At 61.9% G+C, this 91,787-nt stretch carries 78 protein-coding genes and 3 tRNA genes (1 of these 81 only partly in view); 39 read left to right on the plus strand and 42 right to left on the minus strand.

Annotated elements, in window-relative coordinates:
• The 11 genes from nuoF to DNK59_RS11840 form a co-directional block, all read left to right on the plus strand.
• Positions 1 to 1,163 carry the 3' portion of an NADH-quinone oxidoreductase subunit NuoF gene (gene nuoF, locus DNK59_RS11790; RefSeq protein WP_011062189.1) on the plus strand. The gene continues 193 nt to the left of window position 1, outside the view, so the window shows 1,163 of its 1,356 coding nt (coding positions 194-1,356); its start codon lies off the left edge, out of view; it ends in the stop codon at positions 1,161 to 1,163.
• A gap of 137 nt (positions 1,164 to 1,300) precedes the next feature.
• Positions 1,301 to 4,015 carry an NADH-quinone oxidoreductase subunit NuoG gene (gene nuoG, locus DNK59_RS11795; protein WP_110723305.1) on the plus strand — a complete coding sequence of 905 codons (2,715 nt, stop codon included), beginning with the start codon at positions 1,301 to 1,303 and terminating at the stop codon, positions 4,013 to 4,015.
• Complete coding sequence (gene nuoH, locus DNK59_RS11800) at positions 4,012 to 5,019, plus strand: NADH-quinone oxidoreductase subunit NuoH (protein ID WP_092313063.1); 1,008 nt, start codon at positions 4,012 to 4,014, stop codon at positions 5,017 to 5,019. Before nuoG ends, nuoH begins: the two co-directional genes overlap by 4 nt.
• Before the next feature lie 11 nt (positions 5,020 to 5,030).
• Positions 5,031 to 5,579 (plus strand): NADH-quinone oxidoreductase subunit NuoI, encoded by a 549-nt coding sequence (gene nuoI / locus DNK59_RS11805; protein WP_092313060.1) that lies wholly within the window; start codon positions 5,031 to 5,033, stop codon positions 5,577 to 5,579.
• Between the two features lie 9 nt (positions 5,580 to 5,588).
• Entirely contained in the window at positions 5,589 to 6,089 is a 501-nt protein-coding gene (gene nuoJ, locus DNK59_RS11810) for an NADH-quinone oxidoreductase subunit J (protein ID WP_016964783.1), read from the plus strand.
• Positions 6,090 to 6,093: 4 nt separating this feature from the next.
• On the plus strand, positions 6,094 to 6,417 hold the full coding sequence (nuoK, locus tag DNK59_RS11815) for an NADH-quinone oxidoreductase subunit NuoK (protein WP_016964784.1): 324 nt from the start codon (positions 6,094 to 6,096) through the stop codon (positions 6,415 to 6,417).
• Positions 6,414 to 8,267 (plus strand): NADH-quinone oxidoreductase subunit L, encoded by a 1,854-nt coding sequence (gene nuoL / locus DNK59_RS11820; RefSeq protein ID WP_110723306.1) that lies wholly within the window; start codon positions 6,414 to 6,416, stop codon positions 8,265 to 8,267. The genes nuoK and nuoL overlap by 4 nt, the downstream gene beginning before the upstream one ends.
• Before the next feature lie 39 nt (positions 8,268 to 8,306).
• Positions 8,307 to 9,839, plus strand: coding sequence for an NADH-quinone oxidoreductase subunit M (nuoM, locus tag DNK59_RS11825; protein ID WP_092313054.1), 1,533 nt, complete (start codon positions 8,307 to 8,309; stop codon positions 9,837 to 9,839).
• Positions 9,840 to 9,846: 7 nt separating this feature from the next.
• Complete coding sequence (gene nuoN, locus DNK59_RS11830) at positions 9,847 to 11,310, plus strand: NADH-quinone oxidoreductase subunit NuoN (protein ID WP_110723307.1); 1,464 nt, start codon at positions 9,847 to 9,849, stop codon at positions 11,308 to 11,310.
• A gap of 237 nt (positions 11,311 to 11,547) precedes the next feature.
• Entirely contained in the window at positions 11,548 to 11,898 is a 351-nt protein-coding gene (locus DNK59_RS11835) for a toxin (protein ID WP_110723308.1), read from the plus strand.
• On the plus strand, positions 11,885 to 12,202 hold the full coding sequence (locus DNK59_RS11840) for a DNA-binding transcriptional regulator (RefSeq protein ID WP_110723309.1): 318 nt from the start codon (positions 11,885 to 11,887) through the stop codon (positions 12,200 to 12,202). The genes DNK59_RS11835 and DNK59_RS11840 overlap by 14 nt, the downstream gene beginning before the upstream one ends.
• 68 nt (positions 12,203 to 12,270) lie before the next feature.
• Here the strand turns inward: DNK59_RS11840 and cysS are convergent, their stop codons facing one another.
• Together cysS and DNK59_RS11850 are read right to left on the minus strand one after the other, a co-directional pair.
• Entirely contained in the window at positions 12,271 to 13,653 is a 1,383-nt protein-coding gene (cysS, locus tag DNK59_RS11845) for a cysteine--tRNA ligase (protein WP_110723310.1), read from the minus strand.
• Between the two features lie 18 nt (positions 13,654 to 13,671).
• The gene (locus DNK59_RS11850; protein WP_092313042.1) at positions 13,672 to 15,372 is read right to left on the minus strand and encodes a glutamine--tRNA ligase/YqeY domain fusion protein; all 1,701 of its coding nucleotides are present in this window, start codon (positions 15,370 to 15,372) and stop codon (positions 13,672 to 13,674) included.
• 270 nt (positions 15,373 to 15,642) lie between these two features.
• Here DNK59_RS11850 and DNK59_RS11855 point away from each other — a divergent pair, with 270 nt between their 5' ends.
• Together DNK59_RS11855 and lpxH are read left to right on the plus strand one after the other, a co-directional pair.
• Entirely contained in the window at positions 15,643 to 16,146 is a 504-nt protein-coding gene (locus DNK59_RS11855) for a peptidylprolyl isomerase (protein ID WP_060840144.1), read from the plus strand.
• Positions 16,143 to 16,895 carry a UDP-2,3-diacylglucosamine diphosphatase gene (gene lpxH, locus DNK59_RS11860; protein ID WP_110723311.1) on the plus strand — a complete coding sequence of 251 codons (753 nt, stop codon included), beginning with the start codon at positions 16,143 to 16,145 and terminating at the stop codon, positions 16,893 to 16,895. Before DNK59_RS11855 ends, lpxH begins: the two co-directional genes overlap by 4 nt.
• A gap of 122 nt (positions 16,896 to 17,017) precedes the next feature.
• On the opposite strand, the gene DNK59_RS11865 is transcribed toward lpxH, so the two are convergent.
• The 7 genes from DNK59_RS11865 to DNK59_RS11895 all read right to left on the minus strand — a co-directional run bounded on the left by DNK59_RS11865 (position 17,018) and on the right by DNK59_RS11895 (position 28,085).
• On the minus strand, positions 17,018 to 18,547 hold the full coding sequence (locus DNK59_RS11865) for a DHA2 family efflux MFS transporter permease subunit (RefSeq protein WP_047305323.1): 1,530 nt from the start codon (positions 18,545 to 18,547) through the stop codon (positions 17,018 to 17,020).
• Positions 18,548 to 18,614: 67 nt separating this feature from the next.
• Positions 18,615 to 19,814: an HlyD family efflux transporter periplasmic adaptor subunit gene (locus DNK59_RS11870; protein WP_110723312.1), complete on the minus strand. Its 1,200-nt coding sequence runs from the start codon at positions 19,812 to 19,814 to the stop codon at positions 18,615 to 18,617.
• Between the two features lie 15 nt (positions 19,815 to 19,829).
• Positions 19,830 to 21,299 carry an efflux transporter outer membrane subunit gene (locus DNK59_RS11875; protein WP_110723313.1) on the minus strand — a complete coding sequence of 490 codons (1,470 nt, stop codon included), beginning with the start codon at positions 21,297 to 21,299 and terminating at the stop codon, positions 19,830 to 19,832.
• Positions 21,296 to 21,769: a MarR family winged helix-turn-helix transcriptional regulator gene (locus DNK59_RS11880; RefSeq protein WP_016965731.1), complete on the minus strand. Its 474-nt coding sequence runs from the start codon at positions 21,767 to 21,769 to the stop codon at positions 21,296 to 21,298. The genes DNK59_RS11875 and DNK59_RS11880 overlap by 4 nt, the downstream gene beginning before the upstream one ends.
• A gap of 198 nt (positions 21,770 to 21,967) precedes the next feature.
• A complete protein-coding gene (locus DNK59_RS11885) occupies positions 21,968 to 25,645 on the minus strand; it encodes a translocation/assembly module TamB domain-containing protein (RefSeq protein ID WP_110723314.1) in 3,678 nt (1,225 codons plus the stop codon).
• On the minus strand, positions 25,642 to 27,369 hold the full coding sequence (locus DNK59_RS11890) for an autotransporter assembly complex family protein (protein WP_110723315.1): 1,728 nt from the start codon (positions 27,367 to 27,369) through the stop codon (positions 25,642 to 25,644). The genes DNK59_RS11885 and DNK59_RS11890 overlap by 4 nt, the downstream gene beginning before the upstream one ends.
• 65 nt (positions 27,370 to 27,434) lie before the next feature.
• The gene (locus DNK59_RS11895; protein ID WP_110723316.1) at positions 27,435 to 28,085 is read right to left on the minus strand and encodes an N-acetyltransferase; all 651 of its coding nucleotides are present in this window, start codon (positions 28,083 to 28,085) and stop codon (positions 27,435 to 27,437) included.
• 176 nt (positions 28,086 to 28,261) lie between these two features.
• Between DNK59_RS11895 and xthA the strand changes: the two genes are divergently transcribed.
• Positions 28,262 to 29,074 (plus strand): exodeoxyribonuclease III, encoded by an 813-nt coding sequence (gene xthA, locus DNK59_RS11900; protein ID WP_092313020.1) that lies wholly within the window; start codon positions 28,262 to 28,264, stop codon positions 29,072 to 29,074.
• Between the two features lie 50 nt (positions 29,075 to 29,124).
• Here the strand turns inward: xthA and DNK59_RS11905 are convergent, their stop codons facing one another.
• A complete protein-coding gene (locus DNK59_RS11905) occupies positions 29,125 to 29,457 on the minus strand; it encodes a YegP family protein (RefSeq protein WP_092313017.1) in 333 nt (110 codons plus the stop codon).
• Positions 29,458 to 29,748: 291 nt separating this feature from the next.
• On the opposite strand from DNK59_RS11905, the gene DNK59_RS11910 reads away from it, so the two are divergent.
• The gene (locus DNK59_RS11910) at positions 29,749 to 31,131 is read left to right on the plus strand and encodes a substrate-binding domain-containing protein (protein WP_110723317.1); all 1,383 of its coding nucleotides are present in this window, start codon (positions 29,749 to 29,751) and stop codon (positions 31,129 to 31,131) included.
• 54 nt (positions 31,132 to 31,185) lie between these two features.
• On the opposite strand, the gene DNK59_RS11915 is transcribed toward DNK59_RS11910, so the two are convergent.
• Positions 31,186 to 32,415 (minus strand): acyl-CoA dehydrogenase, encoded by a 1,230-nt coding sequence (locus DNK59_RS11915; RefSeq protein WP_092313011.1) that lies wholly within the window; start codon positions 32,413 to 32,415, stop codon positions 31,186 to 31,188.
• Positions 32,416 to 32,595: 180 nt separating this feature from the next.
• Here DNK59_RS11915 and DNK59_RS11920 point away from each other — a divergent pair, with 180 nt between their 5' ends.
• The 3 genes from DNK59_RS11920 (at position 32,596) to DNK59_RS11930 (ending at position 35,022) form a co-directional block, all read left to right on the plus strand.
• Positions 32,596 to 33,531 (plus strand): LysR family transcriptional regulator, encoded by a 936-nt coding sequence (locus DNK59_RS11920; protein ID WP_110723318.1) that lies wholly within the window; start codon positions 32,596 to 32,598, stop codon positions 33,529 to 33,531.
• A gap of 123 nt (positions 33,532 to 33,654) precedes the next feature.
• Positions 33,655 to 34,059 carry a MerR family DNA-binding transcriptional regulator gene (locus tag DNK59_RS11925; protein ID WP_110723319.1) on the plus strand — a complete coding sequence of 135 codons (405 nt, stop codon included), beginning with the start codon at positions 33,655 to 33,657 and terminating at the stop codon, positions 34,057 to 34,059.
• 63 nt (positions 34,060 to 34,122) lie between these two features.
• Positions 34,123 to 35,022, plus strand: coding sequence for a hydroxymethylglutaryl-CoA lyase (locus DNK59_RS11930; RefSeq protein WP_110723320.1), 900 nt, complete (start codon positions 34,123 to 34,125; stop codon positions 35,020 to 35,022).
• A 621-nt stretch (positions 35,023 to 35,643) separates the two neighbouring features.
• Here the strand turns inward: DNK59_RS11930 and DNK59_RS11935 are convergent.
• Positions 35,644 to 37,347: an AMP-binding protein gene (locus DNK59_RS11935; RefSeq protein WP_110723321.1), complete on the minus strand. Its 1,704-nt coding sequence runs from the start codon at positions 37,345 to 37,347 to the stop codon at positions 35,644 to 35,646.
• 228 nt (positions 37,348 to 37,575) lie between these two features.
• On the opposite strand from DNK59_RS11935, the gene DNK59_RS11940 reads away from it, so the two are divergent.
• The 4 genes from DNK59_RS11940 (at position 37,576) to DNK59_RS11955 (ending at position 43,229) form a co-directional block, all read left to right on the plus strand.
• Positions 37,576 to 38,739, plus strand: coding sequence for an isovaleryl-CoA dehydrogenase (locus DNK59_RS11940; protein ID WP_092312996.1), 1,164 nt, complete (start codon positions 37,576 to 37,578; stop codon positions 38,737 to 38,739).
• 106 nt (positions 38,740 to 38,845) lie between these two features.
• Positions 38,846 to 40,450, plus strand: a complete 1,605-nt coding sequence (locus tag DNK59_RS11945) for a carboxyl transferase domain-containing protein (protein WP_092312993.1) — start codon at positions 38,846 to 38,848, stop codon at positions 40,448 to 40,450.
• Positions 40,451 to 40,467: 17 nt separating this feature from the next.
• Entirely contained in the window at positions 40,468 to 41,286 is an 819-nt protein-coding gene (locus DNK59_RS11950) for a gamma-carboxygeranoyl-CoA hydratase (RefSeq protein WP_092312991.1), read from the plus strand.
• On the plus strand, positions 41,283 to 43,229 hold the full coding sequence (locus tag DNK59_RS11955) for an acetyl/propionyl/methylcrotonyl-CoA carboxylase subunit alpha (protein WP_110723322.1): 1,947 nt from the start codon (positions 41,283 to 41,285) through the stop codon (positions 43,227 to 43,229). The genes DNK59_RS11950 and DNK59_RS11955 overlap by 4 nt, the downstream gene beginning before the upstream one ends.
• Before the next feature lie 54 nt (positions 43,230 to 43,283).
• Here the strand turns inward: DNK59_RS11955 and DNK59_RS11960 are convergent, their stop codons facing one another.
• Positions 43,284 to 43,949, minus strand: a complete 666-nt coding sequence (locus DNK59_RS11960; RefSeq protein ID WP_092312985.1) for a LexA family transcriptional regulator — start codon at positions 43,947 to 43,949, stop codon at positions 43,284 to 43,286.
• A 133-nt stretch (positions 43,950 to 44,082) separates the two neighbouring features.
• On the opposite strand from DNK59_RS11960, the gene DNK59_RS11965 reads away from it, so the two are divergent.
• Positions 44,083 to 44,430 (plus strand): DUF6124 family protein, encoded by a 348-nt coding sequence (locus DNK59_RS11965; protein WP_110723323.1) that lies wholly within the window; start codon positions 44,083 to 44,085, stop codon positions 44,428 to 44,430.
• A gap of 490 nt (positions 44,431 to 44,920) precedes the next feature.
• Positions 44,921 to 46,075: a M14-type cytosolic carboxypeptidase gene (locus tag DNK59_RS11970; RefSeq protein ID WP_110723324.1), complete on the plus strand. Its 1,155-nt coding sequence runs from the start codon at positions 44,921 to 44,923 to the stop codon at positions 46,073 to 46,075.
• Positions 46,076 to 46,120: 45 nt separating this feature from the next.
• Here DNK59_RS11970 and DNK59_RS11975 read toward each other — a convergent pair whose 3' ends face one another.
• Complete coding sequence (locus DNK59_RS11975) at positions 46,121 to 46,567, minus strand: helix-turn-helix domain-containing protein (protein ID WP_110723325.1); 447 nt, start codon at positions 46,565 to 46,567, stop codon at positions 46,121 to 46,123.
• 102 nt (positions 46,568 to 46,669) lie between these two features.
• Here DNK59_RS11975 and DNK59_RS11980 point away from each other — a divergent pair, with 102 nt between their 5' ends.
• Positions 46,670 to 47,896: an MFS transporter gene (locus DNK59_RS11980; protein ID WP_110723326.1), complete on the plus strand. Its 1,227-nt coding sequence runs from the start codon at positions 46,670 to 46,672 to the stop codon at positions 47,894 to 47,896.
• Between the two features lie 136 nt (positions 47,897 to 48,032).
• Here the strand turns inward: DNK59_RS11980 and DNK59_RS11985 are convergent, their stop codons facing one another.
• The 7 genes from DNK59_RS11985 to DNK59_RS12015 all read right to left on the minus strand — a co-directional run bounded on the left by DNK59_RS11985 (position 48,033) and on the right by DNK59_RS12015 (position 54,577).
• Positions 48,033 to 48,992, minus strand: a complete 960-nt coding sequence (locus tag DNK59_RS11985; RefSeq protein WP_371920280.1) for a spore coat protein U domain-containing protein — start codon at positions 48,990 to 48,992, stop codon at positions 48,033 to 48,035.
• 62 nt (positions 48,993 to 49,054) lie between these two features.
• Positions 49,055 to 51,412 (minus strand): fimbria/pilus outer membrane usher protein, encoded by a 2,358-nt coding sequence (locus DNK59_RS11990; RefSeq protein WP_110723327.1) that lies wholly within the window; start codon positions 51,410 to 51,412, stop codon positions 49,055 to 49,057.
• Positions 51,413 to 51,531: 119 nt separating this feature from the next.
• Positions 51,532 to 52,323, minus strand: a complete 792-nt coding sequence (locus tag DNK59_RS11995) for a molecular chaperone (RefSeq protein ID WP_110723328.1) — start codon at positions 52,321 to 52,323, stop codon at positions 51,532 to 51,534.
• Positions 52,324 to 52,369: 46 nt separating this feature from the next.
• Positions 52,370 to 52,870, minus strand: a complete 501-nt coding sequence (locus tag DNK59_RS12000; RefSeq protein ID WP_110723329.1) for a spore coat U domain-containing protein — start codon at positions 52,868 to 52,870, stop codon at positions 52,370 to 52,372.
• 4 nt (positions 52,871 to 52,874) lie between these two features.
• Complete coding sequence (locus DNK59_RS12005; RefSeq protein ID WP_110723330.1) at positions 52,875 to 53,411, minus strand: spore coat protein U domain-containing protein; 537 nt, start codon at positions 53,409 to 53,411, stop codon at positions 52,875 to 52,877.
• A gap of 20 nt (positions 53,412 to 53,431) precedes the next feature.
• A complete protein-coding gene (locus tag DNK59_RS12010) occupies positions 53,432 to 53,971 on the minus strand; it encodes a spore coat U domain-containing protein (protein ID WP_092312956.1) in 540 nt (179 codons plus the stop codon).
• Between the two features lie 105 nt (positions 53,972 to 54,076).
• Entirely contained in the window at positions 54,077 to 54,577 is a 501-nt protein-coding gene (locus DNK59_RS12015; protein WP_092317144.1) for a spore coat U domain-containing protein, read from the minus strand.
• Between the two features lie 240 nt (positions 54,578 to 54,817).
• On the opposite strand from DNK59_RS12015, the gene zapE reads away from it, so the two are divergent.
• The gene (zapE, locus tag DNK59_RS12020) at positions 54,818 to 55,936 is read left to right on the plus strand and encodes a cell division protein ZapE (protein WP_110723331.1); all 1,119 of its coding nucleotides are present in this window, start codon (positions 54,818 to 54,820) and stop codon (positions 55,934 to 55,936) included.
• Positions 55,929 to 56,612 carry a hypothetical protein gene (locus DNK59_RS12025; RefSeq protein ID WP_177431235.1) on the plus strand — a complete coding sequence of 228 codons (684 nt, stop codon included), beginning with the start codon at positions 55,929 to 55,931 and terminating at the stop codon, positions 56,610 to 56,612. Before zapE ends, DNK59_RS12025 begins: the two co-directional genes overlap by 8 nt.
• A gap of 157 nt (positions 56,613 to 56,769) precedes the next feature.
• Here the strand turns inward: DNK59_RS12025 and DNK59_RS12030 are convergent, their stop codons facing one another.
• Entirely contained in the window at positions 56,770 to 57,759 is a 990-nt protein-coding gene (locus tag DNK59_RS12030) for an ABC transporter substrate-binding protein (protein WP_256596337.1), read from the minus strand.
• Positions 57,760 to 57,996: 237 nt separating this feature from the next.
• On the opposite strand from DNK59_RS12030, the gene DNK59_RS12035 reads away from it, so the two are divergent.
• Positions 57,997 to 59,502, plus strand: coding sequence for a PucR family transcriptional regulator (locus DNK59_RS12035; protein WP_110723357.1), 1,506 nt, complete (start codon positions 57,997 to 57,999; stop codon positions 59,500 to 59,502).
• Here the strand turns inward: DNK59_RS12035 and DNK59_RS12040 are convergent.
• Both DNK59_RS12040 and DNK59_RS12045 read right to left on the minus strand, forming a co-directional pair.
• Positions 59,492 to 59,836 (minus strand): cupin domain-containing protein, encoded by a 345-nt coding sequence (locus DNK59_RS12040; protein WP_110723333.1) that lies wholly within the window; start codon positions 59,834 to 59,836, stop codon positions 59,492 to 59,494. The two genes, DNK59_RS12035 and DNK59_RS12040, sit on opposite strands and share 11 nt — an antisense overlap.
• Positions 59,837 to 59,851: 15 nt before the next feature.
• Positions 59,852 to 61,237 carry an FAD-binding oxidoreductase gene (locus DNK59_RS12045; RefSeq protein WP_110723334.1) on the minus strand — a complete coding sequence of 462 codons (1,386 nt, stop codon included), beginning with the start codon at positions 61,235 to 61,237 and terminating at the stop codon, positions 59,852 to 59,854.
• 277 nt (positions 61,238 to 61,514) lie between these two features.
• Here DNK59_RS12045 and DNK59_RS12050 point away from each other — a divergent pair, with 277 nt between their 5' ends.
• Positions 61,515 to 62,828, plus strand: a complete 1,314-nt coding sequence (locus tag DNK59_RS12050; RefSeq protein ID WP_110723335.1) for a leucine-rich repeat-containing protein kinase family protein — start codon at positions 61,515 to 61,517, stop codon at positions 62,826 to 62,828.
• Positions 62,829 to 62,896: 68 nt separating this feature from the next.
• Here the strand turns inward: DNK59_RS12050 and DNK59_RS12055 are convergent, their stop codons facing one another.
• Entirely contained in the window at positions 62,897 to 63,601 is a 705-nt protein-coding gene (locus DNK59_RS12055; protein WP_092312941.1) for a YebC/PmpR family DNA-binding transcriptional regulator, read from the minus strand.
• A 181-nt stretch (positions 63,602 to 63,782) separates the two neighbouring features.
• A complete protein-coding gene (locus tag DNK59_RS12060; protein WP_110723336.1) occupies positions 63,783 to 64,643 on the minus strand; it encodes a LysR substrate-binding domain-containing protein in 861 nt (286 codons plus the stop codon).
• Between the two features lie 110 nt (positions 64,644 to 64,753).
• On the opposite strand from DNK59_RS12060, the gene DNK59_RS12065 reads away from it, so the two are divergent.
• From DNK59_RS12065 to DNK59_RS12075, 3 genes are all read left to right on the plus strand, one after another.
• Positions 64,754 to 65,848, plus strand: a complete 1,095-nt coding sequence (locus DNK59_RS12065) for a 2-aminoethylphosphonate--pyruvate transaminase (protein WP_110723337.1) — start codon at positions 64,754 to 64,756, stop codon at positions 65,846 to 65,848.
• Positions 65,849 to 65,951: 103 nt separating this feature from the next.
• A complete protein-coding gene (phnX, locus tag DNK59_RS12070) occupies positions 65,952 to 66,779 on the plus strand; it encodes a phosphonoacetaldehyde hydrolase (protein ID WP_110723338.1) in 828 nt (275 codons plus the stop codon).
• Positions 66,780 to 66,976: 197 nt separating this feature from the next.
• The gene (locus DNK59_RS12075) at positions 66,977 to 67,531 is read left to right on the plus strand and encodes a cytochrome b (RefSeq protein ID WP_110723339.1); all 555 of its coding nucleotides are present in this window, start codon (positions 66,977 to 66,979) and stop codon (positions 67,529 to 67,531) included.
• On the opposite strand, the gene DNK59_RS12080 is transcribed toward DNK59_RS12075, so the two are convergent.
• Both DNK59_RS12080 and DNK59_RS12085 read right to left on the minus strand, forming a co-directional pair.
• On the minus strand, positions 67,522 to 68,451 hold the full coding sequence (locus DNK59_RS12080; protein ID WP_110723340.1) for a 1-aminocyclopropane-1-carboxylate deaminase/D-cysteine desulfhydrase: 930 nt from the start codon (positions 68,449 to 68,451) through the stop codon (positions 67,522 to 67,524). The genes DNK59_RS12075 and DNK59_RS12080 overlap by 10 nt on opposite strands.
• Positions 68,452 to 68,523: 72 nt before the next feature.
• Positions 68,524 to 70,563, minus strand: a complete 2,040-nt coding sequence (locus DNK59_RS12085) for an FAD-dependent oxidoreductase (protein WP_110723341.1) — start codon at positions 70,561 to 70,563, stop codon at positions 68,524 to 68,526.
• A gap of 211 nt (positions 70,564 to 70,774) precedes the next feature.
• Between DNK59_RS12085 and DNK59_RS12090 the strand changes: the two genes are divergently transcribed.
• Positions 70,775 to 71,905 (plus strand): carbon-nitrogen hydrolase family protein, encoded by a 1,131-nt coding sequence (locus DNK59_RS12090; RefSeq protein WP_110723342.1) that lies wholly within the window; start codon positions 70,775 to 70,777, stop codon positions 71,903 to 71,905.
• Between the two features lie 3 nt (positions 71,906 to 71,908).
• Positions 71,909 to 72,949 carry an AraC family transcriptional regulator gene (locus tag DNK59_RS12095; protein ID WP_110723343.1) on the plus strand — a complete coding sequence of 347 codons (1,041 nt, stop codon included), beginning with the start codon at positions 71,909 to 71,911 and terminating at the stop codon, positions 72,947 to 72,949.
• A gap of 456 nt (positions 72,950 to 73,405) precedes the next feature.
• Here DNK59_RS12095 and DNK59_RS12100 read toward each other — a convergent pair whose 3' ends face one another.
• Together DNK59_RS12100 and DNK59_RS12105 are read right to left on the minus strand one after the other, a co-directional pair.
• Positions 73,406 to 74,266: a DUF2242 domain-containing protein gene (locus DNK59_RS12100; protein ID WP_110723344.1), complete on the minus strand. Its 861-nt coding sequence runs from the start codon at positions 74,264 to 74,266 to the stop codon at positions 73,406 to 73,408.
• Between the two features lie 92 nt (positions 74,267 to 74,358).
• On the minus strand, positions 74,359 to 75,258 hold the full coding sequence (locus DNK59_RS12105; protein ID WP_110723345.1) for a LysR family transcriptional regulator: 900 nt from the start codon (positions 75,256 to 75,258) through the stop codon (positions 74,359 to 74,361).
• Positions 75,259 to 75,381: 123 nt separating this feature from the next.
• Here DNK59_RS12105 and DNK59_RS12110 point away from each other — a divergent pair, with 123 nt between their 5' ends.
• A complete protein-coding gene (locus DNK59_RS12110) occupies positions 75,382 to 76,587 on the plus strand; it encodes an MFS transporter (protein WP_110723346.1) in 1,206 nt (401 codons plus the stop codon).
• 165 nt (positions 76,588 to 76,752) lie between these two features.
• Here the strand turns inward: DNK59_RS12110 and DNK59_RS12115 are convergent, their stop codons facing one another.
• The 9 genes from DNK59_RS12115 to DNK59_RS12155 form a co-directional block, all read right to left on the minus strand.
• On the minus strand, positions 76,753 to 78,624 hold the full coding sequence (locus tag DNK59_RS12115) for a SurA N-terminal domain-containing protein (RefSeq protein WP_092312901.1): 1,872 nt from the start codon (positions 78,622 to 78,624) through the stop codon (positions 76,753 to 76,755).
• A gap of 226 nt (positions 78,625 to 78,850) precedes the next feature.
• Complete coding sequence (locus DNK59_RS12120; RefSeq protein ID WP_011062271.1) at positions 78,851 to 79,123, minus strand: HU family DNA-binding protein; 273 nt, start codon at positions 79,121 to 79,123, stop codon at positions 78,851 to 78,853.
• A 148-nt stretch (positions 79,124 to 79,271) separates the two neighbouring features.
• A complete protein-coding gene (gene lon / locus DNK59_RS12125; RefSeq protein WP_060840192.1) occupies positions 79,272 to 81,668 on the minus strand; it encodes an endopeptidase La in 2,397 nt (798 codons plus the stop codon).
• 162 nt (positions 81,669 to 81,830) lie between these two features.
• The gene (gene clpX, locus DNK59_RS12130; protein WP_060840193.1) at positions 81,831 to 83,114 is read right to left on the minus strand and encodes an ATP-dependent Clp protease ATP-binding subunit ClpX; all 1,284 of its coding nucleotides are present in this window, start codon (positions 83,112 to 83,114) and stop codon (positions 81,831 to 81,833) included.
• Positions 83,115 to 83,220: 106 nt separating this feature from the next.
• Positions 83,221 to 83,862 (minus strand): ATP-dependent Clp endopeptidase proteolytic subunit ClpP, encoded by a 642-nt coding sequence (gene clpP, locus DNK59_RS12135; protein WP_016965272.1) that lies wholly within the window; start codon positions 83,860 to 83,862, stop codon positions 83,221 to 83,223.
• 92 nt (positions 83,863 to 83,954) lie between these two features.
• Positions 83,955 to 85,265: a trigger factor gene (tig, locus tag DNK59_RS12140; protein WP_060844137.1), complete on the minus strand. Its 1,311-nt coding sequence runs from the start codon at positions 85,263 to 85,265 to the stop codon at positions 83,955 to 83,957.
• 406 nt (positions 85,266 to 85,671) lie between these two features.
• Positions 85,672 to 85,756 (minus strand) — tRNA-Leu (locus tag DNK59_RS12145).
• A gap of 57 nt (positions 85,757 to 85,813) precedes the next feature.
• Positions 85,814 to 85,889: transfer RNA gene (locus tag DNK59_RS12150), tRNA-His, on the minus strand.
• Positions 85,890 to 85,921: 32 nt separating this feature from the next.
• A tRNA-Arg gene (locus DNK59_RS12155) sits at positions 85,922 to 85,998 on the minus strand.
• Positions 85,999 to 86,278: 280 nt separating this feature from the next.
• Here DNK59_RS12155 and folD point away from each other — a divergent pair.
• Both folD and pbpG read left to right on the plus strand, forming a co-directional pair.
• Positions 86,279 to 87,133, plus strand: a complete 855-nt coding sequence (folD, locus tag DNK59_RS12160) for a bifunctional methylenetetrahydrofolate dehydrogenase/methenyltetrahydrofolate cyclohydrolase FolD (protein ID WP_016965270.1) — start codon at positions 86,279 to 86,281, stop codon at positions 87,131 to 87,133.
• A gap of 297 nt (positions 87,134 to 87,430) precedes the next feature.
• Complete coding sequence (pbpG, locus tag DNK59_RS12165) at positions 87,431 to 88,369, plus strand: D-alanyl-D-alanine endopeptidase (protein ID WP_110723347.1); 939 nt, start codon at positions 87,431 to 87,433, stop codon at positions 88,367 to 88,369.
• 52 nt (positions 88,370 to 88,421) lie between these two features.
• Here the strand turns inward: pbpG and DNK59_RS12170 are convergent, their stop codons facing one another.
• Entirely contained in the window at positions 88,422 to 89,096 is a 675-nt protein-coding gene (locus DNK59_RS12170; protein WP_110723358.1) for a peptidase C39 family protein, read from the minus strand.
• A 226-nt stretch (positions 89,097 to 89,322) separates the two neighbouring features.
• Here DNK59_RS12170 and DNK59_RS31915 point away from each other — a divergent pair, with 226 nt between their 5' ends.
• Positions 89,323 to 89,487 (plus strand): hypothetical protein, encoded by a 165-nt coding sequence (locus DNK59_RS31915; RefSeq protein ID WP_177431236.1) that lies wholly within the window; start codon positions 89,323 to 89,325, stop codon positions 89,485 to 89,487.
• Between the two features lie 76 nt (positions 89,488 to 89,563).
• On the opposite strand, the gene DNK59_RS12175 is transcribed toward DNK59_RS31915, so the two are convergent.
• Both DNK59_RS12175 and DNK59_RS12180 read right to left on the minus strand, forming a co-directional pair.
• Positions 89,564 to 90,319 (minus strand): TerC family protein, encoded by a 756-nt coding sequence (locus DNK59_RS12175; RefSeq protein ID WP_110723348.1) that lies wholly within the window; start codon positions 90,317 to 90,319, stop codon positions 89,564 to 89,566.
• 30 nt (positions 90,320 to 90,349) lie between these two features.
• A complete protein-coding gene (locus DNK59_RS12180; protein ID WP_060840196.1) occupies positions 90,350 to 90,598 on the minus strand; it encodes a hypothetical protein in 249 nt (82 codons plus the stop codon).
• 133 nt (positions 90,599 to 90,731) lie between these two features.
• On the opposite strand from DNK59_RS12180, the gene nhaR reads away from it, so the two are divergent.
• The gene (gene nhaR / locus DNK59_RS12185; protein WP_092312765.1) at positions 90,732 to 91,637 is read left to right on the plus strand and encodes a transcriptional activator NhaR; all 906 of its coding nucleotides are present in this window, start codon (positions 90,732 to 90,734) and stop codon (positions 91,635 to 91,637) included.
• The last annotated feature ends 150 nt before the right edge of the window (positions 91,638 to 91,787 follow it).

Below are 91,787 nucleotides of genomic sequence, written 5' to 3' on the forward strand. Positions count from 1 at the left end.
CCGGCCTCAAGGGTCGCGGCGGTGCGGGCTTCCCCACCGGCGTGAAGTGGGGCCTGATGCCCAAAGACGAATCCATGAACATCCGCTACCTGCTGTGCAACGCGGACGAAATGGAACCCAACACCTGGAAAGACCGCATGCTGATGGAGCAACTGCCCCATCTGCTGATCGAAGGCATGCTGATCAGTGCCCGTGCACTGAAGACCTACCGCGGCTACATCTTCCTGCGTGGCGAATACACCACCGCCGCCAAGCACCTGCGTCGTGCCGTGGAAGAAGCCAAGGCCGCAGGCCTGCTGGGCAAGAACATCCTGGGCAGCGGTTTCGATTTCGAACTGTTCGTGCACACCGGCGCCGGGCGCTACATCTGCGGTGAAGAAACCGCCCTGATCAACTCCCTGGAAGGCCGTCGCGCCAACCCACGCTCCAAGCCGCCCTTCCCCGCCGCCGTCGGCGTGTGGGGCAAGCCGACTTGCGTGAACAACGTCGAAACCCTGTGCAACGTGCCGGCGATCATCGGCGACGGCGTGGAGTGGTACAAATCCCTGGCCCGCGAAGGCAGTGAAGACCATGGCACCAAGCTGATGGGCTTCTCCGGCAAGGTGAAGAACCCTGGCCTGTGGGAGTTGCCTTTCGGCGTGACCGCGCGCGAGCTGTTCGAGGACTACGCCGGCGGCATGCGCGACGGCTTCAAGCTCAAGTGCTGGCAGCCAGGCGGCGCCGGTACCGGCTTCCTGCTGCCAGAACACCTGGATGCGCAAATGTATGCCGGCGGCATCGCCAAAGTGGGCACCCGTATGGGTACCGGCCTGGCCATGGCGGTGGACGACAGCATCAACATGGTGTCGCTGCTGCGCAACATGGAGCAATTCTTCGCCCGTGAATCCTGCGGCTTCTGCACCCCTTGCCGCGATGGCCTGCCTTGGAGCGTCAAGCTGCTGATGGCCCTGGAAAAAGGCCAGGGCCAGCAGGGTGACATCGAGACCCTGCTGGGTCTGGTGGGTTTCCTCGGCCCGGGCAAGACCTTCTGTGCTCACGCACCGGGTGCCGTGGAGCCTTTGGGCAGCGCCATCAAGTATTTCCGTCCAGAGTTCGAAGCCGGCATCGCGCCCACCAGCGCCGCCGTCCCGCCTCTGGCCCGACCGATCGTAGTCGGCGCGTAACGCTTAGATGAGGGCGCAGGGTCCGTGCCCTGCGCTCGACGTGCGATGACGCCGTGAACGGCTGTGTTGATTCGCACGCATAACAAGATTCCATTAGCCACGCCCGCTGACACCGGGCCAACGAAGAACTTTGAACCATGGCCACTATCCACGTAGACGGCAAAGCGCTCGAAGTCGATGGGGCGGACAACCTGTTACAGGCTTGTCTGTCACTAGGCCTCGACATCCCTTATTTCTGCTGGCACCCCGCTCTCGGTAGCGTCGGTGCCTGTCGCCAGTGCGCGGTCAAGCAGTACACCGACGAGAACGACACCCGTGGTCGTATCGTCATGTCCTGCATGACCCCGGCCACCGACAACACCTGGATCTCCATCGACGATGAAGAATCCAAGGCCTTCCGCGCCAGCGTTGTCGAATGGTTGATGACCAACCACCCGCACGACTGCCCGGTGTGCGAGGAAGGCGGTCACTGCCACCTGCAAGACATGACGGTGATGACCGGCCACAACGAGCGCCGTTATCGCTTCACCAAGCGCACCCACCAGAACCAGGACCTCGGCCCATTCATTTCCCACGAAATGAACCGCTGCATCGCCTGCTACCGCTGCGTACGCTTCTACAAGGACTACGCCGGCGGCACCGACCTGGGTGTCTACGGCGCCCACGACAACGTGTACTTCGGTCGCGTTGAAGACGGCACCCTGGAAAGCGAGTTCTCCGGCAACCTCACCGAGGTCTGCCCGACCGGCGTGTTCACCGACAAGACCCACTCCGAGCGCTACAACCGCAAATGGGACATGCAGTTCTCGCCGAGCATCTGCCATGGCTGCTCCAGCGGTTGCAACATCTCCCCGGGCGAGCGCTACGGCGAACTGCGACGCATCGAGAACCGCTACAACGGTTCGGTGAACCAGTACTTCCTCTGCGACCGTGGCCGCTTCGGTTATGGCTATGTCAACCGCAAGGATCGTCCACGCCAGCCACGCCTGGCCGACGGCACCCAGCTGACCCTGGACCAGGCCCTGGACCAGGCTGCCGAGCTGCTGCGCGGTCGCAACATCGTCGGTATCGGCTCGCCTCGTGCCAGCCTGGAAAGCAACTACGCCCTGCGTGAGCTGGTCGGTGCCGAGCACTTCTACAGCGGTATCGAAGCCTCTGAGCTGGAGCGTATCCGCCTGGTCCTGCAGGTGCTGAACGACAGCCCGCTGCCCGTTCCGAACCTGCGCGAGATCGAAGACCACGACGCGATCTTCGTCCTTGGCGAAGACCTGACCCAGACCGCCGCCCGCATGGCCCTGGCCCTGCGCCAGTCGGTCAAGGGCAAGGCCGAGGAAATGGCCGACGCCATGCGCGTCCAGCCTTGGCTCGACGCCGCGGTGAAGAACATCGGCCAGCACGCGCTGAACCCGCTGTTCATCGCCAGCCTCGCTGAAACCAAACTCGACGACGTTGCCGAGGAGTGTGTACACGCCGCTCCCGACGACCTGGCGCGCATCGGTTTCGCCGTGGCCCACGCCATCGACGCCAGCGCCCCTGCCGTGGAAGGCCTGGACAGCGAAGCCCTAGAACTGGCCAAGCGCATCGCTGACGCGCTGCTGGCGGCCAAGCGCCCACTGATCATTTCCGGTACTTCCCTGGGTTCCAAGGCGCTGATCGAAGCCGCGGCGAACATCGCCAAGGCCCTGAAGCTGCGCGATAAAGCCGGTTCCATCAGCCTGATCGTGCCAGAGGCCAACAGCCTCGGCCTGGCCATGCTCGGCGGCGAATCCGTGGACGCCGCCCTGCAAGCGGTAGTCGACGGTAAAGCCGACGCCATCGCGGTCCTGGAAAACGACCTGTACACCCGCACCGACGCGGCCAAGGTGGATGCGGCCCTGAGCGCGGCCAAGGTGGTGATCGTTGCCGATCATCAACAGACCGCGACCGTAGAGCGCGCACACCTGGTGCTGTCGGCGGCCAGTTTCGCCGAAGGCGATGGCACCCTGATCAGCCAGGAAGGTCGCGCCCAGCGCTTCTTCCAGGTCTTCGATCCGACTTACCTGGACGCCAGCATCATGGTCCACGAAGGCTGGCGCTGGCTGCATGCCCTGCGCAGCACCCTGCTGAACAAGCCGGTGGACTGGACCCAGCTGGACCACGTGACCGCAGCCTGCGCCGCTAGCACTCCGCAACTGGCCAGCATCGTCGATGCCGCCCCTTCCGCAGCATTCCGTATCAAAGGCCTGAAACTGGCTCGTGAACCGCTGCGCTACAGCGGCCGTACCGCCATGCGCGCCAACCAGAGCGTGCACGAACCGCGTACCCCGCAAGACCCGGATACCGCCTTCGCCTACTCCATGGAAGGCTACTCGGGCTCTGCCGAACCGCGCTCGCAAGTGCCGTTTGCCTGGTCGCCGGGCTGGAACTCGCCGCAAGCCTGGAACAAGTTCCAGGACGAAGTCGGTGGCCATCTGCGTGCTGGCGATCCGGGTAAACGCCTGATCGAAAGCCAGGGCGATCGCCTGAACTGGTTCGCCAGCGTTCCGCGAGCCTTCTCTCCGGCCCAGGGCACCTGGCAAGCGGTGCCGTTCTATCACCTGTTCGGCAGCGAAGAGAACTCTTCGAAGGCCGCTCCGGTGCAGGAACGCATTCCGGCTGCCTACGTGGCCCTGGCCAAGTCCGAAGCTGATCGCCTGGGCGTCAACGACGGTGCCCTGCTAGCAGTGAGTCTGGCTGGCCAGACCCTGCGCCTGCCACTGCGCATCAACGAAGAACTGGGTGCCGGCCTGGTGGGCCTGCCTGCCGGTCTGGCGGGCATTCCTCCGGCATTCTTTGGCAAATCCGTTGACGGTCTGCAGGAGGCGGCGCAATGAGTTGGTTTACCCCTGAAGTGATCGACGTGATCCTGACGGTCGTCAAGGCCATCGTGATCCTGCTGGCGGTGGTCATCGCCGGCGCGCTGTTGAGCTTCGTCGAACGTCGCCTGCTGGGCTGGTGGCAGGACCGCTACGGTCCGAACCGCGTTGGCCCGTTCGGTATGTTCCAGATCGCCGCCGACATGCTGAAGATGTTCTTCAAGGAAGACTGGACCCCGCCGTTTGCCGACAAGGTGATCTTCACCCTGGCACCGGTGGTCGCCATGTCCGCCCTGCTGATCGCCTTCGCCATCATCCCGATCACCCCGACCTGGGGCGTTGCGGACCTGAACATCGGCCTGCTGTTCTTCTTCGCCATGGCCGGTCTTTCGGTCTACGCGGTGCTGTTCGCCGGCTGGTCGAGTAACAACAAGTTCGCCCTGCTGGGCAGCTTGCGGGCTTCGGCGCAGACCGTGTCCTACGAAGTGTTCATGGGCCTGGCGCTGATGGGCATCGTGGCTCAGGTCGGTTCGTTCAACATGCGCGACATCGTCGAGTACCAGGCGCAGAACCTGTGGTTCATCATTCCGCAGTTCTTCGGTTTCTGTACCTTCTTCATCGCTGGCGTGGCCGTGACTCACCGTCACCCCTTCGACCAGCCGGAAGCGGAACAGGAACTGGCCGACGGTTACCACATTGAATACGCCGGCATGAAATGGGGCATGTTCTTCGTTGGCGAGTACATCGGCATCATCCTGATCTCGGCACTGCTGGTCACCCTGTTCTTCGGTGGCTGGCACGGTCCGTTCGGCATCCTGCCGCAACTGTCCTTCGTCTGGTTCGCCCTGAAGACCGCGTTCTTCATCATGCTGTTCATCCTGCTGCGCGCCTCTATCCCGCGCCCGCGCTATGACCAGGTGATGGATTTCAGCTGGAAATTCTGCCTGCCGCTGACCCTGATCAATCTGCTGGTGACCGCAGCGCTTGTGTTGTTGAACACGCCTGCGGGCGCGGTTCAGTGAGGATTTGACCCATGTTCAAATATATTGGCGACATCGTTAAGGGTACCGGTACCCAGTTGCGCAGCCTGGTGATGGTGTTCGGTCACGGCTTTCGCAAACGCGACACCCTGCAATACCCCGAAGAGCCGGTGTACCTGCCGCCACGCTACCGTGGCCGTATCGTCCTGACTCGCGACCCCGATGGCGAAGAGCGTTGCGTTGCCTGCAACCTGTGCGCCGTGGCCTGCCCTGTGGGTTGCATCTCGCTGCAGAAAGCTGAAACGGAAGACGGTCGCTGGTACCCGGAGTTCTTCCGCGTCAACTTCTCGCGCTGCATTTTCTGCGGTCTCTGCGAGGAAGCCTGTCCGACCACCGCGATCCAGCTGACACCGGATTTCGAGATGGCCGAGTTCAAACGTCAGGACCTGGTTTACGAGAAAGAGGATCTCTTGATCTCCGGTCCCGGAAAGAACCCTGACTACAACTTCTATCGTGTTGCAGGTATGGCCATTGCCGGTAAGCCGAAAGGCACCGCGCAGAACGAAGCCGAACCGATCAACGTGAAGAGCTTGCTGCCTTAAGGAAGAACGATGGAATTCGCTTTCTATTTCGCATCAGGTGTTGCCGTTGTTTCCACGCTGCGCGTGGTCACCAACACCAACCCTGTGCACGCCCTGCTCTACCTGATCATTTCGCTGATCGCCGTGGCCATGACCTTCTTCAGCCTTGGCGCGCCGTTCGCCGGCGCCCTGGAAGTGATCGCCTACGCTGGCGCCATCATGGTGCTGTTCGTGTTCGTGGTCATGATGCTGAACCTCGGCCCGGCCGCGGCTCAGCAAGAGCGCATCTGGCTCAAGCCGGGCATCTGGATCGGCCCGGTGATTCTCGCCGCGCTGCTGCTGGCCGAACTGCTGTACGTGCTGTTCAGCCACCAGAGCGGTGCCGGTATCGGTCAAACCACCGTCAGCGCCAAGGCCGTGGGCATCAGCCTGTTCGGTCCTTACCTGCTGGTGGTCGAACTCGCCTCGATGCTGCTGCTCGCCGCAGCCGTCACGGCGTTCCACTTGGGCCGCAACGAGGCGAAGGAGTAATACGATGCCTACTATCCCTCTCGGTACTATCCCGATGGAACATGGCCTGGCGGTTGCCGGCATCCTGTTCTGCCTCGGTCTGGTCGGCCTGATGGTCCGCCGTAACATCCTCTTCGTGTTGATGAGCCTGGAAGTGATGATGAACGCCTCGGCACTGGCGTTCATCGTTGCGGGCGCCCGCTGGGCGCAGCCGGATGGACAAGTGATGTTCATCCTGGTGATCAGCCTGGCAGCCGCCGAGGCCAGTATTGGCCTGGCGATCCTGCTGCAGCTGTACCGCCGCTTCCACACTCTCGATATCGACGCTGCCAGCGAGATGCGCGGATGAACCTTCTCTTTCTGACTTTCGTATTCCCCCTGATCGGTTTCCTGCTGCTGTCGTTCTCCCGGGGACGCCTCTCGGAAAACCTCTCGGCCCTGATCGGCGTCGGCTCCATTGGCCTGTCGGCCATAGTGGCCGCCTACGTGATCTGGCAATTCAACGTCGCGCCACCAGCGGGTGGTCACTACACCCAGGTGCTGTGGCAGTGGATGTCGGTGGACGGTTTCGCGCCGAACTTCGCCCTGTACCTGGATGGTCTGTCCGTGACCATGCTGGGCGTGGTGGTGGGCGTGGGCTTTTTGATCCACCTGTTCGCGTCCTGGTACATGCGTGGTGAGGCCGGCTACTCGCGCTTCTTCGCCTACACCAACCTGTTTATCGCCAGCATGCTGTTCCTGGTGCTGGGCGATAACCTGCTGTTCCTGTACTTCGGCTGGGAAGGCGTGGGCCTGTGCAGCTACCTGTTGATCGGTTTCTACTACAGCAACCGCAACAACGGTAACGCCGCACTCAAGGCCTTTATCGTCACCCGGATCGGCGACGTGTTCATGGCCATCGGCCTGTTCATCCTGTTCCAACAAGTGGGCACGCTGAACGTCCAGGAACTGCTGGTGCTGGCACCGCAGAAATTCCAGGCCGGCGACTTCTGGATCACCCTGGCGACCCTGATGCTGCTGGGCGGCGCCGTGGGTAAATCCGCGCAACTGCCGCTGCAGACCTGGCTGGCGGACGCAATGGCCGGCCCGACCCCGGTTTCGGCACTGATCCACGCCGCGACCATGGTCACCGCTGGTGTCTACCTGATCGCTCGTACCCATGGCCTGTTCACCCTGGCGCCGGAGATCCTGCACCTGGTGGGCCTGGTGGGCGGTGTGACCCTGGTACTGGCCGGCTTCGCCGCGCTGGTGCAGACCGACATCAAGCGCATCCTCGCCTACTCCACCATGAGCCAGATCGGCTACATGTTCATGGCCCTGGGCGTTGGCGCCTGGGACGGCGCGATCTTCCACCTGATGACCCACGCCTTCTTCAAGGCCCTGCTGTTCCTTGCTTCCGGTGCGGTGATCGTTGCCTGCCACCACGAGCAGAACATCTTCAAGATGGGCGGCCTGTGGAAGAAACTGCCGCTGGCCTACGCCAGTTTCATCGTCGGCGGCGCGGCCCTCGCGGCCCTGCCTCTGGTGACCGCAGGCTTCTACTCCAAGGACGAGATCCTCTGGGAAGCCTTCGCCAGCGGCAACCACGGCCTGCTGTACGCTGGCCTAGTGGGTGCGTTCATGACCTCGCTGTACACCTTCCGCCTGATCTTTATCACCTTCCACGGTGAGGCCAAGACCGAAGCCCACGCCGGCCACGGGATTTCCCACTGGCTGCCGCTGGTGGTGCTGATCGTGCTGTCCACCGGGATCGGCGCGATGATCACTCCGCCCCTGCATGGTGTGCTGCCGCTGAGCGCCGGTCATGCGGGTGGCGAAGCCAAGCACAGCCTGGAAATCGCCTCGGGCGCCATCGCCCTGGCCGGTATCCTGCTGGCCGCCCTGTTGTTCCTTGGCAAGCGTCGTGTTGTGACCGCCATCGCCAACAGCGGCATCGGGCGTCTGCTCTCGGCCTGGTGGTTCGCCGCCTGGGGCTTCGACTGGATCTACGACAAACTGTTCGTCAAGCCATACCTGGCCATCAGCCATGTACTGCGCAAGGACCCGCTCGATCAGACCATCGGTTTGATCCCGCGTATAGCCAAAGGGGGTCACAACTCCCTGAGCCGTACCGAGACCGGTCAACTGCGTTGGTACGCCGCCTCGATGGCAGCCGGTGCCGTGCTGGTCATCGGCGCCATTGTGCTGGTAGCGGTCTGATATGAACCTTGCGAACTTGCGAAAGGAATTGAGCCCGTCATGATTCTGCCTTGGCTAATCCTGATCCCCTTCATCGGCGGCCTGCTGTGCTGGCTGGGTGAGCGCTTCGGCGCCACCCTCCCCCGCTGGATTGCGCTGTTGACCATGACCCTGGAACTCGCCCTCGGCCTCTGGCTGTGGGCCCACGGTAACTATTCATATGCTCCGGCGCCTGGCGTCGATCCGACTTGGGCCATCGAGTTCAAGCACCAGTGGATCGAGCGCTTTGGCATCAACGTGCACCTGGCCCTCGACGGCCTGTCGCTGTTGATGGTTCTGCTGACCGGTCTGCTGGGTATCCTCTCGGTACTCTGCTCCTGGAAAGAGATCCAGCGCCACGTGGGCTTCTTCCACCTGAACCTGATGTGGATCCTGGGCGGCGTGGTCGGCGTGTTCCTCGCGCTGGACCTGTTCATGTTCTTCTTCTTCTGGGAAATGATGCTGGTGCCGATGTACTTCCTCATCGCGCTCTGGGGTCACAGCTCGGCAGACGGCAAGAAAACCCGGATCTACGCAGCGACCAAGTTCTTCATCTTCACTCAGGCTTCCGGCCTGATCATGCTGGTGGCGATCCTGGGCCTGGTGCTGGTCAACTTCAACAACACCGGGGTCATCACCTTCGATTACGCCCAGTTGCTGAAGACCAAGATGTCCACCGCCACCGAGTACATCCTGATGCTCGGCTTCTTCATCGCCTTCGCGGTGAAGCTGCCGGTGGTGCCGTTCCACTCCTGGCTGCCTGACGCTCACGCCCAGGCACCGACCGCCGGTTCCGTGGACCTTGCGGGCATCCTGTTGAAGACCGCGGCCTACGGCCTGCTGCGTTTCGCCCTGCCACTGTTCCCCAACGCCTCGGCAGAGTTCGCACCAATCGCCATGACCCTGGGTCTGGTCGGGATCTTCTACGGTGCCTTCCTGGCCTTCGCCCAGACCGACATCAAGCGTCTGATCGCCTTCTCCAGCGTTTCCCACATGGGCTTCGTGCTGATCGGCATCTACTCCGGCAGCCAGCAGGCCCTGCAGGGCGCGGTGATCCAGATGCTGGCCCACGGTGTTTCGGCAGCCGCGCTGTTTATCCTCAGCGGCCAGTTGTACGAACGCACCCATACCCGCGACATGCGTGAAATGGGCGGCCTGTGGTCGCGTATCGCCTACCTGCCGGCCATCAGCCTGTTCTTCGCAGCCGCCTCCCTGGGCCTGCCGGGCACCGGCAACTTCGTCGGCGAGTTCCTGATCCTGATCGGCACCTTCGTCAGCGCTCCATGGATCACCGCGATCGCGACCTCCGGCCTGGTGTTCGGCTCGGTCTACTCGCTGATCATGATCCACCGTGCCTACTTCGGCCCGTCCAAGTCGGACGCGGTGCTGCACGGCATGGATGCTCGCGAACTGATCATGGTGCTGGGACTGGCGGTCCTGCTGATCTACATCGGCGTGTACCCGCAACCGTTCCTCGATACCTCTGCCGCCACCATGCATGGCGTGCAGCAATGGCTCAGCACCGCCTTCACTCAACTCGCTTCGGCCCGGTAAGAGCGCTATGGACTTTACGATTCAACACTTTATAGCCCTGGCGCCGCTGCTGATCACCAGCGCCACCCTTGTGGTGGTGATGTTGGCGATCGCCTGGCGGCGCAACCACGCACAGACCTTCCTGCTGTCGGTGGCCGGTCTGAACCTGGCATTGCTGTCGATCTTCCCGGTGCTGAAAGTGGCACCCCTGGCGGTCACCCCGCTGTTGCAGATCGACCAGTTCGCCTGCCTGTACATGGCCCTGATCCTGGTGGCCACCCTGGCCTGCGTCACCCTGGCCCACGCCTACCTGGGCGACGGCAGCAGCGGTTACCCGGGCAACCGTGAAGAACTGTACCTGCTGATCCTGCTGGCCGCCGCCGGTGGCCTGGTGCTGGTCAGCGCGCAGAACCTGGCTGGCCTGTTCATCGGCCTGGAGCTGCTCTCGGTACCGGTCTACGGCCTGGTGGCCTACGCCTTCTTCAACAAGCGCTCCCTGGAAGCCGGCATCAAGTACATGGTGCTGTCGGCCGCCGGTTCGGGCTTCCTGTTGTTCGGCATGGCCCTGCTCTACGCCGAAGCCGGCAGCCTGAGCTTCAGCGGCATCGGCCAGGCCCTGGCCGCCACCGGGCTGCCAAGCCCACTGGCGCAACTGGGCCTGGGCATGATGCTGATCGGCCTGGCCTTCAAGCTGTCGCTGGTACCGTTCCACCTGTGGACCCCGGACGTCTATGAAGGCGCCCCGGCTCCGGTGGCGGCCTTCCTGGCTACCGCCAGCAAGGTGGCGGTGTTCGCGGTGCTGGTGCGCCTGTTCCAGCTGTCGCCAGTGGCCAGCAGCGGTGTGTTGAGCAACGTGCTGACCGTGATCGCCATCGCCTCGATCCTGGTGGGCAACCTGTTGGCGCTGACCCAGAGCAACCTCAAGCGCCTGCTGGGTTACTCGTCCATCGCCCACTTCGGTTACCTGCTGATCGCCCTGGTGGCAAGCAAGGGCCTGGCCATGGAAGCCATTGGCGTGTACCTGGTCACCTACGTGATCACCAGCCTTGGCGCCTTCGGCGTGATCACCCTGATGTCCTCGCCGTACAAAGGCCGTGACGCTGACGCCCTGTACGAGTACCGCGGCCTGTTCTGGCGTCGTCCGTACCTGACCGCCGTGCTCACCGTGATGATGCTGTCCCTGGCCGGTATCCCGCTGACCGCGGGCTTCATCGGCAAGTTCTACATCATCGCTACCGGTGTCGAAGCGCACCAATGGTGGCTGGTAGGTTCCCTGGTCATGGGCAGCGCCATCGGCGTCTTCTACTACCTGCGCGTGATGGTCACCCTGTACCTGATCGAGCCGAACCTGCGCCGCGTCGATGCCCAATTGCACTGGGAACAGAAAGCCGGTGGCGTCATGCTGCTTGCCATCGCGATCCTGGCGTTCTTCCTCGGCGTGTACCCACAGCCGCTGCTGACCCTGGTCCAGCACTCGGGCCTGGCCGGTTGATCGCTTAAGTTTCAACGCAACAAACAGAACGGCACCTTCGGGTGCCGTTTTGCGTTTCTGGCCCCCGCCCTCCCCTCTTCCCGGCGAAACTCGGAATCGCCCTTCCTGTCACGTCGACCCGGTCCGACATTCAGCCCGACGCCACGGGCATAAACTGTTGCCAGATCAAACGCGGCGCTCAGCGGGCCTTGACCAAAGCTGTAGCGTCATCCAGTCTATACGCAGAAAGCGTATGAAATGAATGCTCTGTTTATTGAACTGCCGGCATTTGCACGATACCGAAGGGACTTCCTTGACGACGAGTTGTTCTGCGAACTGCAGATCGAGTTGCTGCGCCACCCGCACGCGGGTGCTCTGATTCAGGGCACTGGCGGCTTGCGCAAGATGCGTTTCGTCGATGAGCGACGCAACAAGGGCAAGCGTGGCGGGTTGAGGGTGATTTATTACTGGTGGTCCGGAGGGGCGCAGTTCTGGCTCTTCACCCTGTTCGACAAGGAACAGATGGACGACCTGCTACCGCAGCAGCGACAACAGCTCAAACAACTGCTGGAACGTGAAATCGAGGCCAGAAGACATGACCAAACGTGACATCTTTTCCGAACTGGTAGAGGGCATCGATGCCCTCACCCAGGAGCGCCAGGGCAAGATCACCCTGCGCAGCCATAAAGTGAAACTCGACAAGTTGCCCCCCATCACCGCCGCCGAGGTGATGAACATCCGCCAGCAACTCAACCTCTCGCGTTCGGTATTCGCCATGTACCTGCGCACCAACACCCGCACCCTGGAAAACTGGGAACAGGGCCGAGCCACACCCAACGCCCAGGCCACGACCTTGATGCGCCTGGTGGAACGCTACCCCGACACGGTGGAGCGCCTCGCTTCGCTGGCCTGATCAGGCACTGTTCGAAGGGCAACAAAAAACCCGCACCAGGCGGGTTTCTTGTTGCAGCAAACGCAGGCTTAGTCAGCCAGGCGCCAAGTCGTACCGCCCTTGCCGTCTTCCAGGATCACGCCCATGGCGGTGATCTGGTCACGAATGCGGTCGGACTCGGCCCAGTCCTTGTTGGCGCGGGCTGTCAGTCGGGCCTGGATCAACGCCTCGACTTCTGCCGCATCAACCCGACCTTCCGCACCGGCCTGCAGGAAGTCATCGGCTTCCAGTTGCAGCACACCCAGCACGCTGGCCAGTTCTTTCAGACGTGCTGCCAGACCGGCCGCCGCGTCGATATCGCTCTCACGCAGGCGGTTGATCTCACGCACCATCTCGAACAGCACGGCGCAGGCTTCCGGAGTACCAAAGTCGTCGTTCATCACCTGGGTGAAACGTTCGACAAAGGCTTCGCCACCGGCCGGCGCCACTTTCGGCAGCCCCTTGAGCGCATGGTAGAAGCGCTCCAGCGCACCCTTGGCGTCCTTGAGGTTGTCTTCCGAGTAGTTGATGGCGCTGCGGTAGTGGCTGGCCACCAGCAGGTAACGCACCACTTCCGGATGGTATTTGTCGAGCACGTCGCGAATGGTGAAGAAGTTGTTCAAGGACTTGGACATCTTCTCGCCATTGATGCGGATCATGCCGCAGTGCATCCAGGCATTGGCGTAGGGCTTGCCGGTCGCCGCCTCGCTCTGGGCAATCTCGTTCTCGTGGTGCGGGAACTCCAGGTCGCTGCCGCCGCCATGAATGTCGAAGGTCTCGCCCAGGCAGCAGGTGGACATCACCGAGCACTCGATGTGCCAGCCCGGACGACCGTCGCCCCAAGGCGATGGCCAGCTTGGCTCACCCGGCTTGGTGCCTTTCCACAAGACGAAGTCCAGTGGATCCTGCTTCGACTCGTCCACTTCGATCCGCGCGCCGATGCGCAGGTCTTCGATCTTCTTGCGCGACAGCTTGCCGTAGCCCATGAACTTGCCGACGCGGTAATACACGTCGCCATTGCCCGGGGCGTAGGCGTAGCCCTTGTCGATCAGGGTCTGGATCATCTTCAACATGCCCGGAATATGATCCGTGGCACGCGGTTCCATGTCCGGCTTGAGGATGTTGAGGCGTGCTTCATCCTCGTGCATCGCCGTGATCATGCGTTCGGTCAGGACATTGAACGGCTCGCCGTTCTCCTTGGCCCGATTGATGATCTTGTCTTCGATGTCGGTGATGTTGCGCACATACGTCAGGTCATACCCGCTGAAACGCAGCCAGCGGGTAATCAGGTCGAAAGCCACCATGCTGCGGCCGTGCCCGAGGTGGCAGTAGTCGTACACGGTCATGCCGCACACGTACATGCGCACCTTGTTGCCATCCAGCGGCTTGAAGACTTCTTTGCTCTTGGTGAGCGTGTTGTAGATCGTTAGCACGTTAGTTCCTTGACTGAATCACTGACCCCAGGAGTCGCGCAGGGTCACGGTACGGTTGAATACCGGAGCACCGGGTTTCGAGTCCTTGATATCCGCGCAGAAGTAGCCTTCGCGCTCGAACTGGAAACGGTCTTCCGGCTGTGCGTTGCCCAACGAGGGTTCGGCACGACAACCAGTGAGCACTTGCAGGGAGTCAGGGTTGATGTTGTCCAGGAAACTCGCGCTGTCTTCGGCCTTCTCCGGATTCGGAGAGCGGAACAGACGATCGTACAGACGCACTTCGCACTCGACGCTGGCGGCGGCCGGCACCCAGTGGATCACGCCCTTGACCTTGCGGCCTTCAGGGTTCTTGCCCAGGGTGTCGGGGTCGTAGGAGCAACGCAGCTCGACGATATTGCCCTCGGCGTCCTTGATCGCTTCGTCGGCACGGATCACGTAGCTGCCGCGCAGACGCACTTCACCGTTGGGCTCCAGGCGCTTGTAGCCCTTGGGCGGCTCTTCCATGAAGTCGTCACGGTCGATGTAGATTTCACGGGCAAACGGCAGCTGGCGCACGCCCAGTTCTTCTTTCTGCGGATGACGCGGCAGTTCGAGGTTCTCGACCTGGCCTTCCGGATAGTTGGTGATCACCACCTTCAGCGGACGCAACACGCACATGGCACGCGGGGCGTTCTGGTCCAGATCCTGGCGGATGCTGAATTCCAGCATGCCGTAGTCGACCACGCCGTCGGAGCGGTTGGTGCCAACCATCTCACAGAAATTGCGGATCGACGCCGGCGTGTAGCCACGACGACGGAAGCCCGACAGGGTCGACATGCGCGGATCGTCCCAGCCATTGACGTGCTGCTCGTCCACCAGTTGCTTGAGCTTGCGCTTGCTGGTGATGGTGTAGTTCAGGTTCAGGCGGCTGAATTCGTACTGACGCGGGTGCGCCGGCACTGGCAGGTGCTCGAGGAACCACTCATACAGCGGACGATGGCTTTCGAACTCCAGGGTGCAGATCGAATGGGTGATGCCTTCAATGGCATCCGACTGACCGTGGGTGAAGTCATAGTTGGGGTAGATGCACCACTTGTCACCGGTCTGGTGGTGATGGGCGTGGCGGATGCGATACATGATCGGATCGCGCAGGTTCATGTTCGGCGAGGCCATGTCGATCTTGGCCCGCAGCACACGTGCGCCGTCCGGGAACTCGCCAGCACGCATGCGGGCGAACCAGTCCAGGTTCTCTTCCACCGAACGCTCGCGGAACGGGCTGTTCTTGCCCGGCTCGGTGAGACTGCCGCGGTATTCCCTGGCCTGTTCAGGGGTCAGGTCGCAGACATAGGCTTTGCCGGCCTTGATCAGCTCCACGGCCCAGTCGTGCAACTGGTCGAAATACTGCGAGGCATAACGCACTTCGCCGGACCACTCAAAACCCAGCCACTTGACGTCGCTTTCAATGGCGTCGATGTATTCCTGGTCTTCCTTGGCCGGGTTGGTGTCGTCGAAACGCAAGTGCGTGACGCCGCCAAACTCCTGGGCCAGACCGAAGTTCACGCAGATCGACTTGGCGTGACCGATGTGCAGGTATCCGTTGGGCTCCGGCGGGAAGCGGGTCACGATCTGTGTGTGCTTACCCGAGTCCAGGTCCGCCTGGATGATCGGGCGCAGGAAGTTGACCGGCACGGCCGGTCCAGTCTTGGAATTCGAGGTAGGGTCGACAGTGGGCTTGCTCATAGGATCCTTGAACGTACAAGTGCGCGGCCGGACGCGGCCTGATAAATCAAAACGGCTATCATAGCCGATGCTGTCAAGCGCCTGACAGAGCGCAACTTTAAAACTGCGGCGATTAATGCCCCGGCCGTGAAAAAACAGCCTCGAATTTCGCGGTTGTCACGCTAAACTGCGCTCCTTGGCTGCAGGACGGCCAAACCGGTGCGGAGCGCATGCATGCTCCGCCACTCTGGATTTTCTTGAAAACGCTTTTCCTTATAAAGAGTACCGACCATGACCCAAGTCAAACTGACCACCAACCACGGCGAGATCGTGCTGGAACTGAACGCCGAGAAAGCCCCGTTGACCGTGGCCAACTTCGTCGAATACGTGAAAGCCGGTCACTATGAAAACACCGTATTTCACCGCGTCATCGGTAACTTCATGATCCAGGGCGGTGGCTTTGAACCTGGCATGAAAGAAAAGAAAGACAAGCGCCCAAGCATCCAGAACGAAGCGGACAACGGCCTTTCCAACGACAAGTACACCGTCGCCATGGCCCGCACCATGGAGCCGCATTCGGCTTCCGCGCAGTTCTTCATCAACGTTGCCGACAACAGCTTCCTCAACCACAGCGGCAAGACCGTTCAAGGCTGGGGCTATGCAGTATTCGGCAAGGTGATCGCCGGCACCGAAGTGGTCGACAAGATCAAAGGCGTGGCCACCACCATGAAAGCCGGCCACCAGGACGTACCCGCCGAAGACGTGATCATCGAGAAAGCCGAGATCATTGAGTGATATTGCTGATTTCAGATCTGCATCTGGAGGAGGAGCGCCCGGACATTACCCGGGCGTTTCTGGATTTACTCGGTGGGCGCGCCCGCGCCGCCGAGGCGCTGTACATCCTCGGGGATTTTTTCGAGGTATGGATCGGCGACGATGCCATGACCCCCTACCAACTTTCCATTTGCCAGGCACTGCGAGAACTCAGCGACAGCGGCACACAGGTTTTCCTGATGCATGGCAATCGCGACTTCATGCTCGGCACAGCTTTCTGCGAGGCAGCCGGCGCCACCCTGCTCAAGGACCCCAGCGTCGTAGACTTCTACGGCGAGCCGGTGTTGCTGATGCACGGCGACAGCCTGTGCACCCGTGACGAGGCCTACATGCGCATGCGCCGCTACCTGCGCAACCCGCTGAGCTTGTGGATTCTGCGCCACCTGCCCCTGGGCACCCGGCGCAAGCTGGCGCGCAAGCTGCGTAACGAAAGCCGGGCCCAGACCCGCATGAAAGCCAACGACATTGTCGACGTGACCCCGGACGAAGTGCCGCGGGTCATGCGCGAACATGGCGTGGGCACCCTGGTTCACGGCCATACCCACCGTCCGGCGATTCACAAGTTGCAGATTGGCGAGCAGGCCGCCAAGCGCATTGTGCTGGGGGATTGGGACCGACAGGGATGGGCATTGCAGGTGGACGAGCAAGGCTTCCAACTGGCTGCGTTCGATTTCGTAGCCACGCAGGCGCGATTGCCCGATTCGCCTTGAGCGGCATCTCTTTCGCTGGCAAGCCAGCTCCTACAGCAAATGTCCCACCGTAGGAGCCAGCAAGCCTGGCATCGCCCTTGCGGACGCCTTCGCTGGCAAGCCAGCTCCTACGACAATGGCCATCAATGCCCCGCCGAGGCCGGGCCGGCCTTCGCGGCAAAGGGTGGCTTGGCCAGCCAGACCAGCAGAATCAGGCCCATGAAGCCCCAGCCCAGCAAAGTGAAATAGTCCACCGTCGAAAGCATGTACGCCTGGCTGGTCAGCACTTGATCCAACTGCGCGTAAGCCTTGCTGCTCGCACCACCAAGATTGTTCAGCGCATCCCGGGTCACCGGATCGAAGATGCTCATGCTCTCGCTCATGTAGGCATGGTGCTGATCGGCCCGGCGAATCCAGATCCAGGTCGTCAGCGACGCCGCGAAGCTCCCCCCCAGGGTCCGCAGGAAGGTCGCCAGGCCAGCGCCGTCGGCGATCTGGTGCGGCGGCAGATCGGACATCAGGATGCTCAGGGTCGGCATGAAGAACAGCGCCACGCCAATGCCCATGAACAACTGCACCAGGGCGATGTGCTGGAAGTCCACCTCATTGGTGAAGCCGGCACGCATGAAGCAGCTCAGGCCAATGGCCAGGAACGCCAGCCCGGCCAGCAGCCGCAAGTCGAACTTGTGGGCGTACTTGCCGACAAAGGGCGACATCAACACTGGCAGAATACCGATCGGCGCCACCGCCAGACCGGCCCAGGTGGCGGTGTAGCCCATCTGGGTCTGCAACCATTGCGGCAGGATCAGGTTGATCCCGAAGAACCCGGCATAACCGCCCACCAGCACAATGGTGCCGATGCGGAAGTTGCGATGGGCGAACAGCCGCAGGTTGACCACCGGATGACGATCGGTCATTTCCCAGATCACGAACACTGCCAGGGCAATCACCGAGATCAGCGTGCCAACGATGATGAAGTTGGACTCGAACCAGTCCAGGTCGTTGCCCTTGTCGAGGACGATCTGCAAGGCCCCCACCCCGACGATCAGGCTCAGCAAACCGATGTAGTCCATCGGCTGGCGGCTGGTGACCACCGGCCGCGCCTTCAATTGCTGCTGCACCACCCAGGCGGCGAACAGACCAATCGGCACGTTGATGAAGAAGATCCACGGCCAGCTGTAGCTGTCGGTGATCCAGCCACCGAGTATCGGCCCGGCAATCGGCGCCACCACCGTGACCATCGCCAAAAGCGCCAGGGCCATGCCCCTCTTCGCCGGCGGGTAGACGGCAATCAGCAAGGTCTGGGTCATCGGGTACAGCGGGCCCGCCACCACCCCTTGCAGTACGCGAAAGCCGACGAGCTCGGGCATCGAGGTGGAAATGCCGCACAGGAACGAAGCCAGCACGAACAGCAGCGTGGCCCAGATAAACAGCTTCACCTCGCCGAAACGCCGGCTCAACCAGCCGGTCAGCGGCAAGGCGATGGCGTTGCTCACGGCGAACGAGGTAATCACCCAGGTGCCCTGCTCCGAACTCACCCCGAGGTTGCCGGAGATGGTCGGCAACGCCACGTTGGCGATGGTGGTGTCGAGCACCTGCATGAAGGTCGCCAGGGACAGGCCGATGGTGCTCAGCAGCAGGCTGGGCGGCTTGAAAGATGCGTTATTGCTCATCGCGAATCCTTTGGAACAGGGCAGGCACCCCGGCCGTCAGGCCGGCCGGGGTCGACGGATTGGCGAATCAGCGCTGGGCGGTCTTGCCGATGGCAGCGCTGTTGTCGTGGATCAGGCGGGCAATCAGCGTATCGGCCTCACCCAACTGACGGTCGTAGACATTGGTGCTGAAAGACGCCTTTTGCGGAGGCTGCTGGGCCAATACCGGGCCGCTCTGGTCCCGCAGGTTGACGTTCACCAGAGTCGACAGGCCAACCCGCAGCGGATGCTTGGCCAGCTCTTCGGCATTCACGTGAATACGCACCGGCACCCGCTGCACGATCTTGATCCAGTTGCCGGTGGCATTCTGCGCCGGGAGCAAGGCGAAGGCGCTGCCGGTACCGGCACCGAGGCTATCGATGGTGCCGCTGTATTTCACATCGCTGCCGTAGATGTCCGCCTCGATCTCCACCGCCTGACCGATGCGCATGTCCCGCAGCTGGGTTTCCTTGAAGTTGGCGTCGATCCACAGCTGGTCGAGAGGAATCACCGCCATCAGCGCGGTGCCCGGCTGGACCCGCTGCCCCAGCTGCACGGTGCGCTTGGCCACATAGCCGGTCACCGGCGCGATCAGGGTGCTGCGGGCATTGTTCAGGTAGGCCTGGCGCAGTTGCGCCGCCGCGGCCTGCACATCCGGATGATTGGACACCACGGTGTCATCCACCAGCGCGTTGGTGGTGTTGAGTTGCTGCTGGGCATTGGCCAGGGCGTTTTGCGCCGAGGTCAGGTCATCGCGAGCGTGGGACAGTTCTTCCTGGGAAATCGCTCCGCTGGCCGCCAGGTTCTTGCGCCGACTGAAGTTCTCCTGAGCCTTCTGCACCTCGGCTTTCTGCGCCGCCACCTGGGCCCGCATGCCATCGACATTGCTGTACAAGCCGCGTACCTGGCGCACGGTGCGCGCCAGATTGGCCTCGGCACTCTGCAGGCCGACCTGGGCATCGTTGGGGTCGAAGTTGATCAACACCTGGCCTTCATGCACCAGATCGCCGTCGTCGGCACCGATGCTGACCACGGTACCGGTGACCAGCGGGGTAATCTCCACCACGTTGCCGTTGACGTAGGCATCGTCGGTGCTTTCATTCCAGCGCCCATAGAGCTCATGCCAGGCGAACACGCCCAGGCCGCCCAGGATGACCAGGGCCGTAAGCCCCAGCAGCATGACTTTGCGCTTGCGCGATTGAGCGGTGTCCGGGGTGTTTTCGGTTGTTTGAGTGTCGGCAGTGGCCATGACGGATACCTCGAATTATTTAGTCTGCGGGGCTGGGGTCGGGTTGGCCGAAGCCAGGTTCTGGGCGCCGAAGCCGCCCCCCAACGCCTGCATCAGTTGGATCGACAGATCAATCTGCTGGGCATTCAGCGTGGCCAGCTGACGCTGGGCCTGGAGCAACTGCTGCTCGATGCTCAGCACATCCAGGTAGTTGCCGATACCGGAACCGAAGCGCTGAACCACAGTGTTGTAGGAGTCCCGGGCAATGTCCGTGGCATGTTGCTGGGCGGCGATCTGCCGCCCGATATCGCGCAGCTGCGAGATGCTGTCGCTGACGTCCCCCAGAGCGGTCACCAGGGTCTTGTTGTACTGCGCCACCGCCAGGTCGTAGTCGGCGTCCCGGGCATCCAGGTCCGCGCGCAGGCGCCCGCCATCGAAAATCGGCAGCGATACGGTCGGCGCAATGCTGAAGAAGCGGCTGGCGGAGCCGAACATGGCATCCCCCAGCAACGACTCGGCACCGGCGCTGGCCCTCAGGTTGAGGTTGGGATAGAAGCGGGTCTTGCTGGCATCGATGTTCTTGCTCGCCGCTTCCACCCGCCAGCGCGCCGCTACCAGATCGGGCCGGCGTCCCAACAGTTCGGCGGGCAGGGTCGAAGGCAGGGCCACGGCACTGGCCTGCAGGACCTTGGGCCGGACGATGTCGTCGGCCCGCCCGGGGCCTTTGCCCAACAGCACCGCCAGGGTGATCTTGGCGCTCTGCAGTTGCTTCTCAGCGTCGATCAGGCTGGCCTGGGCACTGGCCTCCAGGCTTTCGGTCTGTTGGTACTGGTACTGGCTGTCGATCCCGGAATCCAGGCGACGCCGGCTCAGATCGAGCATCTGCCGGGTCCGCTTGAGGTCTTCGTCGGCCAGGTCATGGACGATATAGGCCCGCCCCAGGTCGCTGTAGGCCCTGGCCACATCGGCGGCCAGGGTCAGGCTGGCGGCCTGGCGGTCGATCTCGGCGGCGCGGGCCTGGCCCAGCGCGGCTTCCCAGGCTGCACGCTGGCCGCCCCAGAGATCGAAGTTGTAATTGAAGGTGGCGCTGATGTTGCGCACCGTGGAATAGGCGCCGCCCTGCCCCAGCGGATCCTGGTCACGGGCCAGACGCGAGCGGCTGACGCCGGCGCTGGCATCCAGGGTCGGCATCCGCTCGGCATCGGCGGCATAGGCCGCGGCGCTGGCCTGATGGGCTCGGGCGCTGGCGATCTGCATGTCCGGGCTGTCCCGCAGAGCTTCCAGGATCAGGCCATCGAGCTGGTTGTCGCCCAGGCTTTTCCACCAGTCGCTTTGCGGCCAGGCCGCCGGCGACAGCTTCACGCCATTGAGCGACTGACCGGTTGCCAGGCTCTGCGCCTCAAGGTTGACGCCGGAAGTCGCCAGGCCACTGTAATTGGCACAACCGGCCAGGCTCATGGCCAACAGCACCAGGCTGACACGTGTACGCAAGGTTTTACTGCTCATTTTTCACCTAAGCGCAGGACAGTGATCGGGTCACCGGCTGCCAGCAAGATTTTCTTGAGGATCTGTTCCAGGGTGCGCAACTCGTCGGGGGTGATGGCGCCGGCCAACTGGTTCATTGCATTGGCGCCGATGTAGGGCAGCCGATCGGCGAGCTTCTGCCCCTCCTCGGTCAGCACCAGGCGCACTTGGCGCCGGTCGCCTTCCGAGCGTTTGCGGGCAAGGAAATCCTTCTGTTGCAGACGATCGAGCATGCGGGTCATCGAACCGCTGTCCAGGGACAGGTGACGACACAACTCGGCCGGGGTATCGACCCCGAACTGGGCCATGATGATCAGCACCTTGAACTGCGCCGCCGTGATGCCGTGGGGTTCCATGTGCGTGTCGATGATCCGGTCCTTGAGCAAGGCGGCACGCCCCAGCAACAGGCCGAGATGGCAATTGTGAAAGTCGTCGGGTTCGAAATGCTTCATCTGACCACCAATTAGCTGCCTAGGCAGAGAGTGTGTGTCGAGATATTACTGCCTAGGCAGAGAATGTCAACGCAGTAGTTAGCTTGCTCTTTATTTACTTGATAAACGGCGCGGCACGCCGCCTTGAGAGCGGCGCAGGTCCGGAGCGAGGAAGGACGCGAGGTGAACGGGAGGCGTTGCGCCTCCCGGCGGCAGGACTTAGAAGTCGCGCTTATAGAAGATGTCCAGGGAACTGGCAAAACCGCTGGCCGCTTCCAGGTAGACCTTCTTGCTCAGCTTGTAGCGCAGGGCAATGGTGCTGGCCGGCTCGAACACCCCGACGCCATAGCGCAGGCTGAGCTTCTCGGAAATATTGCCGCTGGCCACCACGCTGGTGCTGTTGCCACTGCCTTGGGTATCGAGCTGGAAGTCCTGGATCCCCAGGTTCTTGGCAATGCCGCCGGTGAGTTCGGAGCTGCCCATCAGCCCCAGCCCCAAGGCGGCCTGGGCCAGCATGTTGTTGTCCTCGCCGGTGGAACTCAGCGGCCGCCCCAGCACCAGATAGGACAACGCCTGCTCCTGGCTCATGGCCGGCTCGGAGAAGATCTGCGTTGCAGGCTGCTCGGCACTGCCGCTCAGGCGGATGCCGGCGATCACGTTGTCGGTCTGGCGCACCGCTTCGATATCCAGGTACGGCTGATCGATGGGCCCAGCGAACAGCAACCGCGCGCGACGTACCGTCAGGCGCTGGCCGTAGGCTCGGTAGCGGCCGTCGTTGAGCCACAGCTCGCCACGGGTGTCCATGTTGTCGCCGATATGCACGTGGCCCTGCAGGTTGGCGGTCAGGCCGAAGCCGGCAAAACCGAGTTTGTCCCGCCCCACCTCAACATTGATGTTCATCGCCATGGCCATGGGCTTTTGCCCCTCATCGGTCTGCTGACCGACGATCACCGTGTCCTCGGATACCTTGACCGTGGACGGCGGCAGTTCACGCACGGTGATCTGGCCCCTGGGAATCAACACCTTGCCATCAATCGCCAGCTTGTCGTCGCGCAGCGAGATCTTCAGATCCGGCGCCACTTCCAGCGCCGCATAGGGCTCGACCGTCACCTGCAGCTGCGTGCCCTTGAGACTCAGGTCCACCACCAGCGCCCGGCCCCAGGCCAGGTTGCCAGTGAGGCTGCCCTGCCCGGACTTGCCGCTTTTCCAGCCGCCGTCCAGGCGCACGCTCTCGCCCATGATCTGTGCGGTCAATTGCAGGTCTTCAAGGCTGGTGGGCAGCTCCGAGCCGGACACCTGCCCGTCACTGAGCTGCAGGTTGCCATTGACCTGAGGCGCCAACAGCCCGCCCGACAGGCGACCACTGCCATTCAGGTTGCCGCCAAGCTTCTCCACCATGGGCACGAAGGGCCGCGCCACCGACAGGTCCAGGCCACTGAGACGAAACTCCCCGGACAAGGGCTTGTTTTTCGCCAGCGGATTGATCTGCGCCTGCACCATCAACTGCCCCAGCTTGCCGCCATCGAACTGCAACTGGGTATCGATGCGCCGCGGATTGAGGCGGGTATCGAGCTTCAGCGCCTGATAGGGGAAGTCCAGCCACTGATCCTGATCCTTGACCCGCAAGGTGCCACCGCTGGCGTCCAGGACCACCTGCCCCTTGGGACCGCTGGCCGGCAGATCCAGCTGCACCTCGGCATTGAGCAGGCCTTTCCAGGCAAAATCCTTGGGCAGCCATTGGGCCAGACTGTCGATGGGGAAGCGCTTGAGGTGATAACGCAGCTTCGGATCGGGCATCAAGCGCTGGTCTTCGCCGCACAGGCTGGCATCGCCACTGACCCAGCAGTGAGCGCCGAAGTTGAGGGTGCCACTGGCCAGCCGCTCAAGCTTGGCCGGGCTCTGCAACTTCCAGTCCTGGCCGCCGGTCTGCACATCGCCATTGGCCAGGCGCCCGCGCCAGTTGCCCTGGTCCAGGGTACCGTCCAGGCCCAGGGCAAGTTTCAGCAATGGGCCTTGCAGGTCCAGTTGCAGTGCCTGTTTCTTGATATCGCCCTGGCCGGCCAGGGTCAGGGTGCCCAGCTGAGTGTCTCCCGCCTGAATTCCGCTGCCCTTGAGCTCCACCTGAGCTTTTTGTGCACCATCGAGCGTGGCATTCAGCTTGAGGTTTTGCAGGTGGTTCTCGGCAAAGGCCAATTGTTGCCCCGCAAGATCCACCTTGCCCTGTGGCGCCTTGAGTGTCCCGGCCAGATCCACCCGACCAGTGAGCTGCCCGCGCAACTGCGGCCAGAGCTGGCCCAGGCGCGGCAGCTTGATGTCCAGTTGCCCGGCGAGCTTGTGCTGCAGGCTGCCCGTTCCCTTGATGCTGTTGTCGCCGAGGCGGATGTCCAGCGCACTCAGCTGCCACTGTTCCCCCGCGCCGTCGGCCTTGGCCTGCAACAGCGCCGGTTGCCCGCGCAGGCGGCCCTTGAGGTCCAGATCGGCAGTGAGCTTGAGCTGTTCATTCTTCAGTTCACCCTGACTGCGCAACGGGCCGGCCAGGGTCCCGGGCAACTCCGCCAGCCAATACGCCGGATTGATCGCCGACAGGTCCAGGGCCGTGTCCCAGGCGATGCCATCGGCAAATTGCAGGTTCAGGTGACCTTCGGCCTTGCCTTGCCCCGCCAGCAGTTTGAACTGCGGCAGGTAGATTTTCGTCAGGTCGCCACTGAACGGGCTGCTCAGGCTGAAGGCGCCGGCCGGACCGTCCAGGTCGCCCTTGAAGTTGCCCAGGTAGTGACCGTCACGATAAGCCACCTCGGCGTCGAAGCTGCGGACCCGCACGGCCGGCTCATCGATCAGCGGATACAGGCGGTGCCAAGGGAAATCCAGCCAGGCGAGCTTGGCATCGGCGGCAAAACCTTCGCTCCAGTCCAGTTGCCCGCTGAGCTTGAGGTGCTGCTGGTCGCTGGCATTCAGGTCCAGAGCGGCAATCTGTGCGCCCTTGGCGTCGACCTTGCCCTGCAGCACCAGGGCCACCGGCCCCTGCTCCGCAGGCAGGTTGGCCTTGCCCGCCAGCTGGTAGCCGCTTTTCAGGTCCCCCTTGCCGCTCAGTTCCAACTGATCCAGCTGCAGGGTGTCCGGCAGATCGGCGCTGGCCTTGAAACCATCGGCGGTGATCCGCACCTCTGCCGGCAGGCTCTCCGCCAATGGCTGCAATTGGCCGCTCAATTGCCCTTGCAGGTAGCCGCTGCTGTCGGCATGCAGCTTCAGGGTCTTGAGCAGGTCGCCTTCCACCTTCAGCGCCAGGGACCAGGGGCCGCCACCGGGAGCCGGCAAAGCGAGGGTGCCCTGGGCGGTCAGCGGCCAGTCGCCAGCGGGTTGCAACAGTCCGGAGAGGCTCAGGCTCAAGTCATCGCGCTGCAGCTGCAGCGAGTCGATCTGCAGGCCTTGCGCGGTCCAGTGCGCCGCCAGTTGCAAGCCCTTGAGCTGTTCGCTGCCGTTGAACAGCAAGCTGCCGATCCGCACCTGGCCCAGTTCGATGGCCAGTGGCAGTTTCAGCTCCGGCAGGCTGATGGGAGCTGAATCTGTTTCATCCTCGGCACCGGGCGGCAATTGCAGGCTGACCTGCTCGGCCTGCAATTGCTCGATGCACAGGGTGCGGCGCAGCAGGCAGGCGGGTGACCAGGCGAACTTCACCTGGCTGAGCTCGACTCGATTGTCGTCCTGTTGCCAGAGCAGGTGATCGGCACTCCATTGGCCGCCGAGGCGGCCATCGAAATGCACCAGGGTCAGCCCCGGCACCCGCGTCAAGGCCCAGCGACTCCCGGCCTGGGTCCCCAGCACAGCGGCCACGGCCAGGAGGATCAGGATCACCAGCGCAAGGACCGCCAGCAGCGTTATCTTCAAACCACGCTTCAAAGCTCTGGCCCCATGGAAAAGTGCAAACGAATACCACCGTCATCATTCAGCGCATGGGCCAGGTCGACCCGGATCGGCCCGACCGGCGAAACCCAGCGCAGGCCCATGCCCACCCCGGTCTTGAGATTCGGCAGTTCCAGTTTATTGAAGGAGTTGCCCTGGTCGACGAAGGTCGCGATCCGCCACTTCTCGGCAATGGAGTATTGGTACTCGACACTGCCAGCCACCATGTAGCGGCCACCGATGCGATCGCCTTCGGCGTTTTCCGGCGACAGGGTCTGGTAGTCGTAACCGCGCACGCTCTGGTCGCCACCGGCAAAGAAGCGCAGGGACGGCGGAATCGACTTGTAGCCGTTGGTGGCGCTGCCCCCGAACTGCACCCGGCCGAGAAACCGGTGATTGTCCCAGGCCGTGGTCAGGCCCTTGAGCAGCACCGTGCCGTACAACAGATTGGTATCGGAACCCACGCCCTCCTTGGCCAGCTTGGTGTCGAACTGAATGCGATAACCGTTGTGCGGATCGATGCGGTTGTCACTGCGCAGGTAGGAATAAGTCAGACCGGGCATCAGCAGGTTACTCAGACCCGAGTCGTCCCCGAGGCGATATTCCTCACGCTGATACTTCAGCGACACCACCCGCTGCCAGCCGCTGGGCAACTTGCTGTGCCATTCGGGGCCCACCGTGAGCAGCTTGCTCAGGGTGTCGGTGCCGGCGAGTTCTTCGTTCTGGTAACCACCGGCGAAGCGCAGCTTGTCGGTCAGCGGCGGATCCAGGGGAATGTCGTACCACAGGCCGACGTTCTGCCGGGGCGCCGAGACTTCCGCCTCCCAGCCGTAACTGTGGCCCTGGGGATTGACCCAGTGCCGGGTCCAGTTGGCCTTGACCCGGGGACCGACGTCGGTGGAGTACCCCAAACCCAGCCCCAGGGTCCGCGGCTTGCGAGTCTCCAGTTGAACCGCCACCGGAATCACTTGGTGTTCGGCGGCCGTGGGTGCGGCATCCACCCGCACGCCTTCGAAATAGCCGCTGGACTGCAGCGCCTGGTTGAGTTCGGCGATCAGCTCCGAGTCATAGGGGGCACCGCTCTTGAAGGGCACCATGCGCCGTAGCAGGTCTTCGTCGAACAACGAATCCCCGGTGAAGCTGACCTTGCCCAGGGTGTAGCGCGGGCCGCTGTCATACACCAGTTCGATGTCGGCGATGCCGGCCTGTGGGTCCACCGAGAGTTGCTGGCGCGTAAAGCGTCCGCTAAAAAAACCGTAGCGCGAGGCCTGGTTCTGGATCAGGCGCTTGGCGTCTTCATAACGGCCATGATTGAGCACCGCGCCCGGCTTGAGCTGCTCGCTGTCGGGGGTGCGAAAAGACTTGAGGGACGCCGCCGGACCTTCGACGCGGATCGTGACATTGCGCAGGTGCACCGGCTCGCCGGGATCGATACGCAGCAGCAGGCGGGGTTTGTCGCCACCGCGCACTTCGCTCTGGATATGGGGCTGGTAGTAGCCAAGAGCCTGGGCGGCTTTCTTCGCCTGCTCCTCGGCCCCCCGACTGAACCGCAGCAGGGCTTGCTCATCACGATCACCGACATCACCAATGTATCCCTCCACATTGGCCTTCAGCTCGTCATTGGCGGGCTTTACCCTGACATCCAATTCGCTCTGCGCCAGCGCCGCACAGCTTGTGAACAACAGCAAAAAGCCGCTGGTAAATCTTCCTGAAAACTTCATAGGCGCGGATGCTATCACGAGCTTGGGAGGGCGATAGAGCGCTCTAACGCACGGAAAGTTCTATATCAGCCTGTTGCTCTTTGTAAGAGCTGGGGGTTGGGATGGAAGAATACATGCTCGCGAACCGGTCCCACGGCCACCTCTCCGACTTCGGCATACCCCTGACGCTTGTAGAACTCCAGATAACGGGGATTGCCGGTGTCCAGCACAACCCCTTGGGAATGCTCGTCCACCGCGCACCAGTTGTGCACCGCCGCGAGCAACTGCTCGCCAAAATGTTGCCCCTGGAACTGCGGATGTACCCCCAGCAACGGCAATACGTGGACCGCGTCACTGGGCAGACAGGCCTGTACCGCCTGGTGGTACTCCAGGTAACGCCGGGTGCAGCGAAAACCGGTGCCGAGCACCATGCGCAGGCGCCAGGCCCAGCTTTCGGTGATCCCCAGGCGCCGCTGCGGCGGGGCAATCAAGGCAATGCCGATCAACCGGTCGTTGACCAGCAGGCCAATGGCTGGCAGCTCCTGAAGAAAATGCTGCTTGACCAACTCGCGCACCGTGGCCCGTACCCGTTGTTCGTAACCGCCGCGCTCGGACTCGAAAATGAACGCGAAAGTCGGTTCATGCCGGTAGGCCTGGTACAACAGCGACCTAGCTTCACGGGAATAACCGCTGTCGAGCATATGGATATCGGCAATGGTGTTGGAGGTATCAGGCATGACGGTCACTCTCCCCTGGCCCCGGCTCAGGTGGCCGCGCTCTTGTTATTACGAGCCCTGCGCGGCGCTGATCGTTCCCCGCGCTCAAGGACATTAGCAGTGCATCCACGGCGCTGCCACGCTGGTCGACCCGGGCGTTGTCAGCTAGCATCGCTGTTTTGCCAGGACCGCCGACCATGAAGATCGTCTCGTTCAATATCAACGGGCTGCGCGCCCGCCCTCATCAGCTGGCGGCGCTGATCGACAAACACCAGCCGGACGTGATCGGCCTGCAGGAAACCAAGGTCGCCGACGAGCAGTTCCCCCTCGCCGACGTCCAGGCCCTGGGCTACCACGTGCACTACCACGGCCAGAAAGGCCATTACGGCGTCGCCCTGCTCTCGCGCCAGGCGCCGCTGGCCCTGCACAAAGGTTTCGAAGGCGATGACGAAGACGCCCAGCGGCGCTTTATCTGGGGCACCTTCGCCGACGCCCATGGCACGCCGGTGACCATCATGAACGGCTACTTTCCCCAGGGCGAAAGCCGTGACCATCCGACCAAGTTCCCGGCCAAGCAGCGCTTCTACAGCGATCTGCAGCACCTGCTGGAAAGTCGCTTCAGCAATGACCAGCCCCTGGTGGTCATGGGCGACGTGAATATTTCCCCGGAAGACTGCGATATCGGCATCGGCGCCGACAACGCCAAGCGCTGGCTCAAGACCGGCAAATGCAGCTTCCTGCCGGAAGAACGCGAGTGGATGGCCCGCCTGAAGAACTGGGGCCTGGTGGACAGCTTCCGTCACCTCAACCCCGAGGTGAACGACCGCTTCAGCTGGTTCGACTACCGCAGCCGCGGCTTCGAGGACGAGCCCAAGCGTGGCCTGCGCATCGACTTGATCATGGCCTCCCAGGGCCTGTTGCCGCGTGTCAAGGATGCCGGTGTCGACTATGAACTGCGCGGCATGGAAAAGCCGTCGGATCATGCGCCGATCTGGCTCGAACTGAGCTGATCGACAGGCACAAAAAAGCCCATCGTCAGATGGGCTTTTCTTGCTACCGCTTACATTTGGACCACTTCAACCCGATCAGTGGTGCCGGCTGCTGCGATGGCGTCGATGGCGCTCTCGAGCGTGGGCTCCGAGTCATACAAATGGCTGACCAGGATCACTTCCTTGCCGGCCTTGAGCTTGAAATAAGGTTTGCCGCCCGATGAAATTTTCTTGACGTAACGCTCGGGAGAAGCGCAGTGTGCGCGGAACAGGCCGAGAGCCGCCTCGGCACTGTCCCGGCATGGGAATCGTTCGCTTTGAAGCATGGTCTGCGCCTCCTTTGTCTTCAGCAAGAATCTGCATGCACCACTGCCATACTGCTTCAGCTCGAACCAGGCACTCATTTGTAACTCCTTTGCTTACCACGAAATGGCAGCTCAACACTGCCGAGGCATCCGCGGGGACGACGCGTTGGCAGTCGCCCCAATCCCCGCCAGACAAAGTTGCCCACTCTACGCATCGCTCAGAGCTTGGTCTTTAGGACAAGTCTCAAAAAATCTAGAGAAAACAGCTATTTACGATGTAGGACTTTCGCCATTTGTTGCCGAAAAGTGCCATCGGTCACATGCCTGTCACCTCCCTGACTTAATCTCGCCAGCACTTCCCCTCTTTCTATATAGAAGGCCAGTGCCGCCATGCCCCGCGCTTCCACCGCCAGTGAACGAGATATCTGGTGCCGGACCATCAGCCTGTTTCTGATCGGCTTCGTCTGCTACGCCCTGCCTTGGTCGGTGTTCGCCGCCCTGCCCCTGGCGACCGACAATGCCGCCGTGCTGCGCATCCAGGGCTCCAACACCATTGGCGCCAGGCTCGGTCCGGCGCTGGTCAAGGGCTTGCTGGAGCAACAGGGCCTGCGCGATATCCGCATCGAGGCCAGCGGCAAGGACAATGAGCAACAGGTTCTGGGACAGAGCCCCCAGGGCCGGACTGTCAAAGTGGAGATTGCCGCCCACGGCTCGAGCACCGGCTTCAGTGCGCTGCAGAACGCCCAAGCCGATGTGGCCGCGGCCTCCCGCCCCATCAAGGACAGCGAACTGGTGGACCTGGAAAGCCTGGGCGACCTGAAGAGCCCCGGCGCCGAACAGGTCATCGCCATTGATGGCCTGGCCATCATCCTGCATCCGCACAACCCGCTGAACCAACTGAGCACCGAGCAACTGGCCCGCCTGTTCAGCGGCGAGATCAAGACCTGGGAAGAGCTGGGGAGCACCGGCGGCGCAGTCCATCTGTATGCCCGGGATAATCAGTCCGGCACCTACGACACCTTCAGAGAGCTGGTCCTCAGTCGTCGTGGCAAGACGTTGAACCCGGCGGCCAAGCGTTTCGAGTCCAGTGAACAGCTGTCCGACGCCGTCAGTCACGACCCGCAAGGCATCGGTTTCATCGGCCTGCCCTACGTGCGCCAGGCCAAGGCGGTGGCGATTGTCGACGGCGAATCCCAGCCCATGCTGCCCCTCAACAGCCTGATCGCCACCGAGAACTACCCGCTAACGCGGCGCCTGTATCTGTACCTGCCCCCCAACAACCAGAATCCCTGGGCCGCAGCCTTGGTGAATTTTGCCCAGAGCGCCAAGGGCCAGGCCATCGTCGCCGCCAACGGCTTTGTCGCCCAGACCGTGCAAGCCATGCGGGTAACGCCCAGCCCGCAGATGCCCGAGGCCTACCAGCAACTGAGCCGGGACGCGCAACGCCTGAGCGTGAACTTTCGCTTCGAGGAAGGTAGCGCCAATCTGGACAACAAGGCGCGCCAGGACCTGAATCGGGTTCTGGACTACTTGCGCCAGCACGGCAAGCTGGAGCGCCAAGTGACCCTGGCCGGCTTCGGCGATGCCAAGAGCGACCCGGCACGCGCCGCCCTGCTGTCCAAGCTGCGAGCCATGGCGGTCCGCCGGGAACTGGTGAAAAGTGGCGTGGTATTGCGCGAGATCCGCGGTTTTGGCGCCGAGCTGCCGGTGGCGACCAATCAGGCCGACGAGGGTCGGATCAAGAACCGGCGGGTGGAAGTCTGGGTGTACTGAATACACCGCCGCCGACCAGCCGGGTGCTTGCCCGATCGGCCGGCGGCGATTTCATCAATGCCCGCTGCGCAGCAGCTCCCTGGGCACGTACTTGCCGATTTCGTACTTGCCGATGGCCGCGCGGTGCACTTCATCCGGACCGTCCGCCAGGCGCAAGGTGCGCTGCATGGCGTACATGTAGGCCAGAGGGAAATCATTGGACACGCCCGCCCCGCCGTGAATCTGGATCGCCCGATCGATCACCCGCAGGGCCACGTTCGGTGCCACCACCTTGATCTGGGCAATCTCGCTCTTGGCCACCTTGTTACCGACGGTGTCCATCATGTACGCGGCCTTCAGGGTCAACAGCCGAGCCATGTCGATTTCCATTCGCGAGTCGGCGATCTTGTCGATGTTGCCCCCCAGGCGCGCCAGAGGCTTGCCGAACGCGGTGCGATTCACCGCGCGCTTGCACATCAGCTCCAGCGCACGCTCGGCCATGCCGATCGAACGCATGCAGTGATGGATGCGCCCCGGACCAAGACGGCCCTGGGCAATCTCGAAACCCCGGCCCTCGCCCAGCAGCACGTTCTCGTAGGGCACCCGAACGTTGTCGAACAGCACCTCGGCGTGGCCGTGAGGCGCATCGTCGTAGCCGAACACCGGCAGTGGGCGGACGATCTTCACCCCGGGGGTATCCACCGGCACCAGGATCATCGAGTGCTGCTGGTGACGTGGCGCATCGGGGTTGCTCAGGCCCATGAAGATCAGGATCTTGCAACGCGGATCACAGGCGCCGGAGGTCCACCACTTCTTGCCATTGATCAGCCACTGGTCGCCGTCGCGCACCGCGCGGGCGGCCATGTTGGTGGCGTCGGACGAGGCTACGTCCGGCTCGGTCATGGCGAATGCCGAGCGGATCTCGCCGCGCAGCAGCGGCTCCAGCCAGCGCCGCTTCTGCTCCTCATTGGCATAGCGCACCAGCACTTCCATGTTGCCGGTATCCGGCGCCGAGCAGTTGAACGGCTCGGGGCCCAGCAGCGAACGGCCCATGATCTCCGCCAGTGGCGCGTATTCGAGGTTGGTCAGGCCGGCACCCAGTTCCGACTCAGGCAGAAACAAATTCCACAGACCTTCAGCCTTGGCCTTGAGTTTGAGCTCTTCCATGATGGCGGTCGGCTGCCAGCGATCGCCTTCGGCAACCTGACGCTCGAAAACCGCTTCAGCCGGATAAACATAGGCATCCATGAACGCCGTGACGCGCTCACGCAGCTCCTGAACCTTGGGGGAATAGGCGAATTCCATGGGCAGTTCTACCTTTTTGAAGAACGGGTGTTGGGGGACTGAAATCGATGCTAGATCAGCTACGAAAATTTACCTAGCCTATTCTCGGCGTGTATTAACATTCATCACCGATATATGATCGACTGATCCGCAAGGCTTCCGAGCCTCCCTCACAGGCCCTAACAATAAGAGTGCAGCGCCATGAATCTGAGCAAGGTCGACCTCAACCTCTTCATCGTTTTCGACGCGATCTACACCGAAGCCAACCTGACCCGCGCCGGGCAGATCGTCGGCATCACCCAGCCGGCGGTGTCCAACGCCCTGGCGCGTCTGCGCGAGACCTTCAACGATCCGCTGTTCGTAAGGACCGCCCAGGGCATGGTGCCCACTCCGATGGCACAGAACATCATCGGTCCGGTGCGCAATGCCTTGTCGCTACTGCGGGTTTCAGTCCAGGAAAGTCGGATTTTCAACCCGCTGCAAGCGGTCAAGACCTACCGCATCAGCATGACCGACCTGACCGAGGCAGTGATCCTGCCGCCGCTGTTCCAGCGCCTGCGCCGCCTGGCACCGGCGGTGATCATCGAGAGCTTCCTGTCCAAGCGCCGGGAAACCACCAAGGAACTGGCGGCCGGGCGCCTGGACTTTGCCGTGGATGCCCCCCTCAACACCGACCCGCAAGTACGCCATGTCAAGCTCATGGAAGACCGTTACGTGTGTGCCATGCGCAAGGGCCACCCCCTGGCGGGCAAGGAAAAATTCACCCTGGACGATTACCTGTCGCTGACCCACATCCATATCTCCAGCCGTCGCAGCGGCCTGGGCCATGTCGACCTGGCCCTGGGCAAGATGGGCATCCAGCGCAAGATCGCCCTGCGCTCCCAGCACTACCTGATGGCCTCCCAAGTGCTGCAACAGACCGACATGGTCATGACCGTGCCGGAGCGCTTTGCCCGGCGCCACGACCTGCAGGCCTTCAATCTGCCGGTCAATGATGTACCGCCCGTGGAAACCCACTTGTATTGGCACGAAAGCACCGACCAGGACCCGGCCAACCGCTGGATGCGCGAGCAGATGATCGAGTTGTGCCAACAGGTGAGCGCCTACGAAAAGAAGCTCGACCAGCAGACCGCCTGACCCCTCGCCGGCAAGCCCTCACAGCAGGAGTCGGCTTGCCGGCGCACGGGATAGGAGCGGATTGCTTGACGTATACGTAAACCTGCCTTTAGCTTAGCGCCAAGTCCCACCTTGAGCGCCTCCATGAGCAGTCAGACCTACAGCATCTCCGACCTCGCCCGCGAGCTCGACATCACCACCCGGGCCATCCGTTTCTATGAAGAACAAGGCCTGCTGGCCCCCGAGCGCCGCGGTCAGGAACGCATCTACTCACCCCGGGACAAGGTCAGCCTGAAGCTGATCCTGCGGGGCAAGCGCATCGGTTTTTCCCTGGCCGAATGCCGTGAGCTGATCGAACTCTATGACCCCAGCAGCGGCAACCTCAAGCAGTTGCACAGCATGCTGGCCAAGATCAGCGAGCGCCGTGAGCAGCTTGAACAGCAGTTGCTCGACATCGAACAGATGAAGCTGGAACTGGACACCGCCGAAGAGCGCTGCACCCAGGCACTGCAACAGACCCTCCAGAACCAGAAGAACCCTGCCCAATAATCCCCGGGACACCTGCGCGGCTCGCGCCGGCAACCGCCCTCCTCCATTAGAAGGTAAACCTGTATGTCACTCCCCAGCCATGTACGCCTGATCGAAGTCGGCCCCCGCGATGGCCTGCAGAACGAAGCCCTGCCCATCAGCGTCGACGACAAGGTGCAACTGGTCGACGCGCTGACCGCAGCGGGCCTGGGCTATATAGAAGTCGGCAGTTTCGTCTCGCCCAAGTGGGTGCCGCAGATGGCCGGCTCAGCCGAAGTGTTTGCCCGCATCCAGCGCAAGCCGGGGGTGGTCTACGGCGCGCTGGCGCCGAACCTGCGGGGCTTCGAGGACGCTCTGGCGGCGGGGGTCAAGGAAGTCGCGGTGTTCGCCGCCGCGTCGGAGTCGTTCTCCCAGCGCAACATCAATTGCTCCATCAGCGAGAGCCTGGAGCGCTTCGTACCGATCATGGACGCGGCCAAACAGCACGGGATCAGCGTGCGCGGCTACGTGTCCTGCGTACTGGGCTGTCCTTATGAAGGCCAAGTGCCTGCGGAACAAGTCGCCCTGGTAGCCCGTGAACTCTATGCCATGGGCTGCTATGAGGTGTCCCTGGGCGACACCATCGGCACCGGCACCGCCGGCGCCACCCGCAACCTGTTCGACGTGGTGGGTGCCCAGGTGCCACGGGACAAGCTCGCCGGTCACTTTCACGACACCTATGGCCAGGCCCTGGCCAACGTCTACGCCAGCCTGCTGGAGGGCATCGCGGTGTTCGACAGCTCGATCGCCGGCCTCGGCGGCTGCCCCTATGCCAAGGGCGCCAGCGGTAACGTTGCCACCGAAGACGTGCTGTACCTGCTCAACGGCCTGGGCATTCACACGGGTATCGACATGGACCGCCTGATCGACGCTGGCCGGCAGATCTGCGCGGTACTGGGGCGCCCCAGCGGTTCCCGGGTGGCCAAGGCACGTAACGCCGGATGAGCCAATGTGCGGCCGGGTGTTACCGGCCGCTCTGAACCGCGGCTGGAACGAGTAACACGGAAACAGTTTGTCGATTTTCTTGCGGCACAGGTTGTCCTACAAAATCGTCAAGCTATTGATTTAAAAGGATTTTAAAAAGTTGGCACGGCTTCTGCTATCTCTATGGCATAACAAGAATAAAAAGCAGCAAACCTAATAAAAATAAGACGTAACGACTCTGACATAACAAAAACAACACGACAGAGACGCAGCTAACAGATTTTTTTGGAGAGGATGTAGTGTGCAGGAGGGCTTGCAAGAGCCACCCGCAACCGGTCAGAGAACAATAAAACTACCCTGAGGTAGCTCCCGAACTGGTTGGATCGCCCTGGCGACACATTGGATCAGCGCTCAAAAAAATACGTTTGCTCTTGATCCCGGATGGGGATCACCCAAAACAGCAGCAAAGGGCCACGGTTGCCAAAAACAACAACAGACCGCCCCTCAATAATAAAAAAAGAGCACGCAACGACACATTAAAGGGGAGCTTCGGCTCCCCTTTGTGCTTTTCGCGATTCGACTTCACCCACCCTTCCTCGCCCCTAAAGCGTGCACCGGTACAGATGCACGCCCCAGCAAGGCTCAGACCTTACCCACCTGCTCGCGCAGCTCCTCGATGCTGATCTCGCGCATGCGGAATTTCTGGATCTTGCCGGTCACCGTCATCGGAAACTCCTCAACGAACTTGAAGTAGCGCGGCGTCTTGAAATGGGCGATGCGCTCCTTGCACCAGGCCTGCAGCTCCACTTCATTGGCGCAATGCCCGGGATGGAACTTGATCCACGCGACGATTTCCTCACCGTACTTGGCGCAGGGAATACCGATCACCTGCACATCGGCCACGGCAGGATGGGTGAAGAAGAACTCTTCCAGTTCCCGCGGGTAAATGTTCTCGCCACCGCGAATGATCATGTCCTTGTTGCGCCCGGCGATGCACACATAACCCTGCTCGTTCATGGTCGCCAGGTCGCCGGTGTGCATCCAGCCCGCCTGATCGATGGATTCACGGGTGCCCTGGGGATTGTTCCAGTAGCCGAGCATGACGCTGTAACCGCGGGTGCAGAGTTCACCAATAGTGCCCCGCGGCACCACATTGCCGGCCTCGTCGATGATCTTGCTCTCCAGATGGGGCTGGGTACGCCCCACAGTGGTGACCCGCAACTCCAGGTCGTCGGCGGGACCGGTCTGCAACGACACCGGGCTGGTCTCGGTCATGCCATAGGCAATCTGCACTTCGCTCATGTGCATTTCACTGATGACCCGACGCATTACCTCGATCGGGCAAGTGGCGCCGGCCATGATCCCGGTACGCAGGCTCGACAGATCGAACTCGCCACGCCGGGGCTGATCGAGCAGGGCAATGAACATGGTGGGCACCCCGTACAGACCGGTCGCCCGCTCCTCGGCCACGGCGCTCAGGGTCAGCAAAGGGTCGAAGGCGTCGTTGGGGTAGATCATGGTGGTGCCATGGGTGATACAGCCCAGGTTGCCCATGACCATGCCGAAGCAGTGGTACAGCGGCACCGGGATCACCAGGCGATCCGCCGCCGTCAGGCCCAGGCTCTCCCCCACCATGTAACCGTTGTTGAGGATGTTGTAGTGACTCAGGGTCGCGCCCTTGGGAAAGCCCGTGGTACCCGAGGTGTACTGGATATTCACCGGCTGGTCGAAATCCAGGCTGTCCTGGCGTGCCTGCAGTTGCTCGGCAGTGGTTCCGGCGGCCAGGGCGGTCAACTGCGACCAGGGCAGAAAGCCGGAGGGTGGCTGGGCGTGCAGGCTGATCACCCCACGCAACTCGGGCAGGCGCTCACAGTGCAATTGGCCGATGGATTGCTCCGCCAGTTCGGGGATCAGCCCCTGCAGCATGCCGTGGTAATCGGAAGTCTTGAACGCCCCGGCACAGATCAGCCACTGGCAGCCGGACTGCTTGAGCACATACTCCAGCTCGGAACTGCGATAGGCCGGGTTGATGTTCACCAGGATCGCGCCGATCTTGGCGCTGGCCAGTTGCGCGATGCACCATTGGGCGCAGTTGGGCGCCCAGATTCCCAGGCGATCCCCGGTATCCAGCCCCAAGGCCAGCAGCGCACGAGCATGCAGATCCACTGCCTCGCGCAACTGCTGCCAGGTGTAACGCAGCTGCTGATGACGCACCACCAGCGCCTCGCCCTGAGGATAGGCGGCGACAGTGTTGTCGAAAGCCTGGCCAATGGTCAGCGCGAGTAACGGCTTGTCTTGCGTACCACGGGTGTAACTGCGATCCGGCTGGAAACCCGAGTGTTCCATGACGACCCCTATTGTCTTTATTAGTGGGTGTTCAGGAGCCAGGCGAAAGGTGCAAAAAAGCCCGGCTCCAATCGAAAGCCCTGCTACTCTGGCGCAAGTTGACGTTTACGTAAAGGGCGATTGACAGCCTTCGGTCGCAGGTTTACGTTAACGTAAAGGTGAGAGCCCAACAGCGCCGCTCTCCACGTCCCTCCTCTCAATAAAAACAAGTGTGAAGGTGCCCACGCCATGAGTTATCCGACCCTGAACTTCGCCCTCGGTGAAACCATCGACATGCTGCGCCAACAGGTCCAGGCCTTCGTCAAGGCCGAGCTGGCACCGCGGGCGGCACAGATCGATGTCGACAACCTGTTTCCCGCCGACATGTGGCGCAAGTTCGGTGACATGGGCCTCTTGGGCATCACCGTGGCGGAAGAGTACGGCGGCGCCGGCCTGGGCTACCTGGCGCACGTGGTGGCCATGGAAGAGATCAGCCGAGGCTCGGCCTCGGTGGCGCTGTCCTACGGTGCCCATTCCAACCTCTGCGTGAACCAGATCAACCGTAACGGCAACCACGAGCAGAAGAGCAAGTACCTGCCCAAGCTGATCAGCGGCGAACACATTGGTGCCCTGGCCATGAGCGAGCCCAACGCCGGCTCCGACGTGGTGTCGATGAAGCTGCGGGCCGACAAGCGCGGCGACCGCTTCGTGCTCAACGGCAGCAAGACCTGGATCACCAACGGCCCCGACGCCAACACCTATGTGATCTACGCCAAGACCGATCTGGAAAAAGGCCCCCACGGCATCACCGCCTTCATCGTCGAGCGCGACTGGAAAGGCTTCAGCCGCAGCAACAAGTTCGACAAGCTGGGCATGCGCGGCTCCAACACCTGCGAGCTGTTCTTCGATGACGTGGAAGTACCAGAGGAAAACATCCTCGGCGTGCTCAATGGCGGCGTCAAAGTGCTGATGAGCGGCCTGGACTACGAGCGCGTGGTGCTCTCCGGCGGCCCGACCGGGATCATGCAGGCCTGCATGGACCTGGTGGTGCCCTACATCCACGATCGCAAGCAGTTCGGCCAGAGCATCGGCGAATTCCAGCTGATCCAAGGCAAGATCGCCGACATGTACACCCAGCTCAACGCCAGCCGCGCCTACCTGTACGCGGTGGCCCAGGCCTGCGAACGCGGCGAAACCACCCGCAAGGACGCCGCCGGGGTGATTCTCTACAGCGCCGAACGTGCCACCCAGATGGCCCTGGATGCGATCCAGATTCTCGGCGGCAACGGCTACATCAACGAATTCCCGGCCGGCCGCCTGCTGCGCGACGCCAAGCTCTACGAAATCGGTGCCGGCACCAGTGAGATCCGACGCATGCTGATCGGTCGCGAACTGTTCAACGAAACCAGGTAAGAGCAGCCGCAAGTGGCGAGCTACCAGCGGCAAGCCAACGCTGCCGTGATACCGACTCACTTTTGCAGCTTGAAGCGTGTCGCTTGAAGCTGCCGTAGGCCCTCCGATGATTCTGAAGTCTCAGCTCAACCCGAAATCCCCCGAGTTCGCGCAGAACGCGGCCAGCATGCTGGCCCAGGTCGATGCCCTGCACACCCTGCTCGCCCAGGTCCAGCAAGGCGGTGGCGCCAAGGCCCAGGAGCGTCACACTTCCCGGGGTAAACTGCTACCGCGCGAGCGGATCAACCGCCTGCTCGATCCCGGCTCGCCCTTCCTGGAACTCAGCCCCCTGGCCGCCTACGAGGTCTATGGCGAAGACGTGCCGGCTGCCGGGCTGATTGCCGGCATCGGCCGAGTGGAAGGCATCGAGTGCATGATCGTGGCCAACGACGCCACGGTGAAAGGCGGCTCCTACTATCCGCTGACGGTGAAAAAGCACCTGCGGGCCCAGACCATCGCCCAGCAAAACCGCCTGCCGTGCATCTACCTGGTGGACTCCGGCGGCGCCAACCTGCCACGCCAGGATGAAGTGTTCCCTGACCGCGAGCACTTCGGACGCATCTTTTTCAACCAGGCCAACATGAGCGCCCAGGGCATCCCGCAGATCGCCGTGGTCATGGGCTCCTGCACCGCCGGTGGCGCCTACGTACCGGCCATGGCCGACGAAGCCATCATGGTTCGTGAACAGGCGACCATCTTCCTTGCCGGCCCGCCCCTGGTGAAGGCCGCCACCGGTGAAGTGGTGAGTGCCGAAGACCTGGGCGGTGCCGATGTGCACTGCAAGGTTTCCGGGGTCGCCGACCACTACGCCGACAGCGACGAACACGCCCTGGCCCTGGCACGGCGCAGCGTGGCCAACCTCAACTGGCACAAGCAGGGGCAATTGCAGCAACGTACCCCGATCGCCCCGCTGTATGCCGGCGACGAGCTCTATGGTGTGGTGCCGGCCGATGCCAAGCAGCCATTCGATGTCCGCGAGGTCATTGCGCGGCTGGTGGACGGCTCGCTGTTCGATGAATTCAAGGCCCTGTTCGGCACCACCCTGGTCTGCGGTTTCGCCCATCTGCACGGCTACCCAGTGGCCATTCTCGCCAACAACGGCATCCTGTTCGCCGAAGCCGCGCAAAAAGGCGCGCACTTCATCGAACTGGCCTGCCAGCGCGGCATTCCCCTGCTGTTCCTGCAGAACATCACAGGTTTCATGGTGGGGCAGAAATACGAAGCCGGCGGTATCGCCAAGCACGGCGCCAAGTTGGTGACCGCGGTGGCCTGCGCCAAGGTGCCGAAACTCACCGTGATCATCGGCGGCAGCTTCGGCGCCGGTAACTACGGCATGTGCGGCCGCGCCTACGACCCGCGCTTTTTGTGGATGTGGCCCAATGCGCGAATTGGCGTAATGGGTGCCGAACAGGCGGCCGGGGTGCTGGTGCAGGTCAAGCGCGAGCAGGCGGAACGCGGCGGACAGCCGTTCGACGCGGCCCAGGAAGCCGAGATCAAGCAGCCGATCCTCGATCAGTACGAACACCAGGGGCACCCCTATTACTCCAGTGCACGACTGTGGGACGACGGCGTCATCGACCCGGCGCAAACCCGTGACGTACTGGCCCTGGCCCTGTCCGCGGCCCTCAATGCCCCCATCGAACAGAGCCGCTTCGGCGTGTTCCGCATGTAATCCTGCGCGAGAAGAACATGAGCGACTTCAATACCCTGGAACTGCTGCGCGACCCCCGTGGCTTCGCCACCCTGTGGCTCAGCCGCGAAACCAAGAACAACGCCTTCAACGCCGAAATGATCCGCGAGCTGATCCTCGCCCTGGATCAGGTCCAGGCCGACCCGAGCCTGCGTTTCCTGTTGCTGCGCGGACGCGGCAAGCACTTCAGCGCCGGCGCCGACCTGGCCTGGATGCAGCAGTCGGCGGAACTCGACTACCAGACCAACCTCGACGACGCCCGGGAACTGGCGGAGCTGATGTACAACCTGGCCAAACTGAAAATCCCCACCCTGGCCGTGGTGCAAGGCGCAGCCTTCGGCGGAGCCCTGGGCCTGATCAGTTGCTGCGACATGGCCATCGGCACCGACGATGCCCAGTTCTGCCTGTCGGAAGTGCGTATCGGCCTGGCGCCGGCGGTTATCAGCCCGTTCGTGGTCCAGGCCATCGGTGAACGCGCTGCCCGGCGCTATGCCCTCACCGCCGAGCGCTTTGGCGGGCAGCGCGCGCGGGACATCGGCTTGCTGGCGGAAAGCTACCCGGCTGACACGCTGGAACAGCAAGTGAGCCAATGGATCGACAACCTGCTGCTCAACAGTCCCCAGGCCATGCGCGCCAGCAAGGACCTGTTGCGGGAAGTCGGCAACGGCGCTCTGACCACAGCTCTGCGCCGCTATTGTGAGAACGCCATCGCGCGCATCCGGGTCAGCGCCGAAGGCCAGGAAGGCCTGCGGGCGTTCCTCGACAAACGCCCGCCCAGCTGGCAGTCCGCGACCACCACCAAGGAGCCCCGCTCATGAGCGCCCCTGTTCTAGACACCCTGCTGGTGGCCAACCGCGGCGAAATCGCCTGCCGGGTGATGCGCACCGCCAAGGCCCTGGGCCTGACCACCGTGGCCGTGCACAGTGCCACCGACCGTGACGCCCGGCACAGCCGCGAGGCGGATATCCGTGTCGATCTGGGCGGCAGCAAGGCCGCCGACAGCTACCTGCAGATCGATAAGCTCATCGCCGCCGCCAAAGCCAGCGGCGCCCAGGCCATTCACCCTGGCTACGGCTTTCTCTCGGAGAACGCCGGCTTTGCCCGAGCCATTGAAGCGGCGGGCCTGATCTTTCTCGGGCCGCCCGCCTCGGCCATCGACGCCATGGGCAGTAAATCGGCGGCCAAGGCGCTGATGGAAACCGCCGGGGTGCCGTTGGTGCCGGGTTATCACGGCGAAGCCCAGGACCTGGATACCTTCCGTAGCGCCGCCGAACGCATCGGCTACCCGGTGCTGCTCAAGGCCACCGCGGGCGGTGGCGGCAAGGGCATGAAGGTGGTCGAGGACGTCAGCCAGCTGGCTGAAGCCCTGGCCTCGGCGCAGCGTGAAGCCCAGTCGTCCTTCGGCGATTCGCGGATGCTGGTGGAAAAGTACCTGCTCAAGCCGCGGCACGTGGAGATCCAGGTATTTGCCGACCAACACGGCAACTGCCTGTACCTCAACGAGCGCGACTGTTCGATTCAGCGCCGCCACCAGAAAGTGGTCGAGGAAGCCCCCGCTCCGGGCCTGAGCCCCGAGCTGCGCAAGGCCATGGGCGAGGCGGCGGTACGTGCCGCTCAGGCCATCGGCTATGTCGGCGCCGGCACCGTGGAGTTTCTTCTGGACGCCCGCGGCGAATTCTTCTTCATGGAGATGAATACCCGGCTGCAGGTGGAACACCCGGTTACCGAAGCCATTACCGGGCTCGATCTGGTGGCCTGGCAAATACGCGTGGCCCAGGGTGAAGCCCTGCCCATCAGCCAGGAACAGGTCCCGCTGCTGGGGCATGCCATTGAAGTACGCCTCTACGCTGAAGATCCGGGCAATGATTTTCTGCCGGCCACCGGCCGCCTCGATTTGTATCAGGAGTCCGCTGCCGGACCGGGACGCCGGGTGGACAGTGGGGTCGAGGAAGGCGACAGCGTGTCGCCCTTCTACGATCCGATGCTGGGCAAACTGATCGCCTGGGGCGAGAACCGCGAACAGGCCCGCCTCCGTCTATTGAGCATGCTCGACGAGTTCGCCATCGGCGGCCTGAAAACCAACCTCGCGTTCCTGCGGCGCATCATTGCCCATCCGGCATTTGCTCAAGCGCAACTGGATACCGGATTTATCCCACGCTATCAGGAGCAACTCCTGCCAGCGCCTAGCGAATTGACTACGGACTTCTGGCAGGCGGCAGCCCAGGCCTTTGCGCAAAGTCAGCCGCAGCGCACGCGCGCTGACGATCCCCAATCGCCCTGGTCGACGCTCAACGGCTGGCGCAGTGGCCTGCCGGCCCAGACTAGCCTGCACCTGAGCTGTGCCGGCAAGGACCGGGCCATCAGCCTTGGGGCCCATTCGCCCGCCTATCAGTTGCAGAACGAGCGCCTGTGGGTCGAGCAACAGGGACTGCGTCGTGAACATCGCGCCATTCGCCGTGGCGACACCCTGTACCTGCACTGGCAGGGCGACATGCACGCCATCACCGCCTACGACCCGATCGCCGCGGCCGATGCCAGCCACAGTCAGCATGGCGGGCTCACGGCACCGATGAATGGCAGCATCGTGCGGGTGCTGGTCAGCGTCGGACAAAGCGTCGAGGCCGGTGCGCAACTGGTGGTACTGGAAGCAATGAAGATGGAGCACAGCATCCGCGCGCCCCAGGCCGGAGTCGTCAAGGCCCTGTACTGCCAGGAAGGTGAAATGGTCAGCGAAGGCAGTGCGTTGGTGGAGTTGGAGTAACTTTATCAATAAGAAAGCCCCTTCCTATTTGTAGGAAGGGGCTCTTCAAAGAAGTTAAAACTTCGCAGTTGCTTGTACGACTACACCAATAACCCGGCACTCGTCGCTGTAGAGCATCTTCGGATAAGTGGGATTGAGTGGTACCAGATAACGCTGGCCGCCCTCTTGTACCAACTTGCGGAAGATCGCCTCGTCATTCCCGGGACACTGCACGACCAGCAACTTCCCAGGCTCGGCAGCAACGGCCGGGTCCACCAGGATCAGCATGCCCTGGCTGATGCTCAGGCCGCTGGGGGCGATCATCGCGTCACCGACCACCACCAACCAGAAGGCCGCCCCCTGCGCCTGATAATCGGAAAGCTCATAACGCTCGGGGACATAGGCCGACTGGCCACTTTCCCGGACTTCTCCGACCTCCCGCCAATCACTGACCGGATACCGGAAATACGGGTTGTACTTGTGCTGCAAGGAAGGCTCCTCCACCAGGGGTTCGCCATCATCGCCGAGCATGGGTTTCTCGCGGACCACCAGGGCAACTTCAAGAAAGCCCATGCCGATCTCTTCGAGCACCCGGTTCATGTCTTCGATCTTCGGCTGGCGACGCTTGCTCAACCAATGACCGATGCCACCTTGAGACATGCCCAGACGCTCGGCGAGTTTTTCCTGTGTGACCTTGCGGCCTTTCATGTTGGCTTTAACCAACTCGATCCATTTGTCCATGGGCCGAACAATACGTTGTGTATTCCCCGCCTCAACACACAAGTTGTAGTATTTGAAATCTCGTCACAATTACAATACGTATTAACATCGTTCCTACCCCTCTCTCCTTATCACCATCAGGGCAGAACACTTCATGAACACAAGCAGCAAGGATGTGCAGGAATTCGATACAGAGGCCACATTGAACGCACTCAAGGATAGCGATGCGGCACGGCGAGCGATGGACTACTACTTGAACCCCGCCATTACCGAGCCAAGCAAGGATGAAAAGTTTTTCGAGATCAGACGCAGCCTGAGCAGTGAGGAAGCCATGATCCATGCATCCGATCTATTGCGCTGTGCAGCGGCCACCGCCTATGACGCCGCCAACAATCTGCGGGGTGCCAATCGTGACCTGGCATTTTCGGTGGTGCACATGATCGACCTGGCCAAGGCCCTGGTGGACAAGTGCCTGGAATGCCAGCGTTGTGGATCAAGCTAGGAGGCCTGCGCCCTTCCCAACAGGAGGGTGGACAAGAGGGCAAGGCAAGAAGGACGGATTATTTACCGGGACACGAGGAAAATCATTTGACTTGCAAATGATAATGATTATTATTGCATCCAGCTGATCGCGAGATCGGTCGATAACCCAAAGGACCTTAGGTCGGACCTTTGGATTATCTCCTCATCAGGCTAATCACGGTTTTCGACCCGGCTTTTTGCCGGGTCTTTTTTTTGCCAGTTTTTCTGGCTTGGCTTCAGGCTAATGAAGACGTGGGTGCCGCTAAAAATAATGGCGGCGATGATAGCAAAAGAATGTCCTTTTGCAAGTCAGCGCCTGACGCCACGCTCCGGGCAAAGAAAAAAGTAGCGCTTGAGAATCAATCGCATAGCCACTAAGCTGCTTCGGCGTCAAGGACGACGCCCCCCCTTCTATTACCTTCTCCAGTGTGTAGAGTGACGGTCATAACAATCCTGTACAGGAACCGAACATGACCGTGGGCAATCACACTTCGTTTCAAATCACTGCCGATTTCGACAGTGGCAACATCAAAGTGCTGGACATCAGCAACCCACTGCAAGCCCTGCTGGCCATCCGCCCGGATACCCAGAGCCCGCATTTCCAGTGGTTTCACTTCAAGGTCAGCGGCCTGCATGTCGGCCAGGAACACTGGTTCCGCCTGACCAATGCCAGCCAGTCCTCCTACAACAAGGCCTGGACCGGCTACCAGGCTGTTGCTTCCTATGACCATGTGAACTGGTTTCGCGTACCGACGATCTTCGAAGGCGACGCCCTGCGCTTCAATCTGGAAGCCACCCAGACCCACGCCTGGTTCGCCTACTTCGAGCCCTACAGCCGCGGACGCCACGACTGGCTGATCGACCAGGCCTTGAGCAAGGCCGGGACCCAATTGCTGGCCGTGGGCAAAAGCGTCGAAGGCCGGGACATCCAGCTGCTACGCAAAGGCAGCGGCGAGCAAGGCCGGCGCAAGCTGTGGATCATCGCCCAGCAGCACCCCGGCGAGCATATGGCCGAGTGGTTCATGGAAGGCGTGATCGAGCGCCTGCAGCATCGGGACGACCCGGAACTCAATGCACTGCTGGCCAAGGCCGATCTGTACCTGGTACCGAACATGAACCCGGATGGCGCATTCCATGGCCATCTGCGGACCAACGCCAAGGGCCAGGACCTGAACCGCGCCTGGCAGAACGCCAGCCAGGAGCTCAGCCCCGAAGTGCTGTTCGTCCAGCAGCAGATGGAAAAGTACGGTGTCGACCTGTTCCTCGATGTGCACGGCGATGAAGAGATCCCCTACGTGTTCACCGCCGGCTGCGAAGGCAACCTGGGCTACACGCCACGGCTGGCGGCACTCGAGGAGCATTTCCGCAGCCACCTGAAGCACCAGACCCGGGATTTCCAGACCACCCACGGTTATGCCCGGGACAATCCCGGAGAGGCCAACATGACCCTGGCCTGCAACGCCGTCGGGGAAAAATACGACTGCCTGGCATTGACCCTGGAGATGCCCTTCAAGGATCACGACGATGCACCCAACCCGCTGACCGGCTGGTCCGGCAAGCGCTCCATGCAACTGGGCAAGGATGTGCTGAGTACCCTCGCCGATCTGGTGGACAGCCTGCGCTAAGCCATGCCGACGACTGCGGGAAGCGCTCCCGCAGTCGTCATGTGCTCACGACGCCGGCACCCGCAGGCAATCGTCCGGCCCCAGCAAGCGCCCATCCGCCGTACGCAGTTCCAGTGCCGGCAGCGGTTGCCCGGTTTCCCGGTCGACCATCCGCGAATGCGCCTCACCCTCCTTGTAGAAAAACGCCTCGCCCCATTGGCGCAGACCAATGATCAGAGGAAACAGCCCCCTGCCCTTCTCCGTCAGCACGTACTCCTGATAGGCACTGCCATCGGAGGCTGGCACAACCGCCAACACCCCGTGTTCCACCAAGGTGCGCAGGCGCGCGGCGAGGATGTTCTTGGCCATGCCCAGATTGCGCTGGAATTCGCCAAAGCGGCGGATGCCGTCGAAGGCATCACGCACGATCAGTAACGACCACCAGTCACCAATGGCGTCCAAGGAGCGAGCCACCGGGCACTCGGCATCTTGCAGGCTAGTGCGTTTGACCATGTTGGGATTCTCCAGACTGGCAGCGGAAAAGTGGTTGCAATATAAAACCGCGATCACTACCGTACAACTGGTTTTATAACAAAACCAGATACGGAGTCCGCCATGTCATCAGAATCCTCAACCCCCTCGCCACTTTCAGCCAAGGTGGTGCTGCTGTTCGCCGCGGCCTGCGGGCTGGCGGTGGGCAACGTGTACTACGCCCAACCGCTGCTGGACGCCATGGCCCAGGCCTTCGACCTGGCGCCGGCCACGGTAGGCATCGTCATCACCCTGACCCAGGTGGGATACGGTCTCGGCCTGCTGTTGCTGGTGCCCCTGGGCGACCTGCTCAATCGCCGGCGCTTGATCGTCAGCCAGACCCTGCTGTCGGTCCTGGCCCTGTTGACCGTGGCTTTGGCCCCCAGCAGCGCCTGGCTGTTACTGGGCATGGCCTGCACCGGCCTGCTGGCGGTCGTGACCCAGGTGCTGGTGGCCTACGCAGCCCACCTGACGCCGGTCGCCCAGCGCGGACGGGTGGTGGGCATGGTCACCAGCGGCATCGTCGTGGGCATCCTCCTGGCCCGTACCGTGGCCGGCACCATGGCCGATCTGGCGGGCTGGCGCTCGGTGTACCTGCTGTCGGCCGGGCTGACCCTGCTGGTGGCCCTGGCCCTGTGGAAGGTGCTGCCGACTGCTGAACAGCCGCCAGCGGTGCAGCGCTACGGGCAACTGCTCGGCTCGCTGCTGCTGTTGTTCAAGGAGGAAAAGGTCCTGCGCGACCGGGCGGTCCTGGCCATGCTGATCTTCGCTGCCGGCACGGTCTTATGGACCCCGCTGGTGCTGCCCCTAAGCGCCCCACCGTTGTCGCTGTCACACACCGAGATCGGGCTGTTTGGCCTGGCCGGCGCCGCAGGCGCACTGGGCGCGGCACAGGCCGGGCACCTGGCGGATCGCGGGCTGGCGCAATGGACCAGTGGCCTGGCCTTGGCGCTGATGCTGCTGTCCTGGTTGCCCCTGGCCTTTACCCAATCCTCCCTGTGGGCCCTGCTCGTGGGAGTGATCACCTTCGATTTGGGCCTGCAGGCGGTCCACGTTACCAGCCAGAGCCTGATCTACAGCGTGCGCCCGCAAGCCCAGAGCCGTCTGGCGGCCGGATACATGCTGTTCTACTCGGCAGGCAGCGCCGGCGGCTCCATTGCCGCCACCGCCACCTACGCCTGGGCCGGCTGGACCGGGGTGTGCCTGCTGGGCGCCGCCATCAACGGCGTGGCCCTGGCCTACTGGCTGTGGAGCCTGAACCCCGGAAAACACCCGGCCACCGCGCACGGCGCCAGCTCGGCACGCCCATAGCGGGCTCGCCCGAGAGTGCTTCAACCCCAGCCCCGCGGCCTGCCTTGCAGCAGCTCGTCGCCCTGGAACGGCCAGCCAGGGAATGACTGAGCAAAAGCGCCTCGGGCGGAAGACGAAATCAATGGCGCGGTGGCTCCTAGAACCCCACATCCAGCACCACGTTGTCGACATAGGTACCGGCCGGCGGGGTGCTCTGGTCGGTATAGATCCGGGCGTTGTAGTTGAAGATCTGGCTGCCGGTGCCCAGGCCGTTACCCGGGTTGACTTCGGCATCGGTACTGGAGCGCCGGGCACTGCCGACACTGCCCCAACGGGTATTGCCGGCACTCTTGAAGATGTCATAGGCCAGGTAGTTGCCACTGGAAATCATCCGCCGCCGACCACCCGCGCTCACCGGCTGCTGGCCATCGCTCAAACCCACGGTATAGGCGCTGCCCTTGGTGCAGGCCAGGTTGATGGTCTGCCCGGTCACCGTGGCAAAGGCGCTGACCACCGGCGCACTGCCGAAACTGATGTTGGGCGCGGTGATCACGCAATCGTTGGACACCGTCATGTTGACCGTCAGGGCCTGGGTGCCGCTGCCGATATCACGGCCCAGGCAGGCTCCCAGGGCGCCGATCCCGGCGCAGTAGTTCCAGCTCCAGAAGATGCTCAGGTTCTCGGTATAGACCCCGGCCGCCACGTTGCTGCCGGTGATGGTCCCCATGTAGATCGGCACAGTCTTGGCCACGGTGGGGCTGCCCAGCAAACCAAGCACATCGATGATCGAGTTGCGGGCGAAGTCGAACTGCACCCCCCGAGTGATCGGGTAGCTGGTGCTGTTGTTGGCGTACAGGGTGTAGCCGATGACATCGCCGGTGGGGCCGACCATGCCGCTGGTGGCGGATGTGATGGTGGCGTAGAAATGGTCGTTGCTGGCCAGCACGCTCAGCAGCGAGCCGGTGCAGCTCAGGCCGGCATTGGTGGTGGAGGCCGGCTGCGAAGTGGTGCGCACCAGGATCGAGCTGAGCGTGCCGAACCCCGCCGGCGTGGTGCTGACCGTGTTGCACAGCGCCTGGGCCGACAGCGCCAGCACGCTGGCCAAGAGTCCCGCCATTGCCTGTCGCCAGCCCATGAATCTGCCCATGCCTCGCCCTCCCTTGCGCCTTGACCCTGTCGCTACTGACAGACCAGCGGGCCAATCAGCGGCACCTGCTGCTGTTGCAGATCCATATCGAACTGCGCATGACAGCGCTGGCCATCGGCCAGGCCGACTTCCAGGCGGTTGTGTTGCGCAAGGTTCTCCAGATACACCAGCCCATCCCAGCCGACCACCGCCCGAGCCCCACTCGGCTGATGGGTCACGCTGCTCCCCAGAGGCAACTCCCGTTGCTGGGCATCCACCAGCACCACGCTGGCGGCGATCACCCGGGCCAGGGGAAACTCCAGCAGATAGCCGCTGCCCCGGCGAACCGCCACCCGTTGCTCGACACTCGGACTCTGCACGTTGGCCGGCAGGTTCAGCGGATCGATCTCGTACTTGCCCCGGTAGTAGGCGCTGCTCCAGGGCACCAGCAGGTGACCGCTGGCGTCGGTCCGGCCCACCAGCTGGTTCTCATAGCGCACCGGTATGTCCGGGTAGCCGCCGGTGCTGACCACCACGAAGGCGTCGTCGATCTGGTTGGCGGCGAACAACTGGCGGTCCATCCACACCAGCGAACCACTGGCATCGGCCCAGCGCGTCTCGGCTTCGCGAGTGCCATAGACCCCGGCCTGCAGGCGCACCGACTGCAGGCGCCAGGTGGCATCCGCCTGGCGATAGTCGGCGCCGGCGCCGGTGGCATAACCCAGGTTGTAACCGACACCGCCCTCAAGCGGCACCGAGCGACTGAAATTGACCCGCTGGCGGTTTTCCCCGGTCTTGCTGCGCTCGTTGCTCAGGCTCAGGCTGCCGTGCAGATCGAAGGGAATCACCAGTTGTGCCTGCATGGCCCACTGGCTATCGCCGATTTCCCGGTTGGCCGACAGGTAGAAACTGCTGTTGTGCCACAGCGGCTTGCTCCAGGTCAGATTGAGCAAGCGGGTACGGCTCGAATCGGCGGCCAGCACATCGAAATAACCGGCTCCCAGGCTGCCATAACGGTCCAGATTGAGGCTCAGGGTCAGTTGTTCGCTGCGCTGGCTGAGTCGGGTGTAGGGGCTGTCGAGCAGACTCAGGTCGGCGTACTGGTCGCGACGCTGCATGCGCTGGTAGGCCAGGCTGAAGCGCTGGTTGTTGTACTGGTAGCCGAAGCTGAACTGCTGGCCGCCACTGCCGTCGAAGCGGCTCTGGGTGAGCGCGGTGTTGAGCACGCCGAAGTGGCCCAGGCGCAGGTTGCCGCCCATTCCGCCCAGCGTCAGGGAGTCCGCGGCTTCGGCATGGGCTTCCAGGGTCAGGCTATCGCTCAGGCCATGGCGCAGGCTGCCGGAAGTAACGCCCGGGCCATAGCCGAAATCACGCAAGCCGTAGTCACGACGCAGGTTGCCTGCGGCCACCGAGAAGTCCGTCAGGCCCTTCTGCAGCAAGGTGCTGGTGACATAGAACGGCACCGTGGTCGATACCTGCCGCCCCAGGGCATCGGTGGTCACCACCACCGCCTCTCCCGCGCCGTTGATGAAGGGAATGTTGGTCAGGGTATAGGGGCCGGGCTGCAACTCGCTGCTGCTGGCCTTGTAGCCGTTGATGAACAGGTCCAGGGAGGACGGCACCGCCGCTTCACCGGCAAACTGCGGCAAGGGATAGGTCACCAGGTCTGGACGCACGGCGAAGTCCCGTGACAGCTGGACCCCGCCCAGGCGCACCGAACTGCTCCAGGGCAAGGCGCTGCTCACCACGTCACCCGCCTCATAGGTCAGCAGGCGTTCCTCATCGGAAAAGCGCCAGGTGGTGTCGTAGCGCCGATAGCCATTGTTCAGCGAAGCGCTTTCAACCCCGGACAGGGTCCGCCGGTACTGCCCGGTATTGGACAAGGTGCCCCAGCTGTCGAACAGCCGCACTTCGTTCCAGGCCGCCAGGTAAGTGCCGCCGTCGTCGGTGTCATTGAGGTACAGGTCATAGTTGAGCAGCGCGCCGAAACTGCTCAGCGCCGGGGTCCGTGGGTAGGCCTGGCGACTGCCGATGAACTGCTCCGGCAGCCAGTCCGCCGGCACATCCAGCAGCAAGCGCTGGCCCTGGCTGTCGTAATCGCTGTGCAGCTGCGGCAGGCTCTCCAGATCCACCTCGCTTCCCACCCCCTGCGGCAGCTTGATCCCGGCGTCCTGCAGCGTCTGCAGCGGCATGAACAGTCGCCCGGCGCGCTGCTCCACCGCCACCACCTTGCCCGTGTTCATCCGATTGATCACCAACTCCAGAAACAACTGCGCATCGGCCATCGACTCCAGGCTGCTGGGCGGCGGCGGTAATTCGCCGGCCTGGAGCGGACCACTCAGCATCACGCCCCACAGACCGGCCAGCAGCCCTTGCAAGCGCCAGTAACGACGAGCCGGGTCCCGGCTCATGGCGGATTCAAGTCCATCTGTGGACATCTCCATCCCAAGGCAAATGCGCCATCGCGCTCACATCCGTGCGTAGCTGTGCCCGATCGCCCTTTTGCCGAGCGCCTCACCGCGCCTGTGGATCAGCGTGCAGGCGCCAGGGTCTGTACCTGCGACGCACCGTTGATCCGCAGCTGCAGGGTCGCGTCGGCCGCCAGAGGCTCGGTCAGCGGCCAGCGCATCACCGCACCGGGCAAGACATACCCCAGCAGGCCCGGCGCCAGCGGCCGGGTCTGTGTCCCCTGACTGAACCCGACATCGGTCAGGCGCGCATGCACCGCGCCCTGATTGCGCAATTCGAGGAACGTCTTGCCGTCCTGCGCCACCTTGCGCCAGCTCAGGTCGGGGACGCCGGCGCCCTTGGGATCGCGCTGGCGAGTGGTGTCCTCCTTGCTCCAGAGTCCTGCGCCATAGGCAAACAGCGGCACCGAGTAGCGCATCTGGAAGCGAATCGCCGCAGCGCTCTTGGCACCGTCCTGCGGGGTGATGGGTTGGGCCGAGGGAATCTCGTCGATGATGATCCGGTACGCCAGCTCCTGCCCCGGCGGTACTTCACGGGTACGGGTCAGGCGCACCAGTTGTTTCTGCCCGGGTTCGATCTTCGCCACCGGCGGGCTGCCGATGACCTCGCGCTGGTTCTGGTACTGATCGGCAAAGCCGCTCTGACTCCAGGCAAATACCCGGATCTGCAGATTGGCAGTCTCGGTGCCGCGGTTTTCCAGCCACAGGGCACTGGCCTGCTGATCCGCCTCCAGCACCGGATCAATCGGCCAGATCAGCACCGAACTGGCGGCCTGTACCGCGGGCACACCGGACAACAGCCCGGCCAGTATCAAGTGACGGGTGGCCTGCAGGCCCCGCAAAAGTAAATACATACTGCTACTCCTTGTCCGCCTGCCGGCTGATGGTCGATTCGCCCCTTCACCACGACAGCTGCACCTGCAGCACGTCGCTGTACGTCCCCCCAGGCTGATTGCCCGGCAACTGCACCTGCCCGTAGATCGGCAGGCTGATGTTATTGGCATCGCTGTAAGCCACGGCCACGCTCTGGCCGATCCCCAGGCTCTGGCTGTACCCCGCATCGCGAAACAGCTGATAGGCGACCTGGGCACTGCCGCTGTTGATCTGCATGTGCCGCCCGCTGCTGTTGTACTGGCCTCCGTCCACCGTCATGTTCAGGGTCACCCCCGGGGTGCACTGCAACTGCACGCCACCGGTCAGAGCCACGCTGACCGTGCTGGTGGACAGCGCCGACTGGCTGCCGAACGCCAGACTCCCGTAGTTGCTGACACCGCCCACCACCAGGCAGCCGGCGGTGATGGTGGCGCTGACCTGGAAGCTCTGGCTGGTGGCGGCACTGATCCACACCGGCCAGGCACCAGCACAGATCAGGGCCAGCAGCGCACATCCGGGGCGGGCCATGGCATCAGAAGGTCAGTTGTACGGACACCGTATCGGTGTAGGTGCCGGCCGGTAGCCCGGCCTTGCCCACTGCCTGGCCATAGAGATTGACGGTCTGCGCCACCCCGGTGCTCGGTGCCAGGTTGATCACCCCATTGATCGCCACGATCTGCGAATGCCCGGAGTCGGTGTACAGGTCGTAGGGCACGTAGTTGGCCACACCGTCGTACAGCGCCCGGGTGCCGCCGCTGGACTTGCCGTCATTGCTGCCGCCCTGGATGGTCAGGCTCGGGGTGGTGCCGCTGGAGCAAAGGATCGACAGCGCTCCGCCGCCACCGCCCAGCACCTGGCCGCTGGCGGTAGTGAACAGGCTGTTGGTGGTGCCGAAGTTCAAGGCACCGAAGTTCAGGCCGGTGCTGCCACCGACGCCATTGACCTGACAGCTGCTGGTCAGAATCAGGGTCGAGCTGATCTGCCCGGTGACCGTGGTCGCGGCGTTGGCCGTTGAGACCATGACCAGTCCCAGCAAGGGCCAGCCGATTCTCGATACAAGCGGGTGCATGATGTGCGTCCTCTCATGAGTTACCAATCCAGCGTGATGGTCAGGGTGTCGGTGTAGACCCCTGCCGGAACCGCGCGGGTATTCGCGACCACCGAGCCAAACACCGGAATGGGAATCCGCCTGCCGCTGCTCACTGCGAAATTGCGCTGCTGGTCGATGCTGTAGCTGTCGCTACCGGATGCATCGACGAACAATCGATAGGGAATGGTCTGGCGCCCGTTGCTCAGGCGCCGGGTCGTGCCGTCGCCATTGAGGCCGCCATTGATGGTCACGGTGAACCCGGTGACCGAGGGGTTGCAGGCCACCTGCAAGCGGCCTTCGGCACTGTCGCTAAGGCTGGCCTTGATCGGGTTGACCCAGGTCGGACCTTGCCGGCCGAAATCGAGCAGGCCCGAGTCGCTGACGGGACCTGCGGCAGGATCGTTGCCGGCGCTGCTCACCTGGCAACTGGCCTGGATCACCAGGCGCGCCTGAATCTGTCCGCTGATCGCCGCCTGGGCATCGTCGACCAGCAGGCACAACGAACCCAAGGCGATGATCGTCCAGTTCCTGCCCTTCATTGCTGCCATCCCGGTTCCATCAGGACTCCCACCTGAGCCGTCCATCGTCGACGGCTTTCCCTGTTCTGCCCGGGATCCCCCGCAGCAGGTGTCATGGCCCTGCCTTCACCAGCTCAGGGTCACCTTCAATAGATCGGAATAGCCTCCGGCTCGGGGAATCTCGGCCAGGGGCTCGATACGTCCGTACAGAGGCAGATCCACGCTGCCGGAATCCGGCACGCGTCCGCTGACCGGGACATTCACCGGCAACGGTATGCGCCGGGCCGGGTCCTGGTACAGACGATAAGGAATGGGTTTGCCCAGCGAGCGGTTGCTGGCCAGATAGCGCACGTCGCCGACGCCGCCATGCAGGCCGCCATCGACGCGCAGTTGATAGGGCGTATCGGGATTGCACTCCAGCCGCGGCCGGCGGCCACTGGGCAGCGCAGCGGTCAAAGGCCCCGCGACGTCATCCAGGCGCGCGCTGCTGCCGAAATCCAGAGTGCCGAGCTGCTCGATACCAGCCTCGCGCTGTTGCCCCAGCAACTGGCAGCCATGCAACACATCGACCCGGACCTGTACCTGCAGATCCGCGGCCCCTGCCGTCGCACAGAGCAACGCGCTCATGACAGCCATCCCCTGGTATCCATTCAAGGCCTCAATCCTTGTGAGAAGCATTCGCTGCCATCAGGTTAGCAAGCAGCAGGGAAACCGCCAGTTTGTGTATTAATTGGCCAGATTCCGGCCCATCCGCCCCCCACCTCCGAGCCATGCTCTTTAGAGATCACTGGTCGACAGGTTTCCTATTGGTTAAATTGTCGCGCCGCTTCTAAGGTGAGCGGCCCGGAATCATCGAGGTAACCGCTCTTGGCCGCTCTACCGCCAAAACCTGCACCGACCCGCTCTCCCTGGCGTCGCCTGTTCGCCAGGCCCGCGCAACGTCAGAGCGCTGCCGGTGCGGTCATCCGCGACTACTTTCGCCACAGGGCCCAGGACCTGGGCTACACCCTGAGCCACAGCCAGTTGCGGGTGATCGACTGCATGGCCCAGCAGGCCGAGGGCCTGGCGCACTCACCCGGCAAGGCCCAGAGCCTGTACTTGTACGGTGCCGTCGGCCGAGGCAAGAGCTGGCTGCTGGACGGCTTCTTCCGCGCCCTGCCTCTCGCGGAAAAACAGCGCCTGCACTTCCATGACTTCTTCACCCAATTGCACCAGGGCATGTTCCGTCACCAGCAACAGGACGACGCCCTGGAAACCACCCTGGACGAACTGCTCAACCAGTGCCGGGTGCTGTGTTTCGACGAGTTCCATGTCCACGACATCGGCGATGCCATGCTCATCACCCGGCTTTTCAAGGCCTTGTTCAAACGCGGCATCACCCTGCTGGTCACCTCCAACTACGCTCCCGAAGGCTTGCTGCCCAATCCGCTGTACCACGCCCGTTTCAAGCCGGTGATCGAGCTGATCAAGCAGCGCATGCAGGTCATGGAAGTCGGCGGCCCCCACGACTACCGCAGCCAGGCCAGGACCCACGAGCAGCAGGTCTTCACCCAGGGATGCTATGTGTGGCCCGGCACCCCGGCCCAGCGCCAGGCCCTGGAACTGCCGGAACGCCATGCCCCGGCGCAGCCACTGAGCGTGGGCGCGCGACAGCTGACCGTGCGCCAGATCCAGCAGCGCAGCATCCGTTTTGAATTCAACGACCTGTGCGAACAGCCCACGGCCGTCATGGACTACCTGGAACTGAGCCGCCGCTTCGATACCTGGATCATCGACGAACTGCCCGAACTGGGAGAATGCTCGATCGCCGCCCAGCAGCGCTTCATCAACCTGATCGACGTGCTCTACGACCAGGACAAACGCCTGCTGCTGATCGGCCAGCGCCCGCTGGCTGAAAGCCTGGGCGGCCATGCCATTGACCTGGCACGCACCCGCAGCCGTCTCGGACAACTGCGGAAAATCGGTCCCGAGCTGGACCATGACTGAACCAGCGCACACCGGCATGCACAGGTTGCCGCTGACCTTTTTCCAACTGCTTGACCTGCACCTGAGCAACCTGACGCTCGAACACCCACGCCGGTTTGGCCTGCTGGCGTTCTCCCCCGCCGAATTCACGGCAAAGGGCTACGAACTGATCGGCGAGCCTACGGACTTTCACTTCTATGAAAAGAGCCACTCAACGGGTTACCACCAGCGAACGCTGGAAGTGGTTTTCAAGTGCTACTTCTACCGCCAGCAACAGGTTGGCAGTGGCTTCAACCTGATACGCGGCGTGCGCCTTACAACCTTGCTCAAGTACCTAAAAGGGTCGTCCGGGGCGGGCCACAGCCCGGCCTTCTACTTCTCGCACGACAAGACAGAAGGCGCGGTGATTCTGGATGACCGGCAGGTGCTGCGTTTCAACCAATGGAGTGCCAAAGGCGCTTATCTGATTGTCACCCTGGAAAGCGACTTTGACTCAAGCAACCCCTTGAGCAGGATGGCTACCGAGGCGGTCAAAAAGACCTTTGAACACCACAGCCTAGAGTCGATGCGCAAAGAGGCCCGCAACCTCAGGTCCCCCGCCGCATTCCGCAGGTTGGCCAGAGCCATGCACGATGAAATGTCATTGCCATACATGCCATCGAACGGCCGCCAGCCTTTTGCGAGTCCTCCTGGATGACGGGCCGGCCGGGTTATCGGCGTTTGGCGTCAGCCCGACCATCCATGGGGAGTTCATCGAGGAGCTGGAGGCGTTCGGGGAAGAGCAGATGGATGTCGATTGGGTTGGCGTCTGGCAGGAACGGCGCGCCGTTCCTGCCTAGACGATACGACAAGCGCTATTTGGCGGCCCAGGCATTGAAGCGCTGGTGCAGTTGCTCACCATGGTCGGCCCAAAAGGTCGGATCCATTGCCACCTGCTGTTTCAGATCGGGTAGTACGCTGAGCCGTTGCTTGCTGAGCAAGGCATTGGCGCGCTGGTTTACCGGTGCATAGGCAATGTGCTGCGCGTAATTTTTTTGTTGCTCGGCTTCAAGGGTGTAGTTGATGAACTTGAGACTTTGCTCACGATTCTTCGCACCACGGGGTATCACCCAGGCGTCCATGTCATAAAGACCGCCGTTCCAGACGATTCGCAGGTTGCTCTGCTCCTGTACGGCGCTGATCCGGCCACTGTAGGCGGAGCTCATGACCACATCGCCAGAGGCCAGGTATTGAGGCGGCTGGGCGCCAGCCTCCCACCACTGGATGCTGGATTTGATTTCATCGAGTTTGCGGAATGCACGATCCTGTCCCGCCTCGGTGGACAGCACCTTGTAGACCTCCTCTGGAGCTACGCCATCAGCCAGGAGCGCGAACTCCAGGGTGTACATAGGGCCCTTGCGCAGGCCGCGTTTGCCGGGAAATTTCTGCAGGTCCCAAAAATCTTTCCAACTGCTGGGGGAGCTGGTGAGCTTGTCGGCGTTGTAGGCCAGCACCGTCGACCAGACGAAGAAGCCCGCGCCGCAGTTTTGCAGCGCACCGGGAAGCAGTTCTTCAGCCAGCTTCGGATCGACGCTGAACTCTTCCAGCAAACCATCGTCACAGGCGCGAGCCAGCTCGGGCAGCTCCATTTCAACGACGTCCCAGGAGACACTGCCGGTGTCCACCATGACTTTGATCTTGGCCAGTTCGCCGTTGAACTCACCGGCGATGATCCTTGTGCCGTGCTCAGCCTGATAGGGCTTGTAGAACGCTGCAACCTGAGCGTCCTTGTTCGCTCCTCCGTGGGATACCACTGTGAGGTCGGCAAAGGCTGAAGTGGTCGCGAGGGACAGCGCCAGCAGCATCAATGGCAGAGTCGGTTTCTTAGTCATTATTTGCGTCTCCAGGTGATTGAGGCTCAGGTCCCAAAAAAGGATCTGCTGCTACCTGGAAGAGTCTTGGTGTCGCCTGCCGCGCCTGCAATCGTACCAAGTTAGGATTCCACGATCGGCCTTGGTACGTTCGTATGAGCGGGCTTTGCTGGTGGGTATCGGGGTGGCATGCTGTGGGCCCTCCATGTTCCAGGCCTGATCGAATACGCCATGTCATTGACCGTCAGCGACATCATCCAGATTCCAGCATTGCGCACGCGCCTCATCGGCGGAGCTCAGGGGTTGAACCAACCGGTTCGATGGGCGCACGTCTGCGAGCTGGATGACCCGGCGCAGTGGTTGGGGCCCGGGGAACTGTTGATGAGTACCGGAATGGGTATTCCCTTGGGGCCAGAGGAACAGTGGCGTTATATCAAGCGCCTGCAGGCGGCCGGCCTCGCGGGACTGATGATTGGCGAGGGCATGCAGGCACCGGAGGATCTGCAAGGCCTGCAGGACGCCGCCGACGCCTTGGGTTTCGCATTGCTGCTGACCGAGTACGGCGTGCCGTTTTCCTCGGTGACCCGGGCAGTTGTCGAAGCCGCTCAACAACAAGAGGTCGAGCGTCGGCAGGCCATTGCCCGGCTCTACGAAAGTGCACGCATGGGCATTCAGGGGTTGGGGCTCGAAGCGCTTTTGAAGCGTCTGGAAAAAGACGTGAAAGCCAGCCTCAGGCTGCTTGATCCGCAAACCCTGGAGCCCTATCTGGCCGGTCTTCCAGAGGTCGTTGCCGCACAACGCACAGCGCTGCAACAGCGCTTGAAGCCTTCGGGCAATGTGCCTGTGGTGCAACGCTGGCGTTCAGATGACAACGATGTGTTGCTGATGTTGATGCCCAGTCGACGTCCTTGTGTCCTGGTGGCACAGGGCGAGGATCTGCCGGACTACGGTCTGCTGCATCACATGGCGGCGGTCTTGGGCATCGAGCTGGAGCGACTGCAGGTCGAGCGGGAACGACATCTGCGACTGACCTCGGAACTGCTCGATGATCTGTTCCAGCAACGCTTGTCTGCAGGCCAATTGGCCGAGCGCCTGCGAGGGTTTGGCGCATCGCCGGAGCATCTGCGGGTTGCGGTGATGCACAACGCCGGTCGGGAGCTGGCCGAGCTGGATGACCTGTTGTCACGGACCGATGCCAAGGTGTTGATGCGCGTGCAGGGTGACGAGCTGATACTGCTGCTGTGGGGGGAGCACAGCCCCCCTATGGTTCAAGCGCGCTTGCACCAGTGCCTGGGCCTGAGTAATCCACTGGGGCATGCCGAACGCGGCCTTGAGGCATTGCGAGAGGCACGCTTGGCCTTGGCGCATGCCAGCACCGAGCAGCCCTTGGCCTGCTACGAGCAGACAGAAACGATGGCCCCATGGCTCGCGCAGAGCCTGGAGGGTGCGCAACAGACGTTTCAACGGGTACTGGGTAGCCTGCTGGAGTATGACCAACTGCAAGGCACGCAATTGCTGCGCACCTTGCAGGTATTCCTGCAGCAGAATCGCTCCTGGTTGATCGCCGCGAAGGCGCTGCATGTGCACAAGCAGACGCTGGTCTATCGCATCCGGCGGATCGAAGAGATTACCGGCCGCTCCCTGGATCACACCGAGGACGTGGCGATTCTCTGGTTTGCCCTGCGCAGCGCAGAGGTCGCCGGGCTACACGAGCGTATCGCTGGCTTCAAGGAATGATCACGAAGCTTTTTCTCACGGTTTCGCGGATGTCCCACTCGCCTTGGCAATTGGCGGGAAAAAATAGCGCATCGCCAGCATTAATCTCTATCGCCGGGCCGTGATCGGGTACGAAGAAGCCGTATCCGGCTATGAAGTGACTGAACTCACGTTCCAGTACCTGACGGCGCCAGCGTCCGGGCGAACACTCCCAGACTCCGGTCAGTAAGGATGCGCCAGCATCCTCCATGCTTACCCGAGTCCTTGCCACCAACTCGCCGATGGGTTGCTTGACGTCAACCGGACCTCCCAACGCCAATCCTGAAGTGTTACTGAAGATAATCGGGGCACTCATGGCGACTCCTTTGATTCACGGTTTTTTGTCTTCAAGACCGGCGGGTGCCAGCTTGCTTAGCGAATGGGCCAACCAGGATGGCGCGCGACCCAAGGCTTGCGCACGCTCCTTGCGTTTGACGGCATCGCGCACTAGCAGGCCGCCGCAGTAGCGCAAGGGCTCTGGCGGGAAGCGGCGCAAGGATCGATTGACCAGCCCGCAGCGGCTCCACTGGTTGTCCAGATCCAGAGCCAGACTGGCGAGAATCTTCCCCCCCAGACGACTGGGCCCGACGCCATTGCCACTCCAGCCCACGCCGTAGATGACTTGTGGTGCATCCTGCAGATGGCCGAACACGGGCAAGCTGTCATAGGTCCTGTCGATGGGCCCCGACCAGCGGTGTTCTATAGCCACATCGGCAAGCTGCGGGTAGAGGCGCCGAAAGTCCTCTTCGACCTCGGCATGCAACTGCGGCAACTGGTCATAGCGAGTGCCGACCCGGCTGGCAAACGACATCAGGCCGGTGCCCTTGCCAAAGATGATTCTTCCGTCCCGGGTAGTGCGGTAATAGTCGACCATTTGCTGGGAGTCGGTAATGGCTTCGCCACCGGTCCAGCCGATGGCCTGCAGGCGCTCGGGGATCGGCGCGGTGGCGATGATGGTGCTACTGACCGGCAACACACTGCGCCGCAGTTGCGGTAGCTCGGCAGACCAGGCGTTGGTGGCCAGGACGACGCGTTGAGCACGGAGCTGACCGTGATCGGTGTACAACCGCGTGGGTTGGCCGTACTCCATTTGCCGAACCCGACTGTTTTCGAAGATGCGCACCCCCTGTTCCAGAGCCACCCGACGCAGGCCGCGTACCAGGCGAGCGGGGTGCACTGTGGCATTGCCCGCCTCAAATACCCCTTCCAAATGCACGGGGGAGCCGCAGCGACGAGCGATCTCAGCGTCGCTCGGACTGCTGAACACCTCCTCGCCCAATTTTGCACAGGTGTGCAGCACACTTTGCCAGGCGCCACGTTGGGCCTCGGTCGTGGCGGTCCATAGCCAGCCTGAACGCACGAAGTGCGCGTCAATCGCGTGTTGCTCGCAGAAGACTTCAATTTCTTCGATGGCTTGCGCGGAAGCTCGAGCCAGCCTCAGTGCTTCCGTTGCACCGCACAGCGCAGTCAGGGAACTGATTTTTGGCCACCAGGACATGACAAAGCCACCATTGCGCCCCGAGGCACCTGCGCCACAGATGTCCTGTTCAAGGATGGCTACGGTTTTTTCGGGCGCCAGTTCACGAATGCTCAACGCTGTCCATAATCCGACAAAGCCGCCGCCGATGATGGCGACATCCACATTGCAGTGGCCTTCCAGCGCAGGCGCTGGATTGAGCTCGTCCGCCAATTCTTGTAGCCAGAGAGATCGTTGCATCGTTGATCCTGCCGATGTTTATCGAGCATTCACAATGAGAGCAATCAGGGCTGTCGGACAATTGAGCGAAGTACAGAAAATCCGTGCAGGGCTTGTTCGAAGGTATGAAGCAGCACCATCACACGCTGAAGCGGGCCACCTCGGTTCTTTAGGCTGCCGGTACTCGGGACCGATTTTCTGCAGTTGCGCAAGGGCAAACAGCCACTCAGGCAGCAAAACCGACCGATCTGCTTTATCCTCCCCGCCCCTGTCCTTCATTCGAGTGTTGACGCTGTTCATGGATACCCTTGCTCAACTGCGGGCCGGCCAGCTGGCCGGAATCAAGCGCCTGGATCTGTCCTGTGGACTGACCGAGTTCCCCCGGGAGATCTTCGATCTCGCCGACTCCCTGGAAATCCTCAACCTCAGCGGCAACGCCCTGGACAGCCTGCCCGATGACCTGCATCGCCTGACCCGCCTGCGCATTCTGTTCTGCTCGGACAACCGGTTTCGCGAAGTGCCGGCCTGTGTCGGCCAATGCGCGCAACTGAGCATGATCGGCTTCAAGGCCAACCGTATCGAACGGGTGTCGGCCGCCGCGCTGCCGCCGCAGTTGCGCTGGCTGATCCTCACCGACAACTGCATCAGTGAATTGCCGCAAGAGCTGGGTAACCGCCCGCTGCTGCAAAAGCTCATGCTCTCCGGCAACCGCCTGACCCGACTGCCCGAAAGCCTGAGCCAGTGCCATCGCCTGGAGCTGCTGCGGATCGCCGCCAACCAACTGAGCGAACTGCCACCCTTCCTCCTGGCCCTGCCGCGCCTGACCTGGCTGGCCTACGCCGGCAACCCGCTGGAATCGGAAGCCGACGCCACGGCGCTGGCCTCCACGCCGAGCATTCCCTGGAGCGAACTGAGCTTGCAACAGCGCCTGGGGGAAGGCGCCTCGGGGGTGATTCACCAGGCCCAATGGCAACCCGCCGGGCAACCGCCGCGGGCGGTGGCGGTGAAGCTGTACAAGGGCGAGATGACCAGCGACGGCTCGCCGCTGCATGAAATGAACGCCTGCATCAGTGCCGGGCTGCACCCGAACCTGATTCGCGTCGAGGGTCGCATTGTCGATCACCCCCAAGGCCAGAACGGGCTGGTGATGCAACTGATCGACTCCAGCTACCGCAACCTAGCGGCGCTGCCGAGCCTGGACTCCTGCTCCCGGGATATCTACCCGGATAACGCGCACTACAGCGCCAGCGTGATGCTGCGTATCGCCCGCGGCATCGCTTCGGTGGGCGCCCATCTGCACGCCCAGGGCATTACCCACGGTGACCTCTACGGCCACAACACCCTGTGGGATGAAACAGGCGACTGCCTGCTGGGGGATTTTGGCGCGGCCTCCTTCCATGCCAAGGACGACACCCCGCAAAGCCGCGCACTGCAACGCCTGGAAGTGCGGGCCTTCGGCATCTTGCTGGAAGAATTGCTGGAGCGTGGAGATGGTTCGCTGAGCCTGGGGCAACAGCAGAAACTGACGGCGCTGGTGCAGCGCTGCTGTCAGCCAGAAGTACTGGCACGACCGGATTTTGCCCAGGTTTGCGAGGAATTGGCGGGGCTTTAAAACAGCTTCGCCGGCCAGCCGGCTCCTACAGGGGTATGCAGGAGCCGGCTGGCCGGCGAATCGCGGTCTTAGCCCGCCAGGCCGACGAACATGTCTTGCACGTCGTCATGGTTGTCCAGGCCTTCGAGGAAGGCTTCGACTTCGGCCATCTGCTCATCGCTCAGGCCGCTGACCGGGTTCTTCGGCTGGTAGCCGAGCTTGGCCGACAGCACGGTGAAGCCGTGCTCAGGCAGGGCCTTCTGCACCGCATCCAGGTCCGCAGGCTCGGTGAGGAACAGGGTCGCGCCCTCTTCGCCCGGCTCGAAATCCTGGGCACCGGCTTCGATGGCCGCCAGTTCCGGATCGGCGTCCGGAGTGTCCGGCGAGGCCTCGATCATGCCCACGTGGTTGAAATCCCAGGACACCGAACCCGAAGCGCCCAGCTGGCCCTTGCGGAACGCCACGCGGATTTCCGCCACGGTGCGGTTGATGTTGTCGGTCACGCATTCAACGATCAGCGGCACCTGGTGCGGGGCAAAACCTTCGTAGGTCACGCGGTGGTACTGCACGGTTTCGCCGAGCTGGCCCGAGCCTTTCTTGATGGCACGCTCAAGGGTTTCACGGGGCATCGAAGCCTTTTTCGCCTGTTCCACCACCAGCCGCAGGTGGGCGTTGGTGGCGACGTCAGCGCCGTTACGTGCGGCGATGGTGATCTCTTTCACCAGCTTGCCGAAAATCTTGCCCTTGGCGTTGGCTGCCGCTTCTTTGTGTTTAACCTTCCACTGTGCGCCCATTACTCACTCTCTTGATCTATGGCGTCGAGTTGGATTTGGCCGACGCGATGGGCAAGTTTATACGTCCTCAAGGCCCTGATCGACCAAAAAGTCAGTATCCGGCCGCCGGTCGGCCTGGCCGGCGCAGGTGATCACTTGGGTCTGTGTCATGGCGAGCCGGTGCCGACCCGCGGGGGACGGGTCAGGCGGGGGCCAGGGCAAAAAAGGCCTGGATCAGGCGCAGGTCACGACGTCGCTCGATGCAGCCGAGCATGTGCCGGTTGACCAGGCCCGCGCCGCGAATCGGCACGGTTCGCACCCGCGGGTCGTGACCGACTTCCGCCGAGCTGACGACGCCCACCCCCAATTGCGCCGCCACCGCCTCGGTCACCGCTTCGCGGCTATCCAGCTCCAGCAGCACCCGTGGCTGGACCTGGGCCAGCGTGCAGGCTTCATCAAAGGTACGGCGGGTAATCGAACCGGGTTCGCGCAACACCATGATCACCTGGTCCAGTTGTTCGATGGCAATGCCTTCGGCCAGCGCCAGCCATGGGTGCCCTGCCGGCACCAGGGCACAGACTCGCGACTCGCCCAGGCTTTGCAGGTGCAGGCCCTTGCGCGGCTCGACCTCGGTCAGCACCGCCACGTCGGCGTGCTCGGACAGCAAGGCGGCCAGGGTTTCCTGGGCATTGCCCAGGCGCAGGTTGACCGTCACCCCCGGATATTGCTTGCGCAGGCTGGCGAGCATCGGCATCACCAGGTGCGGGCCATCCGCCGCTACTTCCAGGCGCCCGGTCAGCAATTGCCGGTTGGCCTCGAGCATGGCCTGGGCCTCTTCGGCCAGGCCGAACAGGGCGCGGGTGATGGCCGCCAGCTTGATGCCTTCCTCGGTCAGTTCCACCCGGCGCGCGGTGCGCCGCAGCAAGGTGATCTGGTAATGCTCCTCCAGGGCCTTGATATGCCCGGTGACCGCCGGCTGGCTGATGAACAGCCGTCCGGCGGCCCGGGTAAAGCTGCCTTCACGGGCCACGGCGTCGAATGCGCGGAGTTGAAACAGGTTCATAGCTATCGGCCTCACTGATGGCTGGCATAACAACAAACAATTTGATTGATGACAAGGCAAACTGCAATTTAGTCCCCGTAGCGTCAGCCCCATCTTTTCGAGGACACCGCATGAGCGTCGCCGAGCCCATCCTGCTTACCCCCGGCCCCCTGACCACCTCCGCCCGCACCCGCCAGGCGATGCTGGTGGACTGGGGCTCATGGGATGAGCGCTTCAACCAACTGACGGCCAGCCTGTGCCGGCAACTGCTGGCCATCGTCAACGGCGCCGACAGCCACTGCTGCGTGCCCCTGCAAGGCAGTGGCACCTTCGCCGTGGAGGCGGCCATCGGCACCCTGGTGCCCCGGACCGGCAAGGTCCTGGTGCTGATCAACGGTGCCTACGGCAAGCGCCTGGCGAAGATCTGCGAAGTGCTGGGCCGGGATTTCAGCACCTTTGAAACCGCCGAAGACCAGCCCACCACCGCCGCCGACGTCGAGCGCCTGCTCCAGGCCGACCGCGCCATCAGCCACGTGGCGCTGATCCACTGCGAAACCAGCACCGGCATCCTCAACCCGCTGCCGGAGATCGCCCGGGTGGTGGCCGACCACGGCAAGCGCCTGATCATCGACGCCATGAGCTCTTTTGGCGCGCTGCCCATCGATGCCCGGGAAATCCCCTTCGAGGCGCTGATCGCCGCCTCTGGCAAATGCCTGGAAGGCGTGCCCGGCATGGGCTTTGTCCTGGCCGACAAACACTCCCTGGCCCAGGCTGCGGGCAACGCCCATTCCCTGGCCATGGACTTGCACGACCAGCACAACTACATGGCCGGCACCGGCCAGTGGCGCTTCACCCCGCCGACCCACGTAGTCGCTGCGTTACATGAAGCCCTGCTGCAATACAACGAGCAAGGCGGCCTGCCGGCGCGCCATGCACGCTATGCCGACAACTGTCGGGCGCTGCTGCAGGGCATGGGCGAACTGGGCCTGCAGAGCTTCCTGCCAGAGGCGATCCAGGCGCCGATCATCGTCACCTTCCATGCCCCGAAAGACCCGCGCTACCAGTTCCAGGACTTCTACGAGCGGGTCAAGACCAAGGGCTACATCCTCTACCCGGGCAAGCTGACCCAGGTCGACACCTTCCGCGTGGGCTGCATCGGCCACGTCGACCGCCGCGACATGCAGGCCGCGGTGAGCGCCATAGGCGAAGCCCTGCGGGAACTCTGACTCCCCGTGCCCCTGCAGGAGCGAGCTTGCTCGCGAATCAGGCGCTGCGATCCCCGAACCTTTTTTCGCGAGCAAGCTCGCTCCTACAACAGGCACTGCAAGCATGAACTACAGCAACCCCACCCAGCTGCAAGCGGCGATCCTCGACTGGGCCGGCACCGTGGTCGACTTCGGCTCCTTCGCTCCGACGCAGATCTTTGTCGAAGCCTTTGCCGAATTCGATGTGCAGGTGTCCATTGAAGAAGCCCGCGGCCCCATGGGCATGGGCAAGTGGGACCATATCCGCACCCTGTGCGACCTGCCGGAGGTGGCCGAGCGCTACCGCAAAGTCTTCGGTCGTACGCCCACCGATGCTGACGTCACCGCCATCTACGAGCGCTTCATGCCCTTGCAGATCGAGAAAATCGCCGAGCATTCGGCACTGATTCCCGGCGCCCTGGAAGTGATTGCCCAGTTGCGCGAGCAAGGCATCAAGATCGGCTCCTGCTCCGGTTACCCCAAGCAAGTGATGGACAGGGTGGTGGCCCTGGCCGCCAGCAACGGCTACGTCGCCGACCATGTAGTGGCCACCGACGAAGTGCCCAACGGTCGCCCCTGGCCGGCCCAGGCCCTGGCTAACGTGATCGCCTTGGGGATCGACGACGTCGGCGCCTGCGTGAAGATCGACGACACCGTGCCAGGCATTCTCGAAGGTCGCCGCGCCGGCATGTGGACCGTGGCCCTGATCTGCTCGGGCAACGCCCTGGGCCTGAGCTACGAAGCCTACCGGGCCCTGGCCAGCGATACCCTGGCCAGCGAGCGCCGGCGCATCCACGCGCTGTTCGAAAGCTCGCGCCCGCACTACATGATCGACAGCATCGCCGACCTGCCCGAGGTCATCACCGATATCAACCGGCGCCTGGCCCGGGGGGAAATGCCCCAGAACCATTGATCAAGAGCTGGGTGGGGCAAAGACGGCGCTGCCAGGAAGCATCGCCGTTTTTTTTCGGTCATATCCGCGCCAAAGCTCTGGCACGGGCGATAAAAGCCACAAGCGGCTCAGGCAAACCCGGGGAAAGCGGATTACAGTTAAACCACTCCGTCATTCAAGAACGGAGGCTTCAGACCTGATGACCGAGGATGTCCCGTATGCCCTGGAAGAACACTGAGTCTCGCTACAGCACCATGACAATCACCTTGCACTGGCTGATGCTGGTGCTCTTGGCGGTGGTTTACGCCTGTATCGAATTTCGCGGCATCTTTCCCAAAGGCAGCGGTGGTCGCACGCTGATTGTCGAAGCTCACTTCATGCTCGGCCTGACCGTGTTTGCGCTGGTCTGGCTGCGTCTGTTCGCCCGCGCCCAGGGCGTGGCGCCGAAGATCCTGCCCACCCCGCCGCAGTGGCAACGCGTCTTGTCGACCCTGATGCACTGGGCGCTGTACCTGTTCATGATCACCATGCCGATCCTCGGCTGGCTGACCACCAGCGCCAAAGGCCATCAAGTGATGTTCTACGGTTTCGACCTGCCGCTGCTGGTGCAAGAGGACAAGGCCCTGGCCAAGCAGTTCCAGGGCTGGCACGAGCTGCTGGGCAGCATCGGTTACTGGCTGATCGGCCTGCATGCCCTGGCTGGGCTCTATCACCACTACGTGATGCGCGACAACACCCTGCAACGCATGTGGCGCCAGCGCGGTCAGGCCTGAGCCAGCAGCGCGCGGCGGCCCTGCAAGCCGCCGGTGTGCACGAAGACCAATCGGTAACCCGGAGCAAAGCTCCCGGCCATTACCTGCTCCTGCAAGGCCAGCAAGGCCTTGCCGGTGTACAACGGCTCCAAGGGCAGCGCGCACTGCTGCTCGGTGAGCCGGATGAACCCGCGTAACACATCGTCAACCCTGGCAAAACCGCCACGGCTGCTGTCCAGCAGCTGGTAACCGCCGTGCCCCTGTCCGGCCTGCTGCAAAATGCTCTCGACCTGCTGCGTCACACCGTGATCCTCGGGCACCGCCAGCGCGCCGTACACCGGGCGTGCCCCGGCCTCCGCCAGCACCAGCCCGGCCAAGGTAGTGCCGGTGCCGGCAGCCAGCCACCAGGCGTGATAGTCATTCCAGCCCAGGCTCGGCAACTGCCGCTGTACCTGATCGCGCAAGGTCATGCAGCCCGCTGCACCGGCCAGCCCACCGCCGCCTTCTGGCACCGGGTACAACTCCGGGTACTGGGCCTGCCATGGCGCCCAGAAGCCGGGCGCGTGGCGTTCGCGGTAACCGGCGTAGCCCAGCCAATGCAGGTGCATGCCAAAGGCTTGCAAGTCGAGGACCGTCGGGGTGTCTTGAGGATGGCCGCGCAACAGCCCGACCGTGGGAAAGGCAAAACGCCGGCCGGCTGCGGCCAGCGCATGCAAGTGATTGGAATGGGCGCCGCCGAGGCTGATGACGCCTTGGGCGCCCAGGCTGCGGGCCGCCGCCAGGTGCTCGGTGAGCTTGAACCACTTGTTGCCGCTGATCAGCGGATCGATCAGGTCCAGGCGCAATACTGCCACCTCGACCCCGGCCCGGGTCAGCCAGTCCAGCTCCAGGCGTTGCAACGGAGCCAGGGGTAACCAGTCGAAGGATTCAGGGAAGGACATCGGCAGCGGGTTCGGCAAGCAAGGGCGCGCAGTCTACCAGCTCGACACGCTGGCAGACTGCGCCGCAGGGGGTTACAGCTCGGCCGCCAGGCGCGATCCCTGGTTGATGGCGCGCTTGGCGTCCAACTCGGCAGCCACATCGGCACCGCCAATCAGGTGCACGTTCTGCCCCGCCGCCACCAGGCCGTCCTGCAGCTCGCGCAGCGGGTCTTGGCCGGCACAGATGACGATGTTGTCCACCGCCAGCACCTGGGGCTCACCCGCTTCGCCGATACGAATGTGCAGGCCAGCATCGTCGATCTTCAGGTACTCGACACTGTTGAGCATCTGCACCTGCTTGTTCTTCAGCCCGGTGCGGTGGATCCAGCCGGTGGTCTTGCCCAGGCCGTCGCCGACCTTGGATTTCTTGCGCTGCAACAGAAACACCTGACGCGCCGGCGCATGGGGCTCGGCCTTGATTCCGGCCACGCCGCCCCGGGCCTGGAGCTGGGTGTCGATGCCCCACTCCTTCCAGAACGCCTCGCGGTCCTGGCTGGTGGCCACGCCCTGGTGCACCAGGAACTCGGAAACGTCGAAGCCGATGCCACCGGCACCGATCACCGCCACGCTGTTGCCCACCGGCTTGCGCTGCAGCAGCACGTCCAGGTAGCTCAGGACCTTGGGGTGCTCAACCCCGGGGATCGCCGGTACGCGGGGGGCAATGCCGGTGGCGAGGATGATTTCATCAAAACCGCCAGCCACCAGTTGCGCCACATCCACCCGGGTGTCGAGGCACAGCTCGACATGGCTGGTCTGCAGCTTGCGCTTGAAGTAGCGCAGGGTTTCGTAGAACTCTTCCTTGCCCGGCACCCGCTTGGCGATATTGAACTGGCCGCCGATCTCACTGGCGGAGTCGAACAGGGTCACCTGATGCCCACGTTCGGCGGCCACGGTGGCGGCGGACAGGCCCGCCGGGCCGGCACCGACCACGGCAATCTTCTTGATCTGCTTGACCGGCAGGTAGTTGAGCTCGGTTTCATGGCAGGCCCGAGGGTTGACCAGGCAACTGGTGAGCTTGCCGCCGAAGGTGTGGTCCAGGCAGGCCTGGTTGCAGCCGATGCAGGTATTTATCTCGTCGGCGCGGCCTTCAGCGGCCTTGTTGACGAAATCCGGATCAGCCAGGAACGGCCGGGCCATGGACACTATGTCGGCATCGCCCTCGGCGAGGATCTGCTCGGCGACTTCCGGAGTATTGATGCGGTTGGTGGTGATCAGCGGAATGCTCACCGAACCCCGCAGCTTGGCCGTAACCTTGCTGAACGCGGCCCGCGGCACCTTGGTGGCGATGGTCGGGATCCGCGCTTCGTGCCAGCCGATCCCGGTATTGATGAGGGTCGCACCAGCCCGCTCGATGGCCTGGGCCAGTTGCACGATCTCTTCCCAGGTGCTGCCGCCTTCCACCAGGTCGAGCATCGACAGGCGGAAGATGATGATGAAGTTCGGACCAACCGCTTCACGCACCCGGCGGACGATTTCCACCGGCAGGCGCATGCGGTTCTCATAGCTGCCGCCCCAGCGGTCGGTGCGATGGTTGGTGTGGGCGGCCAGGAACTGGTTAATGAAATAGCCTTCCGACCCCATGATCTCGACACCGTCGTACTCGGCCTTCTGGGCCAGGGTCGAACAGGTGACGAAGTCGCGGATCTGCTTCTCGATGCCTTCCTCGTCCAGCTCCTTGGGCTTGAACGGGTTGATCGGCGCCTGGATCGCGCTGGGCGCCACCTGCTTGGGGCTGTAGGCATAGCGCCCGGCGTGGAGGATCTGCATGCAGATCTTGCCGCCGGCCTCGTGCACCGCGCGGGTGACGATCTGGTGCTTGAGGGCCTCTTCCTCGGTGGTCAGCTTGGCCGCGCCGGAATACACCCCGCCCTCATCATTGGGGCCGATGCCGCCGGTGACCATCAGGCCCACGCCGCCCCTGGCGCGCTCGGCAAAATATGCCGCCATGCGCTCGAAGCCGCCGGGCTTCTCTTCCAAGCCGGTGTGCATGGACCCCATCAGGGTGCGGTTGCGCAGGGTGGTGAAACCCAGGTCGAGGGGGGCCAGCAAATGCGGGTAAGGTGCTCCAGCCATGGTGTCACTCCAGATCGGGCAATCACGGGAAAATGCGGAAGCTCTGCGGCTTCCATCAGTAGTGCTGCACAGCCTAAGAGCAGGGCACCCGCGGCTCAATGACCGTAACTGACAACTTATTGATCCAAACGAGCAGCGCCCCTTGGCAAGTACCTGCACGGGCCCTACCCTAGTCGACGAATCCCGCACTCGGCCGCCGACTGTTTTCCCCATGCGCAAACTCCTTTACCTCACCTTGTCCCTGGCCCTGCTTGCCGTCATCACCCGTTATGCACTCTGGACCCAGGAACGTCCGGGGGCGCATTACCTGTCGGACCTGCGCATCGAGCTGGCAGTGGACCAGGGCGTACCTGCCGATCACGGCAACCTGCTGGCGATCCAGACGGAGCTGTTCCCCACCGATTACCAGAGCCCCGAGCGACTGCACCGCAAGCTCGCGGCCTACCTGCAACAGGCCCGGGACAAGGGCCTGGTGAACGCCAAGACCATCGTCGTGATGCCCGAACACATCGGCACCTGGCTGATGGTCAGCGGCGAAAAGAACGAGCTGTACCAGGCCGTGTCCTTGAAAGAAGCAATGAACTGGCTGGCGGTGAGCAATCCGCTGCCATTCCTCAAGGCATTGATCAGCGCCAGGGGAACAAGCCGCCTGGCCGATGCGCACCTGCGCATGAAGGCGAAGAAGATGGCCAAGGAATACCAACTGCTGTTCGGCAGCCTGGCCAGGGAGTTCCAGGTGACCCTGGTGGCCGGCTCGATCATTCTGCCCGAGCCCAGCGTCAGCCAGGGCCGCCTGCAGATTGGTAGCGGCGCCCTGTACAACAGCAGCCTGGTGTTCGGCAGCGACGGCCTGCCTATCGGTCAACCCCAGCGCCAGCTCTACCCCACCCATGCCGAAAGCGGCTATGTGCGGGGCGATGCCGGACAAGGGGTGCAGGTCGTCGACACTCCCGCCGGGCGCCTCGGGGTGCTGATCGGCAGCGACAGCTGGTATCCGGACAACTATCGCCAGCTCAATGACCAGGGCGCCCAACTGGTCGCGGTCCCGGCCTTTGTCATGGGCCGCGATGGCTGGGAGCGCCCCTGGCGCGGCTTCAAGAGCACCACCACACCCAGCGAGGTCAGCCTCAAGCCGGAAGAAACCAGCGAGGGCGAAGCCTGGCATCGCCTGACCCTGACCGCGCGCCCACCCAGCAGCCTGGCCAGCGCCGGCGCCAGCGTATTCCTGCGTGGACAGTTCTGGGACCAGCGCAGCAGCGGCCAGAGCTTCATCAACAGCCACGGCCAGACATTTGCCGATCAGGGCACAACAGGCGCCCGCTTGCTGAACCTCTGGCTGTAACCCATGAAGACCACGCCAATGCGCCTCGGGGACCTGTCGGTGGGTTTTGTCCACAGCCTGGCGGACGCGGTCCGCAGCCACGGCCAGGACCCAACCCCCTTGCTCGAGCAATATGCCCTGGATCCTGCCCGACTGGCCGAAGCCGGAGCACGCCTGTCGATCCCCCGCTACATGCGCCTGGGCCATGGCGCGATCCAGCTCACCGGCGACCCGGCCCTGGGCCTGCGCATGGGCCGCCTGAGCAGGCTGAGCCAGCTCGGTCTGGCCGGCGTCACAGCCGCCCAAGCCCCTACCGTTCGTGAAGCGGCTCGTTGCCTGACTCGCTTCGAAGCGCTGTACGGCTCCAACTATCGCGGTCAGTCGAGCTTTCACGAGGATCCCGGCGGCGCCTGGCTGCGCTTCTATTCCATCAGCCCATACAACGCCTACAACCGCTTCGTGGTGGACTCGATCGTCTCCGGCTGGCTGCAACAGCTGTCCAGCCTCTGCGGTCAGACCTTACTGGCCGAGCAGATCGACATCGAGTTCGAACGCCCGGACTACTGCGACGCCTACGCCATCCTCGGCCCCACGCCCATCCAGTTCGCCGCCGAACAGAACCAGCTGCGCCTGAGCCAGGCCAGCCTCGGCTTGCGTAACCCGGAGCATTGCCCGAGTACCTGGCGGCATCTGCTGCAGTTGTGCGAAAGAGAGCTGGAACAACTGACCCGCACTCGCAGCCTGCGCGAACGCATCATTCAATTGCTGGGACCTTTGCTCAATGGGGGCCGTGAGCCCGACCTGGAAGAAGTGGCGATGCGCCTGAAGCTGCCGACCTGGACCTTGCGGCGCAAGCTGGCGGAAGAAGGGACGCAATTCCGGGCGATTCTCAATGACACCCGGCGCGACCTGGCCATGACCTACATCCGCGATACCGAACTGGCGTTCGGCGAGATTGCCTATCTGTTGGGCTTTGCCTCAGCCGAGGCGTTTCAACGAGCGTTCAAACGCTGGAACGGCCAGACTCCGGGAGAGTTCCGCCGCAGCCACCGGCAATTCGGCTAAAAAAAACGCCACCGGCGTTACAGCTCGGTGGCGTCTTCTGCTGGTTCCAGAGGATCGAGCTCGAAAGCTTGATACTCCAGCAGTTCCTCTTGGTATTCGTCCATCGCGGACTCCTTTCTCGGTTGATTGAATAACTCTGTGTCCATTGACCGTCGGCACCAGCATAAAGTGCCGGGATGACAGAAAAAATACTACCCCCTCGGTCAGGATTTCTGCAATGGAAACGTAACAGCACATGAGCAATTCAGCTTGCGCCTGATACCGACGTTTTCGGCCCATCCACTAACCGGGAAAACCTGCAGGCATTGCTCGGCATTGCCGCCAACACTTCATTGCCTTAGCAGCGTTGAAAGCTCTGGTCGATGACGGGGAGTTTCCTTACAGGCAGATCAGCGACGCCTTGAAACGTTATCGGATCGACACTGAAAAAGCCGATCCGAGTTCGGTGTAGGCGTCTTAGTAACCGCTGCCCGGCAAGGCCGGAATCGGCTCGCTCGGCGGTGGCAAGTGGCTGGCCGGCGGCGGCGTGATGGTTTCACTGACGGGCGCTGGTTCACTGCTGGCGGCCGGCACGATCGGCGCGGCCTCGGCTGGCGGCGCCAGCGGTTGCGAAACAGCAGGCTCCGGTTCAGCGACGGCAGCCGGCGCGGCCAGCGCGGCAGGCTCGACCACTGGCTGCGAAGCCTTGGGCTCGGGCTTGGTTTCCGGCTTGGCTTGCGGCTCGGACTTGCTCTCGGGAACTCCGAGGTCGGCCTTGGGTTTCTCTTCGATATGCGCGGCCTTCTTGGCCTCAGGCGGCAGGAACAGCTCGACCAGCGCGAAGTAGCGCTCATAGAACTTGGCCGAAGACACCGTCTCGCTGGCCACCTTGACCATGGAGTCGTCGGTGGAACCGATCGGCATCGATACCGAGCCCAACACGCCAACGCCGAGGCTGGCCGAGTTGTTGACCTTCTTCAATGCATAGCGGTCCTGCAGGGCGTTGGCGAATACCGTCGAGCGCTGGTCGCCGCTGCCATCCCGGGCGCAGACCACGTTGAAGCTGATTTCCATGTGGGTCTCGCCAGTCTGCTGGAAACTCTTGTGCCCGCTGACCAGTTTCGGATCGTTGCTGGTGATGATGTAGCCCTGGCTCAGCAACGCGCGGCGCGCGGCTTCACAGGAGGCCGCATCGCTGACCGGATAATTGCGCGAAAAAGTGCCGGAATCATCGAAGCTTTCATGCTCGTAGATGGCGGTCTTGTGCGACGAACAGCCGGCCACCGCAGTCAGCAGCAACACCCCGGCCATGGTGCGCAGATGAAATGATTTATACATCGAGAATCCTGAGGAAAACGCTCCGGCGCGTATTGTGCAACAGATCAATGCCCCGCAGCGCAGGTAATTGGTGTCTTAAATTTCACATAAGTCTACTGACCGCTGTTTGCCGGAAAAAGTCGCTCGCTCAAATGCTCGATCAGCACCCGCAGCTTGGCCGCCGTGTGCCGGCTTGATGGCCACAGCACCCAGAATGCCCCGTTGTGCAACAGAAAATCATCGAGCACGACCTGCAACTCTCCCCGGCCTACCGCGGCCTGAACCATGAAGTCCGGCAGGCAGGCGATACCCAGCCCACTGCGGGCCGCATGCTCCACGGCTTCGATGGAACTGCTGGTAAAGCGCGTAGGCAACAACGGCTCCGGCTGCGGGGCCTGGGGCTTGAAAGGCCAAGGCTCGAGTTTGCCGGTGTGGTGAAAGGTGTGTCGCAGGCAGGCGTGCTCCCGCAGGTCCTGGGGGCTGCGGGGCAAGCCGCGCCGCTCGAAATACCCGGGGCTGCCTACCAACTGCATGCGAAAGCGCCCCAGTTGCCGGGCCAGGAGCCGGGAATCCTTGGGTTGACCGGTACGCACCACCAGATCGAAGCCTTCCTCCACCACATCCACCATGCGATCGGAAAGGTCCACATCCAGTTCGATCTGCGGATAGCGCTGCATGAACTCGGCCAGCACGGGCATCAGCAGGCCATGGACCTGCGGCGCACTGATGCGCAATTTGCCCACCGGCGCACTGGAGGAATCGCACAGCTGGAACTCGGCGGCCTCGACCTCGGCAGCAATCCGCCGGCAACGCTCAAGCAAGCCCGCGCCTTCGGCGGTGAGGCTGATACTGCGGGTCGTTCGATGGAACAGCCGAGTCTTCAGGCGCTCCTCAAGGCGGGCGATGCTTTTGCCCACCGCCGAGGACGACACCCCCAAGAGCCGCCCTGCCTCGGTGAAGCTGCGGGTTTCCGCCACCTGCACAAACACCGGGATACTGCCTAGCCAGTCCATTCTGCACTCCCGAATTAAGGACATCTGCGTCCGATAAGTTCGGAACCTTAGCCCATTTTTCCGCCATGCACAGCGCCCTACCCTAGGCCCCTCACCTTTGAGCCAACCCAACGGGACCTGCCCATGAACAATTCCGTCAATGCCTGCGAGCTGTTGCAAGCGCCTGGCGAAACCCGCGAGCGACTGCCTGTCGGCGGCCTATTGGCCCTGGCGACTGCCGGGTTCATCACCCTGATGACCGAGACGCTGCCCGCCGGCCTGCTGCCGCTGATGAGCGTCGACCTGGGCGTTTCACCCGCCCTGATCGGCCAGCTGGTGACCTTCTACGCCCTGGGATCGCTGCTGGCCGCCATCCCCCTGATCCTCCTGACCCAAGGCTGGCGGCGGCGACCGCTGTTGTTGATCGCCATCGGCGGCTTCGCCGTGGTTAACAGCGTTACCGCCCTTTCCACCAACTACAGCCTGATTCTTGTGGCGCGCTGGTGTGCCGGGGTCTTCGCCGGCCTGCTCTGGGCCCTGCTGGCCGGGTACGCCAGCCGAATGGCGGCGCCGCACCAGCAGGGACGGGCGATAACCCTGGCCATGCTCGGCGCGCCGCTGGCGTTGTCCGTGGGGATGCCCGCCGGAACCTGGCTGGGCGGCTTGCTGGGCTGGCGCATGAGCTTCGCCTGCATGACGCTGCTGACCCTGGGACTGATCGGCTGGGTGCTGGTTCAGGTACCGGACTTCCCTGGAGTTCGGATGCACAAGCGCCTGTCGCTGACTCGGGTCCTGGCCTTGCCAGGAGTCCGCTCGGTGCTGTTCGTGACTTTCGCCTATGTGCTGGGACACAACATTCTCTACACCTACATCGCGCCCTTTCTTGAGTCGGCCGGGCTTGGCACGCAGATTGAGCGGGTGCTGCTGGTGTTCGGCCTGGCAGCCTTGCTGAGCATCTGGCTGGTAGGTCTTTTGATTGACCGCTGGTTGCGTAAGCTGGTGCTCCTTGGTTGCCTGCTGTTTATCGGCGCCACCCTGGTATTGGGGCTGCTGGGCGATCAACCACTGGCGATCTATGGGGCCACCGCAACTTGGGGGTTGTCCTTTGGTGGCATGGCCACCCTGCTGCAAACCGCACTGGCCAAGACAGCAGGCGAGCACGCCGACACCGCGCAGTCGATGCTGGTCACCCTGTGGAACCTGGCGATGGCCGGCGGCGGCGTGGGGGGCGCCTTGCTGCTGCAGGGACCGGGGGTGGCGACGTTCCCCTGGGTGATCGCCGCCCTTTTGTTGCTGACCCTGTGGGTGGTGGTGAACGCCCGGCGCCACGGATTTCCAGCCAGCTCTTGAAAGGGGTTATCGCGCTCACGACCGCCAGCTCTACTAGGAGTGGCCGCTGGTGGTAACCGGCATACGCGCAACTGCTGGAAAACCGTCGTCACCCAAGATTGATCCGCCCAAAAAAAAGACCCCGGCCTTGCGGACGGGGTCTTTTTCAACACAGCAGATCAGGCATCAGTAACGCTTGATGTCCGCCTGGTTTTCCAACTGCTTGCGATAAGCAGAGAAGTCCTGCTGGCCGATACGCGAGGCCAGGAAGCGACGGTATTGAACCTTCTCTTCCTCGGTCGGCGCGGCCGCTTCGTTGACGCTGTTGAGTTGCAGCACCAGCAAGTTGCCGTTGGGCAGAGTCACGCTGGTGAAGGTCGGCTTGTCTTTGGACTCGGGCTTGCTCATGCGGAACAGCGCCTGCAGTACGGTCGGATCGACACCGTCCTGGCCACGAGTCACGGCTTGCATGACTTTCCAGCTCTGACCGTCCACCGGCTTGTTCAGCGCGGTCTTGCCATCACGCAAGCTGGCGATCAGTTCTTCGGCCTTGGTCTTGGCCGCAGCACTGGCGTGCTCCTTGGCCAATTGCGCGCGAATGGCAGTGGCAACACCTTCCAGCGGCAGTTGCTCGGGCTTGTGGTGCTCTTTGACACGCAGCACCACGACGGTTTCCGGATCCAGTTCGATAGCGGTGCTGTTGGCACCCTCATCGAGAACCTCGGTACTGAAAGCAGCCTGCACCACGTTACGGTTGGCGGCGATGCCATCACCGCCCTCGCGGCCGAACGGCGCGGAGGTGTGAACAGTCAGTTTCAGATCCTGAGCCGGCTGAGCCAGATCGGATGCCTCGAACGACGAATCCTCAAGCTGCTTGGTGGCCTCGACAAAACGCTGCTCGACCTGCTGAGTTTTCAGATCGCGGGTCAGCTTGTCCTTGAGGCTGGCGAAGCTCGGCACTTGCGGTGCCTCGATGCCCAGCAACTTGATCAGGTGGAAACCGAAGTCGGTACGTACTGGCGCCGAAACCTGATCCTTGTTCAGCGCATACAGCGCTTTTTCGAAGATCGGGTCATAAACACCTGGGCCGGCGTAGCCCAGGTCACCGCCGTTATTGGCCGAACCTGGATCCTGGGAGAACTCCTTGGCCAGTGCTTCGAAGCTTTCACCCTTGGCCAGACGAGCCTGGATCTCTTCGATCTTGGCCTTGGCCTGAGCCTCGTTCACCTTGTCGTTGACTTCGATCAGGATGTGCGCGGCACGACGTTGCTCGGACAGGTTGGCGACTTCCTTCTGATACAGCGCTTGCAGGTCTTCGTCCTTGACGCTGACCTGGTCGAAGAATGCGGCCTTCTTCAACTCGATGTAATCGATGACCACCTGGTCAGGAGTCATGAACTCCTTGGCGTGCTGATCGTAGTAGGCCTTGACCTCTTCGTCGGTCAGCTTGACTGCCGCCGGATCGGCCTTGATGGTCAGGGAGGCGAAATCACGGGTCTGTTTTTCCAGACGTGCGAAGGCCAGCACCTGGGCGTCGGTCACAAAACCGCTGCCGGCAAGACCGGCACGTACCTGGCCGATCAGCATTTCCTGAGCCAGCATCTGGCGGAATTGCAGACGGGTGTAACCCAGTTGACGGATGACCTGGTCGAAACGCTCGGGGCTGAATTTGCCGTCCACCTGGAACTCAGGTGTCTGCAGGATCACTTGATCCAGTGCGCCTTCGGAAAACGCGAACTTGGAATCCTTCGCCCCTTGCAGCAACAGCTTGCGATCGATCAGCCCTTTCAGAGCGGCTTCACGCAGCATCTTCTCATCCAGCAGGGAGGCATCGAAGTCTTTGCCCAACTGTTGCATCAACTGACGGCGTTGCATGTCGACGGCCTGGCTCAACTCGTTCTGAGTGATTTCCTCGCCGTTGACCTTGGCCGCGTCCTGGTTATGGGTAGTGGCCTTGAAAATGGCATCGAAACCGGTCAACGCCAAAAGCGCGACGATGACCCCGATGATGGTTTTGGCAATCCAGCCTTGTGAATTGTCCCTGATATTCTGCAGCATACGTCCCCCAAAAACGGCCGTAATTCAATTTGAGCAGCCGTGGAGCGTGGGTAGAATCCGGATAGAAGAAAGGCGCATCCGAGGATGCGCCTTCTCGTAACTGGCGGAGCGGACGAGAGTCGAATCTGCAACCCTCTGCGTAAACCGATGGTGCATCGGTCAACTGGCGCCCCGCTGCCAGATCAGGCATGACCCCGACCCGGATGGGCAAAGACCCTGAAGAAACTTAGTTAACGGCTTCTTTCAGTGCTTTACCGGCTTTGAAACCTGGCTTTTTAGCAGCGGCGATTTCCAGAGTCTTACCGGTCTGTGGGTTACGGCCGATACGAGCTGGACGATCAGTTACGGAGAAGGTACCGAAACCAACCAGAACAACAGAGTCACCGGCCTTCAGAGCGCCGGTAACGGATTCGATTACTGCGTCCAGCGCACGGCCAGCAGCAGCTTTCGGGAGATCAGCAGATGCAGCGATAGCATCAATCAGTTCCGACTTGTTCACTCTAAGTCCCCTTATATATCTATGAGTATGATTCTAAGTTTTTTGGTGAAAGCAAAAACGAGTGCTGAATGGCCTACAGACACTTAAGAGCCGCTTTATAACAAGGGCTCTAAAAAGCTGTCAAGGAAGCCCCCCAGGCTAATGCGTACTAATGCGTGCTAATTCTTTCCTTAGAGTCAGACTCGCGTTTTTCGTCCTTTGCAACTATCTCGGGAGCCACATCCGGCAAGGGCTCCGGCGCGTATTGCAGCGCAATTTGCAGGACTTCGTCAATCCATTTAACCGGTTTAATCTGCAGATCCTGCTTGATATTGTCAGGAATTTCTTTCAAATCGCGAACATTCTCTTCAGGAATGATCACTGTCTTGATTCCACCCCGATGAGCTGCGAGTAGTTTCTCTTTCAGACCACCGATGGCCAACACCTGACCACGCAGAGTGATTTCACCAGTCATCGCCACATCAGCCCGTACCGGGATCCCGGTCAATGCGGAAACCAGCGCCGTGCACATGCCTATGCCTGCGCTAGGGCCGTCTTTGGGGGTTGCCCCTTCAGGCATATGGATATGGGTATCGCGCTTCTCGTGGAAGTCCAGGGGAATACCCAAACTCTTCGCCCGGCTGCGTACCACGGTCAATGCTGCGGTGATCGACTCGACCATGACATCGCCCAGGGAACCAGTCTTGATCAACTGGCCCTTGCCCGGCACCACAGCAGCTTCGATGGTCAGCAGTTCGCCGCCGACCTGAGTCCAGGCCAGCCCCGTTACCTGGCCGATCTGATCTTGCTGCTCTGCCAAGCCGTAGCGGAATTTACGCACACCAAGGAAGTGTTCCAGCAACTCGGAAGTCACTTTCACCGAGAAGCGTTTTTCCATTGCATGCTCTTTCACCGCCTTGCGGCAGACCTTGGCAATCTGGCGCTCCAGCCCACGCACACCGGCTTCGCGGGTGTAGTAACGAATGATGTCGCGGATCGCATCCGGATCGAATTCCAGCTCGCCCTTCTTCAGACCGTTGGCCTGGATTTGCTTGGGCGACAGGTACTTGATCGCAATGTTGATCTTCTCGTCCTCGGTATAGCCCGGCAGACGAATCACCTCCATCCGGTCCAGCAACGCCGGAGGGATATTCATCGAGTTGGAGGTGCACAGGAACATCACATCGGACAGGTCGTAATCGACTTCCAGATAGTGGTCGTTGAAATTATGGTTCTGCTCGGGATCCAGAACCTCAAGCAAGGCAGAGGCTGGATCACCGCGCATATCACTGCCCATCTTGTCGATTTCATCAAGCAGGAACAGTGGGTTGCGCACACCCACCTTTGTCATTTTTTGAATCAATCTTCCCGGCATCGAACCGATGTAAGTCCGACGGTGTCCACGGATTTCCGCTTCATCCCGAACACCACCCAGGGCCATGCGCACAAACTTGCGATTGGTTGCGTTGGCGATCGATTCGGCCAGGGAGGTTTTGCCCACCCCTGGAGGCCCGACGAGGCACAACACCGGACCACGGATCTTCTTAACCCGCTTTTGTACGGCGAGGTATTCGAGAATCCGCTCTTTGACTTCTTCCAGACCATAGTGGTCGGCATCGAGGATATCTTCGGCACGTGCCAGGTCCAGACGCACCTTGCTCTGAGCCTTCCACGGCACCTGCACCAACCAGTCGATGTAGGAGCGAACCACAGTGGCTTCGGCAGACATCGGTGACATCTGCTTGAGCTTGTTCAGCTCGGCCTGAGCCTTGGTCATGGCATCTTTGGGTAGGCCGGCGGCATCGATGCGCTTCTTCAGCTCTTCGATTTCATTGTGGCCTTCGTCACCATCACCCAACTCTTTCTGAATGGCCTTCATTTGCTCATTCAGGTAGTACTCACGCTGGCTGCGCTCCATTTGCTTCTTGACGCGGCCGCGAATGCGCTTTTCCACTTGCAGCAAATCAATCTCGGCGTCCAGCAATGCCAGGACATGCTCGACTCGGGCTGACAGATCAATGATCTCGAGGATTTCCTGCTTCTGCTCGATCTTCAAAGCCATGTGCGCCGCCATGGTATCTACCAGGCGACTTGGCTCGTCGATGCTGTTGAGAGAAGACAACACCTCGGCCGGGACTTTCTTGCCCAGTTGCACATACTGCTCGAACTGGGACAGCAAACTGCGGACGAACACTTCTGACTCACGATCAGGAGCGTCGACCTCGTCAATCAGAGAGACTTCAGCACGGCAGTGACCATCAACTTCACTGAAGCGTTCCACAGCGCCGCGCTGTTCGCCTTCGACCAGCACCTTGACGGTGCCATCAGGCAATTTGAGCAACTGCAAGACAGTCGCAATGGTACCTACGCGATAGAGTGCATCTTCACCGGGATCATCATCAGCAGGGTTTCTCTGTGCCAGCAGAAGAATCTGCTTGTCGCCCGTCATCGCTGCCTCGAGGGCTTCGATCGACTTCTCGCGCCCCACGAACAGCGGGATAACCATGTGCGGATAAACCACGACATCACGCAATGGCAGGAGAGGCAATTCGATGGTTGTCTTCATGATTTCGCCTCTACGGCGGCCGTACGGCCGTAAACAGATGGAAGTAAGCTTGAAACCAAGATGGGGGCTGCCTGCAAAAAAAACAAGCTTAAAGACAGCACTTTAAAGACGCTAAAAGGAAAGGGGCCCGAAGGCCCCTTCTTTTAAGCAACACCACGACACTTACGCGTCTGGAGCAGCCTTGGCCGCCGGCTCACTGTTCTCATAGATGTACAGTGGCTGGGACTTGCCTTCAATAACGCTTTCATCGATCACTACTTTACTCACCTCGGATTGCGAGGGGATCTCATACATAGTATCGAGTAGAACACCTTCGAGAATCGAGCGCAGACCACGCGCACCAGTCTTGCGCTCAAGCGCTCGCTTGGCGACCGACTTCAATGCGTCAGTACGGAACTCCAGGTCCACACCTTCCATCTCGAACAACTTTGCATACTGCTTGGTCAGGGCGTTCTTCGGTTCAGTAAGAATCTGAATCAAGGCAGCCTCGTCCAGCTCATCCAGCGTCGCAAGAACCGGCAGACGACCGACGAACTCCGGGATCAGACCGAACTTGACCAGATCGTCAGGCTCAACTTCACGCAGGGACTCACCGACCTTCTTGCCCTCTTCCTTACTGCGAACTTCGGCGTTGAAGCCGATGCCGCCACGGGTGGAGCGGTTTTGGATAACCTTCTCCAGACCCGAGAAAGCGCCGCCACAGATAAACAGGATGTTGCGAGTGTCGACTTGCAGGAACTCCTGCTGCGGGTGCTTGCGACCACCTTGAGGAGGAACGGAAGCGACCGTACCCTCGATCAACTTCAACAGAGCCTGCTGAACGCCCTCGCCGGAAACATCCCGAGTAATCGAAGGGTTATCAGACTTGCGCGAAATCTTGTCGATTTCATCGATGTAAACAATGCCCATCTGAGCTTTTTCTACGTCGTAATCGCACTTCTGCAGCAATTTCTGAATGATGTTCTCAACGTCCTCACCCACATAACCGGCTTCGGTCAGGGTGGTTGCGTCGGCAATGGTGAACGGCACATTCAACAGACGAGCCAGGGTTTCCGCCAAAAGCGTCTTACCCGAACCTGTAGGCCCGATCAGCAAGATATTGCTCTTGCCGAGTTCGACATCGTCGTTCTTTTTGTCACGCTGATTCAGACGCTTGTAGTGGTTGTATACCGCTACCGCCAGAACCTTTTTCGCACGCTCCTGACCAATCACATACTGATCAAGGATGCCGCTGATTTCTTTAGGCGAAGGCAATTTATGCGCGCTGCTTTCGGCCTGTGCCTCCTGCACCTCCTCACGGATGATGTCATTGCACAAGTCGACGCACTCGTCGCAGATAAAGACCGAGGGGCCGGCAATCAATTTGCGTACTTCATGCTGGCTTTTGCCACAGAAGGAGCAATAAAGCAGTTTGCCGTTGTCCTCGCCGTTGCGGGTGTCAGTCATTCGATCGATCCAAATCCGATAGGCTTGCAACACAAGATGAAGGCAATTGCGGGCTTTTTCAAGTCCGCAGGCGGCCAGTTAGATAAGCCGCCTACATTTGAGTTGCTTAGGCAGGCATTTGACGCTTGTTGATCACGGAGTCGATCAGACCGTACTCCGCGGCGCGCTCGGCGCTCATGAAGTTGTCACGCTCAGTGTCACGCTCAATGGTTTCAAGGCTCTGACCAGTATGGTGAGCCAGCAGCGAGTTCAGGCGCGAACGAATGTGCAGGATTTCCTTGGCATGAATGTCAATATCCGACGCCTGGCCTTGGAAACCGCCGAGCGGTTGGTGAATCATCATCCGCGAGTTAGGCAGGCAATGACGCTTGCCCGCGGCACCGCCAGCGAGCAGGAACGCCCCCATGCTACATGCCTGACCGATGCAGATCGTCGAAACGTCAGGCTTGATGAATTGCATGGTGTCGTAGATCGACATGCCAGCAGTCACCGAGCCACCTGGCGAGTTGATGTAGAGATGGATGTCCTTGTCCGGGTTTTCCGCTTCAAGGAACAGCAGTTGCGCCGCAACCAAGTTGGCCATGTAGTCCTCTACCGGGCCAATCAGGAAGATCACTCGCTCCTTCAGGAGGCGCGAATAAATGTCATAGGCGCGTTCGCCACGGGCGGACTGCTCGATAACCATCGGGACCAGGCCGCCTGCGGCCTGGATGTCAGAGCTCTGCTGATAATAAGAATTGCGGGACATGTCCTGCAGTCACTCCCAAATAGTCATGTCTTGAATACGCATAAGCCAGCACGAAGGCTGGCTTATGGTGTGTGCTTCGAACGAAAAAAGGATCAGTCGGCTTGAGGTGCTTCTACCGGCTTGACCGCTTCTTCGTAAGAGACCGATTTGTCGGTCACGCTAGCTTTCTGCAGAACAGTATCCACAACTTGCTCTTCCAGCACAACAGAACGGACTTCGTTCAACTGCTGCTCGTTCTTGTAGTACCAGGACACGACTTGCTCAGGCTCCTGGTAAGCCGAAGCCATTTCCTGGATCAGCTCGCGAACGCGGGCTTCATCAGGCTTGAGGTCGAATTGCTTAACCACTTCGGCGACGATCAGACCCAGCACTACACGGCGCTTAGCCTGCTCTTCGAACAGCTCAGCCGGCAATTGGTCAGGCTTGATGTTGCCGCCGAACTGCTGAACAGCTTGAACGCGCAGACGATTAACTTCGTTGTCCAGCAGCGCTTTCGGCACTTCGATCGGGTTGGAGGCCAACAGACCGTCCATAACCTGATTCTTCACTTTGGACTTGATAGCCTGACGCAGTTCGCGCTCCATGTTCTTGCGAACTTCGGCACGGAAACCATCCAGACCCGCTTCCTTGATCCCGAATTGAGCGAAGAACTCTTCGGTCAGCTCAGGCAGCTTAGGCTCGGAAACGCTGTTGACAGTAACAGTGAACTCGGCGGCTTTGTTGGCCAGATCCAGGTTCTGGTAGTTCTCAGGGAAGGTCAGGTTCAGAACACGCTCTTCGCCAGCTTTAGCGCCAACCAGACCGTCTTCGAAACCAGGAATCATGCGACCGGAACCCAACACCAGCTGAGTGCCCTTAGCTGAGCCACCTGCGAAAGCTTCGCCGTCGACCTTGCCAACGAAATCGATGTTCAGTTGATCATCGTTCTGCGCAGCGCGATCAACCACTTCAAAGCGAACATTCTGCTTGCGCAGGATTTCCAGCATGTTGTCCAGGTCGGCATCAGCCACTTCAGCGCTCAGGCGCTCAACAGCGATGCTTTCGAAACCGGCAACGGTGAACTCTGGGAAAACTTCGAAAGTGGCAACGTATTCCAGATCCTTGCCCTTCTCCAGCACTTTAGGCTCGACCGAAGGAGCGCCGGCTGGGTTCAGCTTCTGCTCAACAACAGCTTCATAGAAAGAAGCCTGGATCACGTCACCTACTGCTTCTTGACGCGCGTCAGCCTCATAACGCTGACGAATCACGCTCATTGGAACCTTGCCAGGACGGAAGCCTGGGATTTTGGCCTTTTGGGCAGTCTGCTGCAGACGCTTGTTGACCTGGCTCTCGATGCGCTCAGCCGGCACGGTGATGCTCATGCGGCGCTCAAGAGCAGAAGTATTTTCAACAGAAACTTGCATGGATATTCCTCGTTGCACAGACGTTAGCCGGCCGTTTTCCGACCCCAGAATCAAGGGCATGCATTCTAGTGGGTCAAACTCAAGAAGTCACCATACTGAAAAAGGGTGAAATACGACCGACAATGTGAAGGCGGGGACAAAAGGTTGAGCCTCGCCATGAGAGCAATTACTACAAATCCAGCCAGGGGCTCTAAACCAATCCTTCTATATATAGAAGGGATCGACCAGACCACCACTGACAGACACCAGCCAACAGCCGAATTCAAACACCTGACGACCAAGAGCGGATCTGGCACCACCGGCCAGCCCACTACAATGCGACAAAACAGCATCGAATCCAGAAACGAAAACGGCGCAGCCCCTTTCAGGTGCTGCGCCGTGATCTGCTATTAACTAGCTACTTTAATGGTGCGGACGAAGAGACTCGAACTCTTACACCTTGCGGCGCTGGAACCTAAATCCAGTGTGTCTACCAATTCCACCACGTCCGCTTAACAAGCTTCTAAAGCAAAGGCGCCAGACTATTAATCTGGCGCCTTTTTCGAATATGGGGTGGACGATGGGGATCGAACCCACGACAACAGGAGTCACAATCCTGTGCTCTACCAACTGAGCTACGCCCACCATATTGCGTTACTTGTGCCAAAGCTGCCTAATGGCGCACCCGGCAGGACTCGAACCTGCGACCATCCGCTTAGAAGGCGGATGCTCTATCCAGCTGAGCTACGGGCGCCTTATTAATCTGTATTCTCTAATGACTACAAACTAATTGCTTTCAGTCGTTATGAGTTAAACATCAACTCTGCCCGACCTTCTTAACCAGTGCTAGGCTGTGCCCGACAAGTGCGACGAATGTTATAGACGGGCCGTTAGGTCGTCAACTCTTTTTTAAAAAAAATTCATTTAATTAAAGGAGTTAGGGGAATTTGCAGACCAAGCGCCTTTGCCCTCACGTCCCGACATGCGAGAATGCGTTCTCTTTTTCTCTCCCTCTCGATGGTTAATCACGCGTCATGACTGCACAACTAATCGACGGCAAAGCGATCGCCGCTAGCCTGCGCCAGCAGATCGCCAAACGTGTCGCCGAGCGTCGCCAGCAAGGCCTGCGTACTCCGGGCCTCGCGGTGATTCTGGTCGGCAGCGACCCGGCCTCTCAGGTTTATGTCTCGCACAAGCGTAAAGACTGCGAAGAGGTCGGCTTCCTTTCACAAGCCTATGACTTGCCTGCCAACACGACTCAAGAAGATCTGGCCGGCCTGATCGACAAGCTCAACGATGACCCGAACATCGACGGCGTCCTGTTGCAATTGCCACTGCCCGAGCACCTGGATGCCTCCTTGTTGCTTGAGCGCATTCGCCCGGACAAAGACGTAGATGGCTTCCATCCTTATAACGTCGGTCGCCTGGCCCAGCGCATCCCCCTGCTGCGCCCCTGCACTCCCAAGGGCATCATGACCCTGCTACAAAGCACCGGTGCCGATCTGTACGGCATGGACGCAGTCGTCGTGGGCGCTTCCAATATCGTCGGTCGTCCGATGGCCATGGAGTTGCTGCTGGCGGGCTGCACCGTGACCGTGACCCACCGCTTCACCAAAGACCTAGCCGGCCACGTTGGCCGTGCCGATCTGGTCGTGGTTGCCGCTGGCAAGCCTGGCCTGGTCAAGGGCGAATGGATCAAGGAAGGCGCCATCGTCATCGACGTGGGCATCAATCGTCAGGAAGACGGCAAACTGGTGGGCGACGTCGTGTATGAGACCGCCCTGCCCCGCGCCGGCTGGATCACCCCCGTACCTGGCGGCGTCGGCCCCATGACCCGCGCCTGCCTGCTGGAAAACACCCTGTACGCCGCTGAAACGCTGCACAGCTGAGTTTTTGCCAGCGCGCTTCAATCAGCCCGCCATTGGCGGGCTTTTTTATGCCACCGCCTCACACTCCCAACTCCCGGCATATAGCTCCTGAATCTTAGCGCCCCAGGCCAAGCCGAGCCTATCCTGACGAACACCTGCCACTCAGGGAAAAACTGGTGTTTTTTCTTGGTTTTTAAGGGTTTTCGACTGACCGCTGAAGAACAATCGACAGTTCCTCAGCTATATTCATAAAATGTAACGTTTTCCCGAAAAAACCCGTTGCCAGACGGCATATCCATCTTTATCGAGTCCGCCCGCGTGAAAATTCGTCTCTCCATCCTCAGCTTGTTGTTTGCTGTGTCCGGCACCTTGATCGCGCACAGCGTCGACGCCAGCGAAACCACCGCGGCGCCAAGAGACACTTCACAGTTGCATATCGCCTCCGGCAGCGCCCTGCTGCTGGATCTGCAGACCAACAAAGTCATCTACTCCAGCAACCCGGACGTTGTGGTGCCCATCGCCTCGGTCACCAAGCTGATGACTGCCATGATCGTGCTCGACGCCAAGCTGCCACTGGATGAACACATTTCCATGAACATCAGCGACACCCCGGAGATGAAGGGCGTGTTTTCCCGGGTCAAGCTCAACAGTGAGCTGAGCCGTCGCGACACCTTGCTGATTGCCCTGATGTCCTCGGAAAACCGCGCAGCCGCCAGCCTCGCCCATCACTATCCAGGCGGCTACTCGGCGTTCATCGCCGCCATGAACGCCAAGGCCAAGTCCCTGGGCATGACCCATACCCGCTATGTCGAGCCCACCGGACTGTCGATCCACAACGTCTCCACCGCTCGCGACCTGAGCAAGCTGTTGGTGGCCGCTCGCAAATACCCGCTGCTGAGCGAACTGAGCACCACCAAGGAAAAGACCGTGGCGTTCCGCAAACCCAACTACACCCTGGGCTTTCGCAACACCGACCACCTGGTCAACAAGGAAAAATGGGACATCAAGATCACCAAGACCGGCTTCACCAACCAGGCCGGCCACTGCCTGGTGCTGGTCACCAGCATGGGCAATCGCCCGGTAGCCCTGGTGATTCTCGACGCCTTCGGCAAGTACACCCACTTTGCCGACGCCAGCCGCATCCGCAACTGGGTCGAAACCGGCAAAAGCGGTTCGGTGCCGGACGTAGCCCTGCGCTACAAGGCCGACAAGAACCTCAAGAACCACCAGAACGCAGCCCCGCAAGCCTCACATTGATCTCCAGCAACAACAACGGCGCCCCAAGGCGCCGTTGTTGTCTGTAGAGCGTTCAATAACCGTCGAGCGCCTTGCCGGCCCGAGCCGCCGCCTGCTCCTGGCCGGCCCGGGCCAGCTCATTGGCCGCGTTCAACCAGCGCTGGCGATCGACCTTGGCCGGTAGCTGATTGGGCGCCTGAATCAATACCGCGAAACTGCCGGCGTCTTTCCAGGACGACTCGAAGGCACTGAAGCTCATCAGCTGCCGACGGTCTTTCGCCCCCCGCAACAGCACTGTCTGCTTTTCCCGGTTATAACCGGCAAGCACCGCATAGCGCGGCTGCGCCCACAAGCTCGAACCCTCGGTAAAACGCACCAGCACCGGATAGCCCGCAGCCACCTGGGTCAGCAAGGCCGACAGCTGATCATCCAGGGGATAGACCACCATGCCGTATTGCCGGGCCAGGCCCTGCAGGTTCTGCTGCAACTGCGCCTCGGCTCCCGGCAGGTGCAAAGGCTTGTCCAGCAGTCCGGGGGTAATCACGACGCCCTGTTGCGACAACATACTGGCTAGCGCTCCGGGAGCGCTCTGGTACATCTCGCCACGGAAGAACGGCACGCTGTTGAGCTCCACCCGCTCCGGCAGTCGCTGAATCTCCGGTGCCACGCTGCCAGCACAACCGGCCAGGCCCAGAACACAGGCGCTGACCAGCAGCGCCGCTCGAAATCGAGGAAATACCCGCACCATCATTGCTCTCTAATAGACAGACGCCGGACGACCCTGCTCCGGCTGGGGGCTTGATCATAGGGCCCTCACGGGCGAGGGTATAGCGTTAGGCAACAGTTAATTGAAAACCATAGAGCGAAGTGTTCGAAGACTCGCGACTATTGGTCAATAGCCTGAAACACAGGGGCTACTAGACTGTCCATTGGTAAGTGTGTGTGCCCTGGACAGGGCATGTAAGGAGGCACTGATGAGCCTGACAACGACAATCCTGATGCTGATCCTGGGCTGGCTGGCCGTCGCCGGCGCCATGCTCTGGGGCGTGCTGCGTATCACCCGCCGCCACCATCCCCAGCCCCGCAAGCCAGGCATCGAAAGCGAAAAGAGCGCCCGGCGCCCCGCCACTGTGCACTGACCCACCTTCCCTCCCGTAAAACGACACGGCCGCCTGACTCCAGCGAGTGCAGACGGCCGTTTGCCTTGGCTACGAATCAGACCTCGGTCTGCTGCGCCTGGCGCTTTTGCCGAGCCCGGCGGGCCAGCATGTTCAAGCTCTCAATGGCCGCCGAGAACGCCATCGCCGCGTACACATAGCCCTTGGGCACATGGGCGCCGAAACCTTCGGCGATCAGGGTCATGCCGATCATGATCAGGAAGCCCAGGGCCAGCATGACCACGGTCGGGTTGTCATGGATGAACTTGGCCAGCGGTTCGGCGGCCAGCAACATCACCAGCACCGAGATCACCACGGCAATGATCATGATCGGCAGGTGCTCGGTCATGCCCACCGCGGTAATGATGCTGTCGATGGAGAACACCAGGTCCAGCATCAGAATCTGCCCGATCGCCGCGGCAAACCCGATGCTCACCTTGGAAGTGGCAGTCGCGGGCTTCTCGGGCTCAGGATCCATGCTCTGATGGATCTCGGTGGTGGCTTTCCATACCAGGAACAGGCCACCGGCAATCAGGATCATGTCCTTCCAGGAGAAACTCTGCCCCAGCACGTCGATCACCGGCTCGGTGAGCTGGACGATGAAAGCAATGGTGCTGAGCAGCGCCAGACGCAGGAACAACGCCATGCTGATCCCGATGCGCCGCGCCTTGGCCCGGTGCTTTTCCGGCAGCTTGTTGGTGAGGATGGAAATAAAGATCAGGTTATCGATGCCAAGCACGATCTCCATCACCACCAGAGTGGCCAGAGCTACCCAGGCGGTGGGGCTGGCAGCGAGCTGTAAAAGGTAATCCATGGGTCAATCCTGCATCGGTGAAATGAAAAGTCAGATTTCCTGGGAAGAGTCGGGCTTCTTGGCCGCGTCATCCTCTGGTTTTTCCTTGCCGGTCACGCTTTGCGTGGCCTCGCTCAAGGCCTGTTCGGCAGCCTTGTGGGTGTCATCGATGGCTTGCTTGGCCGTCTCGGCGGCCTTGTCCAGCACTTGTTGGGCGCTTTTTTCCGCCTGATCACACCCCGCCAGGGTCAGCATAGACAGGGCCAGCAACGAGGCCGCGCCCAGGGTTTTGAATGACATGCCGTATTCCTCGATAGAACGGACAGGGCCATGCGGGCCCCGTCGATAGCGGGGCATTCTAGGGAGACGAATACTTCAGGAAAATTCGTATTTTTTGCAGTTATACTTCGGTTTTTACGAACTGATAATCACCATGCTCAACTACCGCCAACTGCATTACTTCTGGGTTGTGGCCAAGACCGGCAGCATCGTGCGCGCCTGCGAGCAGCTCAACCTGACCCCACAAACCATCAGCGGCCAGATCAGCCTGCTGGAACAGACCTACGGTATCGAACTGTTTCGCCGGGTCGGGCGCCAGCTGGAACTGAGCGAAGCCGGACGCCAGGCACTGCCCTACGCCGAACAGATGTTCCAGCTCGGCGGCGAACTGGAAGCCATGCTCCGCGCCCGCCCCGACGAGCAGCAGATCCAGTTCCGGGTCGGCGTGGCGGATGTGGTGCCCAAGTCCATCGTCTATCGCCTGATCGCCCCGACCATGGAGCTCAGCGAGCCGATTCGCCTGACCTGCCGCGAAGACAAACTCGAACGGCTACTGGCGGATCTGGCCATCCAGCGCCTGGACCTGGTGATCTCCGACAGCCCGATGCCCTCGCACCTGGACATCAAGGGCTACAGCCAGAAGCTTGGGGAATGCGGCATCAGCTTCTTCGCCACCACCGAACTGGCCCAGCAGCACGGCGCCGACTTCCCTCGCGGCCTGCACGGTGCGCCGCTGCTGATTCCCGGGCAGGAAACCGTGGTGCGCAGCCGCCTACTACGCTGGTTCGCCGAACAGCAACTGCAGCCGCGGATCATCGGCGAATTCGACGACAGCGCCCTGATGCAGGCCTTCGGCCAATCCGGCAGCGGGATCTTCATCGCCCCCAGCGTGATTGCCGAGGAAGTCCGGCAGCAGTACGGCGTCCAGCTGATTGGCCAGACCGACGCCGTGACCGAATCGTTCTATGCCATCTCGGTGGAGCGCAAGGTCAAGCACCCCGGCATCCTGGCCATCACCGAGGGTGCGCGCCGCGAACTGTTCACGCCCCTGGCGCATTGACAGAGGCGCAGGCCTGGGGCGTCTTGAGGTTCATCAGCAGCAAGGCCAGGGCAATCGACAGCAGAATGAACGCCGACGCCGCCATCCCCAGGCTGCCCAGGCCCAGGGTATCGATCACCCGCCCGCCCCCCATCGCCCCCAGGCCGATCC

Origin of the sequence: Pseudomonas sp. TKO26, from assembly GCF_003225665.1 — a bacterium.
Taxonomy (GTDB): Bacteria; Pseudomonadota; Gammaproteobacteria; order Pseudomonadales; family Pseudomonadaceae; genus Aquipseudomonas; species Aquipseudomonas saponiphila.

Coding starts and splice junctions, on each gene's coding strand:
- nuoG (WP_110723305.1), top strand. CDS start 1,301: ATGGCCACTATCCACGTAGACGGCAAAGCGCTCGAAGTCGATGGGGCG.
- nuoH (WP_092313063.1), top strand. CDS start 4,012: ATGAGTTGGTTTACCCCTGAAGTGATCGACGTGATCCTGACGGTCGTC.
- nuoI (WP_092313060.1), top strand. CDS start 5,031: ATGTTCAAATATATTGGCGACATCGTTAAGGGTACCGGTACCCAGTTG.
- nuoJ (WP_016964783.1), top strand. CDS start 5,589: ATGGAATTCGCTTTCTATTTCGCATCAGGTGTTGCCGTTGTTTCCACG.
- nuoK (WP_016964784.1), top strand. CDS start 6,094: ATGCCTACTATCCCTCTCGGTACTATCCCGATGGAACATGGCCTGGCG.
- nuoL (WP_110723306.1), top strand. CDS start 6,414: ATGAACCTTCTCTTTCTGACTTTCGTATTCCCCCTGATCGGTTTCCTG.
- nuoM (WP_092313054.1), top strand. CDS start 8,307: ATGATTCTGCCTTGGCTAATCCTGATCCCCTTCATCGGCGGCCTGCTG.
- nuoN (WP_110723307.1), top strand. CDS start 9,847: ATGGACTTTACGATTCAACACTTTATAGCCCTGGCGCCGCTGCTGATC.
- DNK59_RS11835 (WP_110723308.1), top strand. CDS start 11,548: ATGAATGCTCTGTTTATTGAACTGCCGGCATTTGCACGATACCGAAGG.
- DNK59_RS11840 (WP_110723309.1), top strand. CDS start 11,885: ATGACCAAACGTGACATCTTTTCCGAACTGGTAGAGGGCATCGATGCC.
- DNK59_RS11850 (WP_092313042.1), bottom strand. CDS start 15,372: ATGAGCAAGCCCACTGTCGACCCTACCTCGAATTCCAAGACTGGACCG.
- DNK59_RS11855 (WP_060840144.1), top strand. CDS start 15,643: ATGACCCAAGTCAAACTGACCACCAACCACGGCGAGATCGTGCTGGAA.
- DNK59_RS11865 (WP_047305323.1), bottom strand. CDS start 18,547: ATGAGCAATAACGCATCTTTCAAGCCGCCCAGCCTGCTGCTGAGCACC.
- DNK59_RS11870 (WP_110723312.1), bottom strand. CDS start 19,814: ATGGCCACTGCCGACACTCAAACAACCGAAAACACCCCGGACACCGCT.
- DNK59_RS11875 (WP_110723313.1), bottom strand. CDS start 21,299: ATGAGCAGTAAAACCTTGCGTACACGTGTCAGCCTGGTGCTGTTGGCC.
- DNK59_RS11880 (WP_016965731.1), bottom strand. CDS start 21,769: ATGAAGCATTTCGAACCCGACGACTTTCACAATTGCCATCTCGGCCTG.
- DNK59_RS11890 (WP_110723315.1), bottom strand. CDS start 27,369: ATGAAGTTTTCAGGAAGATTTACCAGCGGCTTTTTGCTGTTGTTCACA.
- DNK59_RS11895 (WP_110723316.1), bottom strand. CDS start 28,085: ATGCCTGATACCTCCAACACCATTGCCGATATCCATATGCTCGACAGC.
- xthA (WP_092313020.1), top strand. CDS start 28,262: ATGAAGATCGTCTCGTTCAATATCAACGGGCTGCGCGCCCGCCCTCAT.
- DNK59_RS11905 (WP_092313017.1), bottom strand. CDS start 29,457: ATGAGTGCCTGGTTCGAGCTGAAGCAGTATGGCAGTGGTGCATGCAGA.
- DNK59_RS11910 (WP_110723317.1), top strand. CDS start 29,749: ATGCCCCGCGCTTCCACCGCCAGTGAACGAGATATCTGGTGCCGGACC.
- DNK59_RS11915 (WP_092313011.1), bottom strand. CDS start 32,415: ATGGAATTCGCCTATTCCCCCAAGGTTCAGGAGCTGCGTGAGCGCGTC.
- DNK59_RS11920 (WP_110723318.1), top strand. CDS start 32,596: ATGAATCTGAGCAAGGTCGACCTCAACCTCTTCATCGTTTTCGACGCG.
- DNK59_RS11925 (WP_110723319.1), top strand. CDS start 33,655: ATGAGCAGTCAGACCTACAGCATCTCCGACCTCGCCCGCGAGCTCGAC.
- DNK59_RS11930 (WP_110723320.1), top strand. CDS start 34,123: ATGTCACTCCCCAGCCATGTACGCCTGATCGAAGTCGGCCCCCGCGAT.
- DNK59_RS11935 (WP_110723321.1), bottom strand. CDS start 37,347: ATGGAACACTCGGGTTTCCAGCCGGATCGCAGTTACACCCGTGGTACG.
- DNK59_RS11940 (WP_092312996.1), top strand. CDS start 37,576: ATGAGTTATCCGACCCTGAACTTCGCCCTCGGTGAAACCATCGACATG.
- DNK59_RS11945 (WP_092312993.1), top strand. CDS start 38,846: ATGATTCTGAAGTCTCAGCTCAACCCGAAATCCCCCGAGTTCGCGCAG.
- DNK59_RS11950 (WP_092312991.1), top strand. CDS start 40,468: ATGAGCGACTTCAATACCCTGGAACTGCTGCGCGACCCCCGTGGCTTC.
- DNK59_RS11955 (WP_110723322.1), top strand. CDS start 41,283: ATGAGCGCCCCTGTTCTAGACACCCTGCTGGTGGCCAACCGCGGCGAA.
- DNK59_RS11960 (WP_092312985.1), bottom strand. CDS start 43,949: ATGGACAAATGGATCGAGTTGGTTAAAGCCAACATGAAAGGCCGCAAG.
- DNK59_RS11965 (WP_110723323.1), top strand. CDS start 44,083: ATGAACACAAGCAGCAAGGATGTGCAGGAATTCGATACAGAGGCCACA.
- DNK59_RS11970 (WP_110723324.1), top strand. CDS start 44,921: ATGACCGTGGGCAATCACACTTCGTTTCAAATCACTGCCGATTTCGAC.
- DNK59_RS11975 (WP_110723325.1), bottom strand. CDS start 46,567: ATGGTCAAACGCACTAGCCTGCAAGATGCCGAGTGCCCGGTGGCTCGC.
- DNK59_RS11980 (WP_110723326.1), top strand. CDS start 46,670: ATGTCATCAGAATCCTCAACCCCCTCGCCACTTTCAGCCAAGGTGGTG.
- DNK59_RS11985 (WP_371920280.1), bottom strand. CDS start 48,992: ATGGCGGGACTCTTGGCCAGCGTGCTGGCGCTGTCGGCCCAGGCGCTG.
- DNK59_RS11990 (WP_110723327.1), bottom strand. CDS start 51,412: ATGAGCCGGGACCCGGCTCGTCGTTACTGGCGCTTGCAAGGGCTGCTG.
- DNK59_RS11995 (WP_110723328.1), bottom strand. CDS start 52,323: ATGTATTTACTTTTGCGGGGCCTGCAGGCCACCCGTCACTTGATACTG.
- DNK59_RS12000 (WP_110723329.1), bottom strand. CDS start 52,870: ATGGCCCGCCCCGGATGTGCGCTGCTGGCCCTGATCTGTGCTGGTGCC.
- DNK59_RS12005 (WP_110723330.1), bottom strand. CDS start 53,411: ATGCACCCGCTTGTATCGAGAATCGGCTGGCCCTTGCTGGGACTGGTC.
- DNK59_RS12010 (WP_092312956.1), bottom strand. CDS start 53,971: ATGAAGGGCAGGAACTGGACGATCATCGCCTTGGGTTCGTTGTGCCTG.
- DNK59_RS12015 (WP_092317144.1), bottom strand. CDS start 54,577: ATGAGCGCGTTGCTCTGTGCGACGGCAGGGGCCGCGGATCTGCAGGTA.
- DNK59_RS12025 (WP_177431235.1), top strand. CDS start 55,929: ATGACTGAACCAGCGCACACCGGCATGCACAGGTTGCCGCTGACCTTT.
- DNK59_RS12030 (WP_256596337.1), bottom strand. CDS start 57,759: ATGCTGCTGGCGCTGTCCCTCGCGACCACTTCAGCCTTTGCCGACCTC.
- DNK59_RS12035 (WP_110723357.1), top strand. CDS start 57,997: ATGTCATTGACCGTCAGCGACATCATCCAGATTCCAGCATTGCGCACG.
- DNK59_RS12040 (WP_110723333.1), bottom strand. CDS start 59,836: ATGAGTGCCCCGATTATCTTCAGTAACACTTCAGGATTGGCGTTGGGA.
- DNK59_RS12045 (WP_110723334.1), bottom strand. CDS start 61,237: ATGCAACGATCTCTCTGGCTACAAGAATTGGCGGACGAGCTCAATCCA.
- DNK59_RS12050 (WP_110723335.1), top strand. CDS start 61,515: ATGGATACCCTTGCTCAACTGCGGGCCGGCCAGCTGGCCGGAATCAAG.
- DNK59_RS12055 (WP_092312941.1), bottom strand. CDS start 63,601: ATGGGCGCACAGTGGAAGGTTAAACACAAAGAAGCGGCAGCCAACGCC.
- DNK59_RS12060 (WP_110723336.1), bottom strand. CDS start 64,643: ATGAACCTGTTTCAACTCCGCGCATTCGACGCCGTGGCCCGTGAAGGC.
- DNK59_RS12065 (WP_110723337.1), top strand. CDS start 64,754: ATGAGCGTCGCCGAGCCCATCCTGCTTACCCCCGGCCCCCTGACCACC.
- phnX (WP_110723338.1), top strand. CDS start 65,952: ATGAACTACAGCAACCCCACCCAGCTGCAAGCGGCGATCCTCGACTGG.
- DNK59_RS12075 (WP_110723339.1), top strand. CDS start 66,977: ATGCCCTGGAAGAACACTGAGTCTCGCTACAGCACCATGACAATCACC.
- DNK59_RS12080 (WP_110723340.1), bottom strand. CDS start 68,451: ATGTCCTTCCCTGAATCCTTCGACTGGTTACCCCTGGCTCCGTTGCAA.
- DNK59_RS12085 (WP_110723341.1), bottom strand. CDS start 70,563: ATGGCTGGAGCACCTTACCCGCATTTGCTGGCCCCCCTCGACCTGGGT.
- DNK59_RS12090 (WP_110723342.1), top strand. CDS start 70,775: ATGCGCAAACTCCTTTACCTCACCTTGTCCCTGGCCCTGCTTGCCGTC.
- DNK59_RS12095 (WP_110723343.1), top strand. CDS start 71,909: ATGAAGACCACGCCAATGCGCCTCGGGGACCTGTCGGTGGGTTTTGTC.
- DNK59_RS12100 (WP_110723344.1), bottom strand. CDS start 74,266: ATGTATAAATCATTTCATCTGCGCACCATGGCCGGGGTGTTGCTGCTG.
- DNK59_RS12105 (WP_110723345.1), bottom strand. CDS start 75,258: ATGGACTGGCTAGGCAGTATCCCGGTGTTTGTGCAGGTGGCGGAAACC.
- DNK59_RS12110 (WP_110723346.1), top strand. CDS start 75,382: ATGAACAATTCCGTCAATGCCTGCGAGCTGTTGCAAGCGCCTGGCGAA.
- DNK59_RS12115 (WP_092312901.1), bottom strand. CDS start 78,624: ATGCTGCAGAATATCAGGGACAATTCACAAGGCTGGATTGCCAAAACC.
- lon (WP_060840192.1), bottom strand. CDS start 81,668: ATGAAGACAACCATCGAATTGCCTCTCCTGCCATTGCGTGATGTCGTG.
- clpX (WP_060840193.1), bottom strand. CDS start 83,114: ATGACTGACACCCGCAACGGCGAGGACAACGGCAAACTGCTTTATTGC.
- clpP (WP_016965272.1), bottom strand. CDS start 83,862: ATGTCCCGCAATTCTTATTATCAGCAGAGCTCTGACATCCAGGCCGCA.
- tig (WP_060844137.1), bottom strand. CDS start 85,265: ATGCAAGTTTCTGTTGAAAATACTTCTGCTCTTGAGCGCCGCATGAGC.
- folD (WP_016965270.1), top strand. CDS start 86,279: ATGACTGCACAACTAATCGACGGCAAAGCGATCGCCGCTAGCCTGCGC.
- DNK59_RS12170 (WP_110723358.1), bottom strand. CDS start 89,096: ATGGTGCGGGTATTTCCTCGATTTCGAGCGGCGCTGCTGGTCAGCGCC.
- DNK59_RS31915 (WP_177431236.1), top strand. CDS start 89,323: ATGAGCCTGACAACGACAATCCTGATGCTGATCCTGGGCTGGCTGGCC.
- DNK59_RS12175 (WP_110723348.1), bottom strand. CDS start 90,319: ATGGATTACCTTTTACAGCTCGCTGCCAGCCCCACCGCCTGGGTAGCT.
- DNK59_RS12180 (WP_060840196.1), bottom strand. CDS start 90,598: ATGTCATTCAAAACCCTGGGCGCGGCCTCGTTGCTGGCCCTGTCTATG.
- nhaR (WP_092312765.1), top strand. CDS start 90,732: ATGCTCAACTACCGCCAACTGCATTACTTCTGGGTTGTGGCCAAGACC.